General features: G+C 69.8%; 110 protein-coding genes and 1 pseudogene (2 of these 111 cut by a window edge). 64 read left to right on the top strand and 47 right to left on the bottom strand.

Annotated elements, in window-relative coordinates; all coding sequences use genetic code 11:
• Window positions 1-770 carry the end of a xanthine dehydrogenase family protein molybdopterin-binding subunit gene (locus FMM06_RS01310; RefSeq protein WP_207790221.1) on the top strand. It extends 1,411 nt beyond the left edge of the window, so the window shows 770 of its 2,181 coding nt (coding positions 1,412-2,181); its start codon lies beyond the left edge, outside the window; its stop codon occupies window positions 768-770.
• A gap of 24 nt (window positions 771-794) precedes the next feature.
• On the opposite strand, the gene FMM06_RS01315 is transcribed toward FMM06_RS01310, so the two are convergent.
• From FMM06_RS01315 to FMM06_RS01335, 5 genes are all read right to left on the bottom strand, one after another.
• Window positions 795-1,142 carry a hypothetical protein gene (locus tag FMM06_RS01315; RefSeq protein ID WP_143554420.1) on the bottom strand — a complete coding sequence of 116 codons (348 nt, stop codon included), beginning with the start codon at window positions 1,140-1,142 and terminating at the stop codon, window positions 795-797.
• A 57-nt stretch (window positions 1,143-1,199) separates the two neighbouring features.
• Complete coding sequence (locus FMM06_RS01320; RefSeq protein ID WP_143554421.1) at window positions 1,200-1,583, bottom strand: RidA family protein; 384 nt, start codon at window positions 1,581-1,583, stop codon at window positions 1,200-1,202.
• Entirely contained in the window at window positions 1,580-2,488 is a 909-nt protein-coding gene (locus FMM06_RS01325; RefSeq protein ID WP_143554422.1) for a D-alanyl-D-alanine carboxypeptidase family protein, read from the bottom strand. The genes FMM06_RS01320 and FMM06_RS01325 overlap by 4 nt, the downstream gene beginning before the upstream one ends.
• Window positions 2,489-2,629: 141 nt before the next feature.
• Window positions 2,630-3,499, bottom strand: coding sequence for an NAD(P)H-hydrate dehydratase (locus tag FMM06_RS01330; protein ID WP_143554423.1), 870 nt, complete (start codon window positions 3,497-3,499; stop codon window positions 2,630-2,632).
• Entirely contained in the window at window positions 3,496-4,227 is a 732-nt protein-coding gene (locus tag FMM06_RS01335; protein ID WP_143554424.1) for a histidine phosphatase family protein, read from the bottom strand. The genes FMM06_RS01330 and FMM06_RS01335 overlap by 4 nt, the downstream gene beginning before the upstream one ends.
• A 96-nt stretch (window positions 4,228-4,323) precedes the next feature.
• On the opposite strand from FMM06_RS01335, the gene FMM06_RS01340 reads away from it, so the two are divergent.
• A complete protein-coding gene (locus FMM06_RS01340; protein ID WP_143554425.1) occupies window positions 4,324-5,646 on the top strand; it encodes a cystathionine gamma-synthase family protein in 1,323 nt (440 codons plus the stop codon).
• On the opposite strand, the gene FMM06_RS01345 is transcribed toward FMM06_RS01340, so the two are convergent.
• A complete protein-coding gene (locus FMM06_RS01345) occupies window positions 5,643-6,788 on the bottom strand; it encodes an acyl-CoA dehydrogenase family protein (protein WP_143554426.1) in 1,146 nt (381 codons plus the stop codon). The two genes, FMM06_RS01340 and FMM06_RS01345, sit on opposite strands and share 4 nt — an antisense overlap.
• 118 nt (window positions 6,789-6,906) lie before the next feature.
• On the opposite strand from FMM06_RS01345, the gene FMM06_RS01350 reads away from it, so the two are divergent.
• Window positions 6,907-7,374, top strand: coding sequence for a DUF1203 domain-containing protein (locus tag FMM06_RS01350; RefSeq protein ID WP_143554427.1), 468 nt, complete (start codon window positions 6,907-6,909; stop codon window positions 7,372-7,374).
• A gap of 40 nt (window positions 7,375-7,414) precedes the next feature.
• Window positions 7,415-8,851: an AMP nucleosidase gene (locus tag FMM06_RS01355; RefSeq protein ID WP_143554428.1), complete on the top strand. Its 1,437-nt coding sequence runs from the start codon at window positions 7,415-7,417 to the stop codon at window positions 8,849-8,851.
• Window positions 8,852-8,870: 19 nt separating this feature from the next.
• On the opposite strand, the gene FMM06_RS01360 is transcribed toward FMM06_RS01355, so the two are convergent.
• Both FMM06_RS01360 and FMM06_RS01365 read right to left on the bottom strand, forming a co-directional pair.
• Window positions 8,871-9,479, bottom strand: a complete 609-nt coding sequence (locus FMM06_RS01360; protein WP_185964991.1) for an Npun_F0296 family exosortase-dependent surface protein — start codon at window positions 9,477-9,479, stop codon at window positions 8,871-8,873.
• Between the two features lie 119 nt (window positions 9,480-9,598).
• A complete protein-coding gene (locus FMM06_RS01365; RefSeq protein ID WP_143554430.1) occupies window positions 9,599-10,705 on the bottom strand; it encodes an FG-GAP-like repeat-containing protein in 1,107 nt (368 codons plus the stop codon).
• 135 nt (window positions 10,706-10,840) lie between these two features.
• On the opposite strand from FMM06_RS01365, the gene FMM06_RS01370 reads away from it, so the two are divergent.
• The 3 genes from FMM06_RS01370 to FMM06_RS01380 all read left to right on the top strand — a co-directional run bounded on the left by FMM06_RS01370 (window position 10,841) and on the right by FMM06_RS01380 (window position 13,255).
• On the top strand, window positions 10,841-11,509 hold the full coding sequence (locus FMM06_RS01370) for a DUF1223 domain-containing protein (protein ID WP_407925179.1): 669 nt from the start codon (window positions 10,841-10,843) through the stop codon (window positions 11,507-11,509).
• Window positions 11,510-11,606: 97 nt separating this feature from the next.
• On the top strand, window positions 11,607-12,473 hold the full coding sequence (locus FMM06_RS01375) for a cytochrome b/b6 domain-containing protein (protein ID WP_143554432.1): 867 nt from the start codon (window positions 11,607-11,609) through the stop codon (window positions 12,471-12,473).
• Window positions 12,470-13,255: a molybdopterin-dependent oxidoreductase gene (locus FMM06_RS01380; protein ID WP_143554433.1), complete on the top strand. Its 786-nt coding sequence runs from the start codon at window positions 12,470-12,472 to the stop codon at window positions 13,253-13,255. The genes FMM06_RS01375 and FMM06_RS01380 overlap by 4 nt, the downstream gene beginning before the upstream one ends.
• A 46-nt stretch (window positions 13,256-13,301) precedes the next feature.
• Here the strand turns inward: FMM06_RS01380 and FMM06_RS17385 are convergent.
• A pseudogene (locus FMM06_RS17385) lies at window positions 13,302-13,403 on the bottom strand (PEPxxWA-CTERM sorting domain-containing protein); the annotation flags it as partial.
• Between the two features lie 572 nt (window positions 13,404-13,975).
• Here FMM06_RS17385 and FMM06_RS01390 point away from each other — a divergent pair.
• Complete coding sequence (locus FMM06_RS01390) at window positions 13,976-14,521, top strand: sigma-70 family RNA polymerase sigma factor (RefSeq protein ID WP_143554435.1); 546 nt, start codon at window positions 13,976-13,978, stop codon at window positions 14,519-14,521.
• Window positions 14,511-15,161, top strand: a complete 651-nt coding sequence (locus FMM06_RS01395) for an NrsF family protein (RefSeq protein WP_143554436.1) — start codon at window positions 14,511-14,513, stop codon at window positions 15,159-15,161. Before FMM06_RS01390 ends, FMM06_RS01395 begins: the two co-directional genes overlap by 11 nt.
• Here FMM06_RS01395 and FMM06_RS01400 read toward each other — a convergent pair whose 3' ends face one another.
• Window positions 15,162-17,066, bottom strand: coding sequence for a porin family protein (locus FMM06_RS01400; RefSeq protein ID WP_143554437.1), 1,905 nt, complete (start codon window positions 17,064-17,066; stop codon window positions 15,162-15,164). It abuts the gene before it with no gap.
• 72 nt (window positions 17,067-17,138) lie between these two features.
• The gene (locus tag FMM06_RS01405) at window positions 17,139-19,148 is read right to left on the bottom strand and encodes a TonB-dependent receptor (protein WP_143554438.1); all 2,010 of its coding nucleotides are present in this window, start codon (window positions 19,146-19,148) and stop codon (window positions 17,139-17,141) included.
• 44 nt (window positions 19,149-19,192) lie between these two features.
• On the opposite strand from FMM06_RS01405, the gene FMM06_RS01410 reads away from it, so the two are divergent.
• Genes FMM06_RS01410 through FMM06_RS01420 form a run of 3 tightly spaced genes read left to right on the top strand, consistent with a single transcriptional unit; the run spans window position 19,193 to window position 21,221 of the window.
• On the top strand, window positions 19,193-19,954 hold the full coding sequence (locus FMM06_RS01410) for a Rieske 2Fe-2S domain-containing protein (protein ID WP_143554439.1): 762 nt from the start codon (window positions 19,193-19,195) through the stop codon (window positions 19,952-19,954).
• Window positions 19,951-20,502, top strand: coding sequence for a TIGR04282 family arsenosugar biosynthesis glycosyltransferase (locus FMM06_RS01415; protein ID WP_143554440.1), 552 nt, complete (start codon window positions 19,951-19,953; stop codon window positions 20,500-20,502). The genes FMM06_RS01410 and FMM06_RS01415 overlap by 4 nt, the downstream gene beginning before the upstream one ends.
• A complete protein-coding gene (locus FMM06_RS01420; RefSeq protein WP_143554441.1) occupies window positions 20,499-21,221 on the top strand; it encodes a glycosyltransferase in 723 nt (240 codons plus the stop codon). Before FMM06_RS01415 ends, FMM06_RS01420 begins: the two co-directional genes overlap by 4 nt.
• Here FMM06_RS01420 and FMM06_RS01425 read toward each other — a convergent pair.
• Entirely contained in the window at window positions 21,172-22,155 is a 984-nt protein-coding gene (locus tag FMM06_RS01425; RefSeq protein WP_143554442.1) for an SDR family oxidoreductase, read from the bottom strand. The two genes, FMM06_RS01420 and FMM06_RS01425, sit on opposite strands and share 50 nt — an antisense overlap.
• Before the next feature lie 46 nt (window positions 22,156-22,201).
• Between FMM06_RS01425 and FMM06_RS01430 the strand changes: the two genes are divergently transcribed.
• Window positions 22,202-23,137, top strand: a complete 936-nt coding sequence (locus FMM06_RS01430) for a radical SAM protein (RefSeq protein WP_235889012.1) — start codon at window positions 22,202-22,204, stop codon at window positions 23,135-23,137.
• Here FMM06_RS01430 and FMM06_RS01435 read toward each other — a convergent pair.
• A complete protein-coding gene (locus tag FMM06_RS01435; protein WP_143554444.1) occupies window positions 23,129-23,989 on the bottom strand; it encodes an S-methyl-5'-thioadenosine phosphorylase in 861 nt (286 codons plus the stop codon). The genes FMM06_RS01430 and FMM06_RS01435 overlap by 9 nt on opposite strands.
• A gap of 49 nt (window positions 23,990-24,038) precedes the next feature.
• Between FMM06_RS01435 and FMM06_RS01440 the strand changes: the two genes are divergently transcribed.
• The 3 genes from FMM06_RS01440 to FMM06_RS01450 all read left to right on the top strand — a co-directional run bounded on the left by FMM06_RS01440 (window position 24,039) and on the right by FMM06_RS01450 (window position 28,497).
• Window positions 24,039-25,679 (top strand): tetratricopeptide repeat-containing sulfotransferase family protein, encoded by a 1,641-nt coding sequence (locus FMM06_RS01440; RefSeq protein ID WP_207790264.1) that lies wholly within the window; start codon window positions 24,039-24,041, stop codon window positions 25,677-25,679.
• Window positions 25,680-25,747: 68 nt separating this feature from the next.
• Entirely contained in the window at window positions 25,748-28,207 is a 2,460-nt protein-coding gene (locus tag FMM06_RS01445) for a TonB-dependent receptor (protein ID WP_235889014.1), read from the top strand.
• A gap of 71 nt (window positions 28,208-28,278) precedes the next feature.
• Window positions 28,279-28,497 carry a DUF3072 domain-containing protein gene (locus FMM06_RS01450; RefSeq protein ID WP_143554446.1) on the top strand — a complete coding sequence of 73 codons (219 nt, stop codon included), beginning with the start codon at window positions 28,279-28,281 and terminating at the stop codon, window positions 28,495-28,497.
• On the opposite strand, the gene FMM06_RS01455 is transcribed toward FMM06_RS01450, so the two are convergent.
• Genes FMM06_RS01455 through hemC form a run of 3 tightly spaced genes read right to left on the bottom strand, consistent with a single transcriptional unit; the run spans window position 28,494 to window position 31,059 of the window.
• A complete protein-coding gene (locus FMM06_RS01455; protein WP_143554447.1) occupies window positions 28,494-29,495 on the bottom strand; it encodes a hypothetical protein in 1,002 nt (333 codons plus the stop codon). The two genes, FMM06_RS01450 and FMM06_RS01455, sit on opposite strands and share 4 nt — an antisense overlap.
• Window positions 29,496-29,502: 7 nt before the next feature.
• Window positions 29,503-30,150, bottom strand: a complete 648-nt coding sequence (locus FMM06_RS01460) for a uroporphyrinogen-III synthase (protein ID WP_143554448.1) — start codon at window positions 30,148-30,150, stop codon at window positions 29,503-29,505.
• A 3-nt stretch (window positions 30,151-30,153) separates the two neighbouring features.
• Window positions 30,154-31,059: a hydroxymethylbilane synthase gene (hemC, locus tag FMM06_RS01465; RefSeq protein ID WP_143554449.1), complete on the bottom strand. Its 906-nt coding sequence runs from the start codon at window positions 31,057-31,059 to the stop codon at window positions 30,154-30,156.
• 30 nt (window positions 31,060-31,089) lie between these two features.
• Here hemC and FMM06_RS16915 point away from each other — a divergent pair, with 30 nt between their 5' ends.
• The 3 genes from FMM06_RS16915 to FMM06_RS01480 are packed head-to-tail and all read left to right on the top strand — an operon-like array spanning window position 31,090 to window position 33,940.
• Window positions 31,090-31,938 carry a GNAT family N-acetyltransferase gene (locus tag FMM06_RS16915; protein ID WP_207790222.1) on the top strand — a complete coding sequence of 283 codons (849 nt, stop codon included), beginning with the start codon at window positions 31,090-31,092 and terminating at the stop codon, window positions 31,936-31,938.
• The gene (gene tsaD / locus FMM06_RS01475; protein ID WP_143554450.1) at window positions 31,935-32,969 is read left to right on the top strand and encodes a tRNA (adenosine(37)-N6)-threonylcarbamoyltransferase complex transferase subunit TsaD; all 1,035 of its coding nucleotides are present in this window, start codon (window positions 31,935-31,937) and stop codon (window positions 32,967-32,969) included. The genes FMM06_RS16915 and tsaD overlap by 4 nt, the downstream gene beginning before the upstream one ends.
• Window positions 32,966-33,940, top strand: a complete 975-nt coding sequence (locus FMM06_RS01480; RefSeq protein ID WP_143554451.1) for an NAD(P)H-dependent glycerol-3-phosphate dehydrogenase — start codon at window positions 32,966-32,968, stop codon at window positions 33,938-33,940. Before tsaD ends, FMM06_RS01480 begins: the two co-directional genes overlap by 4 nt.
• Here FMM06_RS01480 and FMM06_RS01485 read toward each other — a convergent pair.
• A complete protein-coding gene (locus tag FMM06_RS01485; protein WP_143554452.1) occupies window positions 33,937-34,113 on the bottom strand; it encodes a DUF1674 domain-containing protein in 177 nt (58 codons plus the stop codon). The genes FMM06_RS01480 and FMM06_RS01485 overlap by 4 nt on opposite strands.
• 71 nt (window positions 34,114-34,184) lie before the next feature.
• Between FMM06_RS01485 and FMM06_RS01490 the strand changes: the two genes are divergently transcribed.
• From FMM06_RS01490 to FMM06_RS01525, 8 genes are all read left to right on the top strand, one after another.
• Entirely contained in the window at window positions 34,185-35,021 is an 837-nt protein-coding gene (locus FMM06_RS01490) for an SDR family NAD(P)-dependent oxidoreductase (protein WP_143554453.1), read from the top strand.
• Window positions 35,018-36,259, top strand: a complete 1,242-nt coding sequence (locus tag FMM06_RS01495; RefSeq protein WP_143554454.1) for an RsmB/NOP family class I SAM-dependent RNA methyltransferase — start codon at window positions 35,018-35,020, stop codon at window positions 36,257-36,259. Before FMM06_RS01490 ends, FMM06_RS01495 begins: the two co-directional genes overlap by 4 nt.
• Before the next feature lie 46 nt (window positions 36,260-36,305).
• On the top strand, window positions 36,306-42,074 hold the full coding sequence (locus FMM06_RS01500) for an alpha-2-macroglobulin family protein (protein WP_185964993.1): 5,769 nt from the start codon (window positions 36,306-36,308) through the stop codon (window positions 42,072-42,074).
• A complete protein-coding gene (gene pbpC, locus FMM06_RS01505) occupies window positions 42,071-44,146 on the top strand; it encodes a penicillin-binding protein 1C (protein WP_143554456.1) in 2,076 nt (691 codons plus the stop codon). Before FMM06_RS01500 ends, pbpC begins: the two co-directional genes overlap by 4 nt.
• 46 nt (window positions 44,147-44,192) lie before the next feature.
• Window positions 44,193-45,584 carry a ribosome biogenesis GTPase Der gene (gene der / locus FMM06_RS01510; RefSeq protein ID WP_143554457.1) on the top strand — a complete coding sequence of 464 codons (1,392 nt, stop codon included), beginning with the start codon at window positions 44,193-44,195 and terminating at the stop codon, window positions 45,582-45,584.
• A gap of 222 nt (window positions 45,585-45,806) precedes the next feature.
• Window positions 45,807-46,454 (top strand): maleylacetoacetate isomerase, encoded by a 648-nt coding sequence (gene maiA, locus FMM06_RS01515; RefSeq protein WP_143554458.1) that lies wholly within the window; start codon window positions 45,807-45,809, stop codon window positions 46,452-46,454.
• Window positions 46,455-46,477: 23 nt separating this feature from the next.
• Window positions 46,478-46,858, top strand: coding sequence for a hypothetical protein (locus tag FMM06_RS01520; protein WP_143554459.1), 381 nt, complete (start codon window positions 46,478-46,480; stop codon window positions 46,856-46,858).
• Window positions 46,855-47,559, top strand: a complete 705-nt coding sequence (locus FMM06_RS01525) for a hypothetical protein (protein WP_143554460.1) — start codon at window positions 46,855-46,857, stop codon at window positions 47,557-47,559. Before FMM06_RS01520 ends, FMM06_RS01525 begins: the two co-directional genes overlap by 4 nt.
• Here the strand turns inward: FMM06_RS01525 and FMM06_RS01530 are convergent.
• The 7 genes from FMM06_RS01530 to FMM06_RS01560 form a co-directional block, all read right to left on the bottom strand.
• Window positions 47,543-48,400 carry a peptidylprolyl isomerase gene (locus FMM06_RS01530; RefSeq protein ID WP_143554461.1) on the bottom strand — a complete coding sequence of 286 codons (858 nt, stop codon included), beginning with the start codon at window positions 48,398-48,400 and terminating at the stop codon, window positions 47,543-47,545. The two genes, FMM06_RS01525 and FMM06_RS01530, sit on opposite strands and share 17 nt — an antisense overlap.
• A gap of 32 nt (window positions 48,401-48,432) precedes the next feature.
• Complete coding sequence (locus FMM06_RS01535) at window positions 48,433-49,467, bottom strand: sulfate/molybdate ABC transporter ATP-binding protein (protein ID WP_143554462.1); 1,035 nt, start codon at window positions 49,465-49,467, stop codon at window positions 48,433-48,435.
• A complete protein-coding gene (gene cysW / locus FMM06_RS01540) occupies window positions 49,464-50,285 on the bottom strand; it encodes a sulfate ABC transporter permease subunit CysW (protein ID WP_143554463.1) in 822 nt (273 codons plus the stop codon). The genes FMM06_RS01535 and cysW overlap by 4 nt, the downstream gene beginning before the upstream one ends.
• Window positions 50,282-51,124 carry a sulfate ABC transporter permease subunit CysT gene (gene cysT / locus FMM06_RS01545; RefSeq protein WP_185964995.1) on the bottom strand — a complete coding sequence of 281 codons (843 nt, stop codon included), beginning with the start codon at window positions 51,122-51,124 and terminating at the stop codon, window positions 50,282-50,284. Before cysT ends, cysW begins: the two co-directional genes overlap by 4 nt.
• A 35-nt stretch (window positions 51,125-51,159) precedes the next feature.
• A complete protein-coding gene (locus tag FMM06_RS01550; protein ID WP_143554464.1) occupies window positions 51,160-52,605 on the bottom strand; it encodes an OprO/OprP family phosphate-selective porin in 1,446 nt (481 codons plus the stop codon).
• A gap of 26 nt (window positions 52,606-52,631) precedes the next feature.
• Window positions 52,632-53,621: a sulfate ABC transporter substrate-binding protein gene (locus FMM06_RS01555; protein ID WP_143554465.1), complete on the bottom strand. Its 990-nt coding sequence runs from the start codon at window positions 53,619-53,621 to the stop codon at window positions 52,632-52,634.
• Between the two features lie 88 nt (window positions 53,622-53,709).
• Window positions 53,710-54,147: an RrF2 family transcriptional regulator gene (locus tag FMM06_RS01560; RefSeq protein WP_143554466.1), complete on the bottom strand. Its 438-nt coding sequence runs from the start codon at window positions 54,145-54,147 to the stop codon at window positions 53,710-53,712.
• A gap of 81 nt (window positions 54,148-54,228) precedes the next feature.
• Between FMM06_RS01560 and FMM06_RS01565 the strand changes: the two genes are divergently transcribed.
• The 4 genes from FMM06_RS01565 to FMM06_RS01580 all read left to right on the top strand — a co-directional run bounded on the left by FMM06_RS01565 (window position 54,229) and on the right by FMM06_RS01580 (window position 56,211).
• Window positions 54,229-54,756, top strand: coding sequence for a P-loop NTPase family protein (locus FMM06_RS01565; RefSeq protein ID WP_143554467.1), 528 nt, complete (start codon window positions 54,229-54,231; stop codon window positions 54,754-54,756).
• Between the two features lie 75 nt (window positions 54,757-54,831).
• Window positions 54,832-55,236 carry a hypothetical protein gene (locus FMM06_RS01570; protein WP_143554468.1) on the top strand — a complete coding sequence of 135 codons (405 nt, stop codon included), beginning with the start codon at window positions 54,832-54,834 and terminating at the stop codon, window positions 55,234-55,236.
• Entirely contained in the window at window positions 55,233-55,424 is a 192-nt protein-coding gene (locus FMM06_RS01575) for a helix-turn-helix transcriptional regulator (RefSeq protein ID WP_143554469.1), read from the top strand. The genes FMM06_RS01570 and FMM06_RS01575 overlap by 4 nt, the downstream gene beginning before the upstream one ends.
• A gap of 43 nt (window positions 55,425-55,467) precedes the next feature.
• On the top strand, window positions 55,468-56,211 hold the full coding sequence (locus tag FMM06_RS01580; protein WP_143554470.1) for a 3'-5' exonuclease: 744 nt from the start codon (window positions 55,468-55,470) through the stop codon (window positions 56,209-56,211).
• A gap of 59 nt (window positions 56,212-56,270) precedes the next feature.
• On the opposite strand, the gene FMM06_RS01585 is transcribed toward FMM06_RS01580, so the two are convergent.
• The 9 genes from FMM06_RS01585 to FMM06_RS01625 form a co-directional block, all read right to left on the bottom strand.
• Window positions 56,271-56,840, bottom strand: coding sequence for a fasciclin domain-containing protein (locus FMM06_RS01585; RefSeq protein ID WP_143554471.1), 570 nt, complete (start codon window positions 56,838-56,840; stop codon window positions 56,271-56,273).
• Window positions 56,841-56,935: 95 nt separating this feature from the next.
• Window positions 56,936-57,637, bottom strand: coding sequence for an anti-sigma factor (locus FMM06_RS01590; RefSeq protein WP_143554472.1), 702 nt, complete (start codon window positions 57,635-57,637; stop codon window positions 56,936-56,938).
• The gene (locus FMM06_RS01595) at window positions 57,634-58,176 is read right to left on the bottom strand and encodes a sigma-70 family RNA polymerase sigma factor (protein ID WP_185964996.1); all 543 of its coding nucleotides are present in this window, start codon (window positions 58,174-58,176) and stop codon (window positions 57,634-57,636) included. Before FMM06_RS01595 ends, FMM06_RS01590 begins: the two co-directional genes overlap by 4 nt.
• Window positions 58,173-58,943, bottom strand: a complete 771-nt coding sequence (locus FMM06_RS01600; protein WP_143554473.1) for an ABC transporter ATP-binding protein — start codon at window positions 58,941-58,943, stop codon at window positions 58,173-58,175. Before FMM06_RS01600 ends, FMM06_RS01595 begins: the two co-directional genes overlap by 4 nt.
• Entirely contained in the window at window positions 58,940-59,737 is a 798-nt protein-coding gene (locus FMM06_RS01605; protein WP_143554474.1) for an MlaE family ABC transporter permease, read from the bottom strand. The genes FMM06_RS01600 and FMM06_RS01605 overlap by 4 nt, the downstream gene beginning before the upstream one ends.
• Window positions 59,734-60,747, bottom strand: coding sequence for an alanine racemase (locus tag FMM06_RS01610; protein ID WP_143554475.1), 1,014 nt, complete (start codon window positions 60,745-60,747; stop codon window positions 59,734-59,736). Before FMM06_RS01610 ends, FMM06_RS01605 begins: the two co-directional genes overlap by 4 nt.
• Before the next feature lie 38 nt (window positions 60,748-60,785).
• Window positions 60,786-61,283 (bottom strand): CcdC protein domain-containing protein, encoded by a 498-nt coding sequence (locus tag FMM06_RS01615; RefSeq protein WP_143554476.1) that lies wholly within the window; start codon window positions 61,281-61,283, stop codon window positions 60,786-60,788.
• Complete coding sequence (locus FMM06_RS01620) at window positions 61,280-62,770, bottom strand: replicative DNA helicase (protein WP_143554477.1); 1,491 nt, start codon at window positions 62,768-62,770, stop codon at window positions 61,280-61,282. The genes FMM06_RS01615 and FMM06_RS01620 overlap by 4 nt, the downstream gene beginning before the upstream one ends.
• Before the next feature lie 186 nt (window positions 62,771-62,956).
• Entirely contained in the window at window positions 62,957-64,306 is a 1,350-nt protein-coding gene (locus FMM06_RS01625; RefSeq protein ID WP_143554478.1) for a DEAD/DEAH box helicase, read from the bottom strand.
• A 233-nt stretch (window positions 64,307-64,539) separates the two neighbouring features.
• On the opposite strand from FMM06_RS01625, the gene FMM06_RS01630 reads away from it, so the two are divergent.
• The 3 genes from FMM06_RS01630 to FMM06_RS01640 are packed head-to-tail and all read left to right on the top strand — an operon-like array spanning window position 64,540 to window position 65,507.
• Entirely contained in the window at window positions 64,540-64,929 is a 390-nt protein-coding gene (locus FMM06_RS01630) for a DUF423 domain-containing protein (RefSeq protein WP_143554479.1), read from the top strand.
• Window positions 64,930-64,974: 45 nt separating this feature from the next.
• On the top strand, window positions 64,975-65,319 hold the full coding sequence (locus FMM06_RS01635) for a plasmid mobilization protein (RefSeq protein ID WP_143554480.1): 345 nt from the start codon (window positions 64,975-64,977) through the stop codon (window positions 65,317-65,319).
• Window positions 65,319-65,507, top strand: a complete 189-nt coding sequence (locus FMM06_RS01640) for a hypothetical protein (RefSeq protein WP_143554481.1) — start codon at window positions 65,319-65,321, stop codon at window positions 65,505-65,507. Before FMM06_RS01635 ends, FMM06_RS01640 begins: the two co-directional genes overlap by 1 nt.
• Window positions 65,508-65,510: 3 nt before the next feature.
• Here the strand turns inward: FMM06_RS01640 and FMM06_RS01645 are convergent, their stop codons facing one another.
• Both FMM06_RS01645 and FMM06_RS01650 read right to left on the bottom strand, forming a co-directional pair.
• Window positions 65,511-66,287, bottom strand: coding sequence for a class II aldolase/adducin family protein (locus tag FMM06_RS01645; protein WP_143554482.1), 777 nt, complete (start codon window positions 66,285-66,287; stop codon window positions 65,511-65,513).
• A 27-nt stretch (window positions 66,288-66,314) separates the two neighbouring features.
• Entirely contained in the window at window positions 66,315-66,488 is a 174-nt protein-coding gene (locus tag FMM06_RS01650; RefSeq protein ID WP_143554483.1) for a DUF2256 domain-containing protein, read from the bottom strand.
• A 72-nt stretch (window positions 66,489-66,560) separates the two neighbouring features.
• On the opposite strand from FMM06_RS01650, the gene FMM06_RS01655 reads away from it, so the two are divergent.
• Both FMM06_RS01655 and FMM06_RS01660 read left to right on the top strand, forming a co-directional pair.
• Window positions 66,561-68,177 (top strand): alkaline phosphatase D family protein, encoded by a 1,617-nt coding sequence (locus tag FMM06_RS01655; protein ID WP_143554484.1) that lies wholly within the window; start codon window positions 66,561-66,563, stop codon window positions 68,175-68,177.
• 2 nt (window positions 68,178-68,179) lie between these two features.
• Complete coding sequence (locus tag FMM06_RS01660) at window positions 68,180-68,827, top strand: glutathione S-transferase family protein (RefSeq protein ID WP_143554485.1); 648 nt, start codon at window positions 68,180-68,182, stop codon at window positions 68,825-68,827.
• Here the strand turns inward: FMM06_RS01660 and FMM06_RS01665 are convergent.
• Genes FMM06_RS01665 through FMM06_RS01675 form a run of 3 tightly spaced genes read right to left on the bottom strand, consistent with a single transcriptional unit; the run spans window position 68,794 to window position 72,592 of the window.
• On the bottom strand, window positions 68,794-70,929 hold the full coding sequence (locus tag FMM06_RS01665; RefSeq protein WP_143554486.1) for a M3 family metallopeptidase: 2,136 nt from the start codon (window positions 70,927-70,929) through the stop codon (window positions 68,794-68,796). The genes FMM06_RS01660 and FMM06_RS01665 overlap by 34 nt on opposite strands.
• Complete coding sequence (aroB, locus tag FMM06_RS01670; protein ID WP_143554487.1) at window positions 70,926-72,029, bottom strand: 3-dehydroquinate synthase; 1,104 nt, start codon at window positions 72,027-72,029, stop codon at window positions 70,926-70,928. Before aroB ends, FMM06_RS01665 begins: the two co-directional genes overlap by 4 nt.
• Window positions 72,026-72,592: a shikimate kinase gene (locus tag FMM06_RS01675; RefSeq protein WP_143554488.1), complete on the bottom strand. Its 567-nt coding sequence runs from the start codon at window positions 72,590-72,592 to the stop codon at window positions 72,026-72,028. Before FMM06_RS01675 ends, aroB begins: the two co-directional genes overlap by 4 nt.
• A gap of 68 nt (window positions 72,593-72,660) precedes the next feature.
• On the opposite strand from FMM06_RS01675, the gene FMM06_RS16655 reads away from it, so the two are divergent.
• Genes FMM06_RS16655 through FMM06_RS01700 form a run of 7 tightly spaced genes read left to right on the top strand, consistent with a single transcriptional unit; the run spans window position 72,661 to window position 81,731 of the window.
• Complete coding sequence (locus tag FMM06_RS16655) at window positions 72,661-72,801, top strand: hypothetical protein (RefSeq protein ID WP_185964997.1); 141 nt, start codon at window positions 72,661-72,663, stop codon at window positions 72,799-72,801.
• On the top strand, window positions 72,782-74,500 hold the full coding sequence (locus FMM06_RS17065; protein WP_235889015.1) for a hypothetical protein: 1,719 nt from the start codon (window positions 72,782-72,784) through the stop codon (window positions 74,498-74,500). Before FMM06_RS16655 ends, FMM06_RS17065 begins: the two co-directional genes overlap by 20 nt.
• Window positions 74,497-75,402, top strand: a complete 906-nt coding sequence (locus FMM06_RS01680; protein WP_268900657.1) for a tyrosine recombinase — start codon at window positions 74,497-74,499, stop codon at window positions 75,400-75,402. Before FMM06_RS17065 ends, FMM06_RS01680 begins: the two co-directional genes overlap by 4 nt.
• A 33-nt stretch (window positions 75,403-75,435) precedes the next feature.
• Window positions 75,436-75,867 carry an iron-sulfur cluster assembly scaffold protein gene (locus FMM06_RS01685; RefSeq protein WP_143554490.1) on the top strand — a complete coding sequence of 144 codons (432 nt, stop codon included), beginning with the start codon at window positions 75,436-75,438 and terminating at the stop codon, window positions 75,865-75,867.
• The gene (locus tag FMM06_RS01690) at window positions 75,864-77,801 is read left to right on the top strand and encodes a monovalent cation:proton antiporter-2 (CPA2) family protein (RefSeq protein ID WP_185964998.1); all 1,938 of its coding nucleotides are present in this window, start codon (window positions 75,864-75,866) and stop codon (window positions 77,799-77,801) included. Before FMM06_RS01685 ends, FMM06_RS01690 begins: the two co-directional genes overlap by 4 nt.
• 33 nt (window positions 77,802-77,834) lie before the next feature.
• The gene (locus FMM06_RS01695; protein ID WP_143554491.1) at window positions 77,835-79,334 is read left to right on the top strand and encodes a CoA-acylating methylmalonate-semialdehyde dehydrogenase; all 1,500 of its coding nucleotides are present in this window, start codon (window positions 77,835-77,837) and stop codon (window positions 79,332-79,334) included.
• Window positions 79,335-79,385: 51 nt separating this feature from the next.
• Window positions 79,386-81,731 carry a patatin-like protein gene (locus FMM06_RS01700; protein WP_143554492.1) on the top strand — a complete coding sequence of 782 codons (2,346 nt, stop codon included), beginning with the start codon at window positions 79,386-79,388 and terminating at the stop codon, window positions 81,729-81,731.
• On the opposite strand, the gene FMM06_RS01705 is transcribed toward FMM06_RS01700, so the two are convergent.
• Window positions 81,694-82,257, bottom strand: a complete 564-nt coding sequence (locus FMM06_RS01705) for a PEPxxWA-CTERM sorting domain-containing protein (protein WP_143554493.1) — start codon at window positions 82,255-82,257, stop codon at window positions 81,694-81,696. The genes FMM06_RS01700 and FMM06_RS01705 overlap by 38 nt on opposite strands.
• Before the next feature lie 290 nt (window positions 82,258-82,547).
• On the opposite strand from FMM06_RS01705, the gene FMM06_RS01710 reads away from it, so the two are divergent.
• Genes FMM06_RS01710 through FMM06_RS01745 form a run of 8 tightly spaced genes read left to right on the top strand, consistent with a single transcriptional unit; the run spans window position 82,548 to window position 88,946 of the window.
• Window positions 82,548-83,102, top strand: coding sequence for a F0F1 ATP synthase subunit delta (locus tag FMM06_RS01710; RefSeq protein ID WP_143554494.1), 555 nt, complete (start codon window positions 82,548-82,550; stop codon window positions 83,100-83,102).
• 2 nt (window positions 83,103-83,104) lie between these two features.
• Window positions 83,105-84,640, top strand: a complete 1,536-nt coding sequence (atpA, locus tag FMM06_RS01715) for a F0F1 ATP synthase subunit alpha (RefSeq protein WP_143554495.1) — start codon at window positions 83,105-83,107, stop codon at window positions 84,638-84,640.
• Window positions 84,641-84,643: 3 nt separating this feature from the next.
• Window positions 84,644-85,537 (top strand): F0F1 ATP synthase subunit gamma, encoded by an 894-nt coding sequence (locus tag FMM06_RS01720; protein ID WP_143554496.1) that lies wholly within the window; start codon window positions 84,644-84,646, stop codon window positions 85,535-85,537.
• Window positions 85,538-85,542: 5 nt separating this feature from the next.
• Window positions 85,543-85,857, top strand: coding sequence for a hypothetical protein (locus FMM06_RS01725; protein ID WP_143554497.1), 315 nt, complete (start codon window positions 85,543-85,545; stop codon window positions 85,855-85,857).
• Window positions 85,858-85,861: 4 nt separating this feature from the next.
• The gene (gene atpD, locus FMM06_RS01730; RefSeq protein ID WP_143554498.1) at window positions 85,862-87,316 is read left to right on the top strand and encodes a F0F1 ATP synthase subunit beta; all 1,455 of its coding nucleotides are present in this window, start codon (window positions 85,862-85,864) and stop codon (window positions 87,314-87,316) included.
• Between the two features lie 7 nt (window positions 87,317-87,323).
• Entirely contained in the window at window positions 87,324-87,782 is a 459-nt protein-coding gene (locus FMM06_RS01735; protein WP_185964999.1) for a hypothetical protein, read from the top strand.
• A gap of 3 nt (window positions 87,783-87,785) precedes the next feature.
• Window positions 87,786-88,193, top strand: a complete 408-nt coding sequence (locus tag FMM06_RS01740; RefSeq protein ID WP_143554500.1) for an ATP synthase F1 subunit epsilon — start codon at window positions 87,786-87,788, stop codon at window positions 88,191-88,193.
• 9 nt (window positions 88,194-88,202) lie between these two features.
• The gene (locus FMM06_RS01745; RefSeq protein WP_143554501.1) at window positions 88,203-88,946 is read left to right on the top strand and encodes a DUF72 domain-containing protein; all 744 of its coding nucleotides are present in this window, start codon (window positions 88,203-88,205) and stop codon (window positions 88,944-88,946) included.
• Here the strand turns inward: FMM06_RS01745 and FMM06_RS01750 are convergent.
• Window positions 88,915-89,232, bottom strand: a complete 318-nt coding sequence (locus FMM06_RS01750) for an REDY-like protein HapK (protein ID WP_143554502.1) — start codon at window positions 89,230-89,232, stop codon at window positions 88,915-88,917. The genes FMM06_RS01745 and FMM06_RS01750 overlap by 32 nt on opposite strands.
• A 110-nt stretch (window positions 89,233-89,342) precedes the next feature.
• Here FMM06_RS01750 and FMM06_RS01755 point away from each other — a divergent pair, with 110 nt between their 5' ends.
• The gene (locus FMM06_RS01755) at window positions 89,343-89,738 is read left to right on the top strand and encodes a hypothetical protein (protein ID WP_143554503.1); all 396 of its coding nucleotides are present in this window, start codon (window positions 89,343-89,345) and stop codon (window positions 89,736-89,738) included.
• Here the strand turns inward: FMM06_RS01755 and FMM06_RS01760 are convergent.
• Window positions 89,735-92,056, bottom strand: coding sequence for an FtsK/SpoIIIE family DNA translocase (locus FMM06_RS01760; protein WP_143554504.1), 2,322 nt, complete (start codon window positions 92,054-92,056; stop codon window positions 89,735-89,737). The genes FMM06_RS01755 and FMM06_RS01760 overlap by 4 nt on opposite strands.
• 232 nt (window positions 92,057-92,288) lie before the next feature.
• Window positions 92,289-93,143, bottom strand: coding sequence for a hypothetical protein (locus FMM06_RS01765; protein WP_143554505.1), 855 nt, complete (start codon window positions 93,141-93,143; stop codon window positions 92,289-92,291).
• A gap of 92 nt (window positions 93,144-93,235) precedes the next feature.
• Here FMM06_RS01765 and FMM06_RS01770 point away from each other — a divergent pair, with 92 nt between their 5' ends.
• Window positions 93,236-94,441 carry a UbiH/UbiF/VisC/COQ6 family ubiquinone biosynthesis hydroxylase gene (locus FMM06_RS01770; protein WP_143554506.1) on the top strand — a complete coding sequence of 402 codons (1,206 nt, stop codon included), beginning with the start codon at window positions 93,236-93,238 and terminating at the stop codon, window positions 94,439-94,441.
• Between the two features lie 90 nt (window positions 94,442-94,531).
• On the opposite strand, the gene FMM06_RS01775 is transcribed toward FMM06_RS01770, so the two are convergent.
• The gene (locus FMM06_RS01775; protein WP_143554507.1) at window positions 94,532-95,266 is read right to left on the bottom strand and encodes a sulfite exporter TauE/SafE family protein; all 735 of its coding nucleotides are present in this window, start codon (window positions 95,264-95,266) and stop codon (window positions 94,532-94,534) included.
• 123 nt (window positions 95,267-95,389) lie between these two features.
• Here FMM06_RS01775 and FMM06_RS01780 point away from each other — a divergent pair, with 123 nt between their 5' ends.
• On the top strand, window positions 95,390-96,616 hold the full coding sequence (locus FMM06_RS01780) for a cytochrome P450 (RefSeq protein ID WP_143554508.1): 1,227 nt from the start codon (window positions 95,390-95,392) through the stop codon (window positions 96,614-96,616).
• Window positions 96,613-98,412 (top strand): di-heme-cytochrome C peroxidase, encoded by a 1,800-nt coding sequence (locus FMM06_RS01785; protein ID WP_143554509.1) that lies wholly within the window; start codon window positions 96,613-96,615, stop codon window positions 98,410-98,412. Before FMM06_RS01780 ends, FMM06_RS01785 begins: the two co-directional genes overlap by 4 nt.
• A 29-nt stretch (window positions 98,413-98,441) precedes the next feature.
• Here the strand turns inward: FMM06_RS01785 and FMM06_RS01790 are convergent, their stop codons facing one another.
• Window positions 98,442-99,215: a glucose 1-dehydrogenase gene (locus tag FMM06_RS01790; protein WP_143554510.1), complete on the bottom strand. Its 774-nt coding sequence runs from the start codon at window positions 99,213-99,215 to the stop codon at window positions 98,442-98,444.
• Between the two features lie 189 nt (window positions 99,216-99,404).
• Between FMM06_RS01790 and FMM06_RS01795 the strand changes: the two genes are divergently transcribed.
• The 5 genes from FMM06_RS01795 (at window position 99,405) to FMM06_RS01815 (ending at window position 104,316) form a co-directional block, all read left to right on the top strand.
• Entirely contained in the window at window positions 99,405-102,251 is a 2,847-nt protein-coding gene (locus FMM06_RS01795; RefSeq protein WP_143554511.1) for a TonB-dependent receptor, read from the top strand.
• 64 nt (window positions 102,252-102,315) lie between these two features.
• Complete coding sequence (locus FMM06_RS01800; protein WP_143554512.1) at window positions 102,316-103,452, top strand: zinc-binding dehydrogenase; 1,137 nt, start codon at window positions 102,316-102,318, stop codon at window positions 103,450-103,452.
• Complete coding sequence (locus FMM06_RS01805) at window positions 103,449-103,742, top strand: hypothetical protein (RefSeq protein ID WP_143554513.1); 294 nt, start codon at window positions 103,449-103,451, stop codon at window positions 103,740-103,742. Before FMM06_RS01800 ends, FMM06_RS01805 begins: the two co-directional genes overlap by 4 nt.
• 54 nt (window positions 103,743-103,796) lie before the next feature.
• Window positions 103,797-104,078 (top strand): hypothetical protein, encoded by a 282-nt coding sequence (locus FMM06_RS01810; protein ID WP_143554514.1) that lies wholly within the window; start codon window positions 103,797-103,799, stop codon window positions 104,076-104,078.
• The gene (locus FMM06_RS01815; RefSeq protein WP_143554515.1) at window positions 104,062-104,316 is read left to right on the top strand and encodes a hypothetical protein; all 255 of its coding nucleotides are present in this window, start codon (window positions 104,062-104,064) and stop codon (window positions 104,314-104,316) included. Before FMM06_RS01810 ends, FMM06_RS01815 begins: the two co-directional genes overlap by 17 nt.
• 102 nt (window positions 104,317-104,418) lie before the next feature.
• On the opposite strand, the gene FMM06_RS01820 is transcribed toward FMM06_RS01815, so the two are convergent.
• Window positions 104,419-105,345 carry a hydroxymethylglutaryl-CoA lyase gene (locus tag FMM06_RS01820; RefSeq protein ID WP_143554516.1) on the bottom strand — a complete coding sequence of 309 codons (927 nt, stop codon included), beginning with the start codon at window positions 105,343-105,345 and terminating at the stop codon, window positions 104,419-104,421.
• A gap of 111 nt (window positions 105,346-105,456) precedes the next feature.
• Between FMM06_RS01820 and folE the strand changes: the two genes are divergently transcribed.
• The 3 genes from folE to FMM06_RS01835 all read left to right on the top strand — a co-directional run bounded on the left by folE (window position 105,457) and on the right by FMM06_RS01835 (window position 108,051).
• A complete protein-coding gene (gene folE, locus FMM06_RS01825; RefSeq protein WP_235889201.1) occupies window positions 105,457-106,035 on the top strand; it encodes a GTP cyclohydrolase I FolE in 579 nt (192 codons plus the stop codon).
• Window positions 106,036-106,071: 36 nt separating this feature from the next.
• A complete protein-coding gene (locus FMM06_RS01830) occupies window positions 106,072-107,406 on the top strand; it encodes a family 1 glycosylhydrolase (RefSeq protein WP_207790223.1) in 1,335 nt (444 codons plus the stop codon).
• Window positions 107,407-107,472: 66 nt separating this feature from the next.
• Window positions 107,473-108,051: a urate hydroxylase PuuD gene (locus FMM06_RS01835; RefSeq protein ID WP_143554518.1), complete on the top strand. Its 579-nt coding sequence runs from the start codon at window positions 107,473-107,475 to the stop codon at window positions 108,049-108,051.
• Here FMM06_RS01835 and FMM06_RS01840 read toward each other — a convergent pair.
• Together FMM06_RS01840 and FMM06_RS01845 are read right to left on the bottom strand one after the other, a co-directional pair.
• A complete protein-coding gene (locus FMM06_RS01840) occupies window positions 108,026-108,883 on the bottom strand; it encodes an aldose 1-epimerase (protein WP_143554519.1) in 858 nt (285 codons plus the stop codon). The two genes, FMM06_RS01835 and FMM06_RS01840, sit on opposite strands and share 26 nt — an antisense overlap.
• Window positions 108,880-109,767, bottom strand: coding sequence for an SMP-30/gluconolactonase/LRE family protein (locus FMM06_RS01845; protein ID WP_143554520.1), 888 nt, complete (start codon window positions 109,765-109,767; stop codon window positions 108,880-108,882). The genes FMM06_RS01840 and FMM06_RS01845 overlap by 4 nt, the downstream gene beginning before the upstream one ends.
• 111 nt (window positions 109,768-109,878) lie before the next feature.
• Here FMM06_RS01845 and FMM06_RS01850 point away from each other — a divergent pair, with 111 nt between their 5' ends.
• Window positions 109,879-109,958, top strand: partial view of a 2-dehydro-3-deoxygalactonokinase gene (locus tag FMM06_RS01850; protein WP_143554521.1) — the start only. It continues 781 nt past the right edge of the window; only the first 80 of its 861 coding nucleotides appear in the window; its start codon is at window positions 109,879-109,881; the stop codon falls past the right edge of the window.

Consider the following 109,958-nt stretch of genomic DNA (forward strand, 5'->3'; position numbering starts at 1 on the left):
GGTCGGCGGCGATCACCCCGCAGCAGTTCCCGGCAGGCTTCGTCGACGACTTCGCGCGGGTGTCGTCGGTGATGCCGCTGCGCCTCGACACGGGTCCGCTGCGCGCCCCGTCGAACAACGCCTTCGGGTTTGCCTTCCAGTCGTTCATCGACGAGCTGGCGCACGCCGCGGGCGCCGATCCGGTGGCGTTCCGCGTGGCGCTGCTCGGCCCCGACCGGCTGGTCGGCGACCCCAAGGCGCGCGACGTCTGGAACTCGGGCCGGATGCGCGGCGTGGTCGAGGCGGTCGCCAAGGATGCCGGCTGGGGCCGCAAGCTGCCTCCGCGCTCGGGGCTCGGCATCGGCTTTCACTTCAGCCACCTCGGCTATGTCGCGCATGTCGTCGAGGCGAAGGTCGCCAACGACGGCGCGGTGTCGGTCGTCAAGGTGTGGAGCGTCGCCGACGTCGGCCGCCAGATCGTCAACCCGAGCGGCGCGATCAACCAGATGCAGGGGTCGGTGATCGACGCCATCGGCTCGACGCTGGGCCAGGCGATCACGCTCGAGCGCGGACGTGTCGTGCAGGGCAATTTCGATTCCTACCCGCTGCCGCGCATCGACCAGGCACCGCCGGTCGCGGTGCGCTTCCTGCTGAGCGACAACAACCCGACAGGTCTGGGCGAGCCTGCCTACCCGCCGCTGCCGCCGGCGCTGTGCAACGCGATCTTCGCCGCGACGGGTGTGCGGGTGCGGTCGTTGCCGGTGGACACGGCGTTGCTGCGCAAGGTTTGAGCGCGGAAGTTCGCGAGTGTCGTGCTAGCGCGGCACGGGCGGCGAAGCCGGGAAACACGAGCGCGCCAAGTCGTTAAACAGTCCTGCGGCGATCTTGGCGGACCACGGGTGTCGATAACCCATCGTCAGTCGCCGCTCGACCCCCTCATCATGCACAGCGACTGATATGATTCCCTTGCCGCGCCGGCCCATACTCATGTCCAGCGCCACACCATCGGGCAAGGGCACAGGCGTAACCTGCCCCCCTCGCCCCATCTGCCGCGTGATGCACGCCTGCAGACTGACCAGTGTCTCAGGCGACCTCGCTTCCACCCCGGCGTCCCGAAACCCGTCGGCATCGGCGGCAAGCAACAGCAGGGCGATCAGGATCATGCTCAGCTCCATAGGAAGGGCAGGCGTGTCCCTAGCGCCGTGTCCCAAAATCTGCGCTCACGCCCGGTGCGCGGTAACCTCGATCTCAATCCGCATCGCGGGGTCGACGAGGCCCGCCTCGATCATCGTCGCGGCGGGTGGTGCAGCGCCGAAGGCAGCGCGCAGGTGGGGCCAGCACACTTCGAACTCGCGCCGGTCGGGTAGATAATAGGTCACGCGCACCACGTCGGCGAAGCTCGCCCCGGCCTCGCTTAGCGCCGTGCCGATGATCGCCAGCGCGTTGATGCACTGCGCCTCGGCACCCTCAGGCAAAATGCCGGAGACGGGGTCGCGACCCGTGGTGCCCGCGACGAAGATGAAATCGCCGCTGACGACGGCGCGGGCATAGGCGACCAGTGGTTCGTGCGGCGCCCCTGAGAAGATGCGTCGCTTGTCGGTCAACGCGGGCGCGTCACCGCGAGCACCTCGTCGTCACCCGACCCCTGCTCGGCGAGGTGTTCGAGAGTCTGGTCGTTGAGATCGTCGATCTCCGACAGGTTGGCGCTGACCGTCGTCATCTGCCCGCGCGACCGCTTGGTCAGCACGTCGAAGCCGGTGTCGAGCAGGCTGGTGACATTGCCGTCGCGCGCCAGCCGGTTGGGGCCGCCCAGCACCACCGCGATCAGCCGCACGCCGTCGTGCGCAGCCGATGCCGCCAGCGTGAAGCCGGCCGCGTTGGTGAAGCCCGTCTTGATGCCGTCGACGCCGGGCAGCGTCTTCAGCAGGTGGTTGTGGTTGCCGATCGACTGCCCCTCGAAGTCGTAGGCGACCTTCGAGAACACGTAGTAATATTGCGGGAAGTCGCGGATCAGCGCGCGGCTGAGCGTCGCGATGTCGCGCGCGGTGGTCAGCTGGCGCTTGTCGGGCAGGCCGGTGGCGTTGACGAAGGTCGACTTCGTCATGCCGAGCGACCGCGCCTTGGCGGTCATCATCGCGCAATAGGCCGCCTCGCTACCCGCGATATGCTCGGCGAGCGCGACGGCGATGTCGTTCGCCGACCGCGTCGCGATGACGCCGATCGCGTCGCGCACGCTGATCTGCTCGCCGACCCGCAGGCCCAGCTTCGAGGGCGGCTGCGCGGCGGCGCGCGCGGTCATGGTGATATAGTCGGTCTCGCGCAGCTGACCCTTGGTGATGGCGTCGAACGCCATGTAGAGCGTCAGCACCTTGGTGATCGACGCCGGCAGACGCGGCGCATCGGCCTGGCGCGCGTACATCACCTCGCCGCTGTCGGCATTGACGAGGATCGCCGCATATTTGGGCTCGGCATACAGGCTCTTCGCCGATGCCGCCGGGCCGAGCAGCATCGCGCCGCAGGCGACGCTTAAACAACCCGCTCTAAAACCCTGACTCCGCAAAGGAACTCCCCGCTCCCGCCGCACGCAGACTGTAACAGATGCCGAATCGCGCGCCAAGCGCGTTTGAACGCGGTGCGGCGTCGCTTCGGCTCAGTCGCAGTGCGCCGCCATGACGCGCGGCACCTCGTCGAGCAGTTCGCGCGCCAGGAAGCCGACGCGGCCGATGGTCCGGGTCAGGCGCGCGCCCGCCTCGCCGTGCAGGTACACGCCCCAGATCGCCGCCGTCAGCGGGGCGCAGCCGCGCGCCGCGAGGCCGGTGACGATGCCCGCCAGCGTATCCCCCGATCCGCTCGTCGCGAGGCCGACGCCGCCGCCGCCGTAGCGGTACAGCTCGCCGTCGAGCGTCGCGATAAGCGTCTGGCTGCTCTTCAGCACGACGATGCTGCCCGTCCGCTGCGCCGCGTCGCGGGCATGGCCCTCGGGATCGGCGAGCACCGCGTCGCGATCGGTATCGAGCAGCGACGCCATCTCGCCGGCGTGCGGCGTCAGCACCGCGCGGCCGGGGCGGGCGGCGAGCAGGGCATGCGGGCACTTCAGCGCGGCGGCGTCGAGCACCAGCACCGCGTCGCAGGCATGTTTCGCAAGCGCGGACGCGAGCGCCGCGGTCTCGTCGTCCCCCGTCATGCCGGGGCCGACCAGCACCGCGTCGCAGCGGTCGAGCCGCTTGCACAGATCGTCGCTTGCAGCCGGATCGATGCCGCCGTCGGGCGTCTCGTCATGCCCGCTGACCAGCGCCTCGGGCACCGCGAGGGCCAGTGCGACGGCGACGCTGCGCACCGTGGCAACTTGCAGCTTGCCCGCCCCGGCACGCAGCGCGGCGACGCTGGCGAGGAGGGCGGCACCCGGCACCTCGACGCTGCCCCCGATGACCAGCACCCGGCCGCGCGCGTCCTTGTCGACCTCGCCGTCGTGTGCGGGCAGCGGCAGGGTGCGCAGCAGCGCCTCGTCGATGGCGATCATCCCGCCGCCACCGCGGCGTCGGGGGCGCGCGTCACCGGCGCCTGTGCCGCGACCGGCGCGACGTGATTGTAGCGCACCAGCGCGGGGGCACCGCCGCCGAACTCGTACTCGGTGACCGAGCAGTTGGCGACGTCGCCAGCACGGTCGATATCGAGGATCGTCGCCTCGTCGAGCCCCTCGAGGATATAGCGCAGGCACAGCACGACGACCTGGTGCGCGACGATGACGACGCGCTCGCCTTCGTGGTGCAGGCTGATCGTATCGAGCACGCTGCGCAGGCGCAGGATGACGTCGGTCCAGCTCTCGCCGCCGGGCGGGCGGTGGTAGAACTTGCCGAGCATGGTCAGCGATGCCGCCTGCTCGGGATGGAATTCGGTGACCCCGGCGCGGGTGAGGCGGTCGAGGATGCCGAACTCGCGCTCGCGCAACCGCTCGTCGGCGGCGCGCATCTCGCACGGGCAGATCGCGTCGGCGACGTGCTGCGCGGTCTGGCGGGCGCGGAGGAAAGGCGAGTTGAGGATCACCGTCGGCGGCGCGGGCAGGGCGGCGAACCACGTGCCGAGCGCCTTTGCCTGGTCGTGCCCCAGATCGCTCAGCGGCACGTCGCAGTCGCGCATGTCGAGGACGATGCGGCTGTGCCCCGCGGCCTCGGCGGCGTCGGCGGCGACATTGCCGGCGCTCTGCCCGTGCCGCACGATCCACAGGCGTTCGGGCCAGCGCTGATGCAAGTTTGCTCTCCGGTTGAGGCACATCAAAGCGTCAGGGCCGTTAAAGTTCACGGACGCCAGCTATCGCCGCGAGGCGGTCTGGCCTAAAGGACGCCCATGACCGACACCCCAGACGAAGCCGACCTGACCGGCGTTCCCGGCCGCCGCCGCAAGGTCGCCCAGCAGGCGCGCAGCATCGGCAACCGCAAGCTGCACCCCTCCACCCTGATGATGGGCTACGGCTTCGACCCGACGCTCAGCGAGGGGTCGCTGAAGCCCCCGATCTTCCTCACCTCGACCTTCGTGTTCGAGAGCGCCGCCGACGGGAAGCGCTTCTTCGAAGGCGTGACCGGCGTCCGCCCAGGCGGGTCGGAGGGCCTCGTTTATGGCCGCTTCAACGGTCCCAACCAGGAAATCCTCGAGCAGCGGCTGGCGCTGTGGGAGGATGCGGAAGAAGCCCTCGCCTTCAGCAGCGGCATGTCGGCGATCGCGACGACCTTCCTCGCGCTCGTCAAGCCGGGTGACGTGATCGTCCATTCGGCGCCGCTGTACGCCGCGACCGAGACGCTGATCGGCCGCATCCTCGGCAAGCTCGGCGTCACCTGGCTCGATTTCCCGGCCGGCGCGACGCAGCCCGAGATCGAGGCGGTGATGCACGCGGCGAAGGCCAAGGGGCGGATCGCGGCGATCTACCTCGAAAGCCCGGCGAACCCGACCAACGCGCTTGTCGACGTCGAGGCGGTGCGCGACGCGCGCGCTGCGGTGCTGGGCGGCGGCGACGACCTGCCGCCGATCATCATCGACAACACCTTCCTGGGCCCGATCTGGGCGCAGCCGGGGCGGCAGGGCGCCGACCTCGTGATCTATTCGCTGACCAAGTACGTCGGCGGGCACAGCGACCTGGTTGCGGGCGGCTGCGTCGGGTCCAAGGCGGCGCTGCTGCCGGTCCGCATGATGCGCAACACGATCGGCACGATCACCGACCCGCACACCGCCTGGATGCTGCTGCGGTCACTCGAGACGCTCGAGCTGCGCATGTCGCGCGCCGGCGAGAATGCCGCGACGGTGTGCGCCTTCCTGCGCGATCATCCCAAGGTCGAGCGTGTCGGCTACCTCGGGTTTCTCGAGCCCGGCAGCCGCCAGCACGACATCTACACGCGCCACTGCCTCGGTGCGGGGTCGACCTTCTCGGTCATCGTCAAGGGCGGCGAAGCGGAGGCGTTCCGGCTCCTCGACAATCTGCGCCTCGTCAAGCTGGCGGTCAGCCTGGGCGGTACCGAAAGCCTCGCGTCGCACCCGGCAGCGATGACCCATCTGTCGGTGCCCCCGGCGCGCAAGGCCGAGCTCGGCATCACCGACAGCCTGGTGCGCGTGTCGATCGGCGTCGAGAACGCGCAGGACCTGGTGGCCGACTTCGAACGGGCGCTCGACGCGGTCTAATTGGTCTCGCGCAGCAGCTCGCGGGCGATGATGACGCGCATGATCTCGTTGGTGCCTTCGAGGATCTGGTGGACGCGCAGGTCGCGGAACAGCCGCTCGACCGGATAGTCCATCAGATAGCCGTAGCCGCCGTGCAGCTGCAGCGCATGGTTAGCCACCGCGCTTCCGGTGTCGGTAGCGAGGCGCTTGGCCATCGCGGCGAACTTTGTCTTGTCGGGCGCCCCGGCGCTGACCTTCGCGGCGGCGGCATAGAGCAGCGTGCGCGCCGCCTGCAGGTCGGTTTCCATGTCCGCCAGCTTGAACTGCGTCGCCTGGAAGTCGGCCACCGCCTTGCCGAACTGGCTGCGCTGGCGCGTGTAGGCGATCGCCTCGTCGAGCGCGCGCTGCCCGCCGCCGAGTGAGCACGCGCCGATGTTGAGGCGGCCGCCGTCGAGGCCGGACATGGCGATCTTGAAGCCTTCGCCCTCGGCCCCCAGCCGGTTCGCGACGGGCACGCGGACGCCGTCGAAATTGACCTGCGCGGTCGGCTGCGAATGCCAGCCCAGCTTGCGTTCGGGCGCGCCGAAGCTGACGCCGGGCATATCCTTGTCGATGACAAGGCACGAGATGCCGCGCGGGCCCGGCTCGCCGGTGCGTACCATCGTGACATAGACTTCGTTCGCGCCGGCGCCCGAGATGAACGCCTTGCTGCCGGTCACGACATAATCGTCGCCGTCGCGGATCGCCGTGGTGCGCAGCGCCGCGGCGTCGGAGCCCGAGCCCGGCTCGGTCAGGCAATAGCTCGCGATGCGGTCCATCGGCACGAGGCTGGGCAGGTAGCGCGCCTTGACGTCGGCGTCGCCGAAGCTGTCGATCATCCACGCCGCCATGTTGTGGATCGAGATGAACGCGGAGGTGCTGGGGCAGCCATAGGCCATCGCCTCCATGATCAGCGCCGCCTCCATGCGGCCGAGCCCGATGCCGCCGCTGGCCTCCGACACGTAGATCGACCCGAAGCCGAGTGCCGCCGCCTCGCGGATCGTGTCGCGGGGGAAGATGTGCTCCTCGTCCCATTTCGCCGCAAACGGCGTGATGCGGTCGGCGGTGAAGCGCCGCGCCACCTCCTGGATTTCGCGCTGGTCGTCGGTCAGGTCGAATTGCATGGCCGCTTCCTATCGCGTCGGCCGCGCGCCGTCACCCACCGGATGCCGCGTCCGAAAGTCGCCAGACGGCTCCGCGCCGCAAGCCTAGGCAGGCGGCGTCCAACCGGAGCCCCCTGCCATGACCTTCCGCATCCTCGCCCTCGACCCCGCGCCGTTCGTGCCGCTGTTCGCGCTGTCCGACGCCGAGCTGGCGGCGCGCGACATCGTGCGGGCGACCGCGACCAGCGACACCGGCTTCCCGTGCCGGGTCAGCCTGGCCGACGCCGCGACCGGCGAAGAGCTGTTGCTGCTCAACTACGAACACCTCCCCGTCGCGTCGCCGTACCGCAGCCGCCACGCAATCTATGTCGGCAGGCACGCGGTGCGCGCCGAGCCGGCCCCGGGCAGCGTGCCGCCGTACATCGAGCGCCGCCTGATCTCGGCGCGCGCCTTCGACGCCGCGGGGATGATGACCCGGGCCGATGTCGTCGAGGGCGCAGCGGTCGCGGAGACACTCGACGCCTGGCTGAACGATGCGAGCACCGCGCATGTCGACCTGCACAGTGCGCGCCCGGGCTGTTTCCTCGCGCGCGCCGTCGCCGCCTGACCGACTTTGCGCCGTCACGTGGGTGCGGCTATAGGCGGTCATGACCTCCGCACACATCGTCGACCGCCTGACCACCATCCACACCGCCGCGACGCAGGCGTTGCGCGCTGCGCTGCGCGACTATGTCGAGACCGGCACGCCGCCTGACCCGGCGGCGCGCGCGGCGGGGGATTTCGCCTATCCGGCGCTGACCCTCACCTATCGCGGCGGCGGCGCGCCGCGGATGATGCGGGCCTATGCACGGCTGACGCGGCCCGGCCGCTACAGCGCGACGATCACCCATCCCGAGCTGTTCCGCGACTATCTGATCGATCAGCTCGACCTGCTGACCGCCGATTACGACGTCGACATCGACGTCGAGCGGTCGAGCGTCGAGATCCCTTACCCCTACGTCCTCGACGGCGCCGACGACCTGCGCCTCGACGCGACCGCGGCGATCGAGCTGGCGCGGCATTTCCCGACCACCGACCTCAGCCATATCGGCGACGAGCTGCCCGACGGTCTGTGGGACGCGTCGCTCAACGTAGAGCGGCCGCTGGCGCTGTTCGACGCGGCGCGCACCGATTTCAGCCTGGCGCGCCTCAAGCACTACACCGGCACCCCGGCGGATGATTTCCAGCAGTACGTCCTGCTCACCAACTACCACCGCTACGTCGACGAATTCGTGCGCTGGGGCTGCGCGCAGCTCAAGGACGGGTCGTTCTACGAGACGCTGTCATGCAGCGGCGGCACGGTCATCGGCCAGGACGACCCCGACCCCGCGCGCGCCATCGCCGACGGGGCGTGGCGGCGGCACCAGATGCCCGCCTATCACCTGACCGCGCCGGGCCGCGCCGGGATCACGCTAGTCAACATCGGCGTCGGGCCGGCGAATGCGAAGACGATCTGCGACCATCTCGCGGTGCTGCGGCCCGAGGCGTGGCTGATGATCGGCCATTGCGGCGGGCTGCGGCCCAGCCAGGCGATCGGCGATTATGTGCTGGCGCACGCCTATCTGCGCGACGACCATGTCCTCGACGACGTGCTGCCGCCCGAGATCCCCGTGCCCGCAATCGCCGAGGTCCAGCAGGCGCTGCAGGAAGCCGCCGAGGCCGTCACCGGCGCACACGGCGAGACGCTGAAACCCCGGCTGCGTACCGGCACTGTGGTGACCACCGACGACCGCAACTGGGAACTGCGCTTCAGCCGCTCGGCGCTACGCTTCAACCAGAGCCGCGCCGTCGCGGTCGACATGGAGTCGGCGACCATCGCCGCGCAGGGCTACCGCTTCCGCGTTCCCTACGGCACCCTGCTGTGCGTGTCGGACAAGCCGCTGCACGGCGAGATCAAGCTGCCCGGCCAGGCCAACCGCTTCTACGAAGGCGCGATCAGCGAGCACCTGAACATCGGCATCGAAGCGGTCGACCGCCTGCGCGCGGCGGGTGCACGGCTGCACAGCCGCAAGCTCCGCGCCTTCGACGAGCCGCCGTTCCGCTGAACGGCGGCCCGCGTACGGTTCAGGCAGCGACCGCCGAGCGGCGGCGACGACGGGCGACGCCGACGAGGCCGAAGCCGGTGATCATCATCGCCCAGGTCGCAGGCTCGGGGATCGCGCCGATGGTGTGGTTGTCGCTCTCGAAGCCGGTGCCCGACGCAGCCGTGAAGACGATCGAATCGAAGTCGTCGGCGCCGCTGAAGGCGAAGTTGACGAAGCTCGAACCGCTGAAGTTGCTGCCGACCGTGTAGCTGTAGACCAGCGACGCACCGTCGTAGAACTGAATCGTGTTGCTGGGGTCCGACGAGGTGATCAGCAGGCCGAAATAGGTCGTCGGCGCAGCGAGGCTCAGCGTGTACGAGCCCGTCGAATCGATGCCGACGTTGCTGTAGGCGCCGGCGTAGATCGTGCCGTTGCCGAACCCGTAATCATTGACGTTGACGCCGGTGTAGGTGCCGACCGCGCTGGTGAAGCTCTGCACCGAGGTCGACGGCGCGGGCGGCGCGACATCGAAGGTCTCGACGACGGTGCCGGTGACATAGGCCGGGACTGCGCCATAGCTGACGGTGACGACCGCGGCCGCGGGAGCGGCCATGCCGAGCAGTGCGAACGCCGTGAGAAGCTGCTTCATCGAACGGGACTCCAGAAAACCAATACCCATGGCCTCATGCAGACTCCGTGCCAGATGCTTCACCGTGGAAGGCAGCGTCGCCACCTATCGAAAGTGTAAACCCTGGTTAACAGTTTGTGTCAGACCTTCGCCGCACGCCGCGCGCGCAGGAGCGAGCCCGCAAGCCCGAAGCCGAGGATCAGCTGCAGCCAGACGCCGGGCTCGGGTACCGCGGCCGCGGGGAAGCCGCTGACGACCAGCCCGCCCATGTAATCCGGGCCGAAGGGCTGGCTGCTGATGCCCACCCCGATCGCATCGTCGAAGCTGCGCAACGTGTCGCCACCACCGCGCCGCCCGCTGACGTTGTACTGGACCAGCGTGCCGCCCTGCGACGCCATTGCGGCGAACAGCGTGTCGCGGCCGTTGGCGCGGCCCGCGGCGACGTTGACGCCGCCCCGGAAGCTGGGGTCGAACGCGAGAAAGGCATCGAGGAGCGACAGGTCGGACAGGGCGAACACCCGGACCTGCGGGGCAACGTCGCTCCCGGCACCGAGGATGAGCGCCGCGACACCCTCGAAACGCCCGACCGCGAGCGACATGCCGTTCTGGGGGCCGTCGAACCCGCGGAACTGGGCGAGCAGGTCGTTGGTCACGCCGTCGAAGATCCTGACGAAGCCGTCGCCGGTTGCCGGGGCGACGATGATGTCGTCGCGTCCGTCGCCACCGAAATCGCCGACCGCGACGGAGACACCGCCCATGAAGCCGAATTCGTAGGCGAAGAAGTTCTGCTCGACACTGCCGGTGCTGCCGTCGAACACCTTGACGTTCGGGGCGCCGCCGGCACCGGCACCGGTCACCACGTCGGCGCGGCCGTCGCCGTCGAGATCGCCCGCCGCGACATAGACGCCGCCGGTGAACCCTTCATAGGCCTGGAATGCCAGCAGCGTGTCGCCGGTCGCGCCGTCGATCGCCTGGACGGTGGGTGCGCCGCCCGGGCCTGCACCGACGACCACATCGGCGGCCCCGTCGCCGTTGATGTCGCCGAGCGCGACGCGGACGCCGCCGGTGGCCTGGGCATCGCCCGCGCGGACGTCGCGCAACGGCGCACCGGTGCTGCCGTCGAAGGCCCGGACGCGGGCGTTGGGTCCCGATGCGGTACCGACCGCAAAGCCGACCGGCGACTCGCGCGGCGCTGCCACGACCGGCACAGCGCACAGTGCGGCGCCCAGAAGAAATACGGTCTTCATCAACGATTCCCCTGCCTTTGTTTCGGTGGCGCATAGCACGACAGGGCGGTGCAGTCAGCGACAAGATGCGCAGGTGTAACCGGCGCGCCCGCCGGCGCGAATGCCGTTTCGAGACTTCGACCGGAGATGACGCCCGTGATCCGCACCCTGCTTGCCGCTGCCCTGCTGAGCGCGCCCGCGACGGCGGCACCGCTGACGGTCGTCGAACTGTTCCAGAGCCAGGGCTGCTCGTCGTGCCCGCCCGCCAACGCCAACGTCAACGCGCTGATCGCCAGCCGCCCCGACGTGCTCGCGCTCAGCTATGCGGTGACCTATTGGGACCAGCTCGGCTGGAAGGACCGCTTTGCCAGCGCCGCGAATACGCAGCGCCAGTGGGACTATGCCAAGGGCCTGCGCCACACTCAGGTCTGGACGCCGCAGGTGGTGATCAACGGCCGCGCCGACATCACTGGGACCAAGGCCGCGCCACTCGCTTCGCTGATCGCCGCGACGCCGCGTGTCGCCGGCCCCGCGCTGACCGTCGCGGGCGGCACCGTCAGCATCGCGGCGGCGAAGACCGCGGTGCCCGCCGATGTCTGGCTGGTGCGCTACGACCCGCGCACGCAGGAGGTGGCGATCAAGGCCGGCGAGAACGGCGGCCGCACCTTGCCCCACCGCAACATCGTCCGCGACCTGACGCGTCTCGGCCGCTGGTCGGGCGCGGCGGCGTCGTTCAAGCTGCCGCCGGCGCCCGCAAGCCTGTCGACGGCGATCCTGGTGCAGGCACCGCAGGGCGGCCCGATCCTCGCGGCGGCGCGCGGCTGAGCCGCAAGATTTCGAAAGACGCCGGCTTGGGCGGTGCGATGGTCACGGTCATGCTAGGATCGGCGTCGGTCGCATCACGATGGACAGGGGACTACCGATGGCGACGATGGCAGCACCCGACATTCCCGCACCGCCGGCGGCGCCCTATCTGTTCAAGCGTCACGCGCTGGCGACGCGCATCACGCACTGGGTCAACGCGCTCGCCATCGCCTTTCTGATCGGCACCGGGCTCAACATCTTCAACGCGCACCCGGCGCTGTACTGGGGCGAGGCGGGCGCGACGACCGACACGCGCGGCCAGTGGCTCGCGATCGGCGCGGTGCAGGGTGCAGGGGGTGAACCGCGCGGCATGACGCGCGTCGGACCGGTGACGGTGGACACCACGGGCGTGCTCGGCGTCGCCGGCGGACCCGGCGGGCAGCCGCTGGCGCAGGGCTTCCCGTCCTGGTCGACCTTCCCCAGCGTCCGCGACCTGGCGACGGCGCGCAACTGGCACTTCTTCTTCGCCTGGATCTTCATCCTGAACGGGCTGCTCTACATCGGCTTCGGCCTCTGGTCGGGGCATCTGCGCCACGACCTGCTGCCGCGCCTGAGGGAGCTGCGCGTGTCGAACATCTGGCACGACATCGTCACCCACGCGAAGCTGAAGTTCCCCAAGGGCGAGGACGCCAAGCGCTATCACATCCTGCAAAAGCTCAGCTACGCGGGCACTGCGCTCGTCGTGCTGCCGCTGCTCGTGCTGACGGGGCTGGCGATGTCGCCGTCGATGGGGGCGACGACGGGCTGGCTGATCGAGCTGTTCGGCGGGCGGCAGAGCGCGCGGTCGATCCACTTCATCTGCATGGTGCTGACGGTCGGGTTCACCCTCGTCCACATCCTGATGGTCATGCTGGCGGGGCCGTACAACGAGATCCGCTCGATGATCACCGGCCGCTTCCGCATCGATCCGGAGAAGAGCGCATGAGCCGCATCCTGACCCGCCGCGGGCTGCTGACCACCGGTGCGCTGGGAGGCAGCGTACTGCTCAGCGGCTGCGACGCGCTGACCCGTTCGCCGGGCATCACCAATGTCGTGCGCAGCGCGGAAGAGGCGACCTATCGCTGGCAGCGGCTGATCGGCCGCGACGCGCTGGCGACCGAATATACGCGCGCCGACCTGTCGCCGGTGTTCAAAGCCAACGGCTCGGTCGATCCCGACGACGAGGCGTATCGTGCGCACGCCCGCGCCGGCTTCGCCAACTGGCGGCTGAAGATCGACGGCCTCGTCGAGCGGCCGGCGGACATCAGCCTGGCGGACCTGCGCCGCCTGCCGGCGCGCACCCAGATCACGCGGCACGACTGCGTCGAGGGGTGGAGCGCGATCGGCGAATGGGCGGGGCCGCAGCTGGGCACCTTGCTCAAGACGGTCGGGCTCAAGCCCAACGCGCGCTACGTCGTCTTCCACTGCGCCGACAAATATAGCGGCGAAATCTCGAAGGGCGGAATGCAGTCGAGCGGTATGTATTACGAGAGTATCGACCTGGTCGACGCCTTCCACCCTCAGTCCATCCTGGCGACGCGGATGAACGGCGCGCCGCTGCCGGTCGCCTATGGCGCGCCGATTCGCCTGCGCGTCGAACGCCAGCTCGGCTACAAGCACGCCAAATATGTGCAGCGGATCGAGGTGGTCGAGAGCTTTGCCAACATGGAGCTCGGCAAGGGCGGCTATTGGGAAGACCGCGGCTACGAATGGTATGCGGGCATCTGAGAAACAGGCACGGCCCGCGCCCCCGGCGCGGACCGTGCCTGCCGGATCAGGCCGTAACCGTGACGGGGCGACGACGGCGCATGGCGTTGCCGACCAGACCGAAGCCGCCGATCATCAGCGCCCAGGCCGCAGGCTCGGGCACGGCACCGCCGACGCTGATCGTGCCGGGACCGGCAATGGTCAGCACATAGCTGCCGAAATCGAGATTATCGAAGCCCGTCTGGACCGCGAAATAGGACGTGCCCGCGAGCAGGTTGGCGGTGAAGCCCGACGTGTTGAAATTCCCGCCGTTGATGTCGTCGTTGGCGACGATTGCATTGGCGAGGGCGTTGCCGGGATCGAAGCTGCCCGAATAGAGCGTCAGGAAGCCGTCATAGCTACCCGGCGTCACCGCGGTGAAGGTGTAGCTGCCCGCCGACGAGACGCTGAACGCCGTCGTATCGTAACGCACGGCGGTGCCGACGCCCGACAGCGAACTCGGCGGCGTACCGGCCAACGGACGATTATAGGTCGAGCCGCCGGTGGTATCGCCGTTGATGACGACGGTATCGGCGAGCGACGGCGTAGCGATGATCAGAGCCAGCGCGGCAAGTGCGATCTTCATGTTCATATCCCTCTGTTAAGCAACGTTGTTACCCCGCTATTGGAGGCTGACCCGGAACGACCGGCCGGTCAATCGGGAATCTTCAGACTCATTAACCTAGATCAATGGAGGCGTGATTGAACGCGCCTGCCGAGGTCTGGGCGCGGCTGATGATCGCCGCGCAGGGCGGCGACCGGCACGCCTATCGCCTGCTGCTCGACGAGGTGCAGGTCTGGCTGGCGCGCTACTATCGCCGCCGCCTGCCGCCCGACATGGTCGACGACGCGGTGCAGGAGGCGCTGGTCGCGGTCCATAGCAAGCGCGCCAGCTGGGATCCGTCACGGCCGTTCGGACCGTGGCTGGCGGGGATCGCCCGCTACAAATGGATCGACCGGCTGCGTAACCTGAAGTCGACTCGCACCGAAGAACTGCCCGAAGGACTGAGCGTCGGCGATCACGGCGACGGGATCGTCTCGGCGCGCGTGCTGGGCGACCTGCTGGCGACGCTCAAGCCGGCGCAGGCGACGGCGATCAGGCTGGTCAAGCTCGACGGCCTGTCGATCGAGGAGGCGGCAGCGGCGACGGGTCAGTCGCCGTCGCTGGTCAAGGTCAACATCCATCGCGGCATGGCGAAGCTGATGGCACGGGTCGAAGGATATCGGGACGACGACGATGGCGACTGAGCACCCTTCACTGATCGTCGATCGGCTGGTTGGCGATCTGGAGCCCGTGCGTCCGCACCGCGCGTGGCACGGCGTGGCGCTGCTCGCCGCGGTGATGCTCGCCGAACTCGCGCTGATCCTCGCGATGATGCCGGCGCGGCCCGACCTCTCGAGCGCGATGACGGGGCCGATGTTCTGGTGGAAGCTGGTCGGCTGCGCGGGCGTCGCGGTCGCGGCGGCAGGAGCACTGCTGGTGCTGGTGTCGCCTGCCGCGCGGCCCGGTGCCGGGCGGCGCTGGCTGTGGCTGAGCCTCGGCGGTGCGGTGATCGCGGGCGCGGCGCTCTGGGCGGCGGGCGCGATGCCGGCGCGGCTGGCGGAGACGCTCGACTGGCGCGCGGGGCTGCACTGCGTCGCGATCGTCGAGGCCTATGCGCTGCCCGTCTGGCTCGCAGCCTTCGTCGTGGCGCGGCGTGGTGCCCCGGCCCGCCCGCGCGCCGCAGCGGTGGCGGCGGGCCTGTGCGGCGCGGCCTGGGGTGCGGCGGGCTTCGTGTGGAGTTGCCCGCACGACGACCCGCTGTACGTCGTCACATGGTACGGCCTCGCGCTGCTGATCGGCGCGGGCGCGGGCGCACTGGTCCTGACGCGCTGGTTGCGCTGGTAATCAGATATCTGCCGCCGCGGTGATCGTCAGGCGGCGGGGCAGGTTGTAGACGATCAGGCCGCCGCCACCGACGCCAAAGCCGTAATTGTCGAAGACGTTGCCGACCTGCGCGCGCACCGTGACCGGCGTGTCGCCCGCCTTGAAGCGGTAGCGGCCGCCCAGCGACAGCACGGCCCGCGGCGCGACGAAGAAGCTGTTCTCGCTGTTGGCGACGCGCTTGCCGGTCGATTCAGCGACCGCGTCGAGCGAGAAACCGCTGTCCGGGAACCGATAGTCGAGCGAGGCGAAGCTGTTGCGCAGGATCGCCGCGACCGGCCGCCTGCCGAGCTCGCCGCGGTCGCGTGCCGCGCCGGTGACGACGGGATCGAGAAACACCGTGCCCGCGACGAGGTTGAGGCCCTTCGCCAGCGTGCCCGCCAGCGACAGCTCGATACCGCGATTGCGCACCGTGCCCACCTCCTCGAACACGTCGGCGGGGTTGAGGTCGTAGAAGGGCTTGGTCACCTCGAACACGCCCGCGACCAGCTTCAGGTCGGGGCGAATCGCCCAGCGTATGCCGGCGTCGTACTGGCGCGTGCGGATCGCGGGCGGCGCGTCGTTGCGGTTGACCGCATTGTCGGGGGCGCCGGGGCTTTCCTCGAGCCCGCGCGTGAAGCCGGCATAAACGACGATGGAGCGCGACAGGTTCGCCGCAGCGGTGGCGTTGATCAGCCACGGACTGTCGGTCGAGGCGGGCAGCGTGCGCCCCGGCTCGGCGCTGGTCTTGCGGTAATCGGTCTTCTGGACGCCGACCGAGACCTCGCCGACGCGCGCCCAGTTGACGCCGTAGGCGAGGCCCACGGTGCCCTGGCGGATGGTATCTCGCGACTTGGCGCCGAAGCTGAGCACCGGCCTGGGAACCGGGTCGGCCTCGCCGATGACGATCGGGCCGAGGTCGAGGACCTGGTCGCCGCCATAGCTGCGCTGGCTGTCGCGACCGCGGAGCGAGGCGGTCAGCGTGTGGCGGCGGGGCCCCTCGTCGAAGGTGCGTGCCAGCCGGACCTCGCCCGAGGTCGAGGCCGAGCGGTTGCCTTCGCTGGCGATCAGGATCTCCTCGCCGCGCCCCGCCTGATCGACGCCGGTGAACAGCGCGGTGAAGCCCGAATCGAGATCGTAGGTCGAGCGGAACAGCCCGGCGCGCAGGCTCCACGGCCCGGTCGTCCAGCTGCCGGTCACGCCGTAGTTCTGCCCCGTCCCGGCATTCCTGGCCCAGCTCTGGCCGTAGTAATTTCGGCGCGCGATCTTGGGCGGCAGGAAGTCGCCGCTGGTGAAGACGAGCGGCTGGGGCTCCTCGGAGGTGTTGCGGATGCGCGAGTAGAAGGCGACCAGCTCGACGCCCGGCGCCGGCGTCCAGCGCGGCGCGACGGACAACGAGAAATACTTCGGCGTGGCGCCGAAATGCTCGTGGCTGCGGTACAGGCCGGCGCCGAACGCAACGCCCAGGCTGTCCTTGGCCAGCGGCACCTGCGCGTCGAACTCGGCCGACCAGCCGCCATAGGGGCCGACGACGACCACCGGGCTGACCAGCCTTTTGTCGCCGGGGCGGCGCAGCGCATAGTCGGCGATGCCGGTCGGCGCGGGGAAGGGATAGCTCTGCGCCGACAGGCCGACGCGTACCGTCGAACCGTCGACGAGCCGATCGGTCAGGTCGGTCTGCTGATCGAAATACAGGCCTTCAAGGCGGACATTGCCCGCGTCGACGGGCGAGAAACCGCGCACGTCGAAGGGGTTGTAGATGCCGACCCGCTCATTGCCGACCGACTTGCCGAAAGCATCGTCGGCCTCGCGCGCGGCGTTGTCGTCCGCCCGCTGCGCCCAGGCCGCTCCACTCGTCGACAACAGCGCCGCCGCAACCAAAACCCGCATGCCACCCTCCCCAACCGTGTTAGGCTGGTATGACACGCAAGGCTGTATGGCAAGTGAACGGCTACGTAACGGTCAGCGCGAGGCGAAGCGCAGGCCCAGCCACAGGGTGCGCGGCGTCGCGATGTCGCGCGTGCCGTCCGCCGCGATGCCGGCGACGACGCGCGTATCGAAGACATTCTCGGCGCGCGCCTCGACCTCGACGCCCTTTCCGACCTTCAGGCGGACGACGCCGTCGAGGGTGGTCGCGGGGGGCAGGCGGCGCGACTCGAGGTCGTCGTCGTACTGGCCCGCGACGTGGCGCAGCGTGAGGGACGCCCCGCCGAACGCCGGCTCCCAGCCCAGGGTCGCGCTCGCGCCGAAGGTCGGCGACTGCGCCGGGCGGCGGCCGTCGAGCTCGATCGCCGTCCCCGAGGCGCGGACGCGCGCGTCGGCGTAGCTCGCGGAGCCGCTGAGGCTCCAGTCGGCGAGCGTCAGTGCCGCGGTCGCCTCGACGCCGCGGACGCGCACCGCATCGACGTTGCGGCGGACGCGGTAGGCGCCGCCCGCGGCGACGAAGCCGACCTGATCGAAGGTGCCGGGCCCGCGCCCCTCGGTGACGTTGGCGATCGCGCCCTTCAGGCGGTTGGCATAGGCGGTCAGGCCGATCCGCGCGGTCGCCAGCGGACGCCAGTCGATGCCGGCCTCGACGCCCGTCAGCTTCTCGAGGCCGAGACCGGGGTTGGCGGCCGTCGCATCCGCCCCGACGCGGAACGGGCGGTACAGTTCGTTTGGGGTCGGTAGGCGGAAGCCGCGATACGCCGCCCCGCGCAGGTCGAGGCTGGTGACGGGCGTCCAGACGATGCCGCCGCGCGCGGTCGGCTCCCAGCCGCTGCGCTGCGCCGTACGGATCGACGTGACGCCCGCACCGGTGCCGAGTTCGGTCTCGATCAGGCGGCCCTCGGTGATCGTCCAGCGGTCGACGCGGACGCCGCCGGTCAGCACGACGCCCTCGCGGACGCGCCAGCTGTCCTCGGCGAACAGCCCCGCGACGCGCGTGCCGCCGCCGGCGTCGCGGGCGCGGGTGAAGGCGCCGTTCTGGAAACGGAAGCGCTCGCGCGTCGTGCCGCGCGCGTCGCGGACATCGGCACCGATCTGGACGTCGTGCGCGTCGCCGACGGGCGGACGCAGCTCGATCTTGCCGCCGAGGCCCGTGGCTGGCGTGTTGTACTGGTCGAGCGACGGCGTCGCACTGGCGCGGCCCGCCCCGACCGCGACGAAGCCCGAGGTGAAGCGCCGCGCCTGAATGTACGCCAGCGCCTCGAACCCCCAGGTGCCGCGTCCGACGACGCGTAGGGACGCGTCCGCGCCCTGGCTGCTCGACTCGGTGCCGACGATGCCGCGCAGCCGCGAATCGTCGAAGATCGCGCCGCTGGCCTGCAGTTCGGTCGTCTCGTCGAGCGGCGCGACGCCGCGCAACGCGACGCTCGTCGAGCGGTAGCGCGCGGGCACGTCGATGTTGCCGCGCTGGTCGCGGGGGATCAGGATATAGCCGTCGCCGCGGTCATGCCGCGCGCTGATCGTCACGAACCCCGCGCCGAGCGCCGCGGCGCCGGTGGCGGCAAGCTCCGCCGAGTCGCGCGACCCGTACGCCGCGCGCGCGGTCAGGCCGTCGATGTCGGCAAGGCCCGCGCTGAACAGCTCGACGGTGCCTGCCACCGCACCCGCGCCGAACGCGCCTGCGCCGCCGCCGCGCGTGATGCGGACCGCGCTCAGGCGCTCAGGGTCGAGCGCCGCGAAGGGCACGAAGCCCGCGAAGGGATCGGCCTGGGGCACGCCGTCGAGCAGCACCAGCGCACGGCTCGACGCGTTGCCGCCGAGTGCGCGCAGCGTCACGCCCTGGCTCGTCGGGTTGGCGGCGCGGCTGTCGGTGCGGCGGAACTGCTGCACGCCCGCGACGTCGCGCAGGACGTTCTCCAGCCGGCCCGACGCCTCACTGGTCAGGCGTTCGCGGTCGATGATCGTGCTGCCGTACGCCGCGGCCCCCGCGGGCGCGGGCAGCGCGGTTCCGGTGACGACGATCTCGGCAGGCAAAGCAACAGGCATCGGGCCCCCTAGCCGAGGCGGCGCGGCGATGCGAGGATAGGTGCGTGGCCGCACTGAACCTCGCCGGGACGTACGTGCGCGATGTGCGGGCGAACATGGCGCGCATTTGGGAGAACGTCCTCGACTGGGAGCATCTGCCCGCGCTCCACGCGTCGAGTTTCGCGGGGTGCGACCTCGTCGAGGCGCGCGCCGACGGGTGGCGCATCCGCCTGCGCGGGCATGGCGGGCCGGACCAGCAGCTGCGGCTCGATTGCGACTTCGATGGCGGGCAGTACCGCGTCACGACTGAGGCCGGGCCGGGCGAGACCAGCGAGATTCGCGTCGCGCTGACCCCGACGGGCGCGCACGCGACGCACGTCGTCGTCGATTACCACGTCCCCGTTGCCGACCCCGAGCGGCTGGCGATGATCGGCCGGGGTTTCGTCGCGGCGTACGAACGGCTGTGGGACGAGGACGAGGCGATGATGCGCCACCGCGAGGCGGCGCTCGCCCCGCGCGCGCGGGTGGCGGTGCCCGAGCGGGTCGATCTTGGTGAGGCGCGGGCGGGGACGGTCTTCGACTTTGGCCCGGGGCGTTTCCGGCTGGTCGAGATGGACGGCGCGCTCGTCGCGCACAGTGTCGTCTGCCCGCATTGGCTCGGCCCGCTCGACGACGCGGCGGTGGTCGACGGCTGTGTCACCTGCCCGTGGCACGGCTACCGGTTCGACGTCACGACCGGCCGCAGCGCCGATGGCCGCGGCCTGCGCCTTGGCCCCGCGCCGCGCATCGCGGTCGAGGATGGGCGCGTGGTGGCGTATCGGGCATGAGGGTCTGCCTGTTCACGCGCTGGCCCGAGGCCGGGAAGGCCAAGACGCGGCTGATCCCGGCGCTCGGCGCGGCGGGTGCTGCAGACCTGCACCGACGGTTGACCGAGCACACGGTGGCGACGGTGCTGGCGAGCGGGCTGCACTGCGAGGTGCGGTCGACGGGGGCTGAGGTCGGGGCGTTCGAGGACTGGCTGGGTGTCGCCGCGATCGACCAGGGTGACGGCGACCTCGGCGAGCGCCTGGCGCGCGCCGCCGAGGACCTGCCCGTGCTCCTGATCGGCGCCGATTGCCCCGGCCTGACGCATGCGCATCTCCAGCGGGCCGCCGACGCTCTGGCGCATGCCGCGGCAGTGATCGGCCCCGCCGAGGACGGCGGCTATTGGCTGCTCGGCCTTGCCGCGCCCGCGCCGGTGTTCGACGGCATCGCGTGGGGCGGGCCGCGCGTGTTTGCGCAGACGGTCGCGCGCCTGTCCGCGCCGCCGGTGGTGCTCGACTGCTTGGCTGACCTCGACGTCCCCGCCGATCTCGCGCGCTGGCCCGGTTTTTGAGCGTCGCGCTCGTCGTCCCGATGCTCAATGAGGCGGCGGCACTGCCGCGCCTGTTGCGCTGCCTGAGCGCCCTCGATCCGGCACCGACGGAGATCGTCTTCGTCGACGGCGGCTCGGCGGATGGTTCGGCGGCGATCGTCGACGCTGCCGGCCATCGCGTCATCACCGCGCGCCGGGGCCGCGCCGCGCAGTCCAACGCCGGGGTCGCGGCGACGACCATGCCCGCCGTCTGCATCCTGCACGTCGACACCTGGCTGCCCGACGACGGCATCGCCGTGGTCGAGCGCACGCTGACGGGTCGCACGGTTCTGGGCGGCTTCACCGCGATCCTGTCGGGGCCAGAGAAGGTCCGCTGGGTCACGAGTTTCCACAACTGGATCAAGACCTGGTACGCGCCGCTGCTCTTCCGCCCGCACTTGTTCCTGCGCGGTGGGCGGCTGTTGTTCGGCGACCACGCGATGTTCTTCCGCCGCAGCGCGTTCGAGGCCGTTGGCGGCTTCGACGAGCGCATGATGGTCATGGAGGAAGCCGACCTGTGCGTCCGCATTGTCGGTCAGGGTCGCACGCGGCTGGTCAACCGCATCGTGCTGACCAGCGACCGGCGCGTCGCGCGCTGGGGCGAGTGGCGCGCGAACTGGGTCTATCTGAAGGTCGGCGTGCTGTGGGGCCTTAATATCCGCCCGAAGCAGCTGGGCGCGCATTATCCGGACGTGCGGTGACGAAGCCGCGCTCGAGGCAATAGGCGATCAGCCGGTCGAGCCACGCACGGTCGGTCGGCGGGCAGGGCGGGACGAGCCGGCTCGCGTTGGCCTGGTCGAACACCGGCGCGCGCGTCAGATAGTTCGTGTAGAGCGCCGCTGCCGCCGCATGCCAGCGCCGCTCGGCGGGAGGCAGCGCGGCGACGTCGAAAGCCAAGGGATCGACGAACTCCGGGTGCCCCAGTCCCGGCACCGCAGCGATCGCCGCGCCGAGGTCGTGGACGCGCGTCGGCGTGGCGGCGGTCAGGTGGACCGTCACCCCCGGGGCCGGCGTCTCGGCGAGCGCGACGAGGCCGCGCCCCACATGGTCGATCGGCACAAGGTCGAGGGTCGCGCGTGCGCTCGCGGGCAGGGTCCGCACCCGCCCCTCGGCGATCAGGCGGAAGATCAGGTAGATGTTCTCGAAGCTGGCGATGGCGCCCGTCATGCTGTCGCCGACCACCACCGACGGCCGCGCGATCGTCCACGGCGCGCTGCTGGCGCGGACCAAAGCCTCGGCCGACGCCTTGCTCGCCTCATAGCCGTTGACGAAGGCCTCGCCGACCTCGCCCTCGCTGATGCGCCCGTCGCGCGTCCCGCAGACATAGGCCGTGGAAACGTGGAGCAGCCGCGCGCCGATCTTTTCGGCGAACGCCACGACATTAGCGGCGCCGCCGACGTTGACCCGCGCGTACGCTTCGGGTGTGGCGTCGAAGGCGGTGATCGCCGCGCAGTGCACGACGAGGTCGGGCCGGAGGTCGATGCCGAGACCCTTTACGGCGACATCGCCCGCCACCGTTTCGCCGTCCGCGCCACGCCGGTGGACGAGGCCGGTGACCTGGTGGCCGCGCTCGCGCAGCCGGACGCACAGGTCGGCGCCGACCAGGCCCGCCGCGCCGGTGACCAATATGTGCATCCCCGCCGCCCTACCGCCCCGCGGCCCGCGCGGCTATACGGCGATGATGCTGCCGTCGCCCTTCGCCGTCACCGCGCCGCCCCTCGCGGCGGAGAAATTCCGCGATCCGGCGACGACGGCGAAGGGCGAGCCGCGTGCTTCGGTGGCGCTGCGGGGCCTCGACACCTTGTGGTTCAACACCGGAACCCTGTGCAACCTGTCGTGCGCGACCTGCTACATCGAGAGTTCGCCGACCAACGACGCGCTCGCCTATCTGACGCTCGCCGAGATGACCGCCTATCTCGACGAAATCGCGCGCGAGGGCCTGCCGACGCGCGAGATCGGCTTTACCGGCGGCGAGCCCTTCATGAATCGCGAGGCGCCCGCGATGATCGCGCTGGCACTCGACCGCGGCTTCGAGGTTCTCGTGCTGACCAACGCGATGCGCCCGATGCGGCGCTTTGAGGCCGCGTTGCTGGCGCTGCCGCGCGAGCGCCTGACGATGCGCGTCAGCCTCGATCACTACACGAAGTTGGTGCACGAGGCCGAGCGCGGCGTCGGGACTTGGGACATCGCCATCGATGGCCTGCGCTGGCTGAGCGCCAACGGCTTTCGCATCGCCATCGCAGGGCGGCATCTGGGCACCGAAAGCGACGCCGACGCCCGCGGCGGTTACGCCGCGTTGTTCGCCGGGCTGGGCCTGCCCGAGCCGGACCTCGTGCTTTTCCCGGAGATGGACGCGGCCGCCGACGTGCCGGAGATCAGCACCGCCTGCTGGGGCATCCTCGGCGTGTCGCTCGACAGCATCATGTGCGCGTCGAGCCGCATGGTCGTGCGCCGCAAGGGCGCCGCTGCGCCCGCCGTGCTGGCGTGCACCCTGCTCGCCTACGACCCGCAATTCGAGCTTAGTGCGACGCTGGCCGAGGCGGCGCGCCCGGTGCCGCTCAACCACCCGCACTGCGCGCGCTTCTGCGTGCTGGGCGGGGCGAGCTGTTCAGGCTGACAGCACCCGTCCCGCGACCGCGTCGAGCTTCGCGATGAGCGCCGGGTCGCGTGCTTCGGGCGCGGTGATCAGCGCCCAGTCGAGGCACGTGTCGATCGGCGAAGCTACCCGCTCCGGCGGCAGCGCGTGTGCCAGCCGGATGACCAGCTCCCGCGCCCGCGCCGCGTTGGCGTGCATGACCCCGAGGATTGCCGACACCTCGACCGGCGCCTCGCCGACGCGCCAGCAGTCGTAGTCGGTGACCATGCCGACCAGCGCGTAAGGCAGTTCGGCCTCACGCGCGAGCTTGGCCTCGGGCATCCCCGTCATGCCGATCACCGCGCAGCCCCAGGACCGGTACAGCTCGCTTTCGGCGCGCGTCGAGAACTGCGGGCCCTCCATCGCGAGGTAGGTCCCGCCGCGGTGCGTGCCCGGCCCGGCGGCGTCGGCAGCCAGCGCCGACAGGCGCGGGCAGACGGGGTCGGCCATCGACACGTGCGCGACGAGGCCGGTGCCGAAGAAGCTCTTGGCGCGTGCGAAGGTGCGGTCGACGAACTGGTCGACGACGACGAAATCCCCGGGCGCATAGCCCTCCTGCAGCGAGCCGACGGCCGAGATCGCCAGCACGTCGGTGCAGCCGGCGCGCTTCAGCACGTCGATATTGGCGCGGTTGTTGAGGTCGCTCGGCGACAGGCGATGCCCCCGCCCGTGGCGGGGGAGGAAGACGAAGCGGTGCCCGGCGATGGTGCCGCTCAACAGCTCGTCCGACGGCTCGCCCCACGGGCTTTCGACCCGCGTCCAGGTCGCGCCCTCCAGCGCGTCGACCGCGTAGAGGCCGGAGCCGCCGATGATGCCGATCGTCCAGTCACTCATGGCGGGCACTTTGACACGCGCGTGGCGGCGCGCAAGAACGCCTGTCGTGATGGCATCCGCAACGGTCGACCTAGACGCCCAGCTCGACGCCGCGACGCGCGATGTCGACATGATCCGCGCCGCGCAGGCGCTCAACGACAACCGCCTCGACATTGCCGAGGCGCTGCTGCGCGCTCGGCTGAAGGCGCGGCCGCACGAGGTCGCGGCGATCCGCATGCTCGCCGAGCTGGCGGGGCGGCTGGGGCGCTATGCCGACGCCGAGACATTGCTACGCCGCGCGCTGGCGCTCGCCCCCGGCTTCGACGCGGCGCGGCACAATCTGGCGGTCGTGCTGCACCGGCAGAGCAAGGTCGAGGAGGCGCTCGTCGAGATCGACGCGCTGATGCAGCGCGACCCGCACGCCCCCGGCTACCGCATCCTGCGCGCCGCGATCCTGGTGCGGCTGGGCGAGTACACGCAGGCGATCGCGACTTACGACGAGGTGCTGGCGGCGCATCCGGCACAGGCGAAGACCTGGATGAGCTACGGCCATGCGCTGAAGACCGTCGGGCGCCAGGCCGACAGCATCACCGCCTATCGCACCGCGCTCGCCGAGACCCCGTCGCTGGGCGAGGCGTGGTGGAGCCTCGCCAACCTCAAGACCGTGCGTTTCGACGACGCCGACATCGCCGCGATGCGCGCCGCACTGGCGGGCGAGCTCGACGACGAGGAGCGCTATCACCTCGATTTCGCTCTCGGCAAGGCGCTCGAGGACCGCGCCGACTATGCCGCGTCGTTCCGCCATTATGCCGCGGGTAATGCGCTGCGCCGCGCCGGTCTCGACTATGACGCCGCCGACACCACCGCGGCGATGGAGGCGGCACGGGCACTGTTCACGCGCGAATTTTTCGCGGCGCGCGCCGGGCAGGGCTGCCCCGATCCCGATCCGATCTTCGTCGTCGGTCTGCCGCGCTCGGGCTCGACGCTGATCGAGCAGATCCTCTCGTCGCATTCGCTGGTCGAGGGCACGATGGAGCTGCCCGATGTCAACGCGCTCGCCCGCCGCCTCGGCGCGCGCGCGAAGGGCGACCCCGGCGAACGCTATGCCGAGCGTCTGCGTGGGCTGGGCGCCGACGAGCTGGCGGCGCTGGGCCGCGAATATCTCGACCGCACACGGGTGCAGCGCAAGACGGCGAAGCCGCTGTTCATCGACAAGATGCCCAATAATTTCGCGCACGTCGGGCTGATCCACCTGATGCTGCCCAGAGCGAAGATCATCGATGCGCGGCGCCACCCGCTCGGCTGCTGCTTCTCAGGGTTCAAGCAGCATTTCGCGCGGGGCCAGGCGTTCACCTACGACCTTGGCGACATCGGCGCCTATTGGCGCGACTATGCCGCGCTGATGGCGCATTTCGACGATGTGCTGCCGGGCCGCGTCCACCGCGTCGATTACGAGACGATGATCGCCGATCCCGACACCGAGATCGCCGCGCTGCTCGCTTATTGCGGGCTCGACTACGAACCGGCGTGCCGGAATTTCCACGAGACCGACCGCGCCGTGCGCACCGCGAGTTCGGAGCAGGTGCGCCAGCCGCTCTACGCCTCGGCTGTGGATCATTGGCAACACTATAACCTTTGGTTGGGTCCGTTGAAAGATTCGCTCGGAAAAGCGCTGGACAGCTACGCGATTGTGTCACAGCCTATCCCCTGAGGTGTAGCGTTAGAAAACGCACATCGGCGTCTTGGGTGGGATCGACGCTTTCAATGGGGGTTTTCACAATGCCGACCAACGTCCGCCGCTCGACCCGTATCGCGCTGTGGCTGACCAGCGCGCTGGCGCTACCCGGCGTGGCGCTGGCGCAGACCGTGCCGCCCACCGAGGTCGCCGCGGCCGACGTCGACGAAGGGCTCGCCGACATCGTCGTCACGGCACGCAAGACGAACGAGACCCTTCAGGACGTGCCGATGTCGATCCAGGTTCTGGGCCAGGCGCGGCTCGACCAGCTGCAGGTGCAGGCCTTCGACGATTATGTCCGCTTCTTGCCGTCGGTGACCTATCAGACCGCCGGTCCCGGCAGCGCGCGCGTCTATTTCCGCGGTGTGTCGTCGGGGGAGAACGCCAACCACTCGTCATCGCAGCCGACCGTCGGTATCTATCTCGACGAGCAGCCGATCACGACGATCCAGGGCGCACTCGACATCCACCTTTACGACATCGCGCGCGTCGAGGCGCTCGCCGGGCCGCAGGGCACGCTGTACGGCAGCTCGTCCGAAGCCGGCACGATCCGCATCATCACCAACAAGCCAGACCCGTCGAAATTCTCGGGCGCCTTCGACTTCGAGGTCAACAAGGTCACCGACGGCGAGTTCGGCTATGTCGCCGAGGGCTTCGTCAACGTGCCGCTGAGCGACAAGATCGCGGTCCGCGCCGTCGGCTGGTACGACAAGGACGCCGGCTTCATCGACAATGTGCTGGCGACGCGACGCTTCCCGGTGTCCGGCATCCTCGCCACCACCGCGCCGTTCGTCGAGGACGACTATAACGACGTCGAGACCTATGGCGGGCGCATCGCGCTGGGCATCGAACTCGACGACAGCTGGACGATCACGCCCGCGATCATGGGCCAGAAGCAGCGGTCGGACGGCTTTTTCGGCCAGGAATCGGGCCGTGCCAAGAAGCGCCAGGTCGCCCAGTTCAATCCCGAGTTCAATACCGACGACTGGTACCAAGCGTCATTGACCATTGAGGGCAAGGTCGGCGACTGGTCGCTGACCTATGCCGGCGCCTATCTGAAGCGCAACATCGACGGCATCTCCGACTACTCCGACTATTCCTATTTCTACGACGCGCTGAACGGGTCGGGGGCGTACATCTGCGACAATGCCGGAAACCTGGTCAGCCCGAACCAGTACATCATCTCGAAGCCGCGCTTCACCAAGCAGAGCCACGAATTCCGCATCGCCTCGCCCGCCGACAAGCGGCTGCGGCTGATCGCCGGCCTGTTCTACCAGCGCCAGAAGAACGGCATCGAAGAAAATTACATCATCGACAATATCGCCGACATCATCACGGTGAAGGGCACCGACAGCAACATCTGGCTGACCAAGCAGGTCCGCGTCGACCGCGACTATGCGGTGTTCGGCGAGCTGGCGTACGACATCACCGACAAGCTGACGCTGACCGCTGGGACGCGCGTCTACAAGTACGACAACTCGCTGGTCGGCTTCTTCGGTTATGCCGCCGGATTCAGCAGCCGCACCGGCGAGGCCGCGTGCTTCAATACCGACGGGACGACGCGGCGCTCCAATCCGGCGGGTACGCCGGTGCCGAACACCGTCGCCGGGGCGCCCTGTATCAATCTCGACCGGCGCACCAAGGACACCGACTGGCTGCCCAAGGTCAATCTGACCTACAAGATCAACGACGACGCATTGGTCTATGCGACCTTCAGCCGGGGCTTCCGCCCGGGCGGCATCAACCGGCGCGGAACGGTGGAGCCCTATGCCCCCGACGTGCTCGACAATTACGAGCTGGGCTTCAAGACAAGCTTTGCCGACAACAAGGTCCGGTTCAACGGCGCGATCTACCAGCTCGACTGGGACGACGTGCAGTTCTCGTCGCTGGGCGAGAACGGGCTGACGATCATCCGCAACGCCGGCAACGCGCGCATCCGCGGCTTCGAATTCGACCTTAATGTGCAGCCGACGACGGGCCTGACGCTGGGGGTCAGCGGCAGCTACAACAACGCCAAGCTGGTCACCGACTTCTGCGCCTCCGCCAATTCGACGCAGGACTGCACGATCCCCGGGCCGGGAGGCGCGGCCAACTCGGTGCTGGCTCCGGCGGGCACGCGGCTGCCCGACACCGCGCGCTTCAAGGGCAATGCCGTGGCGCGCTATGAGGTCGAGGTCCGCGACGGCATCGACGCGCACATCCAGGGTGCGGTGGTGCGCGAGGGCAAGCGCTTGGGCGACCTGCGTCCGGCCACGCGCGCGATCGTCGGCGACTTTCCGGGCTATACGACGGTCGATCTGAGCGTCGGCTTCAAGACCGGGCGCTTCTCCGCCGAGCTCTACGGTACCAATATCTTCGACGTGAACGGCCAGACGTCGCGCAGCGTGCAGTGCGGGGAAAGCATCTGCGGCGATCCCGACGGCGTCACCGCGTCGGGCGGCATCTTCTACACCTATGTCATCCGCCCGCGGACGATCGGACTGAAGGTCGGCACCAAGTTCTAGGCAGAACAAGCCGGGAACGAAATCGGGGCGCGGGGGGTTCTCCTCCGCGTCCTTTTTTCGTGGAGATCATTGTGAGCGACACCGAGAACCCCAAGACCAACCCGACGTCGAATGCCGAGAAGGACCCCGCCGACTGGACGACGGGCGACGAGCCGATGACCGGCGCGCAGGCGTCGTACCTGAAGACGCTGAGCGAGGAGGCACACGAGGAGTTCGACCCCGAGCTCAACAAGGCCGACGCGTCGATCCGCATCGACGAGTTGCAGGAGCAGACCGGGCGCGGCCGCTAGGGCAGGGGCAGGGGCAGGGGCAGCGCGGCGACGGGGCGGAGCGTCAGCGCCGCCTCCTCGAGTACCGCCAGCGCGCGCCATCCCGTCTGCAAGCGCCGCGCAGATGCGAGCCAGGCGGTCGTGCCCGGCCCGCGCGGCAAACGCTCGACGGCCGCGACCGCACTCGCGACATCGCCCGCGGCGAGCGCGGCATCAGCGCGCGCCATCGGATCGTCGGCGCGGGCATTGCTGCGTTCGCGCACCTCGACGACGCTCGCCAGCCCTGCGGTGAAGCGGCCCCACCAGCCGGCATCGGGGGCGGGCGCAGTGCCGCGCAGGCGGGCGAGCCCGGCGCGCAGCGTCGCAGGCGTGACCGGCGCGCTGCCGAGTGCCACCACCGCCTCGACCTGGGGGCCCTGGGTGTCGGCGAACAGCGCGCGCAACGGCGTCGCGAGGCCCGGCGTCCAGCGTCCCGCCTCGATCGCGCGGCGTGCCGCGAGGACGCTGAGCGCACCCTGCGCCCGGTCGGCATCGACGCGCGCGGCCTGCAGGGTCAGCACCGTCTGGCCCGCGTTCGCATCGACGCGGCCGGTCAGCGCTGCGACGCTGCCGGTCAATGTGTCGATCCGCGCGGTGCCCGCATCGCTGGTGCGCTCGAGACCCTCCAGCCGTGCCTCGAGTGCTGCGACGCGCTCGTTGCTCTGCGGGGCCGCGACGGGCGCGACCAATTGCTGCGGGGCGCGCGCCTCGACCGCGCGCAGGCGCGCATCGAGTGCCGCAACGACGGCAGGATCGACGCCGGTGCTGGTCTCGACGTCGGCGAAGCCCGGGATCTGCGAGCGGATGTTGCGCTCGAACCAGGGGTTGGCGATCAGCCCGAGCGCGAAGGTGAACAGCGCGGCGGCCAGCACCCACGGTACCACCCCGCGCCGCGGCGGCGGGGTCATCGCGATCGGCTTGCCCGCCAGGCGCGCGCGCAGGCGTTCGGTGGCATCGGCCGGTTCTTCGCTGGCATCCATGGGCGCCCTATTCGCACGCCAGACGCGCGGCGGCAAAGAGCGCATCCTCGGTCGGCTCGGCTGCGACCGCGATTGCCGCCCACCCAGTGCCCGCGGCGGCGGCAATGGCGGGGCTCAGCGCGGCGATGCGCACGGCCGCAGGGTCACCGCTGAACAGCGCGGCGAAGCGCGCGGCGGTGCGGGCCGAGTAGAGGAGCGCGAGGTCGAAATCTTCGGCCGGCAACGCTTCGGCGAGGTCGGCAGCATAGACGGTGACCACGCCGACGCTCAGCGCTTCGGGCACCACCGCCGCACTGCGGTCGGCCCCTGCCAGATGCAGCAGCCGAGTGACCCCGTCGCCGGCGGCCTGCGCGAACACCGCGCTTGCATCGCCGCGGGCGACCCGGACATCGCAGAACCCCGCCGCGCGCGCCGCCTCGCCGGTCGCCGCACCCACGGCGTAGGCGGGCAGGTGCGCCAGCGCGGCCAAATCACCACCGAGCGCCGGAGCGGCCGCTGAGGTGAACGCCACCGCCTGCCAGTCGCCCGGCGGCAATTCCCACGCCACCGCCCGAGGAATCAGCAGCGGCGCGACGATCGGCTCATGCCCAAGTGCGCGCAGCCGCCCGGCCGTCCGCGACGCGGCGGGTTCCGGCCGGGTGACGAGGACGCGCAGGCTTTACTCTCCGAACTGCGCGCGCAGCTCCGGCGAGGCGCGCGCCAGCAGCTCGGCCGCGAGCAACGCGACTGCATCCCTGGCGCCCGCGAGCGGCGCGTGCGTCGCACCGTGCTGCCGCTCCGTCCCGTCGTTGCGGATGATCTCGCCGGAGAAGCTGACCGAACCGTCGGCCACGCGCGCCAGCGCCGCGACGGGCGAGTGGCAGTCGGCGTCGAGGCACGCGAGGAAGTGGCGCTCGAGCAGCACCGCCGCATGCGTGTCGGCATCGTCGATGCGCGCCACCGCGTCGCCCACCGCCGCGTCGCCCTTGCGGATCGCAATGCCCACCGCGCCCTGCGCCGGCGCGGGCAGCCAGTCGTCGATCTCCAGCGCATGCCCCGCGTCGATGCCGAGCCGGTCGAGCCCCGCCGCCGCCAGCAGCGTTGCGTCGAAATCGCCCGCCGCGATCCGCGCCAGCCGCGTCGCGACATTGCCGCGCAGCATCTCGATGACGAGGTCGGGCCGGCGGGCGAGCAGCTGCGCCGCCCGCCTGGGGCTCGACGTGCCGACCTTCGCACCGTGGCGCAGCGCGCCCAGCGTCGCCGTACCGATCAGCCGGTCGCGGACATCGGCGCGCGGCATCATCGCAGCGAGCGCGACGCCGTCGTTCAGGTCGGTCTCGACATCCTTCATCGAATGCACCGCGAAATCGATGCGGCGGTCGATCAGCGCGGCGTCGAGTTCCTTGGTCCACAGCGCCTTGCCGCCGATCTCGGCGAGCGGCCTGTCCTGGACGCGGTCGCCCGTCGTCGTGATCACCACGATCTCGCAGGTCGTGCCATGCACGGCGAGCGCACCCGCCACCATGTTCGCCTGCGCCAATGCCAGCGGCGAACCGCGCGTCCCGAGCTTCAGATTTGTCGTCATGCCCGCGCCTTGTGCTAGGGCAGCCGCGACATGGCAAGCAGCCCCGCCCCAATCGCATCGTCGCCGCCCGTCACCGTGCGGCGGCTGACCCGCGCCGACGCCCCGGTCGCCGGGTCGCTGCACCGCGCGTCGTACGAGGATCGCCTGCCCTGGCTCGCCGGGCGGCACGACGAGGCCGGATTCATACGCTTCTTCGCCGACACGCTGATCGACGCGGGGCCGGTCTGGGGGGCCTTCGCCGACGACCGCCTGCTCGGCTTCATCGCGCTGCGGGGTGACCTCGTCGACCAGCTGTTCATCGCGCCCGGGCACCAGTCGCAGGGGGTCGGTAGCCTGCTGCTCGATCTCGCCAAGGCGAGTGCGGAGCGGCTGACGCTCGTGGTTTTCGAGCGCAACGAGGCGGCGTGGCAATTCTACGAGCGGCGCGGCTTCGTGGCGGTCGAGCATCGCGACGGCACGTGCAACGAGGAGGGCGAGCCCGAGATCCTCTATGCCTGGCAGCGCGGACCAGGCGATTGCCCCCGCGAACGCTTCGGCGATGGGCCGGCACTGGCCGACACGCTGCTCGCCTTGGTGCTGGCGGGCGTCAAGACAGCGACCTGCTGGGACGCGCGCGAAGGACTGAAGGGGTCGGCGATCGGCGGCCGCTGGGCCGCGCTCGACGGCGCCGGTGCACCGCGCGCGCTGCTCGAGACGGTCGAACTGACGACCCGTCGCTTCGACGAGGTCGATGCCGGCTTCGCGTTCGACGAGGGCGAGGACGACCGCAGCCTCGCGGCGTGGCAGCGCGAGCATCGCGCCTACTTCCAGCGCAACGGGCATTTCGCCTCCGACATGCCGCTGTGCTGCGAGCGTTTCCGCCTGGTCGCCGCACTATGACGCTGATCCTCGGCATCGAATCGAGCTGCGACGAGACCGCGGTCGCGCTGGTCCGCGGCGACCGCAGTATCGTCGCGCAGGCGGTGGCGAGCCAGGATGCCGACCATCGGCCGTTCGGCGGCGTCGTGCCCGAACTCGCGGCGCGCGCGCATGTCGAGGCGCTGACGCCGATGATCGAGCGCGTGCTGCGCGACGGCGGGGTGCGGCTCGCGGACGTCGATGCGATCGCCGCGACGGCCGGGCCGGGGCTGATCGGCGGGGTGATGGTCGGGCTGGTCACCGCCAAGGCGCTGTGCCTTGCCGCGCACAAGCCGCTGCTCGCGGTCAATCATCTCGAGGGGCACGCGCTCAGTCCGCGGCTCGTCGATGCGGAGCTCGAGTTTCCGTATCTGCTGTTGCTCGTCTCGGGCGGGCATTGCCAGCTGCTCGCGGTCGAAGGGGTCGGGCGCTACCGGCGTCTCGCGACGACGATCGACGATGCGGTCGGCGAGGCGTTCGACAAGACCGCGAAGATTCTGGGGCTGGGATTCCCCGGCGGGCCGGCGGTCGAGCGGGCGGCGCGCGAGGGCGACGCGCGGGCGGTGCCGCTGCCGCGCCCGATGGTCGGCTGGCCCGAGCCGCACTTCTCCTTCGCCGGGCTGAAAAGCGCGGTGCTGCGCGCGCATGCGACGGGCAATTACGGCATCCCCGATCTCGCCGCGTCGTTCCAGGCGGCGGCGGTCGACTGCCTCGTCGACCGGACGCAGCGCGCGCTGCGCAGCATGCCCGAGGCGAAAGCCCTCGTCGTCGCGGGCGGGGTCGCGTCGAACGGCATTGTCCGGACAGCTTTGGCGGGTCTGGCCGCGACGCACGGCACGAGGTTCGTCGCGCCGCCGCCGTGGCTGTGCACCGACAATGCCGCGATGATCGCCTGGGCCGGGGCAGAGCGGCTGGCGCTCGGGCTGGTCGACGGGCTCGACGCGCCGGCGCGGCCGCGCTGGCCGCTCGATCCGGATGCGGAAATCGCGCGCGGTGCAGGGATCAAGGCATGAAGGTCGGCGTGATCGGCGGCGGCGCGTGGGGCACCGCGCTGGCGTGCGTGCTCGCGGGCAAGGGGCTCGACGTGCTGCTCTGGGCGCGCGAGGGCGCGGTCGTCGATGGGATCAACGCCAGGGAGGGCAACCCGCGCTTTCTGCCCGGCGTCGCGCTGCCGCCCGGCATCGCCGCCACGACGCGCCTCGCCGATCTCGATGCCTGCGACCCGTGGCTCGTCGTCGCGCCCGCGCAGCATCTGCGCAGCGTTATCGCCGCCGCCCCGTCGGGGCCGCGCACGCTGGTGCTGTGCGCCAAGGGGATCGAGGCCGACACGCATCTGCTGATGGCCGAGGTCGCGGTGCAGGCGAACCCCCAGGCGACGTGCGCGGTGCTGTCGGGGCCGACCTTCGCCGCCGAGGTCGCAAGCGGCCTGCCGACCGCGATCACGCTGGCGTGCGCCGACGCAGGTGTGGGCGAGAGCCTCGTCGAACTGCTCGCGACGCCGCGCTTTCGCCCGTACCTGACCGACGACGTGACGGGGGCCGAGATCGGCGGCGCGGTCAAGAACGTGCTGGCGATCGCTTGCGGCGTCGTGATCGGGCGGGGGCTCGGCGAGAACGCCCGCGCGGCATTGCTGTCGCGCGGCTATGCCGAGATGCTGCGCTTCGCCTCCGCGCGCGGCGGGCGGGTCGAGACGTTGGGCGGGCTGTCGGGGCTCGGCGACCTCGTGCTGACCTGCGGGTCACCGAAGTCGCGCAACATGAGCCTCGGCATCGGCCTGGGCAAAGGCCGGTCGGCCGCCGAACTGTTGGGCAGCCGCGACACGGTGGCGGAGGGTGCGGCGACCGCGCCGGTGCTCGTCGCGGCGGCGCGCGCGGCAGGGGTCGAAATGCCGATCGCGGCGGCGGTCGCCGCGCTGCTCGATGGGGCCGAAGTGGCCGAGACCATCGATGCCCTGCTCAGCCGACCGTTGGGGCGGGAAGGCTAGAAGTCGACCGCGATCCCGCCCTTTTCCCAGTCGCCGTAACGCACCGGGTCGAGCCCGCCCCGGCCGCCCATCTCGGGTTCGGGCAGGACGCTCGGCTCCATCTCGGGCTCGGGTTCGGCGGGGAGCAGGCCGGGGGGGAGGTCGTCGTCTTCGTAATCGGGCCGCGATGCCATGGGGGTTCTCCGTGCGCGCCGCTTGCGCTAGTCGCTTCTTAACGCCGGGGAACGGCGAAGGGGACCCGTCGATGACCTATGCACGCGCGACGCTCGACGGGCGGATCGTCGCACTGACCGGCGCGGGCAGCGGCATCGGGCGCGCGCTCGCGGTGCTTCTGGCGGGCAAGGGCTGCCGCCTGGCGCTGGCCGATAAGGACGCCGAAACGCTGGCCGAGACCTCGCGGCTGCTCGGCAACGCGCACCACGCGACGACGGTGCTCGACGTCAGCGAGGACGCCGGGGTGAAGGCTTGGCTCGACGGCGCGGCGGCGGAGTTCGGCGGGCTCGACGCGGTGATCAACAATGCCGGGCTGACCGTGATGGGGTCGTTCATCGAGACGCCCGAGGCCGATTTCGACCGCGTCATGGCAGTGAACTTCGACGGCGTGGTCAGCGGCTGCCGGCACGCGCTGCCGCACCTGAAGGGCCGCCCCGCGGCGTGGATCGTCAACCTCAGCTCGGTGTTCGGCATGATGGGCTATCCGGGGCAGGCGGCGTACAACGCGTCGAAGTTCGCGGTGCGCGGCCTGTCGGAGGCGCTGCACCTCGAGCTCGCGGTCAGTCATCCCGAAATCCGCGTCGTCCGCGTCCACCCGGGCGGGATCAAGACCAATGTCGTGCGCAACGGCAAGCTGGTCGGCACGATGCCCGTGCCGTCGGACTTCGACCATGCCGACGCCTTCGAGAAGAGCTCGCCGACGACGCCCGCGCAGGCGGCGAAGGTCATCGTCGACGGCATGGAGAAGGGGCTTCACCGCGTGCTGATCGGCCCCGACGCGAAGATGATCGACTGGCTGACGCGGCTGTATCCCAACACTTATTTTCAGAAGATCGGTAGATTCTTGAACAAGCAGAAAGCGACTTGAGGGCCCCCGATCCCCCCGGCCTCGCGTCGCGGCGCGGTGCGGCACGGCTGCTCGATGCGGTGCTCAAGCAGGGCCTGCCGCTCGACGGCGCGCTCGACGGCGCTTTGCGCGGCATCAAGCGGCCCGACGACCGGGCGCTGGCGCGCAATCTCGCGAGCAGCGTGCTGCGCTGGCTGCCCGACCTCGACGCGCTGATCGACGGCGCGACGCAGCGGCCGCTGCCCGACGATGCGCGGGCGCGGATGGCGCTGCGCACCGGCATGGCGGGGCACCTGCTGCTCGGCACGCCCGACCATGCGGTGATCGCGACGACGCTGGCGCAGCTGGAGGGCGGTCCGCGCCGTCTCGCGCACGCGGTGCTGTCGCGGCTGTTCCGCGAAGGGGCCAAACTGCCCGACCTGCCGACGCTGCCCGGCGATTTTGCGACGCGCTGGGCGATGTGGGGCGAGGACGTGCCCGCTGCGGCCGCGGCGCTGCTGGCGCACGAACCGCCTCTCGACGTGACGCTGCGCGACCCCGCGACGACCGACGAATGGGTCGAGAAACTCGGCGGCACCAGCCTGATGCCCGGACATGTGCGGCTTGCGGGCGGCACCGCGATCCCGATGCTGCCGGGCTATACCGACGGCGCGTGGTGGGTGCAGGACATCGCCGCGCAGCTGCCGGCGCGCCTGCTCGGCGTGCAGCCGGGGATGCGCGTCCTCGACCTGTGCGCGGCGCCCGGCGGCAAGACGATGCAGCTGGCGGCAGCGGGAGGTACGGTGACCGCGCTCGACGTGTCGAGCCAGCGGCTGGCGCGGGTGCGCGAGAACCTGACGCGCACCGGGCTCAGCGCGGAGATCGTCACCGCCGACGCGCTGACCTGGCAGCCGAAAGGGCAGTTCGACCGCATCCTTCTCGACGCGCCGTGCTCGGCGACCGGCGTGTTCCGCCGCCATCCCGACGTGCTGCACCTGAAGGGCGCGCGCGACCTGACGCCCGTGCTGGGCCTGCAGCGGGCGCTGCTCGACCGCGCACTCGGCTGGCTCGCGCCGGGCGGGCGACTGGTGTTCTCGACCTGCTCGCTCGACGTGCGCGAGGGCGAGGACCAGGTCGCTGGCCGCGCGGTGGAGGCGATTCAGCCGGACGAGCTGCCCGCCGGCGTCGTTCCGGCTTCCGGCATCGTGCGGCTGGTGCCCGGCGTGCTGGGCGATGCGGGGGGCTGCGACGGCTTCTTCATCGCGCGGCTGACGGCGTAACGGACCCGCCTTGCGCGTGTCACAACCCACGCGCATCATGGGCGGAATGCGCGTCGTCATCCCCGCTTTGCTCGTCGTCGCCGCGGGCCTGGGCGTGCGCGCGGCGAGTGCACCGCAGGCGGGCGTCGAGCTGTTTTCGCCCAGCGGCAGCGTCGAGCGCGTCGAGCAGATCAAGATCCGCTTCGCGACGCCGATGGTGGCGTTCGGCGATCCGCGCCTGCCTGCGCCGGGGACGGGTAACTGCACCGCGAAGGCGCCCGGCCGCTGGGTCGACGCGCGGACCTTTGCGGTCGATCTGTCGGCACCGCTGCCCGGCGGCCTGCGCTGCACCTATACGCTGACCCCGGGCCTCAAGGACGCCGCCGGCGCACGCGTTGTTGGCCGTACGACCTTCGCCTTCGACACCGGCGGGCCCAACATCCGCTCGATCATCCCGCAGGAGGACAGCGGGTCGATCGAGGAGGACTCGGTCTTCCTGCTCGCGCTCAACGCCTTGCCGACCCCGGCGAGCGTCGCGGCGCACGCGTCGTGCACGATCGAGGGCGTCGGCGAGGCGGTGCCGCTCGACCTGCTGCCCAACGCAACGCGCGACAAGATCCTCAGCGAAGCGGGCCAGGACTACAGTGTGCGCCGCTTCCTCGGCGAGGCGGGGCAGCGCAAGGCCGAGTACGAGGGCGAGGAGATCCCGCCGCGCGCCGAGATCGTCGCCGCCAAATGCCGCCGCGCCTTCCCGGCGGGCGGGCGCGTCGCGATCCTGTGGGGTGCGGGCATCGCGAGCCCCGCTGGCCTCGTCACCGCCGCGCCGCGCCGCCTCGACTTCCAGGTCCGCGCGGCGTTCGCCGCCCGCTTCGAATGCTCGCGCGTCAACGCGGCCGCCGCCTGCTCGCCGCTCGAGGCGATGCGCGTCGCGTTCACCGGCGAGGTGCCCGTCGAACTCGCGGCGAAGGTCCGCCTCGTCGGGCCATCGGGCAGCGTCGCGGCCGACAAGATCGAGGGGCGCAAGACGACGATCGGCTGGGTCAAGTTCTCCGGCCCCTTCGACGAGCGCGCGAAATACCGCGTCGAGATGCCCGCCGGGCTGACCGACGACGCGGGCCGCACGCTCGCCAACGCCGCGCGCTTCCCGCTCGAGGTCGCGACCGGCGACCTGCCGCCGCTCGCCAAGTTCGCCGGGCCGTTCGGCATCGTCGAGGCGGCCGAGGGCGGCGTGTTGCCGGTCACGCTGCGCGGCATCGAGGCGCCGGCGCGCGGCCTCAGCACCGTGCCGCTCAACGCCCGCACCATCGCCGTCGACAGCGACGCGACCGTCGCCCGCTGGCTGCGCGCGCTCGAAGAGGCAGAAACCGACACCAGCTATCAGGAGCCGATCGCCGGCACCAAGGACACGCAGACGATCAACACGACCCGCTCGACGCCGCTGATCCAAGCCGGCGCCGATGCACGCGCGCTGACCATCCCCAAGCCCGGTGGCGCCCGCGCCTTCGAGGTCGTGGGCATCCCGCTCAAGACCAATGGCTTCCACGTCGTCGAGATCGCCTCACCGATCCTGGGGCGCGCGCTGCTCAGCAAGGGCGGCACGCGCTATGTCGCGGCGGGCGCGCTGGTCACCGACATGGCGGTGCATTTCCAGTGGGGCCGCGGCCGGAGTCTTGCGTGGGTGACGCGGCTGAAGGATGCGACCGTCGTCGCGGGCGCGAAGATTGCGGTCAGCGATTATTGCTCGGGCCAGGTCCTGTGGACGGGCACCACCGACCGCAGCGGCCGCGCCGTGATCGGCGATCTGCCCGACCCCGCAAGCTATGGCAGCTGCCGCTACAGCCAGCCGCCGCTGATGGTCAGCGCGCGTACTGTGGACGACTATAGTTTCACGATCACCACCTGGAATCAGGGCATCCAGCCCGGCGATTTCCAGCTGCCGACCGGCTATGGCCGCGACAACGACACCTATCACAGCGTCTTCGACCGCACGCTGCTGAAGGCGGGCGAGACCGTCCACATCAAGCACTTCATCCGCACGCGCAGCGACCGGGGCCTGGGTTTCCCCGCCGAGCTGCCCAAGAACCCCAGCGTCGTCATCCGCCACACCGGCTCCGACCAGAGCTATGAGCTGCCCCTCGCGCTTGGCCGCGACGGGGTCGGGGTCAGCGAATGGGCGGTGCCCAAGGACGCCGCGCAGGGCGATTACGAGGTGTCGATCGCCGAGACCGGCGCGACCGACCGCAAGGTGTCGGGCAGCTTCAAGGTCGACGAGTTCCGCCTGCCGACGATCCGCGCGACGGTGCGCGGGCCCGCCGCCAAGCAGGTCGCGCCGACCGCGGTGCCGATCGACCTGTCGCTGACCTATTTGTCGGGCGGCGCCGTGGCGCGCGCGCCGGTCAAGCTGCGGACGCTCGTCGAGACGCGCGACGTCGAGATCGCCGACTATCCGGGCTTCACCTTTGCGGGCGAGCCGGTGAAGGCGGGCATCGTGCCGCTCGGCGGCGGCGAGGAGGCCGAGAGCGCCGGCCCGATGCGCGCCTCGGTCGAGCCGGTGACCCTCGCTGCGAACGGCGGCGCGCGCGTCACGGTCGGCAAGCTGACCCCGGTGACCCGCCCGTCGCGGCTGGTCGCCGAAATGGACTACGACGACGCCAACGGCGAGGTCGCGACGGTCAGCGCCAATATCGACCTCGACCCTTCGTCCCTGCGTGTCGGCATCGCCGGCGACGGCTGGCTGATGAAGGCCGACGATCTGCGGCTGAAGCTCGTCGTGCTCGATCTCGACAACCGCCCGGTCAAGGGTGCTCGGGTCAAGGTCGCGCTGTTCAGCCGCGAGACCTACTCGTACCGCAAGCGCCTGATCGGCGGCTTCTACGCCTACGACAACAGCCGCGAGACCAAGCAGCTCGACGCCGACTGTACCGGCACCAGTGACGACAAGGGTCTCGTCAGCTGCGCCATCGACGTGGGCGTGTCGGGCGAGGTCATCGCCCAGGCGACGGTGGCCGACTCGAGCGGCCGCGTCTCGACCGCCACCAAGTCGGTCTGGCTTGCGGGTGACGACGACTGGTGGTTCGGCGGCGACAACGGCGACCGCATGGATGTCGTGGCGGAGGCTCCCGAGGTCGCTGCGGACGGCGTCGCGCGGCTGCAGGTCCGCATGCCCTTCCGCAGCGCGACCGCGCTGGTCAGCGTGCTGCGCGACGGGGTGATCGACAGTTTCGTGACGCAGCTCGACGGTAAGGATCCCGTCGTCGAGGTGCAGATGAAGCGCGGCTATGCCCCCGACGTCTATGTCTCGGTGCTCGCGGTGCGCGGGCGCGTCGCCGGGTGGCGGCTGTGGCTGGCCGACCTCGCGCGGCGCTGGAACCTGCCGTGGATCAGCCGCGACGCCGCGTCGCCGACCGCGCTCGTCGACCTCGCCAAGCCGAGCTACCGCCTCGGCATGGTCAAGCTGCGCGTCGGCTGGGACGATCACCGGCTGGGGGTGAAGGTCGCAAGCGACGCGCCGACCTACGGCGTGCGCAAGGTCGCGCAGGTCGCGGTGCAGGTGACCGCGCCCAAGGGTCGCACGCTGCCGTCGGCGGAGATCGCCTTCGCCGCCGTCGACGAGGCGCTGCTGCAACTGCAGGACAATGCCAGCTGGGACGTGCTGACCGCGATGATGGCGGAGCGGCCAGTCTGGGTGCAGACCTCGACCGCGCAGGGACAGGTCGTCGGCAAGCGCCACTATGGCCGCAAGGCGGTCGCCGCGGGCGGCGGCGGCGGCGAGGGCGCCGGCGGCGACGTGCGGCGCGATTTTCAGCCGCTGCTGCTGTGGCGGGCACGCGTGCCGCTTGACGCGCAGGGCCGCGCGCGCGTCGCGGTGCCGCTGAACGACGCGCTGACAGGCTTCCGTCTCGTCGCGGTGGCGAGCGCGGGGGCCGATCTGTTCGGCACGGGCAGCGCGACGATCCGGACGACGCAGCCGCTGCAGATCCTGCCCGGTATCCCGCCGCTGGTGCGCGAAGGCGACCGCTATGTCGCGACCGTGCTGGCGCGCAACGCCACCGCGAAGCCGATGCGCATCACGCTGACCGGCCGCGCGGGGACGCTGACGCTGCCGGCGCGCACCGTCGATGTCGCGGCGAATGACGCCGTCACCGTCGGCTGGGCGGTCGTCGCGCCGCCGATGTCCGAGCCCTTGCCGTGGAGCGTCGACGCGGTCGCGAGCGCCAACCGCGACCGGGTGCAGGTTGTCCAGACAATCGCGCCCGCGGTACCCGTCACCGTGTGGCAGGCGAGCCTCGTCCAGCTCTCGCCCTCGACGCAGTTCCCCGTCGCGCTGCCCGTCGGCGGGCTTCCCGGACGCGGCGGCATCGACATCGCGCTCAGCCGGACACTGGGCGGCACGCTGCCGGGGGTGCGCGCCTACATGGCCGCCTACCCCTACGACTGTATCGAGCAGCAGTTGAGCCGCGCCGTGTCTCTCGGCGACCGTGCGATGTGGGACCGCACCGCGGCGGCTCTGCCCGCCTATCTCGACCCCGACGGGCTGGTGCGTTTCTTCCCCGCGTCGTGGATCGCCGGCGACGACAGCCTGACCGCGTACATCCTGCGCCTGTCGGCGGACGCGGGCTGGGCGCTGCCCGCCGAGGCGCGCGAACGGATGATCGCGGGGCTGCAGAGCTTCGTCGCCGGGCGCACGGTGCGCAGCCACGCCGAGGTGCTGGTCATCGACAAGGGCACGGGCGACGCGGAGGTTGCGGGCTTCGGCGGCGATCTCGCGACGCGGCGGCTGGCGGCGGTCGCGGCGCTGACCGCGGCGGGGTCGGCGACGCCGACGATGGTCGAGCCGCTGGCGCTGACTCCCGACGCCTGGCCGACGATCGGCGTCGTCGACTGGGCCTATATCCTGCAACGCCTGCCCGGCATTCCCGATGCGGCGACGAAGCTGACGCAGGCGGAGAACGTGCTGCGCGCGCGTCTCGACCTGCAGGGCACGCGCCTGACGCTGGCGCGCGCCGACGACCCCTGGCAGGTCCTCGCGAGTGGCGACACGACCGCAGCGCGCCTGCTGACCACCGTCGCACCGCTGCCCGGTTGGCGCGACGACATCGGGGCGCTGGCGAAGGCGCTGATGCTGCGCCAGCAGAAGGGGCACTGGGACACGACGCCCGCCAACGCCGTCGGTACGCTGGCGATGGCGGACTTCTCGCGCCGCTTCGAGCGTGTGCCCGTCGGCGGCACGACGCGCGTGACCGTCGGGGCCGCGGCACGCGATTTCGCCTGGGGGTCGGGCGACCCCGCGCCGCAGACCCTGGCCTGGCCGCCGGCGCGCGCGCCGCTTGCCGCGACGCACACCGGCTCCGGCGCGCCCTGGGCAACGATCACCGCGCGCGCCGCGGTGCCGCTGACCAAGAGCTTCGCGAGCGGCTTCGCGGTGCGCCGCCAGGTGTTCCCGGTGTCGCGCGCGCTGCCCGACCGCTGGTCGCGCGGCGACGTGATGCGCGTGCGGATCGAGGTGACGTCGCGCGCCCCGGTCGAGTGGGTGGTCATCGACGACCCCGTTCCCGGTGGCGCGACGATCCTCGGCGGGTCGCTCGGCGGCCGCTCGCAGATCCTCGCGGGCGGCACCGCACAGGGGCTGCAGCCGACCTTCGTCGAGCGCAAGGCGGACGCCGTGCACGCGCACTTCGCGTGGATGCCGAAGGCGCCCGTGGTCTATGAATACACGCTGCGGCTGGGCAGCCAGGGCGTCTTCCGCCTGCCGCCGACCAAGGTCGCGGCGCTGTATTCGCCCGAGATGATGGCGCTGATCCCCAACCGCATCGTCGAGGTGGCGGCGGCGAAGTGAAGCGCTGGGCGATTGCCGCCGGGCTGGCGGTCGCGGTCATTCTCGCGATCGTCACCTGGCCCCCCGCACTCCCCGATTATCCGCAAGTCCGCGCCGCGTGGGTCAGCAGCGAGGCGCGCCTGCTCGCGCGCGACGGGCGGGTGCTGGAGGTCGTGCGCGCCGACCCCAAGGTGCGCCGCCTCGACTGGGTGCCGCTGACGCGCATCGCCGCACCGCTGGTCGATGCGGCGATCGCGCAGGAGGACCGGCGCTTCCGCGACCATGGCGGCGTCGACTGGCGGGCGCTGGCGGGGTCGGTGCGCGACCGGCTGCGCGGGCGGCCTTTGCGCGGGGCGAGCACGATCACCATGCAGCTGGCGGGGCTGCTCGACCCGGTGCTCGGACGGTCGGGGTCGCGGGGGCCGCTGCAGAAGCTGCGCCAGATGCGCGCGGCCTGGGCGCTCCAACGCCGCTGGAGCAAGGACCAGATCCTCGAGGCGTGGCTCAACCTGCTGCCGTGGCGCGGCGATCTGGTCGGGGTCGATGCCGCGGCGCGGGGCCTCGCGGGGGTGCCGCCGTCGGCGCTCGACGCCGCCCAGTCGCGCATCCTCGCGGCGCTGATCCCCGCGCCCGCCGCGTCGCCGGCGCGGGTCGCGGCGCGTGCCTGCCGGGGTGAGGGCGACTGCACGGCATTGCTCGCCACTGCCGACCGGATGCTGGGGCCGCGGGCGGCGCTCGTCCAACCGCACCTTGCCCCCCACCTCGCCGCGCGCCTGCTCGGCCCCGCGACGCGCGAGGTGCGCACGACGGTCGACGCCGACGTCCAGGCGTTCGCGACCGAAGCGCTGACCCGCCGCCTCGCCGAACTGAGCACGCGAAACGTCCGCGACGGCGCGGTCATCGTGGTCGACAATGAGAGCGGCGACATCCTCGCCTATGTCGGGTCGGCGGGCGCGGCGTCGACCAGCCCCCAGGTCGACGGCGCCGCCGCACCGCGCCAGGCGGGGTCGACGCTGAAACCCTTCCTGTACGGTCTGGCGATCGAGCGCCGCCTGCTGACCGCCGCCTCGGTCCTCGACGACAGCCCCGTCGATCTCGACACCGCGAGCGGCCTCTACATCCCGCAGAACTACGACCGGACCTTCCGGGGGCCGGTCAGCGTGCGGTCGGCGCTGGGCAACAGCCTCAACGTCCCGGCGGTGCGGACCCTGCTGCTGGTCGGCGTCGATGCCTTCCGCGAGCGCCTGTTCGACACCGGTTACCGCGGCATCAGCCGCGAGGGCGATTACTACGGTTTCAGCCTCGCGCTCGGCTCGGCCGAGGTCACGCTCGTCGAACAGGCCGCCGCCTATCGCAGCCTGGCGCGTGGCGGGCGCTGGTCGCCGCTGCGGCTGACACCGGTGACCGTGACCGAGCGCGCCGTCCTCGACCCGACTGCCGCCGCCATCGTTGCCGACATCCTGAGCGACCCCGCAGCGCGCACCGCGACCTTCGGCACCGCGAACGGCTTCGCGCTGCCCTTCCCGGCGGCGGTCAAGACGGGGACGTCCAAGGCCTTGCGCGACAACTGGTGCATCGGCTTCACCGATCGCTTCACGGTCGCGGTCTGGGTCGGCAATTTCGAGGGCGACGCGATGGGCGCGGGCGTGTCGGGGGTCAGCGGCGGCGCGCCGGTGTGGCGAGAGATTATGGCGTGGCTGCACCGTGACGCCCCCGCCAGCGGGTTGCCCGCCCCCGGCACCGTGCGCCACCGCGTCACCTTCGTCCCCGCCATCGAGCCGCCGCGCAGCGAGCTGTTCATGCCGGGCACCGAGCTCGACACCGTCCGCGTCGCCCCCGCCGCCGCCGAGCGGCCGCGCCTGCTCAGCCCGGCGAACGGCGCGGTAATCGCGCTCGATCCCGATATCCCCCGCGACCGCCAGCGCGTCGCGATCCGCGTCGGTGGAGCAGCACCCGGCATGCGCCTCGACATCGACGGGCGGGCGCTGCCGCTGACCGGGGCGCTCTGGCCGCCGCTGCCCGGCGCACACCGCATCACGCTGCGCGCGCGCGACGGCAAGCCGCTCGATACCGCGCTCGTGACGGTGCGCTAGCCGCACGGTTCGACCCGGCGGCCCAAATCGGCTACCAGCCCGGCCCATGTCCCCCATCAAACCCACGGTCGTGATTGTCGGCCGCCCCAATGTCGGCAAATCGACGCTGTTCAACCGCCTCGTCGGGCGCAAGCTGGCGCTCGTCGACGATACGCCCGGCGTGACGCGCGACCGGCGCGAGGGCGCGGCGCAGCTGTTCGACCTCGACTTCACGATCGTCGACACCGCCGGCTTCGAGGATGCCGATGCCGCGAGCCTCGCGGGCCGCATGCGCGCGCAGACCGACGCGGCGCTGGGCGAGGCCGATGTCGCGCTGCTGGTGTTCGACGCGCGCGCCGGCGTGACGCCGCTCGACCGGCATTTCGCGCAGTGGCTGCGCAGCCACGACATGAAGGTGCTGCTCGTCGCCAACAAAGCCGAGGGGCGCGCGGGCGAGGGCGGCGTCGCCGAATCGTACGAGCTGGGGCTGGGTGCCCCGATCCAGATCTCGGCCGAGCACGGCGAGGGGCTCGCCGACCTGTACGAGGCGCTGATGCCCGTCCTCGACCCGATCGTCGCGGCCAATGCGCTGCCCGAGGAGGAGCCCGACGAGAGCCCCGAGGCCGAGGAAGCGCGGCGCTATGCCGAGCCGCTCAAGTTCGCGATCGTCGGGCGGCCCAATGCGGGCAAGTCGACGCTGATCAACCGGCTGCTCGGCCAGGACCGGCTCGTCGTCGGGCCCGAGGCGGGGATCACCCGCGACTCGATCGCGATCCCCTGGGAGTATAACGGGCGGGCGGTGCGCCTGATCGACACCGCCGGCCTCAGGAAACGCGCGCGCGTCATCGACAAGCTCGAGAAGATGTCGGTCGCCGACACCAAGCATGCGGTCGACTTCGCCGAGGTCGTGGTGCTGCTGCTCGACGCGACGCTGGGGCTGGAGGCGCAGGACCTGCGCATCGCGGACTTGGTGCTCAGCGAGGGACGAGGCCTCATCGTCGCGCTCAACAAATGGGATGTCGCCGCCGACCAGTCGAGCCTGTTCCAGGGGGTGCGCAAGGCGCTCGACGAGGGGTTGGCGCAGATCAAGGGCGTGCCGCTGCTCACCGTCTCGGGCCAGACCGGCAAGGGGCTCGACACGCTGATGAAGGTGGCGTTCGAGGCGCGCGATGCGTGGAGCCGCCGCGTCAGCACATCGGCGCTCAACCGCTGGTTCGAGGCAGCACTCGACCGCAACCCGCCGCCCGCGCCGCACGGGCGGCGCATCAAGCTGCGCTATGCGACGCAGGTCACCAGCCGCCCGCCGACCTTCGTGGTGTTCGGCAACCGGACCGACGAACTGCCCGAGTCGTATCGCCGTTACCTCGTCAACGGCCTGCGCGACGAACTGGGTTTCGAGGGCGTGCCTATCCGCCTGACCTTCCGCGGCGGCAAGAACCCCTTCGACGGCGACCGATAGTTTCGCCTCCGGGCCGGGAATCCGCTTTCCTATTGGGGTACAAAATAGGAACATGACGATACATGGATAGGAGTTTCCCCATGATCGTGCTTGACGGAACGCTGTTACTGGGACTGTCCGCGCTGCTGACCGCGGTGTCGGCGTTGATCTGGGCGGTGCGGCGCAAGCCGTGAGCGCACGGTCGAGGTTGCCGGCATCGGGCGCGGCGCGTATCCGCGCCCGATGACCGAACCTGCCCGCGTCCTCTACGATTACTGGCGCTCGTCGGCGTCGTACCGCGTGCGCATCGCGCTGGCGGTCAAGGGCCTCGACTGGACCGCGAAGCCCGTCGACCTGCGCAGCGGCGCGCAGTCGGGGGTGGGGTTCACGATGCTCAACCCGCAGGGGCTGGTGCCCGTGCTGCTCGACGGCAACCAGGCGCTCAACCAGAGCATCGCGATCATCGAATGGCTCGACGAAACCTATCCCGAACCGCGCCTGCTGCCCGGCGATGCGGCCTTCCGCGCCCGCGTCCGTGCCGCGGCGCTGGCGATCGCCTGCGACATCCACCCGATCAACAACCTGCGCGTGCTCAAGCATCTCAGAGGCATGGGCCACGAGCAGGCGGCGATCGACGACTGGCAGCGTCACTGGATCGAGACCGGCCTCGCGCCGCTCGAGGAGCTTGCCGAAGCCTCGCCCGGCCCTTTCCTATTCGGTCCGCAGGTGACGATGGCCGAATGCTGCCTCGTCCCCCAGCTCTACAACGCCCGCCGCGTCCAGGCCGACGTCGCCCGCTTCCCTCGCCTCGGCGAGATCGACCGCCGCCTGAACCTGCTGCACGCCTTCCAGGCGGCACGGCCCGAGCGCCAGGCGGGGGCGGACGCGTGAGGCGCCTTGTCGCGGGGCTGGTTATGGCAAGTGTCCCGGCCAGCGCAGCGGCGGGTTCGATCTATTTTCATAAGGCCGGCGTCGACCGCGCGACCTTCATCAGTGGTGCCGAGGTGTGCGAGGGCCTCGCCGGTGGCGTCGTCGTCCGACCGCAAACAAGCTATAGCGCCGATCCCATCGCTGCCGGCGTCGGTGGCCTGCTTGGCGGCATCGCTGCATCGCGCCAGCGCCGGGCGGTCGTGGACAGCATATTGCGAACCTGCATGGCCGATCGCGGTTATCGACGCGTCGAAAGTTCAACATTGCGTAAGGAGCTTGCCAGGCTCGATAGCGGAGCGCGCCTCGATCGCATGCACGCACTTGCTACGGCGGCGGACCCCGATGGTGTGGTGCTGCCGCGATGATCGCCCGGGTTGCGCTGCTGCTTCTCCTCGTCACGGCGCGCGCGGCTTCGGCCGAGCCGCTGACGACCGTGCCGACCACGCTCGATCCCGCCAAGGCCTATGTTCTCGTCGAGTACAAGCTGATCGCCAATACGATGGCGAACTTTCCCGGCTCGCGGAAATATTATCCGCAGATCTTCGGGCTGTCGTTCGCGCGGTACGACGCGACGCTGGCGGACGTGCGCGGACAGGGGCGCGCGGTGGCCAACCCCGCACCAGACAAGCGACCGTTCGAGGCGTTTCGCAACCGCCCGCTCGTCAAGGGCGAGGGCGCGCAGCTGTTTCTGATTGCCGTCGAACCCGACACCTGGGTCGTGCAAGGCTGGGCCGATACGTCCTTCTCGCTCGGGTCCTATCGCTTCCAGCTGGCGGCCGGCGACATCGTCGATCTGGGCGTCGTCAGTGCCCTCGCCGACTGGCCCGACGGTCAGCCGCCGAAGGCGCCCAGCCTCGCCAAGCTGATGTTGCTCGGACCTTTTGCGAAAAAGCCGCCCGTGACACCGGTGCGTGTCAGCTTCCGCGCGCGCGGAGCCGACGACTTGCCGCTTCCGCCCGAACTCGTGGCGCGGGTGCGCAACGTCGAGTTCGCGCCGGGCGCAACCTTCGGCAATTATCTCGGCGGCCCGGTCAACCGGATCGAGGGCGTCAACGCGCCGAAGTGACCCGCCGCACCGGCACCGGCGCGTTGCACAGGTCGACCCCGCCGGCGGGGCGAAGGAAGAAGCTTTCGCGGCGGTTGGCGCGGGCCTCGACATAGGCGCGGAAGGTCGGCGAGGCGGTGTCCATGACCTCGAAGCGCGGGGCATCGGGCACGTCGGCGGCGAGGCGGACGCGGGTCAGCGGTGTGCGCTGCGACGGGTCCTTATAGAAGCCGAGCGCCTCGGTGCCGCGGGGCAGGCTGGTCCAGCCGGCGAAACCCTCGACGACGCGGCCGACGAGGGTGATGTTGCGGTCGAGGTGGCGCGGGGCGTGGCCGCTGACGGCGTACAGCTCGCTGCCGTCGCCGGTCGAGGGCGGTGCCTCGCGGCCGACGCCGATCATGGCATAGCAATGGACGAGCCACTCGCGGCCCTTGTCGCGCGCAACCGGCCAGCCGCGCTTGTAGCCCGCAGCGGACGCATAGGCATCGCGGTAGCCGAGCGGCGTGAACTGCCCCGCGACGGGCGCTTCGTATTCGGCCGGCAGTTCAGCGGGCGGCGTCGCGGGCGGCGGCACCTCCTTGGCGGCGAACTGGACGACGTAATTGTCCTGCACGCGTACCACCGCGCCGCCGTCGAAGCGTCCGGCGCGGACCAGCGCACGGATCGCGGCGACATGCGCGGGGGCGAAATCGGGCGCCAGCTCGATCGCAACCGTGCCGCGCGGCGAGTCGATCAGCATCAGGCTCTCGGGCGCGACCGCGCGCCACGCGGCGGCGGGGGCATCGCGGACGATGTCGGCGGCGCCCGGGGGTGCGGCAGCAGGGGCGGCGGCGATCAGGGCGATCAGGGCGAGATATCTCATGCCCGCCAGACTGCCCGCGCGCGCGCGGCTTGTCACGCCGGGTAGGCGCGCACCGTCGTCGGCACCAGGGTCAGCGCGTCGCCGGGGGTCAGGCCTTCGGGCGGGCGCGCGGATGTCGCCTCGACGATCCGCCCCTCGACCTCGCATTCGAGTGCCGCGAGCGCGCCGGTATGCGCGACCCGGCGCAGCGTCGCGGCAATTCCCGGCTGGCCGGCGGCGGCGATGTCGAACTCGTGCGGGCGGACGAAGGCCTGGCCCCGGCCGTCGCCCGCGGGCGGTGCGGCGTTGGGCAGGGTCAGCCCGCCGATCTCGACGCCGCCGCCGCGCAAGGCACATTCGAAGCGGTTGGCGTTGCCCAGGAAATCGCAGACGAAGGCGGTGGCGGGGCGGTTGTAGACGGCGTCGGGGGTGTCGACCTGCTCGATCCGCCCCTTGTTCATCACCACGACGCGGTCGGCGAGGTCGAGCGCCTCTTCCTGGTCATGGGTGACGAAGACCGACGTGACGTGGCTCGCGTCATGGACGGCACGCAGCCAGCGGCGCAGGTCCTTGCGCACCTTGGCGTCGAGCGCGCCGAACGGCTCGTCGAGCAGCAGCACGCGGGGTTCGACCGCGAGCGCACGGGCGAGCGCGACGCGCTGGCGCTGGCCGCCCGACAGCTGCGCGGGGTAGCGCTTGCCGAGGTCGGGCAACTGGACGAGGTCGAGCAGTTCCTTGACACGCGCCGCAATCGCCGACGCCGCAGGCCGGTCACGGCGAGGGCGCACCGTCAGGCCGAAGGCGATATTGTCGGCGACCGACATGTGCCGGAACAATGCATAGTGCTGGAAGACAAAGCCGATGCCGCGCTCGCGCGCCGGGCGGTCGCTCATGTCGACGCCGTCGAAGGTGACGCGGCCCGAATCGGGAAAATCGAGCCCTGCCATGATGCGCAGCAGCGTCGTCTTGCCCGACCCCGACGGCCCGAGCAGCGCCAGGAACTCGCCCGGCCGCGCCTGCAGGGTCACGCCCTCCAGCGCTGCAAAGCCGCCGAAGCGCTTGACGAGGTCGTGCGTCTCGACGGTCAATGCCCGCTCCCCGCGATGGTGTCGGCGAAGCGCCATTCGAGCAGCGACTTGACGAGCAGGGTGACCAGGGCCAGCCCCGCGAGCAATGACGCGACCGCGAACGCCGCGACGAAATTATACTCGTTGTACAGGATCTCGACGTGCAGCGGCATGGTGTTGGTCAGTCCCCTGATGTGGCCGCTGACCACCGAGACCGCGCCGAACTCGCCCATCGCGCGGGCGTTGCACAGCAGCACGCCGTACAGCAGGCCCCATTTGATGTTGGGCAGGGTGACCCGGCGGAACACCGTCCAGCCGCCGGCGCCGAGCGACCGCGCCGCCTCCTCCTCGTCGCGCCCCTGTTCCTGCATCAGGGGGATCAGCTCGCGCGCGACGAAGGGAAAGGTGACGAACACCGTCGCCAGCACGATGCCGGGCACCGCGAAGATGATCTGCACGCCCGCATCGCGCAAGGATTCGCCGAACCAGCCCTGCAGGCCGAACAGCAGGACGTAGATCAGCCCCGAGACGACGGGCGAGACCGAGAAGGGCAGGTCGATCATGGTGATCAGGACCGCCTTGCCGCGAAAGTCGAACTTGGTGATCGCCCAGGATGCCGCCAGCCCGAAGACGATGTTGAACGGCACCGCGATCGCCGCGACGAGCAGGGTCAGGCGGACCGCGGCGAGTGCGTCGGGCTCGATGATGCCCTCGACATAGGCGTCCCAGCCCTTGGCGAACGCCTCGACGAAGACCGCCGCGAGCGGCAGCGCGATGTTGGCGCCGAGGAACGCCAGCGCGAGCGTGATCAGCAGATATTTGGGCCAGCCGGTGGTCATGCCTCGCGCCGCCCGCGGTCCCACGCCTGCAGCGCGTTGATCGCCATCAACACCGCGAACGACGCGACGAGCATCGTCGCCGCGATGGCGGTCGCTCCGGCATAATTATACTGCTCGAGCTGCTGGACGATCAGCAGCGGCGCGATCTCCGAGCGGAAGGGCAGGTTGCCCGCGATGAAGATCACCGAGCCATATTCGCCGACGCCGCGCGCGAAGGCGAGCGCGAAGCCCGTCGCCAGCGCGGGTGCGACGGCGGGAAAGACGACGCGGGTGAAGCTCTGCCAGCGTGTCGCGCCGAGCGAGGCGGCAGCCTCCTCGACCTCGGCACCCAGGTCGGCCAGCACAGGCTCGACGGTGCGCACGACGAACGGCAGCCCGATGAAGGTCAGCGCGACGACGACGCCGAGCGGCGAGAAGGCGACCTTGATGCCCGCGGGTTCCAGATACTGCCCGATCCAGCCGTTCGATGCGTAGAGCGCGGTCAGCGCGATGCCCGCGACCGCGGTCGGCAGCGCGAAGGGCAGGTCGACGAGCGCCGAGACGATGCGCTTGCCCGGGAAGTCGGTGCGCACCAGCACCCAGGCGACGAGCAGCCCGAACACCGCATTGATCAGCGCCGCGATCGCCGCCGCGCCGAAGCTGAGGCGATAGGCGAGCAGCGCGCGCCGGCTGAAGGCCACCGCCACGAACTGGTCCCACCCCATCCCCGCGGTCTTGATGAAGACTGCCGACAGCGGGATCAGCACAATCAGCGACAGCGCGAAGACGGTGAATCCGAAGGTCAGCCCGAAGCCGGGCAGGATCGACCGGCGGTAGCCGAGGAGGGTGCGCGTCGCCACGCCTCTTCCATGCCCGCGCGCCGCGGTGGCGGCAATCACCAGTCGATGTGCAGGCGGGTCGCGACCGCGTCGCCCTTGGTCTTCGCGCCGACCGGGTCGAGCGGCGTGTTGCTGCCGGCGAAGCGGATATAGTTGAACTGGAGTTTGAAGTTGGGGGTCAGGTACCAGTTGGCGCCCGCCGTATAGCTGTGCGCGTCGTTGCCCGCGCGCGCCGCGACAGGCGTGTCGCCGACGTCGAGCTGGTCGTAGCGCAGCAGCAGCTCGATCGCCCCGGTACCGCCGGTGTTCGAGAAATTGTTGAGCGGGCGGATGCGGTCGAAGTTGCCGTTGCGGAAGGGGCGTGTCTCGCCGGTGACGAACCAACTGCCGTAGACGTAGAAGCCGTCGCTCGAGAAATCGCGGAAGCCGGCGAAGCGGTCGATCTCGAGGTGGCCATATTCGCCGGTCACCGACAGCGGGCCGAACACCGCGGTGCCCTCGACGCCGAGATAGTAGAGGTTCTCGACATTGGGGATGACACCGGTGTCGATGATATTGCCGTTGTCGACGCGAATGTTGGGCCGGTCGCTGAGCCGCAGGCCGTCGTCAGTGTCGCCCGACTTGAGCCCGGCGCGCCAGAAGCCAGACGCGCCGACGTGGATGATGCGCCCCGTGTCGAGCACCGGCTCCCAGGTGACGCGGGCGTTGGCCCCGTAGCTCTCGTCGGGCGCTGCTGTCAGCGCTGCGCCGGTCGAGCGGCCGATCGACTCGTTGTCGCCGAACAGGCCGGCGGTGAAGGTGAACTTCTCCTTCAGATACGCCACCGACACGCCGATGCGGCGCTCGGCGCCTGCCGTGCCGAAGGCGTTGGTGAACATGCCGCGTTCGAGGAAGCTGTTGAAATTGTCGCTGTTGTTCGATTCCAGCCCGAACGGCGCCTTGTGCTGGCCCAGCGTGATGGTGAGGGGCTTGAAGCCGTTGTACTGGAGATAGGCGTCCTGCACCGCGACGACATTGCCCGCGAAGTCGACCTCCAGCCGCCACGCCCAGTCCTTGAACGCCGTACCCTCGAAGCCCAGGCGCGCGCGGCGGAAGCCCGTGCCGTCGTTATAGTCGTAGGCGCCCGCGCGCTCGGCGAAGTGCACGTAATCGACGTCGAGGACGCCGCGCGCCTTGAAGGTGAAGACGCCGCCCGGATCGGCATGGGTCGGCGCGACATTGGCCTGGACGCCCTTGGCGGCGCGCACCTCGACGGTCTGGATGCGCGTCGTCGATTCCTGCAGCGCATCCTCGAGACTGCGGTTGCGCGCCTCGAGCGCCTGCACCTTGGCCTCGAGGGCGTTCAGCCGGTCGAGCGTCGCGTCGCCGGTCGGTGCCGGGATGGACGGGGGCGCCGTCTCGAAGGCCGGCTCCTCGGTATCGAGGGGCGTCTCCTGCGCCGCCGCACCGGTTGCGATCAGGATCAGCGCGGACAAAGCTCCGCCGTTCAGCAGTCGCTGCATTTCGAAAATCCTTCGTCAGGCGTGGGTCAGCGTTTGGCCGCGTCGAAGATCTGGTCGAAGATCGCGCCGTCGTTGAAGTGCGCCGCCTGCGCCGCCTTCCACCCGCCGAAATTGCGGTCGATGGTGAACAGCGCCAGCTTGGGGAAGGTCGCGGTGAACTTCGCCGCCGCCGCCGCATCGACGGGGCGATAGAAATTCTGCCCGATCAGCTGCTGCGCGGCCGGGGTGTAGAGGTATTTCAGGTAGGCCTCCGCGACCTTGCGCGTGCCATGGCGGTCGACGTTCTTGTCGATCACCGCGACCGGTGGCTCGGCCTTGATGCTGACCGACGGGGCGACGATCTCATACTGGCCGGGGGCGTCCTTCTGGCTGAGGTACGCCTCGTTCTCCCACGCCAGCAGCACGTCGCCCTGGCCGCGCTGGACGAAGGTCGTCGTCGACCCGCGCGCGCCCGAGTCGAGCACCGTGACGTTCCTGAACAGCTTGGTGACGAAGTCGCGCGCCGCGGCGGCCGTGCCGTATTTCTTCTGCGCATAGCCCCACGCCGCGAGGTAATTCCAGCGCGCGCCACCGCTCGTCTTGGGGTTGGGCGTGATCACTGCGACGCCGGGCTTCACCAGGTCGTCCCAGTCGCGGATCTTCTTCGGATTGCCCTTGCGGACGAGGAAGACGATCGTCGAATAATAGGGTGTCGAACGCTGCGGCAGGCGCGCCTGCCAGTTGGCGGGCAGCAGCTTCGCCTTGTCGGCGATCTCGTCGATGTCGTACGCCAGCGCCAGCGTCACGACATCGGCCTCCAGCCCGTCGATGACCGATCGCGCCTGCTTGCCCGACCCGCCGTGCGACTGGTTGATCGTCACCACGTCGCCGGTCTGTGCCTTCCACTGCGCCGCGAACTGGGCGTTGACCGCCTTGTACAATTCGCGCGTCGGATCGTAGCTGACATTGAGCAAGGTGACCGGCGCGGCATGCGCGGCGGTGGCGAACAGGGCGGCGACAATCAGCAGCGAGCGCATCGTTGGAGCCTTCCGTTGAGGTCTGGGAACAATATTCCCACCTTTCAACTAGGCAATGCGAGCAAAAGTTGCGCGGCGCGAAGCGCGGCTATGCGGCAACCTGTTCGTCGACGCGCACGGGGTCGATGTCGGCGAGGCTGGTGCCATCGAGGATCGCCGCGGTCTTGTCGCGAACGCTGAGCATCAGCTTGCGGATTGCGCAGACCGATTCCTCGAAGCAGTCGGGGCAGCGCTGGTACGCGGTCTGGCTGACGCAGGGTACCAGCGCCAGCGGCCCCTCGATCAAGCGGATGATCTCGCCGAAGCTGATCGCCGATGCCGGGCGCGCGAGGCGATAGCCGCCCAGCTTGCCGCGCGAACTCGTCACCAGCCCGCCGTTGCGCAGTTCGAGCAGGATGATCTCCAGGAACTTGCGCGGCAGCTTCTGGTCGGCCGCGATCGCGCTCATCGGCACCGGCGCAATGCCGGGGGCGCGGGCGAGGAAGATCAGGGCGCGCAGGGCGTAGCGCGAACGCTGGGTCAGCATGCCGGGGTAATGCACCCGTGACGCGGGCGTTTCAAGCGCCGCGGCGTTGCGAGGCCCGGGCACGCGGCGGTAGATGCGGCCATGACGCTCGACGATCTCGGACCGCGCATCTGCATCCTGGGGCCGTCGAACAGTGGCAAGTCGACCCTTGCGGCAGCGATCGGGCGTGCGCGCGGCCTGCCGGCGGTACACCTAGACCAGTTGCAGCACCTGCCCGGCACCGACTGGGTGCAGCGCCCCGAGGCCGAGTTCGGCGCGCTGCACGATGCGGTCATCGCCGGCGAGCGCTGGGTGATCGACGGCAACTATTCGCGCCTGTTGCCGCAGCGGCTGGAGCGCGCGACAGGTATTATCGCCCTCGACCTCTCGACCGCGCGCAGCCTGTGGCGCTACGTCCGCCGAACGCTGTTCGAGCGCGACCGGGTCGGTGCGCTCGACGGCGGGCGCGAGCGCGTCAAATGGGAAATGATCCATCACATCGCCGTCGCCACGCCGCCGCGGAGCCGGCGGCAGGCCGCGCTGCTCGAAACGACCGACCTGCCGGGCATCCGGCTGCCGAACCCGAAGGCACTCACCGATTTTTATCGGGCTCAAGGCCTGACACGCTGATCCTATCAAGGTCGCTTGACACCAACCCGACAGAGTGAGTAAAGTGTCCTTATCAAACAGCAAGGGAAGCTTGTCGTGTCCAGGTCTAGCGTGCGTCCGGCGAAGCGGGTCTATAATCGCCGCATCATCATCGCATCGGTCGTCTATGCGGCGATGCTGCTGCCGACGACGTACATCGTCAGGCATTACACGCCCGAGCTGCCGCTGCGCATCGTCCTCGGCCTGCTGCCAGCACTCGGTATCGTTGCGATGTTCGTGGCGCTCGGGCGCTACCTGCTCGAGGAGACCGACGAATATCTGCGCGCCTGCATGGTCAACCAGATCCTGTGGGCGACCGGCGGCACGCTGAGCCTCGCGACGATGTGGGGGTTTCTGGAGAATTTCGATGCGGCGCCGCACCTGCCGCTGTACGTCGTCGCGATCGTCTGGTTCTTCTGCCTTGGGCTGGTCGGCGCGCTGACCCGCGACCGCGCGGCATGAACAACCGCCTGCGCGTGCTGCGCGCCGAACGTGGCTGGAGCCAGGCCGATCTCGCGGCGCGGCTCGACGTCTCGCGGCAGAGCGTCAACGCCATCGAGACGGGCAAGTACGACCCGTCGCTGCCGCTCGCCTTCCGCATCGCCGCGCTTTTCGAGGCGCCGATCGAGGCGATCTTCACGGCCGATTGACCGCGCGCTATCTAGGGCATCGATCGGGCGCTAGGCTGGTCCGGTGAGTGTCTCCACCGTCCGCGTCGTCGATCTCGAAACCACCGGCTCGCGCCCGCCCGCGCATGCAGTGTGCGAGATCGGCTGGCAGGACGTGACGCTGGGCGAAGACGGGTGGCAGGTGACCGCGTCGCGCGGGTCGAGCCTCGTCGATCCGCAGCGCGCCATTCCGCCGGTGACGCAGGCGGTGCACCACATCATCGACGAAGACGTCGTCGGCGCACCGCGCTGGGCCGACATTGCACCCGTCGTGCTGCGCGCCTTTCCAGTCATGGCGGCGCACCGCGCCAGCTTCGAACAGCGTTTCTGCACCCCGGCGCTGTCGGGCGGGGCGCGCTGGATCTGCACGTGGAAATGCGCGCTGCGGCTGTGGCCCGACAGCCCGTCCTTCTCGAACCAGGTGCTGCGCTACTGGCGCAAGCCGGTGGGGCTCGACCGCGAGCTCGGCCTGCCGGTGCATCGCGCGCTGCCCGACGCCTATGTGACCGCGCACCATCTGCGCGACATGCTCGCCGAGGCGAGTGTCGACCAGCTGCTCGAATGGAGCGACCTGCCCGGGCTGCTGCCGCGCGTCCCCGCCGGGCCCGACCGCGGCAAGGGGTGGGCGGAGATCGACGATGCGGCACTAACCGGGTGGCTCGGCGACCGCGACGAGGATGTCCGCTATTCGGCGAGTGTCGAGCAGGCGCGGCGCAGCGGCACGGTCAGGGACGTCGCGCCGCCCTCACAGGGCAGCCTGTTCGCCTGACACGAAAAAGGGGCGGACCCTGCGGCCCGCCCCTCCGATCTTCGGACTGATACGAGAAATTACTGCGGCATCAGCACGGTGTCGACGACGTGGATGACGCCGTTCGACTGATAGACGTCGGCGATCGTCACGGTGGCGGCGTTGCCCTTGGCGTCGATCAGCTTGACGGTCTTGCCCGACGCGGTCGCGGTCAGTTCGCCGCCATTGACGGTCTTCAGCACGGCCTTGCCGCCGCCGTCCTTGATCGCCTTGGCAACGGCCTTCGAATCGAGCTTACCCGCGACGACGTGGTAGGTCAGGATACCGGTCAGCGTGTCCTTGTTCTCGGGCTTGACCAGCGTCTCGACAGTGCCGGCGGGCAGCTTGGCAAACGCCGCGTTGGTCGGCGCGAACACGGTGAACGGACCCGGGCCCGACAGCGTGTCGACGAGGCCGGCGGCCTTCACGGCGGCGACCAGCGTCGTGTGATCCTTCGAATTGACGGCGTTCTCGATGATGTTCTTGTTCGGATACATCGGCGCGCCGCCGACCGTCACGGTCTTCGCGGCAGCCGGCGCGACGCCCGCGCCTAGGCCAGCAGCAGCCATAGCGAACAGGGCCGCACCGAACGCGTGCTTGGAAATGCTCATACAGAAATTCTCCCTCGTGGATCCGTCAGGCGGACGAACCCTATACGAAGATGGGTACGGAACAGTTGCATTACGGCCACAGAACGGCCCTGCGGCTAAATGCCCGTCAGCTTGCCCGTCGCAACCACCGGCCCGGTCGGTGCGCCGGTCTTGGAGCCACCCTTGGGCTCCAAGCTGATCGCCAGCGTCGAGCCGGGCTTCAAGCCCTTCAACCGCTCAGCCGGGATCGCATGGCTCTCGGGCGATGCAAGGTCGATCGTGCCGAGCGAACGCGGCGGATTGTCACCCTCGATAACCCACAGCTCGGGCGTCCGCCCGGCGTCGTCGGTCTTGCCGGCGGGCGTCAGGATAATCGCCTCACGCGATGCATCGTAGGTCGCGGTGATCAGCGACACGCCGCCTTCGGAGGCCAGGTTGGCGACCAGCAGCTGCGGTGCCGCCGGCGTGTCGGGGCGCGCGATCAGCAGGATCGCGGTGACTGCCGCGACGGCCGTCGAGGCACCCGCCAAGCCGCGCCACAGGTTGAGGCTCGACCAGATCGACGGCTTCGCAGCGACACGCGGCGCGGGTTCGATGACGCTCATGATACGGCTCCAGACCTCGGGTGACGGGGACACGGGCGCAGTCGCCTCGTCGAGCGGCGCAAGCAGGCGCTGCCACTCCTCGACGCTGGCGCGGAACACGGGGTCGCTCGCCATGCGCGCCTCGGCGGCGCGCAGCGCGTCGCGGCTCAGCGCACCCAACGCGGTATCGATCGCCAGGCCGTCGTCGCCGTCGAGATCACTGCCAGCGCTCATGCCATGGCTCCCTGCATGCGGAGCAGGCCGCGCCGCACCCAGCTCTTCAACGTGCCGACGGGTACGCCTTCCCGTACCGCCAGCGCCTCGTAGGTGAGGCCTTCGAAATAGGTGCTGCGGATCGCCGCCGCGTGGCGCGCGTCGAGCGTGTCGAGCGCTGCATGCAGGCGGCGCGCATCGTCGCTCGCATCGATCAGTTGGTCGGCAGGCAGCGAAGTGTCGGGGACATCGGCCGCGGCATCGAGCGCCGTCGTCGGGCGGCTGCCGCGAGCGCGCAGCCGGTCGATGGCGCGGTTGCGCGCGATCGTCGCCATCCAGGTGATCGGACTGGCGCGCGCGGCATCGAATTCCGCCGCCTTTCGCCAGACCGTTGTATAGACTTCCTGCAACACGTCTTCCGCCTCGCCCCGTTCGTTCAATATACGGAGGATGACGCCAAATAGTTTTGCGCTCGTCGCGTCGTACAGGTTTTTGAATGCCGCCGTATCGCCGGCGCCGGCGCGGTCGAGCAAAGTCACCAGCATTGCGCTGCCGCTCATCCCCCGCGCACCGCCATCTTGATCGGCCCCTCCGCCCGCCCGTTGACGAACTGATAGACATAGGGATTGCCCGTCGCGTCAATCCCCTCGCGCGGTCCGTGCCAGACAATGCGGCCGGCGTAGAGCATCGCGACGCGGTCGGCGACCTTGCGGACGCTCGCCATGTCGTGGGTGATGGTCAGCGCGGTGATCTTCAGGTCGCGGACCAGCTCGACAATCAGGTCGTTGATGACGTCGGCCATGATCGGATCGAGGCCGGTCGTCGGCTCGTCGAAGAACACGATTTCCGGCCGCGGGGCGATCGCGCGGGCCAGCGCGACGCGCTTCTGCATGCCGCCCGACAGCTCGGACGGGCGCAGGTCGGCGACTTCGGCACCCAGGCCGACACGCGCCAGATTGTCGATCGCCGCCGCCCGCAGGTCGGCACCTTTCCGCGACTGGTCGAGCGCGAAGCTGACATTGCGCCAGACGCTCAGCGAATCGAACAGTGCGCCCCCCTGGAACAGCATCCCGAAGCGCGCCTGATGCGCCGCCAGCGCGCGGCCCTTCAAGTGCGTCACATCGACCCCGTCGACCTCGATCCGCCCCGCGTCGGGGGCGATCAGGCCGAGGATGCACTTCATCATCACCGACTTGCCCGTGCCCGAGCCGCCGATGACGACCATCGACTCGCCCGCGCAGATGTTGAGGTCGACGCCCTGCAGCACCTGCTTCGACCCGAAGCGCTTGCGCAGGCCCTTCAGCGCGATCTTGGGGATCTCGGTCATGTGCCGAACACCAGCACGGTGATGACCAGGTTCGACAACAGGATCATGATAAAGGCGCTGACTACCGCATTGGTCGTCGCCTTGCCGACACCCGCGGCGCCGCCGGTCGAGCGGAAACCGTGGTAGCAGCCCATCAGCGCGATGAAGAAGCCGAACACCGCCGCCTTGACCATCGACGACACGACATCCTCGACCTTCAGATATTCCATAGTCGTGTTGAGGTAATTGGCGCTGTTGAACCCCAGCCGCCCGGTCGCGAGCAGGAAGCCGCCCAGCACGCCGACGATGTTCGCGACCAGCACGAGGATCGGCATGACCAGCACCGCCGCGACCAGCCGCGGCGCGATCAGGTAGCGATAGGGGTCGGTGCGCAGCGTCGCGAGTGCGTCGATCTGTTCGGTGACGCGCATCGTGCCGAGTTCGGCCGCCATCGCCGAACTGACGCGGCCCGCAACCATCAGGCCACCGAGCACGGGGCCCAGCTCGCGGACGATGCCGATGACGGTCACCGCAGGCACGGTCGAGGCGGCGTTGAAGCGGCTGCCGCCGATATAGATCTGCTGGACCAGCGCCGAGCCGATGAACAAGGCGGTCAGCCCGACGACGGGCAGAGAGAAATAGCCGATCACCAGGATCTGCTCGAGCAGCCGCGCCGGGTAGTAGGGCGGCAGCACGGCGTGACCAAGCGCGCGCGCGGCGAATTTCGACATGCGGCCGATTGCGGCAAGCCCGCCGATGACGAATCCGCCGATCGCGCTCAGCACGCCGACCGCGTCGTGAGCGATTCCTCTCATACGTACCGCCGCTGATAGCGGTGGCCGAGGCCGGTCAGCAACTCATATTGTGCGATACCGCTCAACGCACTAGCCGCGGCCAAGTCGAAATCGACGCGCAGCCAGTCGCCTTCGCGGACATCGTGCCCGGTGACGTCGATGCCGGTCAGGTCCATCGAAACGCGTCCGACGACGGGGCAGGGAGTTTCTTCGACATAGCCGCGCCCAACGCCCGAGAAGGCGCGGCGGTACCCATCGGCGTAACCCAGGTTCAGGATCGCGACCCGGCTGGCGCGCGGTGCAGCCCAGGTGGCGCCGTAGCCAAAGGTCTCGCCCGCCGCGATGTCGCGGACCTGGACGACGCGCGCCTCGACGCCTGCGACGGTCTGCAGCTGCCCCGCCGCGGCGGGGTGCATGACGCCGCCGTACAGGCCGATGCCGGGCCGTGTCAGGTCGAAGGCGTAGTCGGTGCCGAGGCAGACTCCAGCCGAATTGGCGAGCGCGGCGCGGGCGTGCGGCACCTGCGCGCAAGCCTCGTGGAAGCGCGCGAGCTGCGCGGCATTGAGCGGATGGCCGGGCTCGTCGGCGCAGGCGATGTGGCTGTGCAGCACGTCGATGTCGAGGGCGGGCAGCTGCGCGAGATCGGCGTGGTTCAGCCCCAGCCGGTTCATGCCGGTGTCGACCATCAGGTCGCAGCGCCCGCCGCCACTGTCGACCCAGCGCGCGACCTGCTCGAGCGAGTTGAGCACCGGCACGACACCCGGCAAAGGCGTCTCGCCCGGCAGCAGCCCGTGCAGCACCGCCAGCCGCGTGCCCGCCGGCATCGTCAGCGCCGCGGCCTCCGCCCAGGTCGCGACGAAGAAGTCCCGGCATCCCGCCGCCGCCAGCGCCGCCACCGCCTCGCGTGCGCCCAGCCCGTACCCGTCGGCCTTGACCGCCGCGCCTGCCGCCACGCCGCCCTGTGCGCCGAACCAGCGCCAGTTGGCGGCAAGCGCGGACGTGTCGACGGTCAGGCGGAGGGGGGCGGACATCGCCTCCGGCTTAGCGGCTTGGGCGTCGGGGGCAACCTTCAGGCTGCGCCCCGTGCTTCGGCGAGCATGCGGCGGGCGCGCAGGAACATCTCGACGCGCTGCATCGCCAGCAGGCCGACGGCGAAGGCGACGAAGGCATCGATGACGCCGGCCGCGGGCATCGTGCCCGTTGCGCCCAGCTCTTCACGCAGCACGAAGCGCATCCCGATCAGTCCGACGATGAGCAGCAGCGCGGCGGGCGACTGGCGCTGGTTGAGCGCGTGGCTGACGGGATCAATCTCGATGCGCATCAGCTTGCCGCGCCACCAGCCGATCGCGCTGCCGAGCAGCAGCGCCGCCGCGGCCCACAGCCACTGCACCCCGTGGGGCGGCCGCCACCAGAACAGCCCGGCGGCGAAGATGCCGTACAAGGTCGGCACGATCCACAGCCGCTCGAGGCGCAGGGGACGGCCGCGCTTCAGGCCGCGCAGGCGGAAGAACAGCACGATGAGGACGGCGACTGCGGCGACCGCGTAGGTGATCGCCTGCGGGGTCATTCGTAGCGCTCGGGCAGGAAGGCGTCGTCGGCGCGGTCGGCGAACTTGGTCGTCGATTTGTGGAAGGTCAGCGGCACGGTGCCGGTCGAGCCGTGGCGCTGCTTGGCGACGATGACTTCGGCAAGGCCGTGCAGCTTCTCGGCACGCTCCTTCCACTTGGCGTGCTTCTCGCCGTCCTCGATGTCGGGCTGCTTGAGCGCGTGGTAATATTCCTCGCGGTAAACAAACAGCACGATGTCGGCGTCCTGCTCGATGGTGCCCGACTCGCGAAGGTCGGCGAGCTGCGGGCGCTTGTCCTCGCGGTTCTCGACCGCGCGGCTCAGCTGCGACAGCGCCAGCACGGGGACCTGCAGCTCCTTCGCCAGCGTCTTCAGGCCGCGGGTGATCTCGGAGATTTCCTGCACGCGATTCTCGCTCGTCTTGGCCGAGCCCTGCAGCAGCTGGAGATAGTCGACGACGATCACCCCGACACCGCGCTGGCGCTTCAGGCGGCGCGCGCGGGTGCGCAGCGCGGCGATCGACAGTGCGGGCGTGTCGTCGATGTAGAAGGGCAGCTCGCTGAGCGCGCCCGCCGCACGTGCCAGCCGGTTGAACTCGTCCTGGCTGATCTTGCCCATGCGCAGGCTTTCGGAATTGACGTCCGACTGCTCGGCGAGGACGCGCGTCGCGAGCTGGTCGGACGACATCTCGAGGCTGAAGAAGGCGACGCCCGCGCCGCTGCGCTTGCCCTCGTCGATCCCGTCGGCGGCGTCGCGCTGCGCCCGCTGCGCGCAGGCAAAGGCGATGTTGGTGGCGAGCGCGGTTTTGCCCATCGCCGGACGCCCGGCGAGGATGACGAGGTCGGACTTGTGCAGCCCGCCGATCTTCGCGTTGAGTGCGTCGAGGCCGGTCGTGTAGCCCGACAGATGCCCGCCCGACTTCATCGCGCGGTCGGCCATCTCGACGGCTTCACGGGTGGCCTGGGCGAAGGTCTTGACCGCACCCGCGACCTCGCCCTGCTCGGCGACCTTGTACAGCGCGAGCTCGGCGTCCTCGATCTGCTTCAGGGGCGAGACATCGGCGCCCGTGTCGAAGGCGCCCGCCGCCATCTCGCGCCCGACGCGGATCATCTCGCGCAGCAGGGCGAGGTCATAGATCTGCTGGGCGAAGTCTTTGGCGGCGATCAGCGCGCCCGACTGTTCGGTCAGCCGCGCGAGGTAACCGGTGCCACCGACGTCGGCCATCGCCGGATCGGCGTCGAACAGGGGTTTGAGGGTAACCGGTGTCGCAACCATATTGCGGTCGGCGAGCGCGACGATTTTCTCGTAAATCCGGCCGTGCAATGCCTCGTGGAAATGCTCGGGCCGCAGCTTGAGCATGACGTCCTCGACGAGGCGATTGTCGATCATCAGCGCGCCGAGCAGCGCGGCCTCCGCCTCGAGATTCTGGGGCAGGATGGCGGTTTCAGGGACGGGCGGGACGACTCGCAGGGGCAGCGGCTGGATCATGCCACGCTTGTCGCGCGAGGGGGCGACGGGGGCAATCCGCGGGTGTGGGCAGGTCTGTGGACGGTCGTGGATAAGCTGTGAGTGCGAGTGAAAAACTCGCGTCGTCATCCTCGCGAAGGCGGGGATCCAAAGTCACAGAGTTACGACCTTGGGTCCCCGCCTTCGCGGGGATGACGAAGTGCGGAGTTACCGACCTCGCGAGCGCAGTGGGTTGACCACGACGCGCGGGTCGCGCGGCGGGCGGGCACCGCCGCCGCCGCCGCCACCGCCGTTGCCGCGGCCACGACCGCCGCCTGCACCGCCGGCACCGGCACGGCGGCCGGCCATCGACTGCGGGTGACGCTCCTCGCGCACCGGCTGCGGCGACGCACGCTCGACCTTCGCGGCGGCCGAGACCAGCGCGCGGAAGTCTTGCGGCAGCGGCATGCGGACGATCTCCTGCCGCGTCAGCTTCTCGATGTCCTTCAGGTACGGCTTCTCGTCGTCGGCGCAGAACGCCACGGCCTGGCCCGCCGCACCCGCACGCGCCGTCCGCCCGATGCGGTGGACGTAGGACTCGGGGACGTTGGGCAGCTCGTAGTTGAAGACGTGGCTGACGCCGGTGACATCGATGCCGCGCGCCGCGATGTCGGTGGCGATCAGCACCTTGACCTTGCCGGCCTTGAAGTCGGCGAGGGCACGCTCGCGCTGGCCCTGGCTCTTGTTGCCGTGGATCGCAGCGGACTGGATGCCGGCGTTGCCGAGCTGGCGGACGACGCGGTCGGCGCCGTGCTTGGTGCGGGTGAACACCAGGCTGCGCTCGACGCCCTCCTTGCGAAGCTCGATCTGGAGCAGCGCGGGCTTTTCCGACTGGTTGACGAGATAGACCGACTGCTCGACGCGCTCGGCGGTCGTGGCGGCGGGCTTGACCGAGACCTTGGCCGGGTTGGTCAGGAACTTGGCGGCGAGATCCTCGATGGCGCGCGGCATGGTCGCCGAGAAAAACAGGGTCTGGCGCTGCTTCGGCACCATGGTGACGAGGCGCTTCAGCGCGTGGATGAAGCCCAGGTCGAGCATCTGGTCGGCCTCGTCGAGGATCAGCACCTCGACCATGCGCAGCGTGATCGCGCCGCGGTCGATCAGGTCGATCAGGCGGCCCGGGGTCGCGACGAGGACGTCGACGCCGTACTGCATGGCGCGCTCCTGCCGGTTAATCGGCACGCCGCCAAAAACCGTCTCAACACGCAGCTTCATGAACTTGCCGTAGGCGGTGAAGCTCTCGGCGATCTGGCTTGCGAGCTCACGCGTCGGCGCGAGCACCAGGCAGCGGACATGGCCGCGGCCGAGCTGCTTCGGGGCGGCGGCGAGGCGGTGCAGCGTCGGCAGCGCGAACGCCGCGGTCTTGCCGGTGCCGGTCTGCGCGATGCCGCACAGGTCGCGGCCCTGCATGACGATCGGGATCGCCTGGCACTGGATCGGGGTGGGTTCGGTATAGCCCTTGGCGTCGAGCGCGCGGGCGAGCGGATCGGCCAGGCCGAAGTCGGTAAAAAAGGTCATGGATATAGCTCGTAATCTGAGCGTGCGCGCGCCTGTCGGTCACGCGAACGCGGGTTCGCTGACGACCCGCGTGATGGGGGCGGCCCTGGGGCTTGCGGCTGAGGAGGGGTCGGGCGAAAAGCCGCCGATCACGCACCCGTCCTGGCGGCGATGCCGCTGACGCCAGTACGATATGGTGCAGTGCGGCGGGAAAGTCAATTGGCGGTGGGCTGGCGGGCAGGCTAGGGTGACTGATGGCCCGTTATCTCCCCGTCCTCGCGGCGTTCAACGCGCTCGTCGCGATCACCTTCGGCACCTTCGCCGCGCACGGCATCAAGGACCCGCAGGCTCGCGACTGGATCATGACCGGCGTGCTGTTCCAACTGCCGCACGTCGCCGCGGTCTTCGCGCTGCTCGGCTGGCGGGACACGCCGATGGTGCGCGGCGGGGCGTGGCTGATCGCGGTCGGCAGCCTGATCTTCGCGGGCGTCCTCGATGCGCTGGCGCTCGGTGCCCCGCGCGGCGTCGCGGCCCTCGCGCCGATCGGCGGTACCGCGATGATGGCAGGCTGGGCGTGGCTGGTCATCGCGGGCATCGCGAGTCCGGCGATGGACAAGATGCTGGGAAGCAAGCGCGACGCTTGACCCGTAGTCGTCAACCATTATCATGGTCATTGTCAGGAGATGGTGATGGCAGCGACAGAGCGTGTAGTGGTGCTATTCGAACCGGCGGAGAAGCGTGCTCTGCAGTCGCGCGCTGCCGCCGCAAGTTTGAGCATGGGCGAGTTCATCAAGCGCGCGGTGATCGGTGCCGAGGCTTCGCCGAATGCGGACCAGCAGGCCGAACTCGAAGTGCTGGCGACCGAATTGGAGAAGGCGGTCGTCCGGATGAGCGACCGGCTCGACACGACCATCGCGCGGGTCGATGCGACACTCGATCCTGGCCGCGATGCCGAGCGCCGCGCGCGGATCGAGGCCGAGGTTGCCGGGCTCGACCTTTCGGGGGTTGCAGCACTGCTCGGCCGCGCTGCCTGATGAGCGTCTTCGATCGGATCCTGTCGGCGACGCGCAGCATCATCCTGTTCGAGCATCGCGTCGATCAGCTGACGGCGCAGGTCGAGAAACTTTCGAGCGCGCATGATCAGCTGCGTGACCGCGTCCTGCGACTGGAGATCATCATCGGCGAGGCGCAGCGCCGCGCCGAGACGCCGCGGCTGACCTGAGTCTCAATCCCGGAAAGACGGATCGAGCCGGTCGAGCTTGCGCAGCAGCGCCGGCCACGCCAGCCGGTCTGCGACGATGCCGAGGCCCGCGCTGCCCTGGCCCGCAGCCTTCTCGGGCGTGCCCTGCGGCGCGGCGTTGAGCCCTGCGATACCCGCCGACAGCGCCTTGATCTGGGCGTCGCAGGCGCGTTCGAGGAAATACATCTTGATGAAGCACTGGCCGACGGTCGCGCCGACGGTCAGCGTGCCGTGGTTGCGCAGGATCATCGCGTCCTTGGTACCCAGATCCTCGACCAGCCGCTCGCGTTCCTCGAGGTCGGTCGCGACGCCCTCATAGTGGTGGTAGGCGACCTGCTCGCGGATCAGCATCGCGGTCTGGGTGATCGGCATCAGCCCCTCCGCCTGCGCCGCGACCGCCTGGCCGCTCGATGTGTGGAGGTGCATCACCGCCTGCGCATCGTCGCGCGCCATGTGGATCGCCGAGTGGATAGTGAAACCCGCCGGGTTCACGAGATACGGCGTCGGCATCACCGGATGCCCATCGACGTCGATCTTGACGAGGCTCGACGCGGTGATCTCCTCGAACATCAAATTATACGGGTTGATCAGGAAGTGATGCTCGGGGCCGGGCACGCGCGCCGACAGATGCGTGAAGATCAGGTCGTCCCAGCCGTATAGCGCGACCAGGCGATAGGCGGCCGCCAGGTCGACGCGGACCGCCCATTCCTCAGGCGTGACGCTCGACCGGACATCGTCGACCGATTTCAGGACAGTGGCCATGGAACGCGCTCCGGGTTGACGTGCGCGTCAGTCTGCCGGAACCGCAGGGCTTTGGGAAGCGCCGCGCGTCATGCGGCACTTGTCGGAGCAGTAGCGGACATTCTCCCAATCGCGCTCCCATTTCTTGCGCCACGCGAACGGGCGGCCACAGGTCAGGCACGGCTTCGACGGCAGATCGGCCTTGTGGCGCATCCGGGGCATGCGCCAGGATAGGCCGAACTGTCACGGAACCGCCCTAGAAAAGCGCGGGTGCGGCATTGGGGAGTATCGATCATGCGTAGCGAGTTCGACCGGCGGGGGCTGCTAAGCCTCGGATTGAGCGGCGGCGCCCTGGCGCTGCTGCCGGGCAGTGCGGCCGCTGCGCCGATGCGCGGCTTCACCCACAGCGTCGCGAGCGGCGATCCGGCGGGCACGTCGGTGCTGCTTTGGACGCGCTATGTCGGGACGGGGAGCGCCGCCCAGCCGCTGCGCGTCGAGGTCGCCGCCGAACCCGGCTTCGGGCACATCGTCGCGCGCGCCGAGGGCGTCGCCGATCCCGCCGGCGACTGGTGCGTGCGCGTCCGCGCCGACGGGCTGACGCCCGGCAAATGGTATTTCTACCGCTTCGTCGGTCCCGACGGCGTGCGCTCGGAGACGGGACGGACGCGCACCCTGCCGCAGGGCCGCACCGACCGCTTCAACGTCGCGGTGTTCAGCTGCTCGAACATCGGCTTCGGCTTTTTCAACGCCTATGGCCACGCCGCTAAGCGCAACGACATCGACCTCGTCGTCCACGTCGGCGACTATCTCTACGAATACGAACACGGCAAGTATCCCGACGCCGGCAAGGGCATTCCCAGCCGGCTCGCGGGCCCGGCGGGCGAGATCGTCAGGCTGGAGGATTATCGCACGCGCTACGCCGACTACCGCCGCGATCCCGACCTGCGCGCATTGCACCGGCGCTTCCCGATGATCAGCATCTGGGACGACCATGAGTTTACCAACGACGCCTGGAAAGACGGCGCCGAGAATCACCAGCCGAACGAGGGCGATTGGGCGACACGCAAGGCGGTGGCGCGCCAAGCGTATCAGGAATGGCTGCCCGTCGCGCCGCGGGCGTACAATCGCTACGACATCGGCGACCTCGCGTCGCTGCTGGTGCTCGATACCCGGGTCGAGGGGCGTGACAAGCAGCTGTCGCTGGCGCCGGTGATCAAGGGCGGGCGCGAGGCGCTGATCGGCTTCCGCGACGGTGCGTGGAGCGATCCGAAGCGCACGCTGCTCGGCGTCGAGCAGGAGAAGTGGGTCGCCGAGAACCTGAAGGCATCGACGGCGGCGGGCACGCGCTGGCAGCTCGTCGCGCAGCAGCTGGTGATGGGCAAGGTCGTCGCGCCGAAGCAGGCCGCCGACTGGCTCGGCCCCGACGCCCCGGCACGCGCCAAGGCCTATATGCAGGCCGGCCAGCTGGCGGCGAGCGTCGGCCTGCCGATGAACCTCGACAGCTGGGGCGGCTACGACCCGGCACGGTCGCGCTTCCTCAAGAGCGCGCAGGATGCGAACGCCGACCTCGTCGTCGTGTCCGGCGACAGCCACAACGCCTGGGCGTGCGACCTGGCGGAGGGCGGCAAGCCGGCGGGCGTCGAGTTCGCCGGGCAGGGCGTGACCTCGCCGGGATTCGAAGCGGCGCTCAAGGCCGATCCGAAAATCGTCGCGGCGGGCGTCGTCGGCGCGAACCCTGAGCTGAAATGGGCCGACCTGTCGCGGCGCGGCTACCTGACGGTCGCGTTCACGCCCGACGCGGCGCGCGCCGACTGGGTGTTCATGCAGTCGATCCTGTCGCCGACCTACGCCACCAGCCGCGGCCAGGCGGCGACGGTGCGGCGGGGCGAGCGGCGGATGACGCTGGCCTGACGATGCTCCAGCTCTTCGCCCACCCCTTCTCGTCCTACTGCCAGAAGGTGCTGATCGCGCTGTACGAGAACGACACGCCGTTCGAATGGCGGCGCGTCGACGAACCCGACGCGATGGACGAGCTGGCGGCGCGCTGGCCGTTCAAGCAATTCCCGATCCTGGTCGACGAGGACGAGACGATCGTCGAGGCGACGATCATCATCGAGCATCTGGCGATCCATCATCCGGGACCGGTCGCGATGCTGCCAGCCGACCCCGGGGCGGCGCTCGACGTCCGCGCGCTCGACCGCTTCTTCGACAATTATGTCATGACCCCGCAGCAGAAGATCGTCTTCGATCATCTGCGGGAGCCCGGCGACCGCGACGCCGTGGGAGCAGCCCAGGCGCGCGCGATGCTGGAGACGGCCTATACCTGGCTCGACCTGCACATGGCGGACCGCGAATGGGCGAGCGGCGACTTCAGCCTCGCCGACTGCGCCGCGGCGCCTGCGCTGTTCTACGCCGACTGGACGCATCCGATCCCGGCGCGCTTCGCCAACGTCCACGCCTATCGCCGCCGCTTGCTGGCGCGCCCGTCGTTCGCTCGCGCGGTCGACGAGGCGCGCCCGTTCCGCGCCTACTTCCCGCTCGGCGCGCCCGACCGCGACTGAGCCGTGGCGGCGGGCGCAAAGCCCTTGTCACGCAGCCATGCATCGACCTTGGGATCGCGCCCGCGGAAGTTGCGGAAGGCGGTCGCCGGGTCGACGGTGTTGCCGACCGACATGATCGTATCGTGGAAGCGCTTGGCGACTTGCGGGTCGAAGGCGCTGCCGGCCTCGGTGAACGCCTCGAAGGCATCGTTGTCGAGGACTTCGGCCCAGAGATAGCCGTAATATCCCGCGGCATAGCCCTCGCCCGCGAAGATGTGCCCGAATGCCGGGATGCGGTGGCGCATGACGATCTCCGACGGCATGCCGAGTTCGGCGAGCGTCGTCTTCTCGAACGCCTTGGGGTCGATCGGCGACGCGCCCGCCAGGTGCAGCTTCATGTCGATCAGCGCGCTCGCCTGCGCCTCGACGACCGAGAAGGCGAGGTTGAACAGGTTCGCCGCCTCGATCTTCTTGATCAGCGCGGGCGGCAGCGGCTCGCCCTTGGCGTTGACGAAGAACTTCCGCACTTCGGCGGTGTCGAAGAAATGCTCGTGGATCTGGCTCGGGAACTCGACGAAGTCACGCACCGTGTTGGTCCCCGACACCGTCGGGTAGGTGACGTTCGAGTTGAGGCCGTGCAGCGCATGGCCGAACTCGTGGAACATCGTGCGCGCGTCGTCGAAGCTGATCGTCGTCGGCTGGCCTTCGGGCGCCTTGATGAAGTTCGAGTTGTTGGAGACGATCGTCGGCACCTCGCCGTCGTAGCGCGACTGCTCGCGGTACGCGCTCATCCACGCGCCCGAATTCTTGCCGGCGCGCGCGAACGGGTCGAAGTACCACAGGCCGACATGCTTGCCGCCGCGGGTCACCTTCCAAACCGTCACGTCGGGGTGGAAGACGGTGACGTCATTCACCTGCGTGAAGGTCAGGCCGTAGTTCTTCTCGGCGACCCAGAACATCGCCTTGCGGATGTTGTCGAGTTGCAGGTACGGCTTCACCTCGTTGAGATCGAGGTCGTACTTCGCCTTGCGGACCTTCTCGGCATAGTAGCGATAGTCCCAGGGCGCGATCTTGAAGCCGCCCTTATCGGCGTCGACGACCGCCTGCATCACCGCAACATCCTTGCGGACCTGTTCGACGGCGGGCTTCCACGCCTGCAGCGACAGCGCCAGCGCGGTCTCCGGGTTCTTCGCCATGCGGTCGGCCAGCGTCCAGTGCGCGAAGGTCGGATAGCCAATCAGCTTCGCCTGCGCGGCCCGCAGCGCGAGGATCTGCGTGACGAGGGCGTTGTTGTCGGTCGAGCCGCCGCCGTCGCCGCGCGACGTCCACAGGCGGAAGCCCTTCTCGCGCGCCGCGCGGTCGTCGGCATAGGTCAGGAACGGCTCCATCGACGAGCGGGTGTTCGAGATCACCCATTTGCCGGGCACGCCGCGCTTGACCGCCTCGGCCGCCGCCGCGTCGACCTGTGCCTTGGGCAGGCCCTTGAGCTGCGCCGCGCTGTCGAGGGTCAGGAACAGCGACTCCTCGTCCGCCAGCTGGTTCTGCGCGAACTTCGCGTACAGGCCCGCGAGCTTCTGATTGTTCGCCGAAAATTCGATCTTCTGCGCCGGCGTCAGCTTGGCGCCCTGCTGCGCGAAGCGGTTCCACACAACCCAGGTCAGGCGCTGCTGCTCGGGCGTCAGCTTCGCTTTGTCGGGGGAGTTGTAGACGGCGTCGACGCGCGCGAAGAGGGCGGCGTTCTGCGTGATACGGTCGCCGAGCGCGGCATACTTCGGGAAGACCTCGGTCTCGACCTTCTGGAAGTCGGCGGTCTTCAGGTTGCCCGACCAGACGCCGAACAGCGCCCCGCCGCGCGACAGCGCCGCGCCCGAACGCTCCATCGCGACGATCGTATTCTCGAAGGTCGGCGGCGCGGGGTTGTTGGCGATCGCGTCGATCTCGCGCAGCGTCTCGGCGATGGCGACGTCCATTGCGGGGACGAAGTCGGCGACGCGCACCTTGTCGAACGCAGGCGTGCCGCCGTACGGCCCCGTCCACGGTGCGAGGAGCGGGTTGGCGGTCTGCGCGGCGAGCGGCGCCCCCACGATTGCGGCAGCGACACCGATCATCAGCCTGGCCTTCATCTGTTTTTCCCCAAGTCCGCGAGCCTCTGCCCGAGGAAGATTTCGACTGCCGCGAGCGACACGTCCGTCGCAACGAAAGCCTGCCCTATACCGCGCGCGAGGATGAACGCGAGGTTGCCCGCCGCCATCTTCTTGTCCTGCCGCATGTGCGCGATGAGGTCGGCAGCGTCGGCGGGAAGCGGATCGACGGGCAGCCCGGCCGCGACCAGATGCGCCCGCACCCGCGCCGCATCGGCGGCGCTGCATAGACCTTGGCTCGCAGAGAAGTCGAACGCCAGCGCCATGCCGGTGGCGACCGCCTCGCCGTGCAGCAGCCGGTCGGAGAAGCCCGCCTCCGCCTCGAGCGCATGGCCGAAAGTGTGGCCGAGGTTGAGAAGCGCGCGGATGCCGCTCGTCTCATGCTCGTCGGCGGCGACGGTCGCGGCCTTGGCGCGGCACGACACGGCGATGGCGTTCGTCAGCGCGTCCTCGTCGCGCGCCAGCAGGGCGGCGACATTCGCCTCGCACCAGTCGAAGAAGCCGGGGTCGCCGATCAGCCCGTACTTGACGACCTCGGCATAGCCGGCTCGCAGCTCGCGGTCGGGCAATGTGTCGAGCAGGTCGGGGTCGATCAGCACCAGCTCGGGCTGGTGAAACGCCCCCACGAGGTTCTTGCCGGCGGCCGCATTGATCGCGGTCTTGCCGCCGACCGAACTGTCGACCTGCGCCAACAGGGTCGTCGGCACCTGCACGAACTTGCAGCCGCGCCGCAGGATCGCGCAGGCGAAGCCCGTCAGGTCGCCGATCACCCCGCCGCCGAACGCCACGACGGTATCGCCGCGCTCGACGCCGCTCGCGAGCAGCCGCTCGACGACGCTCTCCAGCGTGCGCCAGTTCTTGGTCGCCTCGCCGGGCGGCAGGACGATGACCTCGCCCATCAGCTCGCCGAGGCCGGCGCGCAGCTGGTCGAGGTGGAGCGCGGCGACGCTCGCATCGGTGACCACCGCGACGCGGCGTTTCACCCCGACGGCCGCGAGGTGGCGGCCGGCGTTGCCCAGTTCGCCGCCGCCGATGTGGATCGGGTAGCGCCGCGCGCCCAGCGCGACCTCGACGGTGATCATGCGGCGGCCCGCCGGTGCTCGGCCAGTGCAGCGACGATTGCCTCGACCGTCACCTCGTGCGGCGAGGGCTTCGACGAGATGTGGATGTGCGCCTGCGCGTAGATCGGGTTCCGCACCGCGGCGAGTTCGGCAAGCACTTGCGCAGGATCGCGGTCCTTGAGCAGCGGCCGGTGCGAGCGCCGCGCGACGCGGTCGATCAGCGTCTGCAGATCGGCATCGAGCCACACCGCGATGGCGCGCGCCAGGATCAGCGCGCGTGTCTCGTCCTGGATGAAGGCGCCGCCGCCGGTCGCGATGACCTTGGCGGGCCCCTCGATCAGCCGCGCGATGACGCGCCGCTCGCCGTCGCGAAAATGCGCCTCGCCGTAGCGTTCGAAGATTTCGGCGACGCTCAGCCCGCTCGCGGTTTCGATCTCGGTATCGGCATCGACGAAGGGCAGCCCGAGGCGGGCACTGAGCCGCCGGCCGATCGTCGACTTGCCGACTCCCATCAGCCCGACGAGCACGACGGGCTGCGCCGGTGCCCGTCCGCGCCGCGGCGTTGATTTCGCATCGCACTCCATCGGCGTTCGATATACACGCGGGGCTTGAGCCGCCAAGGGTGCGGCGTTGGCCAAGCGTTGGGACATACATGGGTCGTCTGGTTCTCTGGATCTTCGTCATACTGCTGGTGATCGCCGTCGGCGGGCTGATCTGGCTCGGCACGGCGGACGTGCCGGCGCCGACCGCGCGGGTCGAAAAAGTGCTGCCGAATGCGCCTGCGGCGCCATAGGCTCGCGCTCGGCGGGCTGCTGACCGCGGCGTTGCTGGTCGCGCTGCCGGTCGTCTCGCAACAGGCCGACGCTCCCGAATCGCTGCTGCCCGAGGGGCTGGAGACCGCGCCCCCGCCGCCGGTGGAGAGCGCCGAACCCGTGATCGCGCCGGTTCCCGATGCGCCCGCAGCCGCGCTTGCCGTGCCCGAGGAAGCCGAGGTCGCGCCGAGCCCGTTCGACCTGCCCGCAGCGACGGGGCGCAGCATCGACGTCGCCGGGCCGCTGCGGCTCGACAACGGCGGCTATGGCACGGCCGCATTCACCGGCAGCAACGGCCGCTTCGTCGCGGGGGTGCTGTATCGCCTCGACACGCCGGTCGCGTCGCGCTGGGCGCATATCGTGCTGCGCCGTGCATTGCTCAGCGAATCGAGCGCGCCCGGCGGGATCGCGCCCGCCGACTGGATCGCGGCGCGGGCGCGGACCTTGCTCGCGATGGGCGAGGTCGACGGGGCGGTAGCGCTGGTCGATGCGGTGCCTGCCGACCGCTATTCGCCGTCGCTGTACCGCGTCGCAGGGCAGGCTCATTTGGCGGCGGCCGACATCGGCGGGCTGTGCCCGCTGGCGCAGACCGGCGTCGCGGTCAGCCGCGATCCGCTGTGGAAGCTGCTGACCGGCATGTGCGGCGCGATGTCCGGTGACGACCTGACCTCGGCCAGCGTCTTCGACCGGCTGAAGGGCAGCGACACGCTCGATCCGTTCGACCTGCAGCTTGCCGAGCGTGTCGCGACGCTGTCGGGGGGCGGCGGGCGCGCGGCGAATATCGAGTGGGAGACTGTGCCGCGGCTGACGCCGTACCGCTTCGGCGTTGCGGTCGCGGCGGGGGTGCGGGTGCCCGACGCGCGCCTGGCAGGCATGCCGCCCGGCTGGGTGCTGCGCGCGCCCGGCATCGGCGACACCGCACGGCTCGCGGCGGTGCGGCCGGCGGCGGCGCTGGGCATCGCGTCGGCGCAGGAGCTGGTGTCGACGATCGCCGCGACGGCGGATGACGAGGGTCTGGCGGGGTCGCCGGCGTCGCGGCTGCGCAGCGCCTATGCGGCTGCGTCGCTCGGCGACCGCTATGCCGCGCTGAAGGCGATCCGCGACGAGGCGAAGACCCCGCAAGCGCGCTATGCCGCACTGCTGGAGACGGCACTTCCCGCCGCGCGCCTGCCCGTCGACAAGCGCCGGGCTGCCGAGGCGCCCGACGTGATCGCGGCACTGCTGGGGGTCGGGCTCGAGCGTGAGGCGCTGCGCTGGTGGCGCGTGCTCGACGGCAGCGACGCGGTGCCGCGCGCATGGGGCCTGCTCGCCAGCAGCGGCGGCGTGCCGGTGACGCCCGAGCGTTTCGAAACCTGGGCCGACGGCGACAACGACGAGCATCGGGCACGGCTGCTGCTCGCCGGGCTCGACGCGCTCGGCCGGACGCGCGGCGAGGGCTGGGCGGCGGTGCGCACCGACCTCGGCCTGACCCCGGTGTCCAACAGCTGGACGCGCGCGCTCGCATCGGCCGCAGCACGCGGCAGCGCGGGCGAGGTCGCGGTGCTCGCGGCGTCGGGGCTGCAGTGCGACTGGCGCGCGGTGCCGCCTGCACATTTCGGCGCGATCGTCGCGGCGTACGTCCGGGTCGGGCGCGCGCAGGAGGCGCGGCTGCTCGTTGCCGAGGCGGTCACGCGGGGGTGACGCGCCCCGACCTGTCGGACGGCTCCTTAACAGACGGGGGCGCCATCGCGCTGTATCTCGACATGCTGGCCGCCGAACAGGGCGCGGCGAAAAACACGCTGCTGGCCTATGGCCGCGACCTGCGGCTGGCGAGTGAAGATTTGTCCGGACAATTGGCGCGCGCTGCGCCCGCCGACCTGGCGCGGCTCGTCGCGGGGTGGTCGGGCCTCGCGCGTGCCACGGTGGCGCGCAAGGGGTCGGTGCTGCGCCGCTTCTTCGCGTTCCTCGCCGCCGAGGGGCACCGCGCCGACGATCCGGCGCAGCTGATCGAGGCGCCCGCCCCGGCGCGGCCCCTGCCCAAGACGCTCGCCGAGGGGGACGTCGCGCGATTGTTCGCGGTGCTGAGCGAACGGCTCGCCGCCGATGCTTCGCCCGCAAACCTGCGCCTATCGGCCCTCGTCGAGCTGCTCTACGGGTCGGGCCTGCGCGCCACCGAGCTCGTCTCGCTGCCGCGCCATGCCGTCCGCACCGGCCAGGGGCACGCCATCCTGACCGGCAAGGGCGGCAAGCAGCGCCTGGTCCCCGTCGGCGGTGCCGCCGAGCGCGCCGTCGCGGCGCATGCCGCCAACGTCGCGCCCGGGGAGCGCTACCTGTTCCCCAGCGGCGCGAGCCACCTCAGCCGCGTCCGCCTGTTCCAGCTGCTGAAGGGACTCGCGGCCGAAGCCGGCATTCCGCCCGCGCGGATCAGCCCCCATGTGCTTCGCCACGCCTTCGCGACCCACCTCCTCGAAGGCGGCGCCGACCTGCGCACGCTGCAGACCCTGCTCGGCCACGCCGACATCGCGACGACGCAGATCTACACCCACGTCCAGTCGAAGGCGCTCGTCGACCTCGTCAACACGCGGCATCCGCTCGCCGACTAGGTTTCCGCGAAAACGCCCTATATCGTGGGCGCAATGTCCGAGCCGCTCTACAACACCGCGATCCTCCGCCTCGCCGCCACGCCTGCGTCGCCGCGGCTTGCCGACGCCCAGGCGAGCGCCGTGCGGGTCTCGCCGATCTGCGGCAGCCGGGTGACGGTCGACGTCGATCTCGACGATGCAGGGCGCGTCGCGGCGTTCGGGCAGGAGGTGCGCGCCTGCGCGCTGGGCCAGGCGGCGGCGGCGCTGCTCGACGCGAACGTCGTCGGGCGGTCGGCGGTCGAGCTCACCACCGCGCGTGACGATCTGGCTGCGTTCCTGAAGGGCACGCGCGACGACGCGGGCGACTGGCCCGGCCTCGACATCTTTGCCCCCGCACGGCCGCACAAGGCGCGCCACGCCTCGATCCTGCTCGCCTTCGACGCAGCCGCCGCTGCTGCCGAGGATGCCGCGAAGGTGCCTGCGTGACGGGGCACGACAGCACGATCCTGCGCGACACCGTCGCCTATTTCGCCGCCGTCGTCGTCATCGTGCCCTTGTTCAGCCGCTTCGGGCTGGGCGCGGTGCTCGGCTATCTCGCGGCGGGAATCGTCATCGGGCCGTCGCTCTTGGGCCTCGTGCAGGACCCCGAATCGGCGAGCGGGTTGGCCGAATTCGGCATCGTGCTGCTGCTGTTCGTCATCGGGCTCGAACTCAAGCCATCGCGGCTGTGGTCGCTCAGGCGCGACATCTTCGGGCTGGGCGCCTCGCAAGTCGTCGTCTGCGGCCTCGCGCTGACCGCCGTCCTGATGGCGCTGACCTCGCTCAGCTGGCAGGCGGCGCTCGTCGTCGGGCTGCCGCTGGGGCTCAGCTCGACCGCGCTGGTCATGCAGCTGCTCGCCGAGAAGGACATCACCAACACGCCGTTCGGAACGCGCAGCTTCTCGATGCTGCTGTTCCAGGATCTGGCGATTGTGCCGCTGCTGACCATCGTCGCGGCGCTGTCGCGCGTGCCGCCGCCGCCCGGCCTGCCGCCGGCCCTCGACGGATTGCAGACGCAGGCGCTGCGTATCATCGAATTCACGCCGCTGACCATCGTACCGGGCTGGCTGCAGGGGCTGGTGACCGTCGTCGCCCTCGGCCTGCTGGTGCTCATCGGGCGCTACGGGCTCAACCCCGCCTTTCGCCTGATCGGCCAGTTGCGCGTGCGCGAGGCCTTCGCTGCCGCCGCTCTGCTCACCGTGCTCGGCGCGGCGCTGCTGATGCAGAGCCTCGGGCTGTCGATGGCACTCGGCGCCTTCGTCGCGGGCGTGATGCTCGCCGAATCGCCGTACCGCCATGCGCTCGAGGCCGATATCGAGCCGTTCCGCGGCTTGCTGCTGGGCCTGTTCTTCGTGTCGGTCGGGATGACGCTCGATCTGAACGTCGTGCGCGACCAGTTCGGGCTGATCGTGCTTCTCGTGATCGCTGTCCTTGCGACCAAGACGATCGTCATCGGGCTGCTGGCGCGCGCGTTCGGGACCGGCTGGCTGCGCGCCTTCCAGATGGGCCTGCTGCTCGCGCAGGGCGGCGAGTTCGGCTTCGTGCTGTTCGCGGCCGCCCAGCAGGGTGCGCTGATCTCGGGCACCGCGGCGCAATTGTTCGGCGCGGTGGTGACGCTGTCGATGGTGCTGACGCCGCTGCTCGTGCGCCTCGCCAGCCGCTTCAACCCGGCCGAGGTGGCGCGCACCGACCTCGACGGGCCCGAGGCGGCGGCGCCTCAGGATGCCGCGGCGCGGGTGCTGCTGGTCGGCGGCGGGCGCTTCGGTCAGGGCGTCGCGCAGATGCTGCTGGCGCGCGGCGTCGAGGTGATCGCGATCGACAATGACCCCGAGCTGATCGACGTCAGTCGCCTGTTCGGCAACCGCGTCTATTTCGGCGACGGGCGGCGGGTCGACATATTGCGCGCTGCGGGCGCGGAAAACGCGCAGGCGGTCGTACTGGCGATCGACGGCAAATGGGACGTCGGCATCATCCAGCCGATCCGCGACGCCTTCCCCGACCTCAAGATCGTCGCGCGCACCTACGACCGCATCCACCTGCTCGACCTGCTGCGCCTCCACCCCGAGGTGACCGCGGTCCGCGAGGTGTTCGACAGCGGCGTCGCCGCGGGCCGGGCGACGCTGGAGGAGCTCGGCACTCCGCCCGAGACGATCGCGGCGATCGAGGCCGAGTTCCGCCGCCGCGACGGCGAACGCCTCGAACTCCAGCTGTGCAGTGGCGACCAGCTGTCGGGGGCCGAGCGTCTATTCCGCCCCGGCGTGGCCTTCATCCCCGAGGCGATGGGCGAGATTCCCTTTGCCGGGCCAATTGACGCCGATGACGGCGCGCCGTCACCGCAAGCCGACCTCCTGGTCTTGCAGGGCGAGCCCGTGCGCGCCTAGGACGCCTGCATCCCAAAATGCGAGCCAGTAGTCATGCGTGATATCGACCATTTCATCGGCGGCGTGAGCGTCGCCGGGACCTCCGGCCGCTTCGGCGACGTCTTCGACCCCAATACCGGGCGGGTGCAGGCGCGTGTCCAGCTCGCCACCGCCGCCGAACTCGACGCGGCGGTCGCGGTCGCGGCGCAGGCGCAGCCCGCCTGGGCGGCGACCAACCCGCAGCGCCGCGCGCGCGTGCTGTTCGAGTTCAAGCGCCTCGTCGAGCGCGACATCGAGGGCCTCGCCGAGCTGCTGTCGAGCGAGCACGGCAAGGTGATCGCGGACTCGAAGGGCGACATCCAGCGCGGGCTCGAGGTCATCGAGTTCGCCTGCGGCATCCCGCACCTGATCAAGGGCGAGTTCACCCACGGCGCCGGGCCGGGGATCGACATCTATTCGATGCGCCTGCCGCTCGGCGTCGGCGCCGGCATCACGCCGTTCAATTTCCCGGGCATGATCCCGATGTGGATGTTCGGCGTCGCGCTGGCGTGCGGGAACTCCTTCATCCTCAAGCCATCGGAGCGCGACCCGTCGCTACCCGTTGAGCTGGCGAAGCTGCTGATGGAGGCGGGGCTCCCCGCGGGCGTCTTGAACGTCGTCCACGGCGACAAGGAGGTCGTCGACGCGATCCTCGACAATCGGTCGATCAAGGCGGTCAGCTTCGTCGGGTCGAGCGACATCGCCCACCACGTCTATTCACGCGGCACCGCGAATGGCAAGCGCGTCCAGGCGATGGGCGGGGCAAAGAACCACGGCATCGTCATGCCCGATGCCGACATCGACCAGGTCGTCGCCGACCTGTCGGGCGCGGCGTTCGGCAGCGCGGGCGAGCGCTGCATGGCGCTGCCGGTGGTGGTGCCCGTCGGCGAAGGCACGGCCGCGACGCTGCGCGAGAAGCTGCTACCCGCGATCGCGGGCTTGCGCATCGGCGTGTCGACCGACCGCGATGCGCACTACGGCCCGGTGGTCAACGCCGCGCACCGGGCGCGGATCGAAGACTATATCCAGATGGGCGTCGACGAGGGCGCCGAGCTCGTCGTCGACGGACGCGGCTTCGCGCTGCAGGGGCACGAGGAGGGCTTCTTCATCGGCCCGACGCTGTTCGACCATGTTCGCGCCAACATGCGCTCTTATCAGGAGGAAATCTTCGGCCCTGTGCTGCAGATCGTCCGCGCCGAGACGCTGGCGCACGCGACCGCGCTGGCGTCCGACCACCAGTACGGCAACGGCGTCGCGATCTTCACGCGCAACGGTGCCGCGGCGCGCGACTTCGCGGCGAACGTCGAGGTCGGCATGGTCGGCGTCAACGTGCCGATCCCGGTGCCTGTCGCCTACCACAGCTTCGGTGGCTGGAAGCGCTCGGGCTTCGGCGATCACAACCAGCACGGCATGGAAGGCGTGCGCTTCTGGACACGCGTCAAGACCGTCACCCAGCGCTGGCCCGCCGGCGGCGTGCTCGACGATTCGAGCTTTGTCATCCCGACGATGGCGTAGATACTCGCGCATCGGGGGCCGCGACTTCGCGCGCGCCGAGGAGGCGCGGCGATGCGCGAGAAGGAACTGCGGCTGGCGCTGGTCTGCTACGGCGGCGTCAGTCTCGCGGTCTATATGCACGGCATCACCAAGGAGGTGTGGAAGCTCCTCCGGGCGTCGGCCGCGCGCGGTGCGCCCTATGGCGCGACGCCGGTCGTCGTCCATGATACGGAAGCCGTCTACCTCGAGCTGCTCGACGCGCTGAGCCCGCACCTCAATTTGCGCGTGCTGACCGACATCGTCGCTGGCGCCAGCGCAGGCGGCATCAACGGCATCCTGCTCGGCCACGCCATCGCGGGCGGGCACGATATGGAGCCGCTGCGCGACCTGTGGCTCAACGGCGCCGATGTCGAGAAGCTGCTCGAGCCGATCGGTGCTGCCCGACGCTTCAGCAAATGGTGGGCGTCGCCGCTCGTGTGGTGGGCGCGGCGCCGCGGCATCGGCATGGACATGGCCGAACCCGCCGTCCAGGCCGAGGTCCAGTCGAAACTGTCGCGCCTGATGCGCAGCCGCTGGTTCAAGCCGCCGTTCTCGGGCGATGCCTTCACCCGCATGCTGTACGACGCGCTGGCGGCAATGGAAGAGGGCGAGCGCGGCCCCGCGCTGATCCCCGCCGGCCAGCCGCTCGACCTGTTCGTCACCGTCACCGACTATCACGGCGCGCCCGAGCACCTCCGCCTGCATTCGCCACCCGACATCGTCGAAACCGAGCATCGCCTGATCATCGCCTTCCACTCGGCGGGCAGCGCCCCCGGCTGCGGCGCCGATGTGGACGAGCCGTGCGCGCGCAGCCTCGGCCACCGCGCCGAGCTGACCTTCGCGGCGCGCGCCACCGCGTCCTTCCCGGGCGCCTTCCCGCCGGCGCGCATCGGCGAGGTCGACCTCGTCGTGAAGGCGCGCCACGAGCAGTGGCCGGAGCGCGAGGCGTTCCTCGCGCGGCTGTTCCCGCAGCGCACCAACTATGCCGACGCGACGCTGATCGACGGCAGCGTCCTCAACAACCGCCCGTTCGGCCCGGCGATCGAGGCGCTGCGCCACCGCCCGGCGCACCGCGAGGTCGACCGCCGCTTCGTCTATATCGACCCCAAACCGGGCATGCATCGCACCCTCGCGGGCAATCCGAGTGCGCTGCCGGGCTGGTTCTCGACCGTGCTGCGCAGCCTTGCCGACATCCCGCGCGAACAGCCGATCCGCGACAATCTCGCGGCGATCGCGGCGCTGTCGGCACGCGTCCGGCGGCTGCGCTTCGTCGTCGACGGCATGACGCCGCAGGTCGATGCGGCGATCGAGCGCGCCGTCGGGCCGCGCTTCTTCCTGTTCCGACTGACGCCCGCGCGCCTGTCCGACTGGCGCACCCGCACCAACGGTGTCGCGGCGAAGGAGGCGGGGTTCGCCTATGCGGCGTACGCGCAGCTGAAGCTCAGCCATGTCGTAGAGAGCGTCGTCGCGCGGCTCAACCTGCTCGGCGACCATGCGGCGCGGGGTACCGAGGAGGCGACGCGCGCGGCGGTCTGGGCGGCGGTGCGCGCGCACGGCTTCGACGCGGTCGCTGCGGCCACCGCACGCGGCGGCGCGGCATCGGAGTTCGTGATCTTCCTGCGCACCTTCGACCTTGGTTTCCGCATCCGCCGCCTGCGGTTCCTGATCCGCCGCGTCAACGCGCTGGTGCAGGGTTTGGGGGACATCGCCGAGCGGCGCGCGGTGGAGGGGGTCAAGGCGGCGCTGTACCAGATCCTCGCGCCGTATCTCGATCGCCGCCGCGCGGGCTTCTACGACGAGGTGCTGCGCGAGGCGTGCGCGAACGATCCTTCAGGCAATCTGTCGGCGCTGGGCGAGGCGATGGACCTGCGCGACCTCGACACGCTGAGCGACGAGCGGCTGACGCAGGTGCTGGCGGGCGTGCCCTCGCCGCTGCGCCGCGCCATGCTGCGCGCCTATCTCGGTTTTCCCTTCTACGACATCGCGATGCTGCCGCTGCTCGAGGGCGACGGCATCGACGAGTTCGACGAGATCCTGGTCGACCGCATCTCCCCCGACGACGCCCAGTCGATCCGCCGGGGCGGCGCTGCGGCGACGCTTAAGGGCATCCAGTTCAACGCCTTCGGCGCCTTCTTCAGCCGTGCCTACCGCGAGAACGACTATCTGTGGGGCCGCCTGCACGCCGCCGAGCGGCTGATCGACATCGTCGTTTCGACGCTGCCGCCGGGGACGCCGTTCGACCCGGTGCCCTATAAGCGAAGGGCGTTCCACGCCGTGCTCGACGCGGAACGCCCCTATCTGACGTCTATCCCAGAGCTGATTGCCAGCCTGGAGACGGAGATCAGTACGCCACGACCCGGCGACGGCGGCGCTCCATGACGCCGACTGCCGCAAAGCCGCCGATCATCAGCGCCCAGGTGCCCGGCTCCGGAACCGGCGCGAGCGCGACACCGACGCCCGGCGTCGTGTCGAAGCGGACGCCGAACAGCGTGTTGCCGGCGACGTCGGCATAGCCGTACTGGAAGCCCTGGCCGAGGTCGAAGCGCAAGCCCACCAGGCCCCTTGAGATCGAGAACGGCACGGCCGCGGGCGTCGTGTAGCCGATGAACTGCGCGAGCGTGTCGGGACCGATGCTGCCGCCGCGATCGAGGAAATAGCTGGTCGGGCGCGGCGGATTAAAGAAGGGTGCGCCCAGACTGGCGATCTGCGTCGAGCCGCCCGTCGAGACGCCGGCCGGATTGAAGAAGTCGCTCAGCGCGGTGAAGGTGATCGTGTTTCCGCCACCGAAATCATAGGTGAACGGCGTATCGGCGAACGATACGTTCAGATTGACGGTCTGCACCTCCGCCAGCGCCGGGGTCGCTGCCAGCCCGACGACGATCGCCGCCACGTTCCAGATACGCATCGCAACTCTCCAATTTACTTGCCAGGACATTAACGCCCTTCTTCGCGACGCGGGCGGACGCGCCGCGTTCCGTCGGCCCGCGCAACAATCGGAGGATTTGCGACGAGTCGTTGCGGGCGCATATCGTTCGATCAGGCAGGGCGCCATCGGTCGATAGTGCGACGCCGCCCTGAACCCCCGCGCCTTGCACCGCAGCATCCCCCATGCTAGCAGCCGCCGCGTCAGCGCCGGGGGCCATCCGGTCCCGCGCGGACGGCTAATCCTAAGCCAATTCTTCTCGGGCGAGGTTCGTGGAAACATCGGGCGGCATCGTTGCTGGACTATCGGGACGCTATGCGACCGCGCTGTTCGACCTGGCGAAAGAGGGCAAGACCCTCGACGCCGTGTCGGGGAGCCTGGCAACGCTGAGCAGCGCACTCGGGGAATCACCCGACCTGCGCACGCTGATCACCTCGCCGCGCCTCGACCGCGCCAGCGCTGCCAAGGGCATCGCGGGTGTCGCGGCCAGCCTGGGCCTCGACAAGCTGACCTCGGATTTCCTCGGTGTGCTCGCCGCGAATCGCCGCCTGTCGGCGCTGCCGCAGATCATTCGCGATTTTAATGCGCTCGCCGCCCGCTACCGCGGCGAATCGACCGCGACGGTGATCAGCGCTCACCCGCTCGACGACGACCAGCGCGCTGCGCTCAAGACCAAGCTGCGGGCGCGCCTCGGCCGTGACGTGGCGCTCGACCTGCGGGTCGACAAGGATATCCTGGGCGGGCTGATCGTCCGCACGGGCTCGCAAATGATCGATTCTTCGCTGCGCACCAAGCTCGCAGCGCTCAGCACAGCGATGAAAGGCTGACAATGGACATCCGCGCCGCGGAAATCTCGAAGGTCATCAAGGACCAGATCGCATCGTTCGGTACCGAGGCCGAAGTTTCCGAAGTCGGCCAGGTGCTGTCGGTCGGCGACGGCATCGCGCGCGTCCACGGCCTCGACAACGTCCAGGCGGGCGAGATGGTCGAGTTCCCGGGCGGCCTGAAGGGCATGGCGCTCAATCTCGAGGCCGATAACGTCGGCATCGTGATCTTCGGCTCCGACGCGGGCGTGAAGGAAGGCGATACTGTCAAGCGCACGGGCACGATCGTCGACGTCCCCGTCGGCAAGGGCCTGCTCGGGCGCGTCGTCGACGGTCTCGGCAACCCGATCGACGGCAAGGGTCCGCTGGTCGACGTGACGCGCAGCCGCGTCGAGGTGAAGGCCCCCGGCATCATCCCGCGCAAGTCGGTCAACGAGCCGATGCAGACCGGCCTGAAGGCATTGGACGCCCTCGTCCCCGTCGGCCGCGGCCAGCGCGAGTTGATCATCGGCGATCGTCAGACCGGCAAGACCGCCGTCGCGATGGACACCTTCATCAACCAGAAGGTGACCAACGACGCTGCGGGCGGCGACGACGCCAAGAAGCTGTTCTGCATCTACGTCGCGGTCGGCCAGAAGCGCTCGACCGTCGCGCAGATCGTCCGCGCGCTCGAAGAGAATGGCGCGATGGAGTATTCGATCGTCGTCGCCGCGACGGCGTCGGAGCCGGCACCGCTGCAGTTCCTCGCGCCCTACACCGGCTGCACGATGGGCGAGTATTTCCGCGACAACGGCATGCACGCCGTCATCGTCTATGACGACCTTTCGAAGCAGGCGGTCGCGTACCGCCAGATGTCGCTGCTGCTGCGCCGCCCGCCGGGCCGCGAGGCGTACCCCGGCGACGTCTTCTATCTCCACTCGCGCCTGCTCGAGCGTGCGGCGAAGCTCAACGATGCCAACGGCAACGGCTCGCTGACCGCGCTGCCGATCATCGAGACGCAGGCGGGCGACGTGTCGGCGTACATTCCGACCAACGTCATCTCGATCACCGACGGCCAGATCTTCCTCGAGACCGAGCTGTTCTACCAGGGCGTCCGTCCGGCCATCAACGTCGGCCTGTCGGTCAGCCGCGTCGGTTCGGCCGCGCAGACCAAGGCGATGAAGAAGGTCGCCGGCACGATCAAGCTCGAGCTCGCGCAGTACCGCGAGATGGCGGCGTTCGCGCAGTTCGGCTCGGACCTCGATGCCTCGACGCAGAAGCTGCTGAACCGCGGCGCGCGCCTGACCGAGCTGCTCAAGCAGGGCCAGTTCAAGCCGATGCCCTTCGAGGAGCAGGTCGTCAGCATCTTCGCTGGCGTCAACGGCTTCCTCGACGGCGTCCCCGCCAAGCAGGTCACGCGCTTCGAAGGCGCGCTGCTGTCGATGATGCGTTCGGAGCACGCCGACGTCCTCGCTGCGATCCGCACGTCGAAGGACATCTCGGACGACACCAAGAAGGCGCTGAACGAGGCGATCGGCGGCTTCGCGAAGTCGTTCGCGTAAGTCGTGGCCTCGCTCAAAGCCCTGAAGGTCCGCATCACTTCGGTGAAGTCGACCCAGAAGATCACCAAGGCGATGAAGATGGTCGCCGCCGCCAAGCTGCGCCGTGCGCAGGAGGCGGCGGAGGCGGCGCGTCCGTACTCGGAGCGCATGGCCGCGGTCATGGCGTCGTTGGGCAGCCGCGTCACGGTCGGTCCCGAGTCGCCGCGCCTGCTCGCAGGCACCGGCAAGGACCAGGTTCACCTGCTCGTCGTCTGCTCGTCGGAGCGCGGCCTCGCGGGTGCGTTCAACACCAACATCGTGCGCCTGGCGCGCAAGACGATCGAGCGGCTGGTCGCCGAGGGCAAGACCGTCAAGCTGCTCCTCGTCGGCAAGAAGGCGCGTGCCCAGCTGGCGCGCGACCATCGCGACAAGATCATCGAGACGGTCGACATGACTCACATCAAGCGCCTCGCGTTCAGCGATGCGCTGTCGGTCGCCGAGGATGTCGTGCACCGCTACGAGGCGGGCGAGTTCGACGTCGCGCACCTGTTCTTCGCGCGCTTCCGCTCGGCGCTGGTGCAGGAGCCGACCGCGCTGCAGATCATCCCCGTGCCGCTGCCCAAGGTCGAGACGGATACCGTGGCACAGGCCGGCGGTGTGCCCGCGGTTGTCGAGTACGAGCCCGACGAGGAGGCAATCCTCGCCGACCTGCTGCCGCGCAACCTCGCGGTCCAGATCTTCCGCGCGCTCCTCGAGAACGCCGCATCGGAGCAGGGCAGCCGCATGACCGCGATGGACAATGCGACGCGCAACGCCGGTGACATGATCAACCGCCTGACCATCACCTACAACCGCACCCGTCAGGCCGCGATCACCAAGGAGCTGATCGAGATCATCTCGGGCGCGGAGGCGATCTGACCCTGATGGGCGGCGCACTGCTCCTGTTGGCGATGGCGGCAGCCGTGCCGAGCAAGGCGGACGTGCGTGCGGCGGCCTATATCGGCGCCAACGGCGGCATCTGCGGCGACCGGGCGTGTGCGGCCGACCCGAATATCGCGCAGGTGCGCCGCGTGCGCTGCCGCCCGATCGACGAGCCGGCGGCGGCGGCTTGCGACTATCAGTTGCGCACCCCCGGCGCGCGTTGGCAGCAGGTCAGCGACGTTTTCTACCGCGCGCCGAACGGCAAGCGCTGGTATCTCGACGACAATGATGACGATGACGACAAGGCAAGAAGGTAAGATCATGGCAACCGCCCCCACCACCAACAACGTCGGCCGCGTGAGCCAGGTCATCGGCGCCGTCGTCGACGTGCAGTTCGACACCGACCTGCCGGCGATCCTGAGCGCGCTCGAGACGCGCATCGGCGAGCAGCGGCTGGTCCTCGAGGTTGCGCAGCACCTCGGCGAGAACACCGTCCGCACGATCGCGATGGACGCCACCGACGGCCTCGTCCGCGGCCAGGAGGTCGTCGACACCGGCTCGCAGATCCGCGTTCCCGTCGGCCCCGCGACGCTCGGCCGCATCCTCAACGTCATCGGCGAGCCGATCGACGAGCGCGGTCCGGTCAATGCGACGACCACCATGCCGATCCACGCCGAGGCCCCGCTGTTCGTCGACCAGTCGACCGAGAGCAGCATCCTCGTCACCGGCATCAAGGTCATCGACCTGATCGCCCCCTACGCCAAGGGCGGCAAGATCGGCCTGTTCGGCGGGGCGGGCGTCGGCAAGACCGTGCTGATCCAGGAGCTGATCAACAACATCGCCAAGGGTCACGGCGGCACCTCGGTGTTCGCCGGCGTCGGCGAGCGCACCCGCGAGGGCAACGACCTGTATCACGAATTCCTCGACGCCGGCGTCATCGCCAAGGATGCCGAGGGCAATGCCACGAGCGAAGGCTCGAAGGTCGCGCTCGTGTTCGGCCAGATGAACGAGCCGCCGGGCGCGCGTGCCCGCGTCGCGCTGTCGGGCCTGACCAACGCCGAGTATTTCCGCGACGTCGAAGGCCAGGACGTGCTGTTCTTCGTCGACAACATCTTCCGCTTCACCCAGGCGGGTTCGGAAGTGTCGGCACTGCTCGGCCGCATCCCGTCGGCGGTGGGCTATCAGCCGACGCTCGCCACCGACATGGGCGCGCTGCAGGAGCGCATCACCTCGACCAACAAGGGGTCGATCACGAGCGTCCAGGCGATCTACGTTCCCGCGGACGACTTGACCGATCCGGCGCCCGCGACCTCGTTCGCCCACTTGGACGCGACGACGACGCTCAACCGCTCGATCGCCGAGCTCGGCATCTATCCGGCGGTCGATCCGCTCGATTCGACCAGCCGCGTCCTCGACCCGCGCATCGTCGGCGACGATCACTATGCCGTCGCGCGATCGGTGCAGGAGGTGCTGCAGCGCTACAAGTCGCTGCAGGACATCATCGCGATCCTGGGCATGGACGAGCTGTCGGAAGAGGATAAGCTGACCGTCGCGCGCGCGCGCAAGATCCAGCGCTTCCTCAGCCAGCCGTTCCACGTTGCCGAAATCTTCACCGGCACGCCGGGCGTCTTCGTGTCGATCGAGGACACGGTGAAGGGCTTCAAGGCGATCGTCGCGGGCGAGTACGACCACCTCCCCGAGGCGGCCTTCTACCTCGTCGGCACGATCGAGGACGCGGTCAAGAAGGGCCAGCGCCTGGCAGCCGAGGCGGCATAAGCGGTTTGTGACGGTAGAGCTGAACAGAGCGCTGTTTCAGCGATTTGTGCAGCTCTATCTCGTTGTTTTCGGGCTTGGGCTGGCGAGTGCAACGTACGAGGCGTTTTTCTCGCCGGAATGGAAGGTGTTCGATGATGCCTTCTTCGATCTGGTGGCGGAACATTTCGGCTGGGAGGACGCCAGCGCCGCTTATTTGATCCCGGGCGGTGCCCTAGCGCTGGTCCACGTTGTGTCTGCCATAGGGTTGCTTTGGACGAAGCGTTGGGCACGTATGGGATTTGCGACATCGGTTGTTGCTTGGATCGCATTCGACGCGCTGTTCGGCCCACCCGCGGCTTACTTTACTGGCCCGACGTACGCGCTTGAAACCTTGAGTGCGGTAGCGTCGGGTGCAATGATTTTAGTTTCCTACGCCCGCGGAGCTGGTGCGGTCTGGTTCGGCGACGAGCAATCATCGAGAGAGTAGATTATGGCAAACCTCCACTTTGAACTCGTCAGCCCTGAGAAGCTGCTGCGCTCGGACGACGTCTTCATGGTCGTCGTGCCCGGCAGCGAGGGCGACTTCGGCGTGCTCGAGGGGCATGCCCCCTTCATGTCGACCATCCGTCCGGGCACGATCGCGGTCTATCCGAACGGCATGGGCGACGTGCCCGAGCGCATCTTCATCGACGGCGGTTTCGCCGAGGTCGGCGCAAACGGGCTGACCATCCTCGCCGAGAGCGCGACGCCGGTCGGCGAGCTCGATGTCGAGGCGGCGGCGCAGGGTCTTGCCGAGGCGCGCGAAATGGCGCGCACGGCGAGCGGCGAGGCCGAGCGCCTGATGGCCGAGAAGCGCGTCGCGACCTTCGAGGCGATGCAGGCGGCGGTCGTCAACTAGGGTGCAGCCGTGACCGGCAGCTGCCGTATCGGCACTGCCGGCTGGTCGATCCCGGGCGCGGTGGCGGGCGCGTTTCCCGACGCCGGCTCGCATCTCGAACGCTACGCAACGGTGTTCCCGGCGGTCGAGATCAACTCGTCCTTCCATCGGCCGCATCGCCGGTCGACCTACGAGCGCTGGGCGGCGGCGACGCCGGCGAACTTCCGTTTCGCGGTCAAGCTGCCGAAGCAGATTTCACACGTGCTGCGGCTGGTCGATGCCGAGGCGCCGCTCGCGACCTTCCTCGACGAGGCGGGCGGGCTGGGCGATCGGCTCGGCGTGCTGCTGCTGCAATTGCCGCCGAAACTCGCCTTCGACGAGGGCATCGCTGCGGCGTTCTTCGAGATGCTGCAGGCACGCCGCCCCGGCGGTGCGGCGCTGGTCTGCGAGCCGCGTCACGCGAGCTGGTTCACCCCTGACGCCGAAGCGTGCCTGACCGATCATGAGGTCGCACGGGTCGCCGCCGACCCGGTGCTCGCACCCGGCGGCGAGCGGCCCGGCGGATGGCCTGGGCTGGCGTATCACCGCCTGCATGGCTCACCGCGCGTCTATCACTCGGCTTACGGGCCGGAGCGGCTCGACGCGCTGGCGGCGACGTTCACGCCGGCCGATACCTGGTGCATCTTCGACAACACCGCATCGAGCGCCGCCACAGGCGACGCGCTCTACTTGCAGTCGCTGGTCAGCCCAGACCAAGCTCCTCGGTCGTCATGAACACCGGCTCGTCCGCCGCCCATTCGCGGAACTCGGCCGCGACCGCCTGCGCCGCCTCGGTCGCGATGTCGGTCCAGAACCCCTGCATGTCGGCGATCTCGATGATCTCGACATAGCCGTACGGCGCGGGCGTGTCGGAACCCAGCAGGCCGGTGGTGCGGAGCACGGTGAAATCGTCGACCGAGGGCATCGAGCGGACGCCGGGAATGTCGCGCGTCCGCGCCCAATCCTCATAGTCGGCGGCGGTCTTGCCGGGCTTCAGGTTGAAGAGCACGATGACGCGCATGGAATTCTCCGTTAAGCGCCGGGCAAGGCGTCGAGTGGGTAATATCTGCTGAGCCGGAGCGTTCCGTAGCTGCTATACGTTGCCCGCGAAACCGAGAAAGATCCGTCCCGATGCGTCTTCCCCTGCTCGTCCTGCTGCTGACCGTCGCCGCGCCGGCGTACGCGCAATCGGAGATCAAGGGCGCACCCGCCGCCGACGGCAGCCGTCCGCGCGAGCGTTTCGTGACCGTGTTCGGCACCGACGCCTGCCCCAAGTCGACCAACGACGAGATCATCGTCTGCTCGCGCCGCCCCGACGAGGAGCGCTACCGCATCCCGGCCAACGTCCGCCAGGCGACCGGCACGCGGCCGGGCAACAGCGGCAAGGGGCGCCAGGCACTGCTCGGCAGCGGTGCCGGGGGTGCGGGCGGCGGCATCGGCTCGTGCTCGGCGGTGGGTCCGGGCGGCGGCACCGGGTGCAACCAGCAGATGCAGGACGCGTACCGCGAAGAGAAGAACCCGCGCTAGCTGCGGATCCCGCTCGCATCGACGAGCACCTCGCGCCGCCCGACATGGTCGGGCGCGCCGACGTAGCCGTCCTTTTCCATGCGCTCGACGAGCCGCGCGGCGCTGTTGTAGCCGACACGCAGCTGGCGCTGGACGTAACTGATCGACGCCTTCTGGCTCTCGGCGACCACCTGCACGGCGCGGGCATAGAGATCCGAATCGTCGCCGCCGCCGGGTCCACCGCCGCCGCCACCACCGCCGTCGAAGCCGCCGCCGCCATCATCCTCAGGCGGGCCCTGCGTCACCGCGTCGATATAGTCGGGCCGCCCCTGGCCGCGCCAATGCTCGGCGATGGCCTCGACCTCCTCGTCGCTGACGAACGGGCCGTGGACGCGCACGACCTGCTTGCCGCCGGGCATGTAGAGCATGTCGCCCTTGCCGAGCAGCTGCTCGGCGCCTTGCTCGCCGAGGATGGTGCGGCTGTCGATCTTGCTCGTCACCTGGAAGCTGATGCGCGTCGGCAGGTTCGCCTTGATGACGCCGGTGATGACGTCGACCGAGGGGCGCTGCGTCGCCATGATCAGGTGGATGCCCGCCGCGCGCGCCTTCTGCGCGAGGCGCTGGATCAGAAACTCGACCTCCTTGCCGGCGGTCATCATCAGGTCGGCGAGCTCGTCGACCACGACGACGATCAGCGGCAGCGTCTCCAGATCGAGCTGCTCCTCCTCATAGATCGCCTGGCCGTCGTCGTCGTAACCGGTGTGGACGCGGCGGATGAACGGCTTGCCGGTCTGCCGCGCCTCGACGACGCGGGCGTTGAAGCCCGACAGCGAGCGGACGTTGACCGTCGACATCTTGCGATACCGGTCCTCCATCTCCTCGACCGCCCATTTCAGCGCGCGGATCGCCTTGGGCGGGTCGGTCACGACGGGGGCGAGCAGGTGCGGAATGCGGTCGTAGATCGACAGCTCGAGCATCTTGGGGTCGATCATGATCATTTTGCACTGGTCCGGGTTGAGCCGGTACAGCAGCGACAGGATCATGCAGTTGAGGCCGACCGACTTGCCCGATCCGGTAGTGCCGGCAATCAGCAAATGGGGCATCGGCGACAGGTCGGCAATCACGGGGTCGCCCGCGATATTCTTGCCGAGCACGAGCGGCAGGGTCTGCGCGCTGTCGTCGAACGCGGCGGAGTTGATCAGCTCGGCCAGCATGACGCCCTCGCGGCGCTGGTTGGGCAGCTCGATGCCGATGACGTTGCGGCCCGCGACCACCGCGACGCGCGCCGACAGGGCGCTCATCGAGCGCGCGATGTCGTCGGCGAGGCCAATGACGCGGCTCGCCTTGATGCCGGGGGCGGGTTCGAGCTCGTACATCGTCACGACGGGGCCGGGGCGGACCTCGCCGATGCGGCCCTTGACGCCGAAATCGTCGAGGACGCTTTCGAGAAGGCGGGCATTCTGCTCGAGGCTCGCGGCGTCGATCTTGGCGACCGGACCCTTGGGCGGCACCTTGAGCAAGGTCAGCGACGGCAGCTGGTAACGGTCGCGCAGGTCGAGTGACGGCTGGCGGTCCTTCGCGGCGCGCTTCGACGGCGCCGGGGCGGTACGGCCGCCGGTCACGATGGTGGCGCGCGGCGCCGCGAGGTCGGGCTCGGCGACCTCGATCAGCGGCTGCGGGCGGGGCGTACGGGTGCGCGGCGCGGGCGCGTCCTCATCCTCGACTTCGCGGCGACGGAATAGCGCCGGGATGCCGCTGAGGTCGCGCAGCTCGATTCCCGATCCCCAGATCGCGAGGCCGAGCGCGGTCGCGGCGAGGACCGCGGCGATCGGGCCGTCGATCGGGACAGCGCCGAGCGGCGGCAGCGCGCCGAGCGCCTTGCTTGCGAGCAGCCCGGTCATGCCGCCGGCGCCTGCGGGCAGGCCGGGTGCCACCGCGAGCACGCCGAGTGCGGCTGCGCCCGCGATCACCGCCAGCGCGGTCAGCAGCGCCATCGTCCGCCCGCGCGCCAGGGTCTGTCCCCGCACCAGCCGGATGCCCGCGATGCCGAGCGGCGGCAGCAGCAGCGCGCCCGCATAGCCGAACAGCAGCAGCACGGCGTCGGCGAAGCCTGCGCCGATCAGGCCGAGGGGGTTCTGCGGCACGCGCCCGCTTGCGGTGCTCAGCGACGGATCGCCCGGGTCATAGCCGATCAGTGCCGCCGCGCCGCCGACCGCCAGCACGATCAGCGCAATGCCCGCCGCGACCCGCACGCCGCGCCGCGCCGCGCCGATCCAGGCGGCGGGAATCATCCCGCCGCGCCCCGCGCCCTTGCGCGCCGCTCCCGCTCGCGTCGCCATTTGTCCGCCCTTCGTTCCCGCCGCGTCAAAATGCGCGCCCGCGGACTCGCGGTCAAGAAAAACGGCCGGAGGTCTGCACCCCCGGCCGGAAAGTTGTGAACCCGAAGGCCCGAGAGCGAGCACAGGAAGCCGAAGGCATCCGGCTGCTACCCTTCAAGATGCGTGCCAAGCGGCGCACGAGGGACAGGCTTCCAAGATATTGCTCAATTCGACGCCGCTGCGGCGCGGCTGCCTATTTTGCGGTCAATTTAGCGGCATCGGCGAGGATGGCGGTGCACGGTGCATCGGTACGCCGCGGTGGACCGGCGCAGCGGTCGGCGGCGATGTTCCGCGGGATCATGTCGACCGGCTCGGCGCTGGCGTCGCGGCGCGCGATCACCACGCCGAGGTTGCGAGTATAGCCGAGCAGGCCGCGGCGCTGCTTCGCGGCCTCGATCTCGGCGTAGTTCTCCACGGTGACCCCCGTACTGCCCGGGACCGGCTTACCGCGCGGCGCGGGAACCGGGACGTCGAGGCTGGCGACCGGCAATGCCGCGAGCGCCGCGGCGGCCGCATCGAAGTCGCCGAGTTCGCGCAGCGCATTGGCGGCCCGCGCCCTCAGGCCGATCGAGCCGATCTCGTCGCTGGCGGGCAGGGCAGCGACGGCGGCGACGTAGGTGCGCAGGTAGCGCGCGCGCCGCGCCGGATCGTCGTCGCTCTCCCAGATGGCACGGTACAACAGGCCGAGCGCCTCGTCGGACGCGGGGTCGAGCGTGCGTGCCAGCCAAGCCGCGCGGTAATAGGGCGTCTCGGAAGCGAGCGCGCGATAGGTGGTCGACGCGACCATCGGCTTCAGCCGCGCGACCTCGTCAGGGGTGAAGTCGCGGTACATGACGAGGCGGTTGCCGGGGCAGACCGGCAGGGCCAGCGGAAACTCCCAGCTGCCGTACGGCTTGCCGTCGGGCCGCGCGCCCCAGGTCGAGTAGGAGACGGTTTCGACGTGGTCGAAGCGCTCGCCGCCGATCGGGCAGCGCTTCTTGGCGACATAGGGAGTTCCCGCCAGGACGGGCGTGACGACGAGCAGGGCCGCAAGCATCAGGATGCGCATGACAAATCCCCCTTGCCACCGACGATAGCGCCGCGGCGACGCGAGACAAGCTGTCGCTTCGCATCACCCCGGCTTCGCGCTACACCCCGCGCATGCAACACGACGTGATCATCATCGGCGGCGGACTGGTCGGCATGACCTTGGCGCTGGCGCTCGACGCGCATGGCGTGACGAGCGCGGTGGTCGATGCCGCCGACCTGGGTGCGACGACGACGAGCGAGTTCGACGGGCGGGTGTCGGCGATCGCGAGTGCGAGCGCGCGGATGTTCCGGGCGATCGGGCTGGGCGGCGTCCTCGACAAGCATGGCGGGGCGATCGACGGCATTCGCGTCACCGACGGGCTGTCGCCGCTCAACCTGCACTTCGACGCGGCCGAGGGCGACGCCGGGCCGCTCGGCTGGATGGTCGAGAACCGGCTGCTGCGCACCGCGCTGCTCGAGGCGCAGGCGAAGGCCGCAGGGCTGACGCTGCACGCCCCGGCGCGCGCGGTCGTCGAGCGGACTAAGGCGGGCGTCACCGCGACGCTGGGCGACGGCACGGTGCTCGGCGCGCCGCTGGTCGTCGCGGCGGACGGGCGGCGCTCGGCACTGCGCGAGGCAGCGGGCATCCGCGCCAGCCGCTGGACCTACCCCAACGTCGCGCTGGTCACGATGATCGAGCATGCGGACGAGCACGGCGGCGTCGCGGCCGAGATCTTCTATCCGTCGGGACCGTTCGCGGTGCTGCCGATGCGCGACCCGCACCGGTCGGCGATCGTCTGGACGGTCGATGAGGGCGATGCGCCCGGTTACCTGAAGCTCGGGCCGCGCGGCCTGTCGGCGGAGATCGCGCGGGCGACTGGGGGGTATCTCGGCGACCTTCAGGTCATCGCGCCGCCGTCGTCCTACCCGCTGTCGTTCCATCACGCCGGGTCCTATGTCGCCGAGCGGCTGGCGCTGATCGGTGATGCAGCGCACGGCATCCACCCGATCGCGGGGCAGGGGCTCAACATGGGGCTGCGCGACGTCGCGGCGCTGACCGAGGTGCTGGTCGACGCGGTGCGGACGGGGCTCGACCTCGGCGCGCCGGCGGTGCTCGACCGCTACGATCGCTGGCGGCGGGTCGACAACATGGCGGTGGCGGCGGCGACCGACACGCTGAACCAGCTGTTCGCCCTGAAGGGCCGTGCGCCCGCGGCAGTGCGCCGCCTCGGCCTCGCGGCGGTCGAGCGCATCGCGCCCTTGAAGCGCCGCTTCATGGCGGAAGCCCGCGGCGAGACGGGCGACCGGCCCAAGCTGCTGCTCGGCGAGCTGGTTTGAAGCCTAAGCTATTATAATAGATGGCTATATTGGAAATACCCGGCGGTTTCGGAGATGCGTCCTCACCGTCAAATTCGCTTACTTGTTCATCTAGCCCCGTACGAACAGCGCGACCGTCAGCGCCGCGCCGATCACCACGACACCGGCCTTGAGCACGCCCGCCGGCAGCCGCCGCAGCCCCTGCGCGCCCGCATAGCCGCCGATCATCGACCCCAGGCCGATCGCCAGCGCCTTGTCCCACGCGATCGCCGCGGTGAAGGCGAAGACCAAGGCGGCGGCGATGTTCGAGATCGCAACGAGGACGTTCTTGGTCCCCCCGGCGTTGCGCACCGGCATTCGGGCGAGGGTCAGCGCCGCCAGCGTGACGATCCCCGCGCCGCCGCCGAAGAAGCCGCTGTAGACTGCAATGACGCCCTGGATCAGCGCCGACACCCAGGCCGGCGGGGGCACGGGCTCGACCTTGGGTTTGGGCCCGAAGCTGCTCCACGCGAACAGGCACGTCGCCGCCAGCACCAGCCACGGCACCATCGCGGCGAACACGCTCGACGGGGTGCGCAGCAGCAGGAAGGCGCCCGCGATGCCGCCCACCAGGCTGATGATCGCGAGCGCGCGGAAGCTCAGCCGCTCGGCGCCGGCGACCAGGCTGCGCCCCGCCCAGCCGGTGGTGACCTGCCCCGGGAACAGCGCGACGGTCGAGGTGATGTTCGCGAGCTTCGGATCGAGCCCCGACAGGATCAGCGCGGGCAGGGTGATGAACGACCCGCCCCCCGCCAGCGCGTTCTGCGCACCTGCCCAGATGCCGGCGGCAAACAACAGGGCGGCCATCGATAGCTCCATGCCGACGCCCGTAGCGGCAAGCCCCGCAAAACGCACGTTGAGACGTTAATCATTTCGGGCTAGACATGTCCCCAGGGTCGCTTTCCGCTGTTTATCGAAAGACAGGCAGGCATGAGCGCATATCTCGACCGGCTGGGGGCGCTCGCTCCCGCCGCACGCTGGCCGCAGGCGCGGACCTGGCTGTACGGCGAACCGCTGCCGTTCTTCGCCGAACTGCGCGCCGAAGCGCCCGTCTACGTGACGCCCGAGCTGACGCTGGTGACGCGCCACGCCGACTGCAGCGCGATCCTGCGCCAGCATCACATCTTCGGCGTCGACCTCTACAAGCCCAAGCAGGGCGATTACTGGATGGCGCAGGACGAGACGCCGGTGCACGTCCGCGAGAAGGCGATCATGCGCGCCATCCTCGACCGCGAGCAGCTGCCCGCGATGCGCAAGTTCATCGGCGAGGTCGCCGCCACCCGCCTGAAGAATGCAAAAGGCAGCCTCGACATCCAGCACGGTCTGGCGCGCGCCGTCGCGCTGAGCCTCGTCACCGACTGGTTCGGGTTCGAGGGCGCCGACCGCCAGTCGTTGTTCGAATGGTCCTACTGGTCGCAGCAGGACGCCTTCCACAACCAGCCCTTCGACCACCGATCCGATGCCGCGGGGGTCATCGAGAAGCGCCAGAAGGGCAGCTTCATGATGGCGCTGTACCTTGCGCGCCTCGTCGCGAAGAAGGCGATCGAGGTGAAGACCGGCGGCGGGGGCGACAAGCCCGTGGCGCGGCTGCTGCGCCTCAAGTTCTCGGGCGGACTGGCGCCCGAGTTCGACATCAAGCGGCTGATCTTCAACGTCGGCGGGCTGCTGATCGGCGCGGTCGAGACGACCAACCACACCGTCGGCAACGCGCTCGACTGGCTGTTCCGGCACCCCGAAGCGCTGGCCCGCGCCCGCGTCGCGGCACAGAACCCCGACGCGCGCAAGTTCGACGGCTTCGTCTGGGAGGCGCTGCGCTTCAACCCGGCCTTCCCCTATTTCTTCCGCACCGTGCAACGCGACACGGTGCTCGGCGGCGTGACCTTGCCGAAGGGCGCCACCGTGCTCGCGGTGACGCACTCGGCGATGCAGGACGCCGCCGCCTTCCCGCACCCCGAGACCTTCGACGAGAACCGCGCCTTCGACGACACCTTCACATTCGGCCAGGGCATCCACGAGTGCCTGGGGAAAGCGATCGGCGTGGCGCTGGTCGCCGAGACGGTGCGGCAGGTGCTGCGCGTGCCGGGCATTGCGCCCGCGGGCGACATCGAATGGCGCGGCGGCGTGCCTGAACACTGGACCTTGAAATGGGCGGCATGACGATGCGGACACCGATCACCCTCGCGCTGGCACTGCTGGCGACCAGCTGCACCGAAAAGGCCGTCACCGACGCCGGGCCGCAGGGCTGGGGGCCTGCCCAGCAGAACGCGTGGTACGGCGCGACGCAGGGGTCGCGCCTGCTGCCCTGGGCGTGGGCCGAGGTGCTCGAACGGCCGGGCGAGCCGGGCCGGTTCTTCGATGCGCAGTGGCTGACCAAGTTCCGCCTGCTGCCGCGCGGGGCCGGCGAACTGCCCGTCGGCATGGCGATCGACAAGCAGGACGACCGCGACTTCACGAATACGCGGCTGCGCTGGGTCGCGGGGCAGCCCAATGACGCGGCGTGGGTCGGCTTCAACTGCTCGGCGTGCCACACCGCCGAGATCAATTATCAGGGCAAGGCGCTGCGCATCGACGGCGGCCCGGGCTTGACCGACTTCCAGAGCCTCGTCGAAGCCGTCGACGCGGCGATCATCGAGACGCGCGCCGACCCGGCGAAGTGGGACCGGTTCGCCAAGGCCGTCCTGAAGACTGGCGACAGCCCGGCGGCGCGCGAGACGCTCGGCGGGGCGGTCGACCAGTGGCTGGCATGGGCGAAGGGTATCGACCGCGCCAACAAGGCCGACCTGCGCCCCGGTTTCGCGCGCGTCGACGCCTTCGGCCATATCTACAACAAGGTCGCGCTGCTCGCGAACCGCGGCCCCGACTTCGACCCGCCGCCGCCCAACGCCAGCGACGCGCCGGTCAGCTACCCCTTCCTGTGGAACATCAGCCAGGCCGACCGCGTGCAGTGGAACGGCATCGCCGAGAACACCAAGATCAAGGTCGCGGGCAAGCCGTTCGAATATGGCGCACTGGGACGCAACGCGGGCGAGGTAATCGGCGTCTACGGCGACGTGAAGATGGGCGGCCCCGCCAGCCTGAAGGGCTATCCGTCGAGCATCCGGGTCGAGAGCCTGAACGATCTCGAGCGAACGCTCAAATTGCTGAAACCCCCGATGTGGCCCGCCGCGCTGATGGGCACGCCCGACGCCGCCAAGGTCGCGGCGGGCAAGGCGCTGTTCGACAAGCAGTGCGGCGGCGCGTGTCACGGCACCGTCAAGCCGGGCGACATCGAGACGCCGTTCAAGACGACGGTCTTCCCGCTGAAGGTCGCGGGCACCGACCCGTGGATGGCGTGCAATGCGTACACCTACGAGGCACCGTCGGGGGCGATGGCGGGGCTACCGTCGGGCTATATCAAACTGCCCGGCAAGCCCGAGCCCGAGCGCATCGGCCAGACCGCGCCGATCGCGACGCTGCTCCGCACCGCCGTCGTCGCCAGCCTGATCGAGGACAAGGGCGCGCTGGTGAAGGCCGCCGGCGCGACATGGCTCGGCGTGCCCGCGCGACCTCAGATCGACCGGCCCGCGATCGGGCTGACCCCGGCCGAGATCAAGGCGGCACGGCTCAAGCGCTGCGAGACCGAGGTCAACGCGCTGCTCGGCTATCGCGCGCGCCCGCTGACCGGCATCTGGGCGACCGCGCCGTTCCTCCACAACGGCTCGGTGCCGACCTTGTGGGACCTGCTGCTGCCACCCGACCAGCGGCCCGCCGCGTTCAATGTCGGTAGCCGCGAGTTCGATCCGGTGAAGGTCGGGTACGTCACCGCGCCGTCGGCGACGAACAGCTTCCGCTTCGTGGCGCGGGATGCGAACGGGCTGGTGCCGGGGAACGGCAACCAGGGGCATGACTATAACAATGCGAAGCTGAGCGACGAGCAGCGCTGGGCTTTGGTGGAGTATATGAAGACGCTGTGAAGCCCTCTCCCGCAAGGGGGGGGAGGGACTCACATCGCGGATATGCCCCCATCCACATACAGCCCGTGCCCGGTCACGAACTTCGCCTCGTCGCTGACCAGATACACCGCCGCCCAAGCCACATCGTCGGGCTCGCCGACCTTGCCTAGCGGGATCTGCCGCCCGAGCTTCGCCAGCCCCTCGTCGCGCCCCATCCGGTCGATCAGTGCACCCAGGATCGGGGTATCGATGAACACCGGGTGGATCGAGTTGCAGGTGATGCCGTAGCGCTGCTTGGCGCAGTGCAGCGCGACCGACTTGGTCAGGTGGCGCACGGCAGCCTTGGCCGAGTTGTAAGCCGCGCTGTTGCCGCTCGCGATGACCCCCGCGATCGATGAGATGTTCAGGATCGAGCCGCCCGTGCCCGTCTCGGCGACGGTCTTCGCCATCATCGGCAGCGCCAGCTTGCAGCCGTAGAACACGCTGTCGAGGTCGATCGCATGGACACGGCGCCAGTCCTCGAAGCTCGTGTCCTCGACCGTCGTGCCCGCCGCGATCCCGGCATTGTTGACGAGCACGTGCAGCCCGCCGAACTTGGAGTGGGTGAAGTCGAGCGCCGCCTGCCACTGGTCGGGCGCGGTGACGTCGTGCTGCACCGCCACCGCGTTCGGACCCAGCGCGCGGGCCTGCGCGTCGGCGCCTGCGCCGTTGATGTCGGTCAGCACGACCTTCGCGCCTTCGGCCACGAATTTCGCCGCCATCGCCGCGCCCAGTCCCGATGCCGCACCAGTAACGAGTGCAATCTTGTCTTTCAGCCGGTCCATGCCGCTCTCCCCTGTGATTTTGCGGCCACCATGACCACGCCCTCGCTGCACTGCAAGGTGATGTAGCCGCGCAACAGCGTGACAAGACTTTGTTACGGCGGAGGCTACCGCAGTTGTGCGGCGTGCGGCTCCCGCTTAACCGTTACACCAATCACGCGGCATCAACCGCGGAATCCTTGGGGAGTCATCATGAAGAGCATCTGGCTGGCGTCCGTCTGCGCGCTCGGAATTCCCGCTGCGGCCCTGGCGCAGGCGCCCGCGTCCCCCGCCACCAGCCCCGAGGCTGCCACCACCGCGACGCCGTCGACCCCGTCGCCCGCCAATCCGACCACCGCCGAAGCCGACGACAGCGAGCTGGCGCGCGGCGAGATCGTCATCACCGCGACCCGCCGTGCGCAGGTCCTCTCCGACGTGCCGATCGCGGTCAGCGCGGTGTCGGCCGAACAGCTCAAGAATTCGGGCGGCAGCGATATCCGCCAGCTCAACCAGCTTGCGCCGTCGCTGCTCGTCAGCTCGGCCACCAACGACAGCTCGGCCGTGGCGCGTATCCGCGGCATCGGCACGGTCGGTGAGAACCCCGGCCTCGAAAGCTCGGTCGCAGTGTTCATCGACGGCGTTTACCGCAGCCGCACCGGCGTCGGCCTGACCGAACTCGGCGAGGTCGAGCGTATCGAGGTGCTGCGCGGGCCCCAGGGCACGCTGTTCGGCCGCAACGCGTCCGCCGGCCTGATCAACATCATCACTGCCAAGCCCAGCTTCGACTTCGGCGGCTCGGCCGAGGCGACCTACGGCAACTACGACAATATCCGCTTCGCTGGCGGCCTGACCGGGCCGATCCTGGGCGACAGCGTCGCCTTCCGCATCGACGGCGTGTACAACAAGCGCGACGGCTTCCTGCCCGACATCATCTCGGGCCGCGACACCCAGAACCGCGACCGTTTCCTGGTTCGCGGCCAGCTGCTGATCAAGCCCAGCGACGACCTGTCGATCCGCCTGATCGGCGATTACAGCGAGAAGGACGAGGAGTGCTGCGGCGCCGCGTACATCGCGCCGACGCGTAACCTCAGCCGCGCCGCCGACGGCTCGGTGGTCGAGTCGCCCAACACGATCCAGCAGATCATCCAGCAGCTCGGGGGCGTCGTGCCGCTGCCGGCCAACGCCAACGACAAGTACACGCGCGTGGCGTCGATCACGCCGGGCCGCGGCTATTTCCAGGACACCAAGGATTTCGGCATCTCGGGCGAGATCAATTATGATCTCGGCGGGGCCAGCATCACCTCGATCACGGCCTATCGCGAATACAAGAACAAGGGCGCGCAGGACGGCGACTTCAACAGCCTCGACATCCTGTATCGCGACGATCAGGACCGCAAGTTCGAGACGTTCACGCAGGAACTCCGCCTGCAGGGCACGCTGTTCGACGACCGGCTCGATTTCCTCGTCGGCGGCTATTATTCGCGCGAGACGCTGACCGTCGACGACAATATCAAGTACGGCAACGACTTCGAGCGTTTCGCCAACTGCGTGCTGTCGGATAACTTCGCCCGGGCCGTCGGGCAGCCGAGCCTGGTCAACACCGCCGACAGCAGCTGCTTCAATCGCACGGTCGCCGGTGCCCTTGCCGCCAACCCGGCGCTGCCGGCCGCGACGCGCGGCCAGATCGCCGGTCTCGCCGGCCTCGCGCCGCTCAGCGCGGCGGGCTTCAACCCGCTCGGCGGCTTCCGCAACGTCGCCGCGGCGATCGGCTTCCCGACCACCGGCGCGTTCCTCAATGGCACCGGCGTCGTGCAGAACGAGTTCGAGCAGAAGAGCCGCAACTATGCGATCTTCACCCACAACGTCATCGACATCATCCCCGACCGGCTGATGCTGACGCTGGGTGCGCGCTACACCAACGAGCGCAAGACGCTGCAGTCGAACTTCAATTCGAACAACGCGTTCTGCGGTGCCCTGCGCGCCACGGCGCTCGCCGGCCTCGCCAACCTGCCATGCGTGATCAACAACAACGCCGGGCCGGGCTTTACCAGCGGCCAGGCGGGTACGATCAAGAAGGAGAGCGAGGTCACCGGCACCGCCGTGCTGTCGTTCAAGCCGGTCGACGAACTGCTGACCTACATCTCCTATTCGCGCGGCTATAAGGCGGGCGGTTACAACCTCGACACGTCGGCTCTCGACGCCCCCAACGCCGCGCTCGCCGGCCTGCCCGCCAACACCCCGGGCAACGGCCGCGTCGAGGCTGCCGACCTGCTGTTCGAGCCCGAAATCGTCGACGCCTATGAGTTCGGCGCCAAGCTCGACCTGCGCGAATTCAAGCTCAACACCTCGCTGTTCTACCAGTCGTTCAACAACTTCCAGCTCAACACCTTCAACGGCGTCAACTTCGAAGTCGCCAACATCGGCGCGTGCAAGGACGACCTGGGCGGGCGCGACGGCGACCTGATCGCGGGCAACTCGGCATGCGCCAGCGACCGCACGCGTGCCGGCGTGATCTCCAAGGGCGTCGAGATCGAGGCGTTCGTCTTCCCGGCGCGCGATGTCACCTTCACCGCGGGCGTCACCTACACCGACACCGCGTATCGCAAGAACCTGACCGGCCTGAACGGCACGTCGCTGGCGACGACGCTGTTCCAGCTTCCCGGTCGTCGCCTGTCGAACAGCTCGGCCTATGTCGTGACCTCGAGCATCGCGTTCACGCCCCAGATCAACGAGAACCTGTCGACGCTGTTCTACCTCGACTTCCGCTACCAGTCGGACCTCAACACCGGCTCCGACCTCGACTTCGAGAAGCGCCAGGATGGCTTCGGCGTCGTCAACGGCCGCATCGGCCTGTACGGGAAGGACAGGATCTGGGGCGTCGAGCTCTGGGGTCAGAACCTGCTCGACCAGAAGTATCAGCAGATCGCCGCTGACGCACCGCTGCAGGGCGGCAGCACCTTCCGCCAGACCCAGCAGTTCGGCACCTCGACCAACGGCCTGTACATCACCTTCCCGGCCGAGCCGCGCACCTACGGCATCACGCTCCGCACGCGCTTCTGATTGGGCTAGGCCCCGGTCGCTGCGCGTGGCAGTGACCGGGCTTCCCCCTTCCGAAGGATTGCGAATGACCGACCTTCCGACGCACGGCCTCCAGCTGCTGACCCTCGTCCGCGACGACGCGACGCTGGAGATCTCGCTGGTCAACCAGCCGGTGCCGACTCCGCGCGACCATGAGGTGCTGGTCGAGGTGCTGGCCACCCCGATCAACCCGTCCGACCTCGGCCTGCTGGTCGGGGCCGCCGATGTCTCGACGCTGCGCGCGTCGGAGCGTGACGGCCTGCCGGTGCTGACCGCCGACATCGCAGCCCCCGGCATGCGCGCCATGGCGGGCCGCGTCGGCGAGGCGATGCCGGTCGGCAACGAAGGCTGCGGTGTGGTCGTCGCCGCCGGCGCCTCGCCCGCCGCGCAGGCGCTGCTCGGCAAGACCGTCGCCCTGCTCGGCGGCGCGATGTACGCCCAGTATCGCTGCCTTTCGGTGGCCGCCTGCATGGAACTGCCCGACGGCACCGCGCCCGAGGACGGCGCCTCGTGCTTCGTCAATCCGCTGACCGCACTCGCCTTTACCGAGGTGATGCGCGCCGAGGGCCACAGCGCGCTGGTCCACACCGCCGCAGCATCGAACCTGGGCCAGATGCTGGTGCGCATCTGCGCCGCCGACGGCATCCCGCTCGTCAACATCGTCCGCAGTTCGGCGCAGGTCGCGCTGCTCGAAGGGATCGGCGCGACCCACATCGTCGACTCGAGCGCCGAGGATTTCCGCAGCAAGCTCGGCGCGGCGATCGAGGCGACCGGCGCCACGTGCGGCTTCGATGCGATCGGCGGCGGCAAGCTGTCCGGACAAATCCTCGCGGCGATGGAAGTCGCGGCGGTTAAGTCGGCGAAGACCTACAGCCGCTACGGCTCCGACACCTTCAAGCAGGTCTATGTCTACGGCATGCTCGACGTCGGACCGACGATCCTCGATCGCAGCTTCGGGCTAAGCTGGGCGCTGTCGGGCTTCCTGTTGACGCCCTTCATGGCGAAGGCGGGGCCGGAGGTCGTCGCCCGCATGCGCGCGCGCGTCGTCGCCGAGCTGACGACGACCTTCAAGAGCCACTACAGCCACAATATCAGCCTGCACGAGGCGCTCGATCCGGCGGTGCTGACCGCCTACAACGCCAAGCGGACCGGCGAGAAGTACCTGATCCGCCCGAAGGGTTGAGCCCGCCGCTCACCCCCGACGGCCGCTACATCGTCGTCCGCGGGCGGCTGTGGCGCGCCGCTAACCCTGCTCTCGATGACGCGACCCGCCAGGCGGCGGTCGACCGACTTATGACGGCGCGCCGGGCGATCGCACGCGGCGATATGTCCGCCCGCGCCGAAGTGCAGGCCGCGAAGGAGGCGCTCGGCGAGCGCGGCCCGGTGTGGTGGGACGACGGCGCCCCCGACCTCAACCGCCACATGGTGCGCAACACGCCCTACGCCGACTGGTTCGCCGCACTGGAGGGCTGAGCCGCCGGAACGGGCGCGCGCGGCGCGGCGTTATTTGCGTGAAGGAGATCATTCATGTCCGACGACACCCCCGCACCGCCGCCCACCACGCACGACGACGGCCGCGAGCTCGGCTACGGCGCTGTCGGCGCGCGTCCCGCCATCGCCGACAGCGAAGCAGCCCCCGGCAAGATCGAGGGCGGCGAGTCCTCGGGCGGCGCCTATCAGCACGCCGTCAAGCCGCGGAACAGCGACAGCGACAGCGACTCGGCAGGCCAGAACGAGCAGGGCTATTCGGGTCCCGACAACCCCAACGCGACGAGCACCAAGGACGCGTCGCATGACCGCGCCAGCTGACGGCGGCGTGCCCGGTGCCGCGACCGGCCCCGACGCGACGAGTGCTGCGAAGCCCGACAACGGTCAGGCAGAGGATGGCAAGCACGGCGGCCAATCGATGGGCGGGCACGCCGGTGCCCCGAGCACTGCGAGCGACGGCGCCGGGATCAACGCGCAGTCGGGCGAGAAGTCGGGGACCGAGACCGAGCGCAACGCGCCGGGCATGTCGACCGACAAGCAAGCCGACGATACGCGGTAAATTTTTTCTGGCTGTCATTCCGGCAAACGCCGGAACCATCGGCTTTCCAAGCGAACGTCCGCTTGTTGATCGCTGGGTTCCGGCGGTCGCCGAAATGGCAGTTCAGGGTGTTGCCGCTCTACCGCTCCAGCCGCCGGCCTTCGCGACCATCGACGGCAGCGGACGCCCCAATACCTCGGCAAACCAGCCGTTGATCGCGATCAGCGCATCGAGATCGACCCCGCTCGCGACCCCGCTGCGATCAAGCATGAACACGAGATCCTCGGTGGAGATATTACCCGTCGCCCGTGGCGCGAACGGGCAGCCGCCCAGTCCGCCGAGGCTCGCATCGAGTACCCGCACGCCGCTGCGGTAAGCCGCCCACGCATTCGCAATGCCGGTGCCCCGCGTGTTGTGAAAATGCGCACGCATCGCGACACCCGGCGCCGCCTCGGCGAGGCGCCCGAACAGCTCCTCGACCTGCGCCGGCACCGCAACGCCGATCGTGTCGGCCAGCGCGATCTCGACCGCACCCGCATCCGCCATCGCGCGCGCGATGTCGATCACCCGCTCCGGCGGCACCGACCCTTCGAAGGGGCAGCCGAACGCCGCCGAGATCGTCACCTGTGGCACCAGTCCGGCCTCGCGCGCCAGCCGCAGCATGGCGACATTCTCGGCAATGCCCTGGGCGACCGTCTGGCCCTGGTTGCGCTGGCCGAAGCTGTCGGACGCGACGACGACGCACCCCGCCTCGTCAACGCCGCGTGCGCCCCCCTCGCGGCTCGCGATGGCGCGCAGCACGCCGCGCTTGTTCAGGCACAGGCCGATGTAGGACACGTCCGGCCGGTCGGGCAGGCCGGCGATCACCGCCTCGCCGTCGGCCATCTGGGGCACCCGCGCCGGATTGACGAACGACGCGACTTCGATGCGCCGCACGCCGGCCCGGAGCAGCCGGTCGATCAGCTGCGCCTTGTCGGGCGTCGCGATGACCTCCGCCTCGTTCTGAAGCCCATCGCGGGCGCCGACCTCGACGATCTGAACCTGTTCCATGCGCGCCTTATAGTGCGACAATTTCGTGGTTGTCAGCCGGGGGTCATTGCGCCTCTAAAGCCGCGCATGGACGACTTTCTCGACGACGGCCCCGAACGCTCGGTTCAGGCGATGGGGCACGAACCGATTCCGCAGGCGCGCGCCGAGGATGCGGTGCGCGAACTGCTGCGCTGGGCGGGCGACGATCCCGAGCGTGAGGGGCTGCTCGACACGCCAGCGCGTGTGGCGCGCGCCTTCCGCGAATATTTTCGCGGCTATCTCGAGGACCCCGGCATCCACCTCAGCCGCACCTTCGGCGAGGTCGGCGGTTACGACGAGATCGTGCTGCTGAAGGACATCCCGTTCCAGTCGCACTGCGAGCACCACATGGCGCCGATCATCGGCAAGGCGCACATCGCCTATCTGCCGCGCGACCGCGTCGTCGGCATCTCCAAGCTGGCGCGCGTCCTGCACGGCTATGCGCGCCGCCTGCAGGTTCAGGAACGGCTGACCGCCGAAGTCGCCGACTGCATCCAGCACCACCTCGATCCCGTCGGTGTCGCGGTCGTCATCGAGGCGACCCACGCCTGCATGAGCGCGCGCGGCGTGATGACCGCGGGGGTCGTGATGACGACCAGCCGGATGATGGGCGTGTTTCGCGACGACGATCGGTCGCGGAAGGAAGTGCTGGCGCTGATGGGACGGGGCTAATCGCAACCAACTCCCATTAGGCCCGTTGCCCCGACCATGTTCATGTTCGCCACCGGCATCGAAAATTCCTACCCCAAGGTCGGGAGCCGGCGCGTCGACCAGATGGCGAAGTGCGGCCATTACGAGCGTTGGAGCCAGGACTTCGACCTCGTCGAGGCGCTCGGCATCCACTTCCTGCGCTACGGGCCGCCGATCCACACGACCTGGCTCGGCGACGGGCGCTACGACTGGTCGTTCGCCGACACGACGATGCGCGACCTGCACCGGCGCAACATCGTGCCGATCGTCGACCTCTGCCATTTCGGCGTGCCCGACTGGATCGGCGACTTCCAGAACCCCGATTTCGGCCCGCTGTTCGCGCGCTATGCCCGCGAGTTCGCGGCGCGCTTTCCGTGGGTGCAGCTCTACACGCCGGTCAACGAGATGTTCATCTGCGCGATGTTCTCCGCCAAGTACGGCTGGTGGAACGAGGCGCTGACGACCGACCGCGGCTTCGTCACCGCGCTCAAGAACCTCGTCAAGGCGAACGTCCTGTCGATGAAGTGCATCCTCGAGGAGCGCCCCGACGCGATCTTCATCCAGTCGGAATCGTCGGAGTATTTCCATGCCGAGGACCCCAGCGCGATCAAGCCCGCCGAAATCTTCAACTCGCTGCGCTTCCTCAGCCTCGACCTCAACTATGGCCGCCGCGTCGATTCCGAGATGTTCGAATATCTGATGGATAACGGCATGGCGCGCGAGGATTACCAGTTCTTCCTCGACAACCGCTTCAAGCAGCACTGCATCATGGGCAACGATTACTACATCACCAACGAACATCGCGTGGCGGCCGACGGCGAGAGCCGCGCCGCGGGCGAGGTGTTCGGCTACGACGGCATCACCTGGCAATACTACGACCGCTACCGCCTGCCGGTGATGCACACCGAGACCAATATGACCGACAATGCCGAAGGGACCGCGGCGGTCGACTGGCTGTGGAAGCAATGGGCAAGCGTGCTGCGCGTCCGCAACGACGGCGTGCCGATCACCGGCTTCACCTGGTATTCGCTGACCGACCAGATCGACTGGGACAGCGCGCTGCGGCACGACAACGGCAACGTCAACGCGGTCGGGCTGTACGATCTCGACCGCAACATCCGGCCGGTCGGGGCGGCGTACAGGGATCTGATCCAAGACTGGGCGGACGTGCTGCCGATGCAGTCGGTGTGCCTCGTCGTGCCGGTGGTCCGGCCGCAGGAGTATGACGAGGGCTTCGCGGTGCGGCGGCGCGACACGCTGCGCAACTGGCGCGCGCGGCGGGCACCCCCGGCCGCCGCAGTCGCTACGGCAGCCGAGATGTCCCCATCGGGGCGCGGCAGCGACGCCCCCTGACGCGGTCTGGCAAAACCGCGTCGCGCGCGCTACGGATGCGGCAATTGCGAACAAGGGGCACGCGCGATGGGCAAGCTACTCGGTAACCTGAATACGGCGATCCTGACGGGGGTCGTGCTGCTGGTCGTCATGGCGCTGGGGCTGCACCATGCGCAGCTCGACGGCGGCTATGCGGTGCCCTTCACGCTGTTCCTGCATGTCCTGTCGGGCATCGTGTGGATCGGTTTGCTCTATTATTTCAACCTCGTGCAGATCCCGACGATGCCCAAGGTGCCGGCCGAACTGAAGGGCGGCGTCAGCAAGTACATCGCCCCCGAGGCGCTGTTCTGGTTCCGCTGGGGCGCCATCGCGACGCTGGTCACCGGCCTCGCAGTCGCCGGACTCAAGGGCTATATGGCCGAGGCCTTCACGCTGCAGGACGGGTTCCGCCCGATCGGCATCGGCATGTACCTCGCAATCATCATGGCGGCGAACGTCTGGATGATCATCTGGCCGAACCAGCAGCGCGCCCTCGGCCTCGTTCCTGCTGACGATGCGGTCAAGGCGTCCAGCGCCCGCACCGCGATGCTCGCCAGCCGGACCAACTTCGTGCTGTCGCTGCCGATGCTCTACGGCATGGTCACGCAGATGTACCTGCCGGGCTGACGCGGTAGGCGACCGTCAGCGTCAGCGTCTCGCCCGGCGCGAGGCGCGCGACGCCGGGTTGTCCGGACAGGTTGAGCGCGTCGGTCGGGTGCGTCACCGGCTCGACCGCGGTGATGCTGTCCCCCGTCGGCGCATAGACTACGAGCCACTGCGCGTTCGCCGACGCAGTGAAGGTCAGGCGGTGCGTCGGCCAGTCGAGCGCCACCGGACCGGCCGGCCCCGTGAACACGTGATCGGTCGTCGTGCGCCCATGCAGCCGGTGGCTCCAGTCGTCGCCTACCTCGGCGACATGGCCGAGCGGCATGACGAAGGCATCGGTGCGCCACCAGCCGTCGAGCTTCGCGGTCAGCCGCGTCGCGGGCGGGTTGGGGAAATAGGGGTGCAGGCCGAGCCCGGCGGGCATGTCGGTCGCGTCGCGATTGGTCACCGACAGCGCGACGTCGAAGCCGTCGTCGGTCACCGTGAAGTCCTGTCGCGCGTCGAACGCCCAGGGCCAGACGCTGCCGTCGTGGGCGTAAGCCAGGCTGGCCGTCGTGTCGTTCGCGGTACCAGCCCACGGCGCCTGCCACGCCAGCCCGTGGATCGCATGCGGGTGCGTGCCGAAATTGCGCGGCAGGCGCACCTCGCGCCCGTTCCAGACGAAGCGCCCGTGCGCGATGCGGTTCGAATAGGGCACCAGCGGAAAGCACGCGAGGCCCAGCGGATCGCGCGCCGCGACCGCCTCGTCTCCGCTCGCACGCATCACGTCGATGCCGCGCCAGCGGAACGCCGCGATGCTGCCTCCAACCTCGGGCGCCAGCACGAGTTCGGTGTCGCCGCTCGCCAGCCTCATGCCGCATACTCCACCGGCGGGCAGCCGCGCGCGCCATGCCCCAGGATCTCGAACAGCGCGCCCGCCAGCGGCTGCGCGGTCAGCGCCGCCTCGTCGAGCCCCTGCCGCGCGCAGGTCACGAACAACCGGTCGAGGTTTGGTCCGCCGAAGGTGCAGCTGGTGATGTTCGACGCCGGCAATGCGTACTCGCCGACGATCTCGCCCGCCGGCGACACGCGCCGCACCGCCCAGCCGCCCCAGAAGGCGACCCACAGATAGCCTTCCGCATCGACCGTCATGCCGTCGGGCACGCCCAAAGTCGCGGGCCAGCGCGCGAAGTCGCGCTTGTTCGACAGGCTGCCATCGGCGCCGAGGTCGAAGGCGTAGGTCACGCCGTCCATAGTGTCGCTGTGATAGGCGGTCCGCCCGTCGGGGCTGAACGCCGGGCCGTTGGTGATGCGGTAACCGGTGTCGGCGACCGCCCAGCCGCCCGCGTCGACGCGGTACAAGGTACCCTGCCGCGCGGTCTTGCGGTCGTCCATCGTGCCCGCCCAGAAGGCGCCCGACGGATCGACCTTGCCGTCGTTGAAGCGATTGGTCGGCAGGTGCAGCTCGGGGTGGTCGATGGGCTCGAACACGCCTGCCGCCGGGTCGATGTGCGCGAAACCCTGTTCGGTCCCTGCGATGAACCCGCCGCCGATGCGTGGCGCGAGCGACCCGACGCGGCACGGCGGTGTCCAGCTGGATCGTTCCCCCGTCGCGGGATCGTAGCGGTGGACGGCGGGTGCCTCGATGTCGACGAAGTACAGCGCCGCCTCGCGCGCCACCCACACCGGCCCCTCGCCGAGCGTGCAGCCGACGTCCCACAGCGTCCGCCAGCCGGGTTCGTCCGTTTCGGTCGCCATTTTTGCTCCCATCGCCGTGACGGCGCGTTCTAGGCGGGACGGGCGGCGCGTGTCGATGCTGACGCCCACGCTTCGGCCCGCTAAGGACGGGCTTCACCTGAAGGAAACAGCATGGATTTCGTCGCGGTCGACTGGGGCACCTCGAACCGTCGCGTCTTCGAGATCGCGGGCGGCGTGGTGACCGCCACGCG

The organism is Glacieibacterium frigidum, assembly GCF_007097155.1.
Classification (GTDB): Bacteria; Pseudomonadota; Alphaproteobacteria; order Sphingomonadales; family Sphingomonadaceae; genus Glacieibacterium; species Glacieibacterium frigidum.

Excerpts from the sequence above, each read along its gene's own strand:
- FMM06_RS01315 (WP_143554420.1), bottom strand. The coding sequence starts at position 1,142 with ATGATCCTGATCGCCCTGCTGTTGCTTGCCGCCGATGCCGACGGGTTT.
- FMM06_RS01325 (WP_143554422.1), bottom strand. The coding sequence starts at position 2,488 with ATGCTGCTCGGCCCGGCGGCATCGGCGAAGAGCCTGTATGCCGAGCCC.
- FMM06_RS01330 (WP_143554423.1), bottom strand. The coding sequence starts at position 3,499 with ATGATCGCCATCGACGAGGCGCTGCTGCGCACCCTGCCGCTGCCCGCA.
- FMM06_RS01340 (WP_143554425.1), top strand. The coding sequence starts at position 4,324 with ATGACCGACACCCCAGACGAAGCCGACCTGACCGGCGTTCCCGGCCGC.
- FMM06_RS01345 (WP_143554426.1), bottom strand. The coding sequence starts at position 6,788 with ATGCAATTCGACCTGACCGACGACCAGCGCGAAATCCAGGAGGTGGCG.
- FMM06_RS01350 (WP_143554427.1), top strand. The coding sequence starts at position 6,907 with ATGACCTTCCGCATCCTCGCCCTCGACCCCGCGCCGTTCGTGCCGCTG.
- FMM06_RS01355 (WP_143554428.1), top strand. The coding sequence starts at position 7,415 with ATGACCTCCGCACACATCGTCGACCGCCTGACCACCATCCACACCGCC.
- FMM06_RS01360 (WP_185964991.1), bottom strand. The coding sequence starts at position 9,479 with ATGAAGCAGCTTCTCACGGCGTTCGCACTGCTCGGCATGGCCGCTCCC.
- FMM06_RS01365 (WP_143554430.1), bottom strand. The coding sequence starts at position 10,705 with ATGAAGACCGTATTTCTTCTGGGCGCCGCACTGTGCGCTGTGCCGGTC.
- FMM06_RS01375 (WP_143554432.1), top strand. The coding sequence starts at position 11,607 with ATGGCGACGATGGCAGCACCCGACATTCCCGCACCGCCGGCGGCGCCC.
- FMM06_RS01380 (WP_143554433.1), top strand. The coding sequence starts at position 12,470 with ATGAGCCGCATCCTGACCCGCCGCGGGCTGCTGACCACCGGTGCGCTG.
- FMM06_RS01395 (WP_143554436.1), top strand. The coding sequence starts at position 14,511 with ATGGCGACTGAGCACCCTTCACTGATCGTCGATCGGCTGGTTGGCGAT.
- FMM06_RS01400 (WP_143554437.1), bottom strand. The coding sequence starts at position 17,066 with ATGCGGGTTTTGGTTGCGGCGGCGCTGTTGTCGACGAGTGGAGCGGCC.
- FMM06_RS01405 (WP_143554438.1), bottom strand. The coding sequence starts at position 19,148 with ATGCCTGTTGCTTTGCCTGCCGAGATCGTCGTCACCGGAACCGCGCTG.
- FMM06_RS01415 (WP_143554440.1), top strand. The coding sequence starts at position 19,951 with ATGAGGGTCTGCCTGTTCACGCGCTGGCCCGAGGCCGGGAAGGCCAAG.
- FMM06_RS01425 (WP_143554442.1), bottom strand. The coding sequence starts at position 22,155 with ATGCACATATTGGTCACCGGCGCGGCGGGCCTGGTCGGCGCCGACCTG.
- FMM06_RS01430 (WP_235889012.1), top strand. The coding sequence starts at position 22,202 with ATGCTGCCGTCGCCCTTCGCCGTCACCGCGCCGCCCCTCGCGGCGGAG.
- FMM06_RS01435 (WP_143554444.1), bottom strand. The coding sequence starts at position 23,989 with ATGAGTGACTGGACGATCGGCATCATCGGCGGCTCCGGCCTCTACGCG.
- FMM06_RS01440 (WP_207790264.1), top strand. The coding sequence starts at position 24,039 with ATGGCATCCGCAACGGTCGACCTAGACGCCCAGCTCGACGCCGCGACG.
- FMM06_RS01445 (WP_235889014.1), top strand. The coding sequence starts at position 25,748 with ATGCCGACCAACGTCCGCCGCTCGACCCGTATCGCGCTGTGGCTGACC.
- FMM06_RS01455 (WP_143554447.1), bottom strand. The coding sequence starts at position 29,495 with ATGGATGCCAGCGAAGAACCGGCCGATGCCACCGAACGCCTGCGCGCG.
- hemC (WP_143554449.1), bottom strand. The coding sequence starts at position 31,059 with ATGACGACAAATCTGAAGCTCGGGACGCGCGGTTCGCCGCTGGCATTG.
- FMM06_RS16915 (WP_207790222.1), top strand. The coding sequence starts at position 31,090 with ATGGCAAGCAGCCCCGCCCCAATCGCATCGTCGCCGCCCGTCACCGTG.
- tsaD (WP_143554450.1), top strand. The coding sequence starts at position 31,935 with ATGACGCTGATCCTCGGCATCGAATCGAGCTGCGACGAGACCGCGGTC.
- FMM06_RS01480 (WP_143554451.1), top strand. The coding sequence starts at position 32,966 with ATGAAGGTCGGCGTGATCGGCGGCGGCGCGTGGGGCACCGCGCTGGCG.
- FMM06_RS01485 (WP_143554452.1), bottom strand. The coding sequence starts at position 34,113 with ATGGCATCGCGGCCCGATTACGAAGACGACGACCTCCCCCCCGGCCTG.
- FMM06_RS01490 (WP_143554453.1), top strand. The coding sequence starts at position 34,185 with ATGACCTATGCACGCGCGACGCTCGACGGGCGGATCGTCGCACTGACC.
- FMM06_RS01500 (WP_185964993.1), top strand. The coding sequence starts at position 36,306 with ATGCGCGTCGTCATCCCCGCTTTGCTCGTCGTCGCCGCGGGCCTGGGC.
- der (WP_143554457.1), top strand. The coding sequence starts at position 44,193 with ATGTCCCCCATCAAACCCACGGTCGTGATTGTCGGCCGCCCCAATGTC.
- maiA (WP_143554458.1), top strand. The coding sequence starts at position 45,807 with ATGACCGAACCTGCCCGCGTCCTCTACGATTACTGGCGCTCGTCGGCG.
- FMM06_RS01520 (WP_143554459.1), top strand. The coding sequence starts at position 46,478 with ATGGCAAGTGTCCCGGCCAGCGCAGCGGCGGGTTCGATCTATTTTCAT.
- FMM06_RS01525 (WP_143554460.1), top strand. The coding sequence starts at position 46,855 with ATGATCGCCCGGGTTGCGCTGCTGCTTCTCCTCGTCACGGCGCGCGCG.
- FMM06_RS01530 (WP_143554461.1), bottom strand. The coding sequence starts at position 48,400 with ATGAGATATCTCGCCCTGATCGCCCTGATCGCCGCCGCCCCTGCTGCC.
- cysW (WP_143554463.1), bottom strand. The coding sequence starts at position 50,285 with ATGACCACCGGCTGGCCCAAATATCTGCTGATCACGCTCGCGCTGGCG.
- FMM06_RS01550 (WP_143554464.1), bottom strand. The coding sequence starts at position 52,605 with ATGCAGCGACTGCTGAACGGCGGAGCTTTGTCCGCGCTGATCCTGATC.
- FMM06_RS01555 (WP_143554465.1), bottom strand. The coding sequence starts at position 53,621 with ATGCGCTCGCTGCTGATTGTCGCCGCCCTGTTCGCCACCGCCGCGCAT.
- FMM06_RS01560 (WP_143554466.1), bottom strand. The coding sequence starts at position 54,147 with ATGCTGACCCAGCGTTCGCGCTACGCCCTGCGCGCCCTGATCTTCCTC.
- FMM06_RS01565 (WP_143554467.1), top strand. The coding sequence starts at position 54,229 with ATGACGCTCGACGATCTCGGACCGCGCATCTGCATCCTGGGGCCGTCG.
- FMM06_RS01575 (WP_143554469.1), top strand. The coding sequence starts at position 55,233 with ATGAACAACCGCCTGCGCGTGCTGCGCGCCGAACGTGGCTGGAGCCAG.
- FMM06_RS01585 (WP_143554471.1), bottom strand. The coding sequence starts at position 56,840 with ATGAGCATTTCCAAGCACGCGTTCGGTGCGGCCCTGTTCGCTATGGCT.
- FMM06_RS01590 (WP_143554472.1), bottom strand. The coding sequence starts at position 57,637 with ATGAGCGCTGGCAGTGATCTCGACGGCGACGACGGCCTGGCGATCGAT.
- FMM06_RS01595 (WP_185964996.1), bottom strand. The coding sequence starts at position 58,176 with ATGAGCGGCAGCGCAATGCTGGTGACTTTGCTCGACCGCGCCGGCGCC.
- FMM06_RS01600 (WP_143554473.1), bottom strand. The coding sequence starts at position 58,943 with ATGACCGAGATCCCCAAGATCGCGCTGAAGGGCCTGCGCAAGCGCTTC.
- FMM06_RS01605 (WP_143554474.1), bottom strand. The coding sequence starts at position 59,737 with ATGAGAGGAATCGCTCACGACGCGGTCGGCGTGCTGAGCGCGATCGGC.
- FMM06_RS01610 (WP_143554475.1), bottom strand. The coding sequence starts at position 60,747 with ATGTCCGCCCCCCTCCGCCTGACCGTCGACACGTCCGCGCTTGCCGCC.
- FMM06_RS01615 (WP_143554476.1), bottom strand. The coding sequence starts at position 61,283 with ATGACCCCGCAGGCGATCACCTACGCGGTCGCCGCAGTCGCCGTCCTC.
- FMM06_RS01620 (WP_143554477.1), bottom strand. The coding sequence starts at position 62,770 with ATGATCCAGCCGCTGCCCCTGCGAGTCGTCCCGCCCGTCCCTGAAACC.
- FMM06_RS01625 (WP_143554478.1), bottom strand. The coding sequence starts at position 64,306 with ATGACCTTTTTTACCGACTTCGGCCTGGCCGATCCGCTCGCCCGCGCG.
- FMM06_RS01630 (WP_143554479.1), top strand. The coding sequence starts at position 64,540 with ATGGCCCGTTATCTCCCCGTCCTCGCGGCGTTCAACGCGCTCGTCGCG.
- FMM06_RS01635 (WP_143554480.1), top strand. The coding sequence starts at position 64,975 with ATGGCAGCGACAGAGCGTGTAGTGGTGCTATTCGAACCGGCGGAGAAG.
- FMM06_RS01640 (WP_143554481.1), top strand. The coding sequence starts at position 65,319 with ATGAGCGTCTTCGATCGGATCCTGTCGGCGACGCGCAGCATCATCCTG.
- FMM06_RS01645 (WP_143554482.1), bottom strand. The coding sequence starts at position 66,287 with ATGGCCACTGTCCTGAAATCGGTCGACGATGTCCGGTCGAGCGTCACG.
- FMM06_RS01650 (WP_143554483.1), bottom strand. The coding sequence starts at position 66,488 with ATGCCCCGGATGCGCCACAAGGCCGATCTGCCGTCGAAGCCGTGCCTG.
- FMM06_RS01655 (WP_143554484.1), top strand. The coding sequence starts at position 66,561 with ATGCGTAGCGAGTTCGACCGGCGGGGGCTGCTAAGCCTCGGATTGAGC.
- FMM06_RS01660 (WP_143554485.1), top strand. The coding sequence starts at position 68,180 with ATGCTCCAGCTCTTCGCCCACCCCTTCTCGTCCTACTGCCAGAAGGTG.
- FMM06_RS01665 (WP_143554486.1), bottom strand. The coding sequence starts at position 70,929 with ATGAAGGCCAGGCTGATGATCGGTGTCGCTGCCGCAATCGTGGGGGCG.
- aroB (WP_143554487.1), bottom strand. The coding sequence starts at position 72,029 with ATGATCACCGTCGAGGTCGCGCTGGGCGCGCGGCGCTACCCGATCCAC.
- FMM06_RS01675 (WP_143554488.1), bottom strand. The coding sequence starts at position 72,592 with ATGGAGTGCGATGCGAAATCAACGCCGCGGCGCGGACGGGCACCGGCG.
- FMM06_RS16655 (WP_185964997.1), top strand. The coding sequence starts at position 72,661 with ATGGGTCGTCTGGTTCTCTGGATCTTCGTCATACTGCTGGTGATCGCC.
- FMM06_RS17065 (WP_235889015.1), top strand. The coding sequence starts at position 72,782 with ATGCGCCTGCGGCGCCATAGGCTCGCGCTCGGCGGGCTGCTGACCGCG.
- FMM06_RS01685 (WP_143554490.1), top strand. The coding sequence starts at position 75,436 with ATGTCCGAGCCGCTCTACAACACCGCGATCCTCCGCCTCGCCGCCACG.
- FMM06_RS01695 (WP_143554491.1), top strand. The coding sequence starts at position 77,835 with ATGCGTGATATCGACCATTTCATCGGCGGCGTGAGCGTCGCCGGGACC.
- FMM06_RS01700 (WP_143554492.1), top strand. The coding sequence starts at position 79,386 with ATGCGCGAGAAGGAACTGCGGCTGGCGCTGGTCTGCTACGGCGGCGTC.
- FMM06_RS01705 (WP_143554493.1), bottom strand. The coding sequence starts at position 82,257 with ATGCGTATCTGGAACGTGGCGGCGATCGTCGTCGGGCTGGCAGCGACC.
- atpA (WP_143554495.1), top strand. The coding sequence starts at position 83,105 with ATGGACATCCGCGCCGCGGAAATCTCGAAGGTCATCAAGGACCAGATC.
- FMM06_RS01725 (WP_143554497.1), top strand. The coding sequence starts at position 85,543 with ATGGGCGGCGCACTGCTCCTGTTGGCGATGGCGGCAGCCGTGCCGAGC.
- atpD (WP_143554498.1), top strand. The coding sequence starts at position 85,862 with ATGGCAACCGCCCCCACCACCAACAACGTCGGCCGCGTGAGCCAGGTC.
- FMM06_RS01740 (WP_143554500.1), top strand. The coding sequence starts at position 87,786 with ATGGCAAACCTCCACTTTGAACTCGTCAGCCCTGAGAAGCTGCTGCGC.
- FMM06_RS01750 (WP_143554502.1), bottom strand. The coding sequence starts at position 89,232 with ATGCGCGTCATCGTGCTCTTCAACCTGAAGCCCGGCAAGACCGCCGCC.
- FMM06_RS01755 (WP_143554503.1), top strand. The coding sequence starts at position 89,343 with ATGCGTCTTCCCCTGCTCGTCCTGCTGCTGACCGTCGCCGCGCCGGCG.
- FMM06_RS01760 (WP_143554504.1), bottom strand. The coding sequence starts at position 92,056 with ATGGCGACGCGAGCGGGAGCGGCGCGCAAGGGCGCGGGGCGCGGCGGG.
- FMM06_RS01765 (WP_143554505.1), bottom strand. The coding sequence starts at position 93,143 with ATGCGCATCCTGATGCTTGCGGCCCTGCTCGTCGTCACGCCCGTCCTG.
- FMM06_RS01770 (WP_143554506.1), top strand. The coding sequence starts at position 93,236 with ATGCAACACGACGTGATCATCATCGGCGGCGGACTGGTCGGCATGACC.
- FMM06_RS01775 (WP_143554507.1), bottom strand. The coding sequence starts at position 95,266 with ATGGCCGCCCTGTTGTTTGCCGCCGGCATCTGGGCAGGTGCGCAGAAC.
- FMM06_RS01780 (WP_143554508.1), top strand. The coding sequence starts at position 95,390 with ATGAGCGCATATCTCGACCGGCTGGGGGCGCTCGCTCCCGCCGCACGC.
- FMM06_RS01785 (WP_143554509.1), top strand. The coding sequence starts at position 96,613 with ATGACGATGCGGACACCGATCACCCTCGCGCTGGCACTGCTGGCGACC.
- FMM06_RS01790 (WP_143554510.1), bottom strand. The coding sequence starts at position 99,215 with ATGGACCGGCTGAAAGACAAGATTGCACTCGTTACTGGTGCGGCATCG.
- FMM06_RS01795 (WP_143554511.1), top strand. The coding sequence starts at position 99,405 with ATGAAGAGCATCTGGCTGGCGTCCGTCTGCGCGCTCGGAATTCCCGCT.
- FMM06_RS01800 (WP_143554512.1), top strand. The coding sequence starts at position 102,316 with ATGACCGACCTTCCGACGCACGGCCTCCAGCTGCTGACCCTCGTCCGC.
- FMM06_RS01810 (WP_143554514.1), top strand. The coding sequence starts at position 103,797 with ATGTCCGACGACACCCCCGCACCGCCGCCCACCACGCACGACGACGGC.
- FMM06_RS01815 (WP_143554515.1), top strand. The coding sequence starts at position 104,062 with ATGACCGCGCCAGCTGACGGCGGCGTGCCCGGTGCCGCGACCGGCCCC.
- FMM06_RS01820 (WP_143554516.1), bottom strand. The coding sequence starts at position 105,345 with ATGGAACAGGTTCAGATCGTCGAGGTCGGCGCCCGCGATGGGCTTCAG.
- folE (WP_235889201.1), top strand. The coding sequence starts at position 105,457 with ATGGGGCACGAACCGATTCCGCAGGCGCGCGCCGAGGATGCGGTGCGC.
- FMM06_RS01830 (WP_207790223.1), top strand. The coding sequence starts at position 106,072 with ATGTTCATGTTCGCCACCGGCATCGAAAATTCCTACCCCAAGGTCGGG.
- FMM06_RS01835 (WP_143554518.1), top strand. The coding sequence starts at position 107,473 with ATGGGCAAGCTACTCGGTAACCTGAATACGGCGATCCTGACGGGGGTC.
- FMM06_RS01840 (WP_143554519.1), bottom strand. The coding sequence starts at position 108,883 with ATGAGGCTGGCGAGCGGCGACACCGAACTCGTGCTGGCGCCCGAGGTT.
- FMM06_RS01845 (WP_143554520.1), bottom strand. The coding sequence starts at position 109,767 with ATGGCGACCGAAACGGACGAACCCGGCTGGCGGACGCTGTGGGACGTC.